122 protein-coding genes, 1 tRNA gene, 2 riboswitches and 1 other annotated feature (2 of these 126 only partly in view) are annotated in these 115,343 nt (G+C 38.7%); of the genes, 102 read left to right on the top strand and 21 right to left on the bottom strand.

Features of this window, described 5'->3' with window-relative positions; translation table 11 throughout:
• The 7 genes from RI196_RS13125 to RI196_RS13095 all read left to right on the top strand — a co-directional run.
• Positions 1-903: the 3' portion of a peptidase U32 family protein gene (locus RI196_RS13125; RefSeq protein WP_063387999.1), read on the top strand. The gene continues 27 nt to the left of window position 1, outside the view; only the last 903 of its 930 coding nucleotides appear in the window; its start codon lies off the left edge, out of view; its stop codon occupies positions 901-903.
• Positions 904-927: 24 nt separating this feature from the next.
• Entirely contained in the window at positions 928-2,199 is a 1,272-nt protein-coding gene (locus RI196_RS13120; protein ID WP_063388000.1) for a peptidase U32 family protein, read from the top strand.
• Between the two features lie 195 nt (positions 2,200-2,394).
• Entirely contained in the window at positions 2,395-2,871 is a 477-nt protein-coding gene (greA, locus tag RI196_RS13115) for a transcription elongation factor GreA (RefSeq protein WP_063388001.1), read from the top strand.
• A 70-nt stretch (positions 2,872-2,941) separates the two neighbouring features.
• Positions 2,942-4,699 carry a peptidoglycan D,D-transpeptidase FtsI family protein gene (locus RI196_RS13110; protein WP_063388002.1) on the top strand — a complete coding sequence of 586 codons (1,758 nt, stop codon included), beginning with the start codon at positions 2,942-2,944 and terminating at the stop codon, positions 4,697-4,699.
• Between the two features lie 53 nt (positions 4,700-4,752).
• Entirely contained in the window at positions 4,753-5,421 is a 669-nt protein-coding gene (locus RI196_RS13105; RefSeq protein WP_063388003.1) for a YrrS family protein, read from the top strand.
• A gap of 109 nt (positions 5,422-5,530) precedes the next feature.
• Positions 5,531-6,226: a 5'-methylthioadenosine/S-adenosylhomocysteine nucleosidase gene (mtnN, locus tag RI196_RS13100; RefSeq protein WP_063388168.1), complete on the top strand. Its 696-nt coding sequence runs from the start codon at positions 5,531-5,533 to the stop codon at positions 6,224-6,226.
• 90 nt (positions 6,227-6,316) lie between these two features.
• Entirely contained in the window at positions 6,317-6,550 is a 234-nt protein-coding gene (locus RI196_RS13095; RefSeq protein ID WP_063388004.1) for a YrhC family protein, read from the top strand.
• Between the two features lie 461 nt (positions 6,551-7,011).
• Here the strand turns inward: RI196_RS13095 and sigK are convergent, their stop codons facing one another.
• Positions 7,012-7,731 (bottom strand): RNA polymerase sporulation sigma factor SigK, encoded by a 720-nt coding sequence (gene sigK / locus RI196_RS13090; protein ID WP_063388005.1) that lies wholly within the window; start codon positions 7,729-7,731, stop codon positions 7,012-7,014.
• 278 nt (positions 7,732-8,009) lie between these two features.
• Positions 8,010-8,150 (bottom strand): sporulation histidine kinase inhibitor Sda, encoded by a 141-nt coding sequence (locus RI196_RS13085; RefSeq protein ID WP_063388169.1) that lies wholly within the window; start codon positions 8,148-8,150, stop codon positions 8,010-8,012.
• Between the two features lie 316 nt (positions 8,151-8,466).
• Between RI196_RS13085 and RI196_RS13080 the strand changes: the two genes are divergently transcribed.
• The 8 genes from RI196_RS13080 to RI196_RS13045 are packed head-to-tail and all read left to right on the top strand — an operon-like array spanning position 8,467 to position 13,499.
• The gene (locus RI196_RS13080) at positions 8,467-8,982 is read left to right on the top strand and encodes a YqeG family HAD IIIA-type phosphatase (protein ID WP_063388006.1); all 516 of its coding nucleotides are present in this window, start codon (positions 8,467-8,469) and stop codon (positions 8,980-8,982) included.
• Positions 8,982-10,088, top strand: coding sequence for a ribosome biogenesis GTPase YqeH (gene yqeH / locus RI196_RS13075; RefSeq protein ID WP_066250545.1), 1,107 nt, complete (start codon positions 8,982-8,984; stop codon positions 10,086-10,088). Before RI196_RS13080 ends, yqeH begins: the two co-directional genes overlap by 1 nt.
• 26 nt (positions 10,089-10,114) lie before the next feature.
• Complete coding sequence (gene aroE, locus RI196_RS13070) at positions 10,115-10,960, top strand: shikimate dehydrogenase (RefSeq protein ID WP_066250548.1); 846 nt, start codon at positions 10,115-10,117, stop codon at positions 10,958-10,960.
• Positions 10,957-11,253 carry a ribosome assembly RNA-binding protein YhbY gene (yhbY, locus tag RI196_RS13065; protein ID WP_063388009.1) on the top strand — a complete coding sequence of 99 codons (297 nt, stop codon included), beginning with the start codon at positions 10,957-10,959 and terminating at the stop codon, positions 11,251-11,253. The genes aroE and yhbY overlap by 4 nt, the downstream gene beginning before the upstream one ends.
• Positions 11,254-11,275: 22 nt before the next feature.
• A complete protein-coding gene (locus RI196_RS13060; RefSeq protein WP_066250550.1) occupies positions 11,276-11,845 on the top strand; it encodes a nicotinate-nucleotide adenylyltransferase in 570 nt (189 codons plus the stop codon).
• On the top strand, positions 11,835-12,395 hold the full coding sequence (gene yqeK, locus RI196_RS13055) for a bis(5'-nucleosyl)-tetraphosphatase (symmetrical) YqeK (RefSeq protein WP_063388011.1): 561 nt from the start codon (positions 11,835-11,837) through the stop codon (positions 12,393-12,395). Before RI196_RS13060 ends, yqeK begins: the two co-directional genes overlap by 11 nt.
• Before the next feature lie 13 nt (positions 12,396-12,408).
• On the top strand, positions 12,409-12,762 hold the full coding sequence (rsfS, locus tag RI196_RS13050) for a ribosome silencing factor (RefSeq protein ID WP_063388012.1): 354 nt from the start codon (positions 12,409-12,411) through the stop codon (positions 12,760-12,762).
• Complete coding sequence (locus RI196_RS13045; RefSeq protein WP_235600443.1) at positions 12,750-13,499, top strand: class I SAM-dependent DNA methyltransferase; 750 nt, start codon at positions 12,750-12,752, stop codon at positions 13,497-13,499. The genes rsfS and RI196_RS13045 overlap by 13 nt, the downstream gene beginning before the upstream one ends.
• Before the next feature lie 72 nt (positions 13,500-13,571).
• On the opposite strand, the gene comER is transcribed toward RI196_RS13045, so the two are convergent.
• Complete coding sequence (gene comER, locus RI196_RS13040; RefSeq protein ID WP_063388014.1) at positions 13,572-14,396, bottom strand: late competence protein ComER; 825 nt, start codon at positions 14,394-14,396, stop codon at positions 13,572-13,574.
• 95 nt (positions 14,397-14,491) lie between these two features.
• Here comER and RI196_RS13035 point away from each other — a divergent pair, with 95 nt between their 5' ends.
• The 3 genes from RI196_RS13035 to RI196_RS13025 are packed head-to-tail and all read left to right on the top strand — an operon-like array spanning position 14,492 to position 18,110.
• Positions 14,492-15,181 carry a helix-hairpin-helix domain-containing protein gene (locus RI196_RS13035; protein ID WP_311066346.1) on the top strand — a complete coding sequence of 230 codons (690 nt, stop codon included), beginning with the start codon at positions 14,492-14,494 and terminating at the stop codon, positions 15,179-15,181.
• 33 nt (positions 15,182-15,214) lie between these two features.
• On the top strand, positions 15,215-15,775 hold the full coding sequence (locus tag RI196_RS13030) for a ComE operon protein 2 (RefSeq protein ID WP_063388016.1): 561 nt from the start codon (positions 15,215-15,217) through the stop codon (positions 15,773-15,775).
• Between the two features lie 25 nt (positions 15,776-15,800).
• On the top strand, positions 15,801-18,110 hold the full coding sequence (locus RI196_RS13025; RefSeq protein ID WP_311066345.1) for a DNA internalization-related competence protein ComEC/Rec2: 2,310 nt from the start codon (positions 15,801-15,803) through the stop codon (positions 18,108-18,110).
• 100 nt (positions 18,111-18,210) lie between these two features.
• On the opposite strand, the gene RI196_RS13020 is transcribed toward RI196_RS13025, so the two are convergent.
• Positions 18,211-18,342, bottom strand: a complete 132-nt coding sequence (locus tag RI196_RS13020) for a YqzM family protein (protein WP_065095531.1) — start codon at positions 18,340-18,342, stop codon at positions 18,211-18,213.
• 288 nt (positions 18,343-18,630) lie between these two features.
• Here RI196_RS13020 and holA point away from each other — a divergent pair, with 288 nt between their 5' ends.
• Complete coding sequence (gene holA / locus RI196_RS13015; protein ID WP_311066344.1) at positions 18,631-19,683, top strand: DNA polymerase III subunit delta; 1,053 nt, start codon at positions 18,631-18,633, stop codon at positions 19,681-19,683.
• A gap of 15 nt (positions 19,684-19,698) precedes the next feature.
• Here the strand turns inward: holA and rpsT are convergent, their stop codons facing one another.
• Positions 19,699-19,965, bottom strand: a complete 267-nt coding sequence (gene rpsT / locus RI196_RS13010; RefSeq protein WP_063388018.1) for a 30S ribosomal protein S20 — start codon at positions 19,963-19,965, stop codon at positions 19,699-19,701.
• A gap of 195 nt (positions 19,966-20,160) precedes the next feature.
• On the opposite strand from rpsT, the gene gpr reads away from it, so the two are divergent.
• The 13 genes from gpr to deoC all read left to right on the top strand — a co-directional run bounded on the left by gpr (position 20,161) and on the right by deoC (position 34,826).
• Positions 20,161-21,255: a GPR endopeptidase gene (gene gpr / locus RI196_RS13005; RefSeq protein WP_063388171.1), complete on the top strand. Its 1,095-nt coding sequence runs from the start codon at positions 20,161-20,163 to the stop codon at positions 21,253-21,255.
• Between the two features lie 74 nt (positions 21,256-21,329).
• Positions 21,330-22,499 carry a stage II sporulation protein P gene (spoIIP, locus tag RI196_RS13000; protein WP_311066343.1) on the top strand — a complete coding sequence of 390 codons (1,170 nt, stop codon included), beginning with the start codon at positions 21,330-21,332 and terminating at the stop codon, positions 22,497-22,499.
• 23 nt (positions 22,500-22,522) lie between these two features.
• Positions 22,523-22,870: a DUF3679 domain-containing protein gene (locus tag RI196_RS12995; RefSeq protein ID WP_063388020.1), complete on the top strand. Its 348-nt coding sequence runs from the start codon at positions 22,523-22,525 to the stop codon at positions 22,868-22,870.
• Between the two features lie 184 nt (positions 22,871-23,054).
• Positions 23,055-24,884, top strand: a complete 1,830-nt coding sequence (gene lepA, locus RI196_RS12990; RefSeq protein ID WP_311066342.1) for a translation elongation factor 4 — start codon at positions 23,055-23,057, stop codon at positions 24,882-24,884.
• Between the two features lie 63 nt (positions 24,885-24,947).
• On the top strand, positions 24,948-26,093 hold the full coding sequence (gene hemW / locus RI196_RS12985) for a radical SAM family heme chaperone HemW (protein WP_130157923.1): 1,146 nt from the start codon (positions 24,948-24,950) through the stop codon (positions 26,091-26,093).
• Positions 26,094-26,174: 81 nt separating this feature from the next.
• A complete protein-coding gene (gene hrcA, locus RI196_RS12980; protein WP_063388023.1) occupies positions 26,175-27,200 on the top strand; it encodes a heat-inducible transcriptional repressor HrcA in 1,026 nt (341 codons plus the stop codon).
• A gap of 139 nt (positions 27,201-27,339) precedes the next feature.
• On the top strand, positions 27,340-27,885 hold the full coding sequence (gene grpE, locus RI196_RS12975; RefSeq protein ID WP_235600448.1) for a nucleotide exchange factor GrpE: 546 nt from the start codon (positions 27,340-27,342) through the stop codon (positions 27,883-27,885).
• 33 nt (positions 27,886-27,918) lie between these two features.
• Entirely contained in the window at positions 27,919-29,751 is a 1,833-nt protein-coding gene (gene dnaK, locus RI196_RS12970) for a molecular chaperone DnaK (RefSeq protein WP_063388025.1), read from the top strand.
• 142 nt (positions 29,752-29,893) lie between these two features.
• Complete coding sequence (dnaJ, locus tag RI196_RS12965; RefSeq protein ID WP_063388026.1) at positions 29,894-31,024, top strand: molecular chaperone DnaJ; 1,131 nt, start codon at positions 29,894-29,896, stop codon at positions 31,022-31,024.
• 18 nt (positions 31,025-31,042) lie between these two features.
• Positions 31,043-31,978 carry a 50S ribosomal protein L11 methyltransferase gene (prmA, locus tag RI196_RS12960; RefSeq protein ID WP_063388027.1) on the top strand — a complete coding sequence of 312 codons (936 nt, stop codon included), beginning with the start codon at positions 31,043-31,045 and terminating at the stop codon, positions 31,976-31,978.
• Between the two features lie 11 nt (positions 31,979-31,989).
• Entirely contained in the window at positions 31,990-32,745 is a 756-nt protein-coding gene (locus tag RI196_RS12955) for a 16S rRNA (uracil(1498)-N(3))-methyltransferase (protein WP_066250567.1), read from the top strand.
• 5 nt (positions 32,746-32,750) lie between these two features.
• Positions 32,751-34,097, top strand: coding sequence for a tRNA (N(6)-L-threonylcarbamoyladenosine(37)-C(2))-methylthiotransferase MtaB (gene mtaB / locus RI196_RS12950; RefSeq protein WP_066250569.1), 1,347 nt, complete (start codon positions 32,751-32,753; stop codon positions 34,095-34,097).
• A 69-nt stretch (positions 34,098-34,166) separates the two neighbouring features.
• A complete protein-coding gene (deoC, locus tag RI196_RS12945) occupies positions 34,167-34,826 on the top strand; it encodes a deoxyribose-phosphate aldolase (protein ID WP_311066341.1) in 660 nt (219 codons plus the stop codon).
• A 72-nt stretch (positions 34,827-34,898) separates the two neighbouring features.
• Here the strand turns inward: deoC and RI196_RS12940 are convergent, their stop codons facing one another.
• Positions 34,899-35,846 carry a Na/Pi symporter gene (locus tag RI196_RS12940; RefSeq protein ID WP_311066340.1) on the bottom strand — a complete coding sequence of 316 codons (948 nt, stop codon included), beginning with the start codon at positions 35,844-35,846 and terminating at the stop codon, positions 34,899-34,901.
• A gap of 400 nt (positions 35,847-36,246) precedes the next feature.
• On the opposite strand from RI196_RS12940, the gene RI196_RS12935 reads away from it, so the two are divergent.
• The 3 genes from RI196_RS12935 to RI196_RS12925 all read left to right on the top strand — a co-directional run bounded on the left by RI196_RS12935 (position 36,247) and on the right by RI196_RS12925 (position 38,200).
• Positions 36,247-37,428 carry an IS701 family transposase gene (locus RI196_RS12935; protein ID WP_311066339.1) on the top strand — a complete coding sequence of 394 codons (1,182 nt, stop codon included), beginning with the start codon at positions 36,247-36,249 and terminating at the stop codon, positions 37,426-37,428.
• Between the two features lie 132 nt (positions 37,429-37,560).
• A complete protein-coding gene (gene rpsU, locus RI196_RS12930; RefSeq protein ID WP_063388032.1) occupies positions 37,561-37,734 on the top strand; it encodes a 30S ribosomal protein S21 in 174 nt (57 codons plus the stop codon).
• A gap of 19 nt (positions 37,735-37,753) precedes the next feature.
• Positions 37,754-38,200: a GatB/YqeY domain-containing protein gene (locus RI196_RS12925; RefSeq protein ID WP_063388172.1), complete on the top strand. Its 447-nt coding sequence runs from the start codon at positions 37,754-37,756 to the stop codon at positions 38,198-38,200.
• Between the two features lie 480 nt (positions 38,201-38,680).
• Here RI196_RS12925 and RI196_RS12920 read toward each other — a convergent pair whose 3' ends face one another.
• Positions 38,681-39,235 (bottom strand): YkoP family protein, encoded by a 555-nt coding sequence (locus RI196_RS12920; protein ID WP_066250572.1) that lies wholly within the window; start codon positions 39,233-39,235, stop codon positions 38,681-38,683.
• 142 nt (positions 39,236-39,377) lie between these two features.
• On the opposite strand from RI196_RS12920, the gene RI196_RS12915 reads away from it, so the two are divergent.
• Complete coding sequence (locus RI196_RS12915) at positions 39,378-40,487, top strand: MGDG synthase family glycosyltransferase (protein WP_094246241.1); 1,110 nt, start codon at positions 39,378-39,380, stop codon at positions 40,485-40,487.
• Positions 40,488-40,534: 47 nt separating this feature from the next.
• Here RI196_RS12915 and thiC read toward each other — a convergent pair whose 3' ends face one another.
• Positions 40,535-42,277 carry a phosphomethylpyrimidine synthase ThiC gene (thiC, locus tag RI196_RS12910; RefSeq protein ID WP_311066338.1) on the bottom strand — a complete coding sequence of 581 codons (1,743 nt, stop codon included), beginning with the start codon at positions 42,275-42,277 and terminating at the stop codon, positions 40,535-40,537.
• A gap of 135 nt (positions 42,278-42,412) precedes the next feature.
• Positions 42,413-42,528, bottom strand: a riboswitch (TPP riboswitch).
• A gap of 193 nt (positions 42,529-42,721) precedes the next feature.
• Here thiC and RI196_RS12905 point away from each other — a divergent pair.
• The 23 genes from RI196_RS12905 (at position 42,722) to RI196_RS12795 (ending at position 64,627) form a co-directional block, all read left to right on the top strand.
• Entirely contained in the window at positions 42,722-44,005 is a 1,284-nt protein-coding gene (locus RI196_RS12905) for an NfeD family protein (RefSeq protein ID WP_311066337.1), read from the top strand.
• 16 nt (positions 44,006-44,021) lie between these two features.
• Positions 44,022-45,014 (top strand): flotillin-like protein FloA, encoded by a 993-nt coding sequence (floA, locus tag RI196_RS12900; protein WP_066247540.1) that lies wholly within the window; start codon positions 44,022-44,024, stop codon positions 45,012-45,014.
• Between the two features lie 28 nt (positions 45,015-45,042).
• On the top strand, positions 45,043-45,414 hold the full coding sequence (locus tag RI196_RS12895; RefSeq protein WP_311066336.1) for a YqfB family membrane protein: 372 nt from the start codon (positions 45,043-45,045) through the stop codon (positions 45,412-45,414).
• Positions 45,415-45,477: 63 nt separating this feature from the next.
• Positions 45,478-45,762 carry a sporulation protein YqfC gene (yqfC, locus tag RI196_RS12890; protein ID WP_063388039.1) on the top strand — a complete coding sequence of 95 codons (285 nt, stop codon included), beginning with the start codon at positions 45,478-45,480 and terminating at the stop codon, positions 45,760-45,762.
• A 10-nt stretch (positions 45,763-45,772) separates the two neighbouring features.
• Positions 45,773-46,966: a sporulation protein YqfD gene (yqfD, locus tag RI196_RS12885; protein ID WP_311066335.1), complete on the top strand. Its 1,194-nt coding sequence runs from the start codon at positions 45,773-45,775 to the stop codon at positions 46,964-46,966.
• A gap of 3 nt (positions 46,967-46,969) precedes the next feature.
• The gene (locus tag RI196_RS12880) at positions 46,970-47,932 is read left to right on the top strand and encodes a PhoH family protein (protein ID WP_063388041.1); all 963 of its coding nucleotides are present in this window, start codon (positions 46,970-46,972) and stop codon (positions 47,930-47,932) included.
• A 60-nt stretch (positions 47,933-47,992) separates the two neighbouring features.
• The gene (locus RI196_RS12875; protein WP_311066334.1) at positions 47,993-50,125 is read left to right on the top strand and encodes an HD family phosphohydrolase; all 2,133 of its coding nucleotides are present in this window, start codon (positions 47,993-47,995) and stop codon (positions 50,123-50,125) included.
• Positions 50,122-50,598, top strand: a complete 477-nt coding sequence (gene ybeY / locus RI196_RS12870; protein WP_311066333.1) for an rRNA maturation RNase YbeY — start codon at positions 50,122-50,124, stop codon at positions 50,596-50,598. Before RI196_RS12875 ends, ybeY begins: the two co-directional genes overlap by 4 nt.
• A 2-nt stretch (positions 50,599-50,600) precedes the next feature.
• Entirely contained in the window at positions 50,601-50,960 is a 360-nt protein-coding gene (locus RI196_RS12865) for a diacylglycerol kinase family protein (RefSeq protein WP_311066332.1), read from the top strand.
• Positions 50,961-51,058: 98 nt separating this feature from the next.
• Complete coding sequence (locus tag RI196_RS12860; RefSeq protein WP_063388045.1) at positions 51,059-51,457, top strand: cytidine deaminase; 399 nt, start codon at positions 51,059-51,061, stop codon at positions 51,455-51,457.
• Entirely contained in the window at positions 51,450-52,355 is a 906-nt protein-coding gene (gene era / locus RI196_RS12855; protein WP_063388046.1) for a GTPase Era, read from the top strand. Before RI196_RS12860 ends, era begins: the two co-directional genes overlap by 8 nt.
• A 112-nt stretch (positions 52,356-52,467) precedes the next feature.
• Entirely contained in the window at positions 52,468-52,608 is a 141-nt protein-coding gene (locus RI196_RS12850; protein WP_065095532.1) for a YqzL family protein, read from the top strand.
• A 30-nt stretch (positions 52,609-52,638) separates the two neighbouring features.
• Positions 52,639-53,391, top strand: coding sequence for a DNA repair protein RecO (gene recO / locus RI196_RS12845; protein ID WP_066247548.1), 753 nt, complete (start codon positions 52,639-52,641; stop codon positions 53,389-53,391).
• A 117-nt stretch (positions 53,392-53,508) separates the two neighbouring features.
• Positions 53,509-53,682: a binding site (T-box leader), on the top strand.
• Positions 53,683-53,751: 69 nt separating this feature from the next.
• The gene (gene glyQ / locus RI196_RS12840) at positions 53,752-54,642 is read left to right on the top strand and encodes a glycine--tRNA ligase subunit alpha (RefSeq protein ID WP_063388048.1); all 891 of its coding nucleotides are present in this window, start codon (positions 53,752-53,754) and stop codon (positions 54,640-54,642) included.
• Entirely contained in the window at positions 54,635-56,698 is a 2,064-nt protein-coding gene (gene glyS, locus RI196_RS12835) for a glycine--tRNA ligase subunit beta (RefSeq protein ID WP_311066331.1), read from the top strand. The genes glyQ and glyS overlap by 8 nt, the downstream gene beginning before the upstream one ends.
• A gap of 125 nt (positions 56,699-56,823) precedes the next feature.
• Entirely contained in the window at positions 56,824-57,462 is a 639-nt protein-coding gene (ccpN, locus tag RI196_RS12830; RefSeq protein ID WP_094246231.1) for a transcriptional regulator CcpN, read from the top strand.
• A gap of 15 nt (positions 57,463-57,477) precedes the next feature.
• Entirely contained in the window at positions 57,478-58,287 is an 810-nt protein-coding gene (locus RI196_RS12825; RefSeq protein WP_063388051.1) for a pyruvate, water dikinase regulatory protein, read from the top strand.
• Positions 58,288-58,547: 260 nt separating this feature from the next.
• Positions 58,548-59,036, top strand: coding sequence for a YaiI/YqxD family protein (locus tag RI196_RS12820; protein ID WP_066247551.1), 489 nt, complete (start codon positions 58,548-58,550; stop codon positions 59,034-59,036).
• Between the two features lie 24 nt (positions 59,037-59,060).
• Positions 59,061-60,857, top strand: coding sequence for a DNA primase (dnaG, locus tag RI196_RS12815; protein ID WP_063388053.1), 1,797 nt, complete (start codon positions 59,061-59,063; stop codon positions 60,855-60,857).
• Positions 60,858-60,889: 32 nt separating this feature from the next.
• Positions 60,890-62,017: an RNA polymerase sigma factor RpoD gene (rpoD, locus tag RI196_RS12810; RefSeq protein WP_063388054.1), complete on the top strand. Its 1,128-nt coding sequence runs from the start codon at positions 60,890-60,892 to the stop codon at positions 62,015-62,017.
• A gap of 322 nt (positions 62,018-62,339) precedes the next feature.
• Entirely contained in the window at positions 62,340-62,705 is a 366-nt protein-coding gene (gene cccA, locus RI196_RS12805) for a cytochrome c550 (protein ID WP_063388055.1), read from the top strand.
• A gap of 89 nt (positions 62,706-62,794) precedes the next feature.
• A complete protein-coding gene (locus tag RI196_RS12800) occupies positions 62,795-63,505 on the top strand; it encodes a tRNA (adenine(22)-N(1))-methyltransferase (protein ID WP_094246228.1) in 711 nt (236 codons plus the stop codon).
• Positions 63,506-64,627: a Nif3-like dinuclear metal center hexameric protein gene (locus tag RI196_RS12795; RefSeq protein WP_311066330.1), complete on the top strand. Its 1,122-nt coding sequence runs from the start codon at positions 63,506-63,508 to the stop codon at positions 64,625-64,627. It abuts the gene before it with no gap.
• A 62-nt stretch (positions 64,628-64,689) separates the two neighbouring features.
• Here the strand turns inward: RI196_RS12795 and RI196_RS12790 are convergent, their stop codons facing one another.
• Entirely contained in the window at positions 64,690-65,637 is a 948-nt protein-coding gene (locus tag RI196_RS12790; RefSeq protein WP_130156326.1) for a 4-hydroxy-3-methylbut-2-enyl diphosphate reductase, read from the bottom strand.
• 104 nt (positions 65,638-65,741) lie between these two features.
• Entirely contained in the window at positions 65,742-66,068 is a 327-nt protein-coding gene (vrrA, locus tag RI196_RS12785) for a VrrA/YqfQ family protein (RefSeq protein WP_375338815.1), read from the bottom strand.
• A 312-nt stretch (positions 66,069-66,380) separates the two neighbouring features.
• Here vrrA and RI196_RS12780 point away from each other — a divergent pair, with 312 nt between their 5' ends.
• Together RI196_RS12780 and RI196_RS12775 are read left to right on the top strand one after the other, a co-directional pair.
• Positions 66,381-67,682 (top strand): DEAD/DEAH box helicase, encoded by a 1,302-nt coding sequence (locus RI196_RS12780; protein WP_144596775.1) that lies wholly within the window; start codon positions 66,381-66,383, stop codon positions 67,680-67,682.
• Between the two features lie 23 nt (positions 67,683-67,705).
• Positions 67,706-68,599 (top strand): deoxyribonuclease IV, encoded by an 894-nt coding sequence (locus RI196_RS12775; protein ID WP_066247561.1) that lies wholly within the window; start codon positions 67,706-67,708, stop codon positions 68,597-68,599.
• Between the two features lie 38 nt (positions 68,600-68,637).
• Here the strand turns inward: RI196_RS12775 and RI196_RS12770 are convergent, their stop codons facing one another.
• Positions 68,638-68,904: a DUF2624 domain-containing protein gene (locus RI196_RS12770; RefSeq protein ID WP_063388062.1), complete on the bottom strand. Its 267-nt coding sequence runs from the start codon at positions 68,902-68,904 to the stop codon at positions 68,638-68,640.
• A 145-nt stretch (positions 68,905-69,049) separates the two neighbouring features.
• On the opposite strand from RI196_RS12770, the gene RI196_RS12765 reads away from it, so the two are divergent.
• The 5 genes from RI196_RS12765 (at position 69,050) to RI196_RS12745 (ending at position 72,705) form a co-directional block, all read left to right on the top strand.
• Positions 69,050-69,931, top strand: a complete 882-nt coding sequence (locus tag RI196_RS12765) for a YitT family protein (protein ID WP_311066329.1) — start codon at positions 69,050-69,052, stop codon at positions 69,929-69,931.
• Between the two features lie 114 nt (positions 69,932-70,045).
• Positions 70,046-70,804, top strand: coding sequence for a metal ABC transporter ATP-binding protein (locus RI196_RS12760; RefSeq protein WP_311066328.1), 759 nt, complete (start codon positions 70,046-70,048; stop codon positions 70,802-70,804).
• 15 nt (positions 70,805-70,819) lie between these two features.
• Positions 70,820-71,659: a metal ABC transporter permease gene (locus tag RI196_RS12755; RefSeq protein ID WP_063388065.1), complete on the top strand. Its 840-nt coding sequence runs from the start codon at positions 70,820-70,822 to the stop codon at positions 71,657-71,659.
• Entirely contained in the window at positions 71,656-72,078 is a 423-nt protein-coding gene (gene zur, locus RI196_RS12750) for a zinc uptake transcriptional repressor Zur (protein ID WP_063388066.1), read from the top strand. Before RI196_RS12755 ends, zur begins: the two co-directional genes overlap by 4 nt.
• Before the next feature lie 240 nt (positions 72,079-72,318).
• Positions 72,319-72,705: a DUF4190 domain-containing protein gene (locus tag RI196_RS12745; RefSeq protein WP_311066327.1), complete on the top strand. Its 387-nt coding sequence runs from the start codon at positions 72,319-72,321 to the stop codon at positions 72,703-72,705.
• A gap of 35 nt (positions 72,706-72,740) precedes the next feature.
• On the opposite strand, the gene ispG is transcribed toward RI196_RS12745, so the two are convergent.
• Both ispG and yqfZ read right to left on the bottom strand, forming a co-directional pair.
• On the bottom strand, positions 72,741-73,847 hold the full coding sequence (gene ispG, locus RI196_RS12740) for a flavodoxin-dependent (E)-4-hydroxy-3-methylbut-2-enyl-diphosphate synthase (RefSeq protein ID WP_094246222.1): 1,107 nt from the start codon (positions 73,845-73,847) through the stop codon (positions 72,741-72,743).
• Positions 73,848-73,942: 95 nt separating this feature from the next.
• A complete protein-coding gene (gene yqfZ / locus RI196_RS12735) occupies positions 73,943-74,245 on the bottom strand; it encodes a protein YqfZ (RefSeq protein WP_063388069.1) in 303 nt (100 codons plus the stop codon).
• Between the two features lie 491 nt (positions 74,246-74,736).
• On the opposite strand from yqfZ, the gene RI196_RS12730 reads away from it, so the two are divergent.
• Together RI196_RS12730 and RI196_RS12725 are read left to right on the top strand one after the other, a co-directional pair.
• Positions 74,737-75,951, top strand: coding sequence for an MFS transporter (locus RI196_RS12730; protein WP_311066326.1), 1,215 nt, complete (start codon positions 74,737-74,739; stop codon positions 75,949-75,951).
• Positions 75,952-76,028: 77 nt separating this feature from the next.
• Positions 76,029-77,726: a methyl-accepting chemotaxis protein gene (locus RI196_RS12725; RefSeq protein ID WP_311066325.1), complete on the top strand. Its 1,698-nt coding sequence runs from the start codon at positions 76,029-76,031 to the stop codon at positions 77,724-77,726.
• 52 nt (positions 77,727-77,778) lie between these two features.
• On the opposite strand, the gene RI196_RS12720 is transcribed toward RI196_RS12725, so the two are convergent.
• Complete coding sequence (locus RI196_RS12720; RefSeq protein WP_311066324.1) at positions 77,779-78,561, bottom strand: DUF1189 domain-containing protein; 783 nt, start codon at positions 78,559-78,561, stop codon at positions 77,779-77,781.
• A gap of 362 nt (positions 78,562-78,923) precedes the next feature.
• On the opposite strand from RI196_RS12720, the gene RI196_RS12715 reads away from it, so the two are divergent.
• The 10 genes from RI196_RS12715 to phoU all read left to right on the top strand — a co-directional run bounded on the left by RI196_RS12715 (position 78,924) and on the right by phoU (position 88,270).
• Positions 78,924-80,555 carry a Na/Pi cotransporter family protein gene (locus RI196_RS12715; protein ID WP_311066323.1) on the top strand — a complete coding sequence of 544 codons (1,632 nt, stop codon included), beginning with the start codon at positions 78,924-78,926 and terminating at the stop codon, positions 80,553-80,555.
• Positions 80,556-80,611: 56 nt separating this feature from the next.
• Positions 80,612-81,094, top strand: coding sequence for a DUF456 domain-containing protein (locus RI196_RS12710; protein ID WP_063388073.1), 483 nt, complete (start codon positions 80,612-80,614; stop codon positions 81,092-81,094).
• A 56-nt stretch (positions 81,095-81,150) separates the two neighbouring features.
• A tRNA-Ile gene (locus tag RI196_RS12705) sits at positions 81,151-81,224 on the top strand.
• A 138-nt stretch (positions 81,225-81,362) separates the two neighbouring features.
• Positions 81,363-81,971, top strand: coding sequence for a superoxide dismutase SodA (gene sodA, locus RI196_RS12700; protein ID WP_063388074.1), 609 nt, complete (start codon positions 81,363-81,365; stop codon positions 81,969-81,971).
• Positions 81,972-82,375: 404 nt separating this feature from the next.
• On the top strand, positions 82,376-83,656 hold the full coding sequence (locus tag RI196_RS12695; protein ID WP_311066322.1) for an MFS transporter: 1,281 nt from the start codon (positions 82,376-82,378) through the stop codon (positions 83,654-83,656).
• 161 nt (positions 83,657-83,817) lie between these two features.
• The gene (locus RI196_RS12690; protein WP_117016748.1) at positions 83,818-84,804 is read left to right on the top strand and encodes a PstS family phosphate ABC transporter substrate-binding protein; all 987 of its coding nucleotides are present in this window, start codon (positions 83,818-83,820) and stop codon (positions 84,802-84,804) included.
• Between the two features lie 73 nt (positions 84,805-84,877).
• Positions 84,878-85,819 carry a phosphate ABC transporter permease subunit PstC gene (gene pstC, locus RI196_RS12685; RefSeq protein WP_063388077.1) on the top strand — a complete coding sequence of 314 codons (942 nt, stop codon included), beginning with the start codon at positions 84,878-84,880 and terminating at the stop codon, positions 85,817-85,819.
• A 1-nt stretch (position 85,820) separates the two neighbouring features.
• Positions 85,821-86,699, top strand: a complete 879-nt coding sequence (pstA, locus tag RI196_RS12680) for a phosphate ABC transporter permease PstA (RefSeq protein WP_311066321.1) — start codon at positions 85,821-85,823, stop codon at positions 86,697-86,699.
• An 84-nt stretch (positions 86,700-86,783) separates the two neighbouring features.
• Positions 86,784-87,575: a phosphate ABC transporter ATP-binding protein PstB gene (gene pstB, locus RI196_RS12675; RefSeq protein ID WP_269467022.1), complete on the top strand. Its 792-nt coding sequence runs from the start codon at positions 86,784-86,786 to the stop codon at positions 87,573-87,575.
• A 41-nt stretch (positions 87,576-87,616) separates the two neighbouring features.
• A complete protein-coding gene (gene phoU / locus RI196_RS12670; RefSeq protein ID WP_063388079.1) occupies positions 87,617-88,270 on the top strand; it encodes a phosphate signaling complex protein PhoU in 654 nt (217 codons plus the stop codon).
• 543 nt (positions 88,271-88,813) lie between these two features.
• Here phoU and RI196_RS12665 read toward each other — a convergent pair.
• Both RI196_RS12665 and RI196_RS12660 read right to left on the bottom strand, forming a co-directional pair.
• Entirely contained in the window at positions 88,814-89,359 is a 546-nt protein-coding gene (locus tag RI196_RS12665; RefSeq protein ID WP_066247568.1) for an endolytic transglycosylase MltG, read from the bottom strand.
• On the bottom strand, positions 89,356-89,721 hold the full coding sequence (locus RI196_RS12660; RefSeq protein WP_063388081.1) for a DUF6115 domain-containing protein: 366 nt from the start codon (positions 89,719-89,721) through the stop codon (positions 89,356-89,358). The genes RI196_RS12665 and RI196_RS12660 overlap by 4 nt, the downstream gene beginning before the upstream one ends.
• A gap of 219 nt (positions 89,722-89,940) precedes the next feature.
• Between RI196_RS12660 and rpmG the strand changes: the two genes are divergently transcribed.
• The 10 genes from rpmG (at position 89,941) to RI196_RS12615 (ending at position 99,453) form a co-directional block, all read left to right on the top strand.
• Complete coding sequence (gene rpmG, locus RI196_RS12655; RefSeq protein WP_063388082.1) at positions 89,941-90,090, top strand: 50S ribosomal protein L33; 150 nt, start codon at positions 89,941-89,943, stop codon at positions 90,088-90,090.
• A 67-nt stretch (positions 90,091-90,157) separates the two neighbouring features.
• The gene (locus tag RI196_RS12650; RefSeq protein WP_063388083.1) at positions 90,158-90,727 is read left to right on the top strand and encodes a 5-formyltetrahydrofolate cyclo-ligase; all 570 of its coding nucleotides are present in this window, start codon (positions 90,158-90,160) and stop codon (positions 90,725-90,727) included.
• A complete protein-coding gene (locus tag RI196_RS12645) occupies positions 90,724-91,515 on the top strand; it encodes a DUF92 domain-containing protein (RefSeq protein ID WP_066247569.1) in 792 nt (263 codons plus the stop codon). Before RI196_RS12650 ends, RI196_RS12645 begins: the two co-directional genes overlap by 4 nt.
• A 37-nt stretch (positions 91,516-91,552) precedes the next feature.
• Positions 91,553-91,726: a protein YqgO gene (gene yqgO / locus RI196_RS18795; RefSeq protein WP_488168110.1), complete on the top strand. Its 174-nt coding sequence runs from the start codon at positions 91,553-91,555 to the stop codon at positions 91,724-91,726.
• Between the two features lie 99 nt (positions 91,727-91,825).
• Complete coding sequence (locus tag RI196_RS12640; RefSeq protein ID WP_063388085.1) at positions 91,826-93,355, top strand: rhomboid family protein; 1,530 nt, start codon at positions 91,826-91,828, stop codon at positions 93,353-93,355.
• An 86-nt stretch (positions 93,356-93,441) separates the two neighbouring features.
• A complete protein-coding gene (locus RI196_RS12635; RefSeq protein WP_066247571.1) occupies positions 93,442-93,672 on the top strand; it encodes a YqgQ family protein in 231 nt (76 codons plus the stop codon).
• Positions 93,662-94,630 (top strand): ROK family glucokinase, encoded by a 969-nt coding sequence (locus RI196_RS12630; protein WP_311066320.1) that lies wholly within the window; start codon positions 93,662-93,664, stop codon positions 94,628-94,630. The genes RI196_RS12635 and RI196_RS12630 overlap by 11 nt, the downstream gene beginning before the upstream one ends.
• A gap of 494 nt (positions 94,631-95,124) precedes the next feature.
• A complete protein-coding gene (locus RI196_RS12625) occupies positions 95,125-97,035 on the top strand; it encodes an LTA synthase family protein (RefSeq protein WP_311066319.1) in 1,911 nt (636 codons plus the stop codon).
• A 108-nt stretch (positions 97,036-97,143) separates the two neighbouring features.
• Positions 97,144-98,265 carry a M14 family metallopeptidase gene (locus RI196_RS12620; protein WP_311066318.1) on the top strand — a complete coding sequence of 374 codons (1,122 nt, stop codon included), beginning with the start codon at positions 97,144-97,146 and terminating at the stop codon, positions 98,263-98,265.
• Between the two features lie 69 nt (positions 98,266-98,334).
• Entirely contained in the window at positions 98,335-99,453 is a 1,119-nt protein-coding gene (locus tag RI196_RS12615; RefSeq protein WP_311066317.1) for a YqgU-like beta propeller domain-containing protein, read from the top strand.
• Between the two features lie 116 nt (positions 99,454-99,569).
• On the opposite strand, the gene RI196_RS12610 is transcribed toward RI196_RS12615, so the two are convergent.
• Positions 99,570-99,743 (bottom strand): DUF2759 domain-containing protein, encoded by a 174-nt coding sequence (locus RI196_RS12610; protein WP_065095533.1) that lies wholly within the window; start codon positions 99,741-99,743, stop codon positions 99,570-99,572.
• Positions 99,744-99,988: 245 nt separating this feature from the next.
• Here RI196_RS12610 and RI196_RS12605 point away from each other — a divergent pair, with 245 nt between their 5' ends.
• Entirely contained in the window at positions 99,989-100,633 is a 645-nt protein-coding gene (locus RI196_RS12605) for an MBL fold metallo-hydrolase (RefSeq protein ID WP_066247578.1), read from the top strand.
• A gap of 54 nt (positions 100,634-100,687) precedes the next feature.
• Here the strand turns inward: RI196_RS12605 and RI196_RS12600 are convergent, their stop codons facing one another.
• Positions 100,688-100,933: a DUF2626 domain-containing protein gene (locus tag RI196_RS12600; RefSeq protein ID WP_063388092.1), complete on the bottom strand. Its 246-nt coding sequence runs from the start codon at positions 100,931-100,933 to the stop codon at positions 100,688-100,690.
• A gap of 316 nt (positions 100,934-101,249) precedes the next feature.
• On the opposite strand from RI196_RS12600, the gene comGA reads away from it, so the two are divergent.
• From comGA to RI196_RS12560, 8 genes are all read left to right on the top strand, one after another.
• Positions 101,250-102,317, top strand: coding sequence for a competence type IV pilus ATPase ComGA (gene comGA, locus RI196_RS12595; RefSeq protein ID WP_066247583.1), 1,068 nt, complete (start codon positions 101,250-101,252; stop codon positions 102,315-102,317).
• Complete coding sequence (gene comGB / locus RI196_RS12590) at positions 102,310-103,341, top strand: competence type IV pilus assembly protein ComGB (RefSeq protein WP_066247584.1); 1,032 nt, start codon at positions 102,310-102,312, stop codon at positions 103,339-103,341. The genes comGA and comGB overlap by 8 nt, the downstream gene beginning before the upstream one ends.
• Positions 103,342-103,345: 4 nt before the next feature.
• Complete coding sequence (comGC, locus tag RI196_RS12585) at positions 103,346-103,657, top strand: competence type IV pilus major pilin ComGC (protein WP_063388095.1); 312 nt, start codon at positions 103,346-103,348, stop codon at positions 103,655-103,657.
• Positions 103,626-104,087: a competence type IV pilus minor pilin ComGD gene (gene comGD / locus RI196_RS12580; RefSeq protein WP_158640149.1), complete on the top strand. Its 462-nt coding sequence runs from the start codon at positions 103,626-103,628 to the stop codon at positions 104,085-104,087. The genes comGC and comGD overlap by 32 nt, the downstream gene beginning before the upstream one ends.
• The gene (locus RI196_RS12575) at positions 104,071-104,397 is read left to right on the top strand and encodes a hypothetical protein (RefSeq protein ID WP_063388097.1); all 327 of its coding nucleotides are present in this window, start codon (positions 104,071-104,073) and stop codon (positions 104,395-104,397) included. The genes comGD and RI196_RS12575 overlap by 17 nt, the downstream gene beginning before the upstream one ends.
• Positions 104,327-104,818, top strand: coding sequence for a competence type IV pilus minor pilin ComGF (gene comGF / locus RI196_RS12570; protein ID WP_133309105.1), 492 nt, complete (start codon positions 104,327-104,329; stop codon positions 104,816-104,818). The genes RI196_RS12575 and comGF overlap by 71 nt, the downstream gene beginning before the upstream one ends.
• Entirely contained in the window at positions 104,815-105,186 is a 372-nt protein-coding gene (gene comGG, locus RI196_RS12565) for a competence type IV pilus minor pilin ComGG (RefSeq protein ID WP_066247591.1), read from the top strand. Before comGF ends, comGG begins: the two co-directional genes overlap by 4 nt.
• Positions 105,187-105,305: 119 nt before the next feature.
• Entirely contained in the window at positions 105,306-105,485 is a 180-nt protein-coding gene (locus tag RI196_RS12560) for a YqzE family protein (RefSeq protein ID WP_063388100.1), read from the top strand.
• Positions 105,486-105,575: 90 nt separating this feature from the next.
• Here RI196_RS12560 and RI196_RS12555 read toward each other — a convergent pair whose 3' ends face one another.
• Together RI196_RS12555 and RI196_RS12550 are read right to left on the bottom strand one after the other, a co-directional pair.
• Complete coding sequence (locus RI196_RS12555; RefSeq protein ID WP_063388101.1) at positions 105,576-106,373, bottom strand: YqhG family protein; 798 nt, start codon at positions 106,371-106,373, stop codon at positions 105,576-105,578.
• 51 nt (positions 106,374-106,424) lie between these two features.
• A complete protein-coding gene (locus RI196_RS12550) occupies positions 106,425-108,092 on the bottom strand; it encodes a DEAD/DEAH box helicase (RefSeq protein ID WP_311066316.1) in 1,668 nt (555 codons plus the stop codon).
• A 283-nt stretch (positions 108,093-108,375) separates the two neighbouring features.
• Positions 108,376-108,463, top strand: a riboswitch (glycine riboswitch).
• Between the two features lie 213 nt (positions 108,464-108,676).
• On the opposite strand from RI196_RS12550, the gene gcvT reads away from it, so the two are divergent.
• Genes gcvT through gcvPB form a run of 3 tightly spaced genes read left to right on the top strand, consistent with a single transcriptional unit; the run spans position 108,677 to position 112,605 of the window.
• On the top strand, positions 108,677-109,792 hold the full coding sequence (gcvT, locus tag RI196_RS12545; RefSeq protein WP_311066315.1) for a glycine cleavage system aminomethyltransferase GcvT: 1,116 nt from the start codon (positions 108,677-108,679) through the stop codon (positions 109,790-109,792).
• An 18-nt stretch (positions 109,793-109,810) separates the two neighbouring features.
• Positions 109,811-111,154: an aminomethyl-transferring glycine dehydrogenase subunit GcvPA gene (gene gcvPA, locus RI196_RS12540; protein ID WP_144596796.1), complete on the top strand. Its 1,344-nt coding sequence runs from the start codon at positions 109,811-109,813 to the stop codon at positions 111,152-111,154.
• Positions 111,145-112,605: an aminomethyl-transferring glycine dehydrogenase subunit GcvPB gene (gene gcvPB / locus RI196_RS12535; RefSeq protein ID WP_144596798.1), complete on the top strand. Its 1,461-nt coding sequence runs from the start codon at positions 111,145-111,147 to the stop codon at positions 112,603-112,605. Before gcvPA ends, gcvPB begins: the two co-directional genes overlap by 10 nt.
• 40 nt (positions 112,606-112,645) lie before the next feature.
• Here gcvPB and RI196_RS12530 read toward each other — a convergent pair whose 3' ends face one another.
• Positions 112,646-113,020 (bottom strand): rhodanese-like domain-containing protein, encoded by a 375-nt coding sequence (locus RI196_RS12530; RefSeq protein WP_063388106.1) that lies wholly within the window; start codon positions 113,018-113,020, stop codon positions 112,646-112,648.
• Between the two features lie 193 nt (positions 113,021-113,213).
• Here RI196_RS12530 and lipM point away from each other — a divergent pair, with 193 nt between their 5' ends.
• A complete protein-coding gene (gene lipM, locus RI196_RS12525; protein ID WP_063388107.1) occupies positions 113,214-114,050 on the top strand; it encodes an octanoyltransferase LipM in 837 nt (278 codons plus the stop codon).
• Between the two features lie 323 nt (positions 114,051-114,373).
• A protein-coding gene (locus tag RI196_RS12520; RefSeq protein WP_063388108.1) for a vitamin B12-dependent ribonucleotide reductase crosses the window boundary here: on the top strand, positions 114,374-115,343 show its start. Its footprint extends 1,592 nt past the window's final position; the window shows 970 of its 2,562 coding nt (coding positions 1-970); it begins with the start codon at positions 114,374-114,376; its stop codon lies off the right edge, out of view.

Genomic DNA, 115,343 nt, shown 5'->3' with positions numbered 1-115,343 from the left:
CCTGTAAATGTCAAAAATATTGAGAGCCTTTGCAAAGCTGGCGCAGATGCTTTTATCATCGGCGAACAGCGTTATGGCTTAAGGCTTGCAGGGGAATTTCATCGAAAAGATGTATTAGATGCGATTGACCTTGCCCATCAATATGGAAAAAAAGTATACGTTGCAATGAATGCAATTTTTCATAATGATAAAGTAGACGAGCTTGCAGATTATGTAAAATTTGTTCATAATGCGAAGGCAGATGCGATTGTATTCGGTGATCCAGCTGTGTTAATGACTGTTAGGGAAGTTGCTCCGGAGATGAAGCTCCATTGGAATACGGAAACAACCGCGACCAACTGGTATGCATGCAACTATTGGGGAAGGAAAGGCGCCAAGCGTGCAGTACTAGCTCGGGAGTTAAGCATGGAAGCTGTCATTGAAACGAAAGAGCATGCAGAAGTGGAAATAGAAGTCCAAGTCCACGGAATGACGTGCATGTTTCAGTCCAAAAGATCTCTTATCGGCAATTATTTTGAATATCGTGGGAAAGCGATGGAAATTCACAATTATAAATACGGCAAAAATATGTTTTTGCATGATAAAGAGAGAAATAACAAATATCCAATTTTTGAGGATGAAAATGGAACCCATATTATGAGTCCGAATGATATTTGCATCATTGACGAGTTGGAGGAACTGGTTGATGCAGGAATTGATTCTTTTAAAATAGATGGCGTGCTGAAAACTCCGGAATATATTGTAGAAGTGACGAAAAAGTATCGAAAGGCGATCGATTTATGCGCTGAGGATCGAGAGCAATATGAAAATGTTAAAGACAAGCTGTACGCTGAAATTGAGGAAATACAGCCGCCAAACCGCCCGTTGGATACAGGATTTTTCTTTAAAGAGACCGTTTATTAAAAAAACGTTAAAGGAGGAGTTCGCATGCCGGTTGTGAAAGATAAAATTTCAACAATTATCAACGGCAAAAGGGTCATAACGAAAAAACCTGAACTTCTTGCACCTGCCGGAAATTTGGAGAAATTAAAAATCGCCGTCATGTACGGTGCTGACGCCGTCTTCATTGGCGGACAAGAGTACGGCTTGCGTTCCAATGCCGATAATTTCTCTATTGAGGAAATTAAAGAAGGAGTTCAATTTGCTAATCAGTACGGGGCAAAAATATATGTGACGACAAACATTTATGCACATAATGAAAACATTCCTGGACTCGATCAATATTTAAAAGCGCTCGAAGATGCAGGAGTGTCAGGGGTCATTGTCGCAGATCCCCTCATTATTGAAACGTGCAGAAAGGTAGCTCCAAAATTGGAAGTCCACTTAAGCACTCAGCAATCCCTTTCGAATTGGAAAGCTGTCCAATTTTGGAAGGAGGAAGGTTTGGAGCGGGTCGTTCTAGCACGGGAAACGAGCGCTGAAGAAATTAGAGAAATAAAAGAAAAAGTAGATATTGAAATCGAAACGTTTATTCACGGCGCGATGTGTATTGCCTATTCAGGCCGCTGCACATTAAGCAATCATATGACAGCGCGAGATTCAAACAGAGGAGGATGCTGTCAGTCCTGCCGGTGGGATTATGATTTATATGAATATTATAAAGGCAAAGAAGTGCCTATGTTTGATGAGCAAGACTCGCCATTTGCAATGAGCGCTAAAGACTTAAAATTGGTTGAGTCGATTCCGAAAATGATTGAAATGGGGATCGACAGCTTGAAAATTGAAGGCCGCATGAAATCCATTCACTATGTTGCAACTGTTGTCAGTGTATATCGCAAAGTCATTGATGCATACTGCGCCGATCCCGATCATTTTGTCATGAAACAGGAATGGCTGGAAGAATTGGATAAATGCGCGAACAGAGAAACGGCTCCTGCCTTTTTTGAAGGAGTGCCTGGTTATCAAGAGCAATTATTTGGCACTCACAGCAAAAAAACAGCATACGACTTTGTCGGGCTTGTGCTTGACTGGAATCCAGAAACGAAAATGGTGACATTGCAGCAAAGAAACCATTTCAGACCCGGTGACGAAGTAGAATTTTTCGGTCCGCAAATTGACAATTTTCGCATTGTCATCGATAAAATTTGGGATGAAGATGGAAATGAATTGGATGCAGCAAGACATCCTTTGCAAATAATCCGCTTCAAGTGCGAGCATCCGCTATATCCGTATAATATGATGAGAAAAGAGACAAGATAGGGGAAGAATCTGGATTTTTTTATAAAAAAGCAAAACGTTTCTTGAACTGCCGATTATTTTGTAATAACATATCATAGATAAATATTTCCTTCTATAACTATGTTATAAAAGATTCTTTTCTGTCGAAAGAACGGCAGAAAAGTTCTTTCATTTTTTAGGAACCATTAGGGGGATATAAAGAAAAGGAGGACTATTATGGCGGAAGAAAAGGTATTTCCTATGACGAAAGCTGGGAAAGAAAAACTTGAACAAGAACTTGAGTATTTAAAAACGGTAAAGCGAAAAGAAGTTGTAGAACGAATAAAAGTGGCAAGATCATTTGGCGACCTATCAGAAAACTCTGAATATGATTCAGCAAAAGAAGAGCAAGCTTTTGTAGAAGGACGCATTACAACGCTCGAAAATATGATTCGCAATGCGAAAATTATTGAAGAAGACACAGAAAATAAAACAACTGTTTCACTTGGAAAATCTGTTACGTTTATTGAATTGCCTGATGGAGAAGAAGAAACTTATACAATTGTCGGAAGTGCAGAAGCAGATCCTTTCGAAGGGAAAATTTCCAATGATTCTCCGATGGCTAAAAGCCTGCTCGGCCGTCAAGTAGGGGAAGAAGTTGTAGTTCAGACGCCTGGCGGCGATATGACAGTCAAAATTGTACGTGTTGATTAATGTTGATAGCCTTTTAATATAGTTTAAGATGTGCGCACCTCGTCGAAAATATAAGACGAGGTGTTTTTTTATGAATAAGCGAATAAAATATATAGGCGTCTTCATCATTTTGTTAATGGGTGTTCTCATATATAGACTTGCGCAAATTCAACTGCTTGAAACCGAGTCATTTTCAGAACAAGATGTCAATTTGATGAAAGAAAGCGTCAAACAGAGGACACAAGAAGTAATTATAGATGATGGGCGGGGGCGATTTATTGATCGTGAAAATAAACCTTTGAACGAAACATATTTGCCTACGCTCGTTTTATTTCCATTTCTGAAAAATTATCAATGGCCGATCGATCAATTGGCGGCAGCCATTTCTGTTCGCAAGGATGAAATCGAACAATTATTGAAAGGAACGAAAAATGAACCTATTTTGTTGAATAAAGAAAAAGGATTTCAACTTGATGAACAGGATATAAAAGCCATCAATAAGTTAAAAATTCCGGGAGTATTCGGCATCTTTATGAAAACAGAGCAATCAGACAATATTGCTTCCCATCTTATTGGGATGACAAGCGAAAATGAAACAGAATGGAAAAAAAGATACCCTGACAAAGAGATCACGTCATTAAGTCCTGAAGTAGGCGTGACTGGACTGGAGGAGGCGTTTGATGAATTTTTGCAGCCGGAAGATGCGTCAAGACTTTTATATCATGTTGATGGTCTCGGCAGGCCTCTTTTCGGCGTCAATGTAAAATATATTGCCGATTCCAATCCATTTTACCCAATTGCCGTTCAAACAACGATTGACAAACATTTGCAAGAAAAAGCTGAACAAATTTTAACAAAACATCAAATAAATGAAGGCGGCCTCGTTCTGTTAGACATTGAAAACAGCGAAGTAGTTGCAATGGCCTCCAAACCGGATCTGGACCGGAATGATCCAAAAACATATGAAAATAAAATGCTTTCGGCAATGTTTCCTGGTTCTGTTTTTAAAACCGTTATCGCTGCAGCAGCGATCGACACAAACATGATCAAACCGGAAAGAACATTTAATTGTGACCGGAATGTCTACGGCCAAACAGAAAAAGAGGAAGAAAAGCGGGCTGGAACGCTTACGTTTGAAGAAAGCTTTGCGAAAAGCTGCAATTATGCGTTTGCTACGATCGGTCAGGAATTAATACAAAAAAAGAGCAATATAATTGAGGAATACGCAGAAAAGCTTGGCCTTCTCAGCTTCTCAGGCTGGTCGGGAAAAGTATACCATTACGATCAATTTAAACAATTTCCAAGGGAGCAAAGAGGAACGATTTGGGGAGATGACAGCGACAAAAGGTCAGCAAAGGCCATCGCACAAACCTCCATCGGACAAAAAAATGTAAAGGTTACTCCTCTAGCTGTCGCGAATATGATGGCTACAATTGCTCGCGGAGGAGAAAAAAGAGAAGTGAAAGTCGTGGATAAAATTTTATATAAAAACGGAGAAACGATGTATACATTCAAGAACCATTTGATGAAAGGAGAAAAAATTTCCCCTGCAACATCATCAAAATTAACGGATCTCCTGCTTCAAGTAGTCGCTCATCCTGATGGAACCGGCAGAGCGTTTCAAAGCTTGCCTGTTAAAGTAGCCGGCAAATCAGGCACTGCCGAAACGGGAACATTGAACGACAATGGAAAAAAATTATATCATAAATGGTTTGCCGGTTTTTTTCCTGCGGAACATCCGAAATATGCCTTAGTTGTTGTTGATATGAACAAAACGAGCGGTAGAGCAAAGACAAATGATGTTTTTTACGAAATGGTTGAACAGATTTATAATGTTAATGAAGAATAAAGTATGTTAAAATAATAACTCAAAGATTGGAGAAACAAAGGAGTTGACGGGGAATGGCGGGTTCTCGTTATGAAATTCGGGATAAAAAACGAAAAACGAATTTGATTTTAAATATTTTAATTGGAATTGTCGCCTTACTCATCCTCGTTATTGCTTCTCAGCTTTTTTTGGGAGGCGGTACTGAACAAGCGAATTCCAACAGTGAACAACAAAAAGAGCAATCAAGCTCATCTAAAAATATCGAAGAAGAGACAGCTGAACAATCTAACGATCAGCGGGAAGAAGAAAAAGCAGCTGAACAGAATGAAAGTAATGAAATTAAGGAGGAAGAGGACGAAAATACACAATCAGCAAATGAAGAAAAGGAATCGAGCGATGATCCTTTTGAAGGTGCAACAGTAACTGAAGGAGAAGCGGGTTCCGATGTTGAACAAATCATTGAAAATCCAAATTGGAAACCGATCGGAACAGTCCAGACAGGTGAGCACGTTACGACTTATAAAAAGTCATCTGTAGATTGGAAGGAAATGGAGAAAGCATTAAGCTATGCAACAGGTGTTTCTCTTGAAAATATGCAGACCCTTTGGATCGGCAATAACGGAAGCCCGAATGATGCGAAAGGAACGATTCAAAACAAAGCAGACGGAAAAAAATATAGAGTATCCATTACATGGATAGACGGAGAGGGCTGGAAACCGACTAGAGTTGAAGTATTAAAATAGACTGAAAAACAAAAAAGACCCTCATGTGTAAAAAGCTGACTGTCAAACACTTGAGGGATCTTTTTTTATGATTTTTATAGCTATTCATGATAGAAAGGAATGTTGGAATATGAAAATTGCAATCATTGGTGCAATGGAAGAAGAAGTTCGCATCCTGCGCGAGAAATTGGATTGTACAAAAGAAGAGGAGATTGCAGGCTGCAGTTTTATGATTGGAAAATACAATCAAACTGATACGATTTTATTAAAATCAGGAATTGGAAAAGTGAATGCAGCCGTAAGCACAACTTTGCTGCTGGAGCGATATCAGCCGGATTATGTGATCAATACCGGCTCCGCCGGAGGATTTCATGAGTCTTTAAACGTAGGGGATGTTGTCATATCCACAGAGGTTCGCCATCATGATGTAGATGTGACGGCTTTTGGATATGAATATGGTCAAGTTCCCGGGCTTCCTCCATCCTTTAAGGCCGATGAAAAACTGATTGAAATCGCTGAAAGAAAAGCAAAAGACATTTCAGGAATTCAGACGGTAAAAGGGGCGATCGCAACGGGGGATTCTTTTATGAACGACCCCGATAAAGTAGCTTTTGTCCGGTCTAAATTCAGCCATTTGTACGCTGTTGAGATGGAAGCTGCTGCTGTCGCGCAAGTGTGCTACAAATTTCAAACGCCTTTTGTCATCATCCGGGCGCTCTCAGATATCGCCGGAAAAGAGTCGAACATTTCCTTTGAACAATTTTTAGACAAAGCGGCTTTCAATTCATCGGAATTGGTTCTGAAAATGATTGAAGAACTAAGTTGAATGTAAATGGAAACTATTACAAGCCTATCAGCCCGAATCGATATGTTATTCTTTTATAATATAGAATAACTAATTCGATTAGGTGATATCATGGAGGAGAAAAAATTAAAAGAATTAATAGAAGACTATAAGCATTTTGCTCTCGTTCTGCTAGCTGTCGGAACCTTTTTATACATCGGAATATGGATTCCTAATCATTCACCTCGGACAAATATACAAGAAATAATGCTAATCGGAACTTCAACGATGATGTTAGCCAGTTCTATTCTATTTTTTAAATTGTCATCGAAATATCAAAAAAAGCTTGATAAATTGCAATCTTAATCATTTCTTGAAAAAGGGCTCAAAAAAGTCAGTATAGCTGACTCTTTTGAGCCCCTCTTTTTTGATAAAACATTAGGTGAATGAAGGCGGCATTGTTCTGTTTCATATGAAAACAGCAACTAGCGCTGCAATAAAGGCTGCCTTTTTACAGATTGAAAGCAGTTGTAATGGGCTCTCAACCGTAACGTTCGCATCCTGTCAAATAATGTTACCACCATTTTACGTCAAACAGCGGATTCGCTTTCTGCGATTTTTATTAATCGGTCAATTTTGAGATTCGTTTTTATATCTCGATTTGCGCCAATGCGCTGGAAAACCTGTAGCAAGGTTAATTTTGAGTTTTTATGGGATGTCACATATCGGAAAGCCACTTTAAAATGAATTTTGCAGATATACGCGAGTAAATCATTCAGGAACTCTCGCAAATTTCGCACAAAATCTCGTTGAAAATGCTTTTCCTTTTATTCTTTTGACATCTTTTTTTCTTTTTCATTTCGGTAAAACTCATGAAACATTTTCATAAGTGCCCTTTTTTCGATTCTGGAAACATAACTCCTCGAAATGCCGAGCTCTTTCGCAATTTCACGCTGCGTTTTTTCCTGCTGCGTATTCAATCCAAACCGACCGATAATGACTTCTTTTTCTCTTTCGTCTAGAATCGATAAATATTTCTTAATTTTTTCCAGCTCCATATTCAATTGAATCGTGTCGATAATATCTTCATTTTCTGATTTTAGCACATCTATTAAACTGATTTCGTTTCCTTCTTTATCTTGGCCAATAGGATCGTGTAGGGAAACATCTTTTTTTGTTTTTTTTAAGGAACGGAGATGCATTAAAATTTCATTTTCAATGCATCTTGCGGCATATGTAGCAAGCTTTGTCCCTTTGTTTTCGGAATAGCTTTCAATCGCTTTAATTAAACCAATTGTGCCGATGGATATGAGATCTTCCGAGTCTTCACCTGTATTTTCAAATTTTTTGACAATATGAGCGACAAGGCGCAAATTATGTTCAATTAATATATTTCTTGCTTCGTCATTTCCTTCGGCCATCAGGCGGAGATATTTTTTTTCTTCATTTGGGGAAAGCGGTTGAGGGAAAGCATTGTTTTTTACATATGAAACGAGAAAAACCAATTCTTTTATAAAATAGCTTAGTGCAGTCAAAATTCCAGACATGTTTTTCACCCCCGCATTACGTATTATTAAATTGTATGTGATTGCGGCTTTGTCCTTGTATGTCCTTCATGAAAAAGGGGAAAGAGTATGGAAAACAGCTGAGTTTTAGTTATAATGAGACAGTGAAGAAAAATGGATTGGTATCGGAGATCATCAGTTGAAAGGTATTAAGTCATTGTGGATTGACATCAACGATTATCTGTTAAAGGAGTTTAGCGGCTGTGGAACATGCAGCCATGCGCCGGGGGTAGGTTTTTAAGCAAAAAAAAAAGACACCGCTAAGATGATGCTTTTAATAAGTGAGAGAGCGAGCGGCGCTTTATTTCCAATTCTATTAATTCGATGAATTCTTTGCTAAGCCTCATTTCGGTTGCTTTATAGTAAGATTCAATTAAAAATTCGTCCGATAAATTTTTCATAGAAGCGATCATGTTATGGAGAAAGCACCTCCTTTATTTATTACCATAAATTTACCATGTTTTTTAATAGAGAACAACCGTTCTGTTATCCACAGCCTTCGGTGGAAAAGCTGTGGGTAGTTTGTTTATATACTTTACTAAAGATTGATATGAATAGGTGGATATTGTGTATAAAATTATCCACAGCTGTTGAATATGTTAAAAAATTGTCGAATTTTTTTGTGAAAACAATATTGTTTTGAAAGTAAACTCGAAATTCGGTATGATGAAAAATAGTTTAACAGTAGTCTATTTATTGAATTAAGAGGTGTTCAATTTGCTGAAAAGGTTTTTGCCCGGAGAATATGCGAAAAGCGTTTTTCATATTTATCCTCATTTTTTAAAGGAAAAAGGTATAAAAGGTATTATTACCGATTTAGATAATACTTTAGTAGAATGGGACAGGCCGAACGCAACTCCGAAATTGAAAAATTGGTTTGAAATGATGGAACAGAACGGGATTAAAGTGACAATTGTTTCAAATAATAACGAAAAACGCGTCCGTTCGTTTTCTGAACCGCTGAATATTCCGTTCATTTCGAAAGCGGGAAAACCCCGTGCAAAAGCGTTTAAAAAAGCGGCTGAGCAGATGGGGCTGAAAAAAGAAGAAGTTGTTGTGATCGGCGACCAGCTGCTGACAGATGTTCTCGGAGGGAATCTCTGCGGTTTTCATACGATTTTAGTTGTGCCTGTATCGTCTACTGACGGCTTTTGGACCCGGATCAACAGGAAAATTGAAAGGAAAATTTTAAAATTGTTAAAACAGAAAGGCATGCTGCATTGGGAGGAGTGATGAGTTTGGATGAGAAGGTTTGCGTCGGGTGCGGAGTAAAAATTCAAACGGAAGATCCATCTGAAATTGGATATGCTCCAAAAGCTGCTCTTGAGAAAGAACAGCCGATCTGCCAAAGGTGTTTTCGGCTGAAACATTATAACGAAATTCAAGATGTCTCGTTAACAAATGAGGACTTTTTAAAAATTTTGCACGGCATTGGCAATACGAAAGCTCTTGTTGTGAAGGTTGTCGACATTTTTGACTTTAACGGAAGCTGGATCAACGGCATACAGCGTTTTATCGGCTACAATCCAGTCATTTTAATCGGCAATAAAGCTGATCTCCTTCCAAAATCGGTGAAAAAAGAAAAGGTTATTCGTTGGATGAAGAGAGAAGCAAAAGAGTATGGATTAACGCCATTGGATGTGCTTTTAATCAGCTCAGAAAAGGGACATGGCATTAAAGAAGCGGCAGAGCAAATAGATCATTATCGCAACGGAGAAAACGTGTATGTTGTTGGATGTACAAATGTTGGGAAATCAACTTTTATTAATCGAATCTTGAAGGAGGTTACGGGAGAAGGGGATATCATTACAACTTCCCATTATCCCGGCACAACGCTCAATCTAATTGAAATTCCGTTAGATGACGGCGCAGTTTTATACGATACACCAGGCATTATCAATGATCATCAGATGGCGCACTTTATTGATAAGCGCGACCTAAAGCTTCTATCGCCGAAAAAAGAAATTAAGCCTAGAGTGTTCCAGTTAAATGAAAGGCAAACTTTATACTTCGGCGGATTGGCAAGACTGGATTATATAAAGGGAGGACGTTCCTCCATTGTGTGCTATATTCCGAACAGCATTGACATTCATCGAACAAAACTGGAGAAGGCGGATCATTTATATGCAACACATTTAGGGGAGCTTTTAACCCCTCCTAGAAAAGAAGCAGTCGAATCCTTTCCAGAACTTGTCCCGCACGAATTCACTATAAATGGAAAAAAGAAAGATATCGTGTTTTCAGGTCTTGGATGGGTAACGATCCACGATGGACCGAAAAGAGTTGTTGCTTATGCACCTAAAGATGTACATGTGGGCGTCCGTCATTCATTAATATAAAAACAAAAAGGTGGAGAGGATTTCAAATGGAGCAAGTTTACGGAGTAATAGGCGACCCGATCGGTCATTCGCTTTCCCCTCTCATTCATAACGATGCTTTCGATTACTTAAATATGAATGCCCGCTATCACGCATTTCAAGTAAAAGGGGAAGAGCTTGAACAAGCGGTAAAAGGGATGAAGGCTCTTGGCATAAAGGGGTTTAATGTAACGGTTCCGCATAAAGTGTCAATCATTCCTTTTCTTGATGAGTTGGATGAATCGGCTCAATTGCTTCACGCGGTAAATACAGTAAAAAACGAAGACGGGAGATTAATCGGTTTTAACACAGACGGATACGGATTTTACCTGTCATTGAAAGAGCATATTGACAATACCAATCCCCGAGATTTAAAAGTGCTGCTGATCGGGGCGGGCGGAGCCGCTCGGGCGATCTATACAACGCTGGCGAAAGAAGGCTTTGCGTTCATTGATATTGTAAACAGAACAGCAGAGCGGGCTCATCTGTTAAAGGAAAACTGCAGCTATGAGACAAAAGGAAACGTTTATTCATTCCAACAACTCGATCAAACGTCCAATGAATATGATGTCATCATTCAAACGACATCCATCGGGATGAAGCCGAATATCGAAGAAAAGCCGATTGAATTAACCGGACGCGTTCATGGCGGAACTGTCGTTGCTGATATCATTTATAATCCGCTGAAAACGATGTTATTAAAAGAGGCTGAAAAGCTGGGCCTTAAAACTGTTGACGGAGTAGGAATGTTTGTTTATCAAGGGGCATGTGCGTTTCAAATATGGACGAATGTGGAACCTGATGTCAGTCGAATGAAAAAGCTCGTATATGAAAAATTAGGAGGAAAATCATGACTTTAACTGGAAAACAAAAACGTTTTTTACGCTCTCTTGCACATCATCTGAACCCGATTTTCCAAATTGGAAAGGGCGGAGTAAATTCAAATTTGCTTCAGCAGGTGAACGATTGTTTAGAAGCAAGAGAGCTCATAAAAGTGAACGTGCTGAAAAATTGTGATGAAGACAAAGCAGCAGTTGCTCAAGCACTTGTTGATGGGACAAATGCCCATCTCGTCCAAATCATCGGAAATGTCATTGTTTTATATAAAGAATCAAAAGAAAAAAAACAAATCATTTTGCCTGAATAAACGAACGGATGGTGCGGAAAAATTGGGTAAAATCGGAATTTTTGGGGGGACATTTGACCCGCCCCATAACGGACATTTATTAATGGCCAATGAGGTTCTTCATTCTCTTAATCTGGACAAAATATGGTTTATGCCGAACAATATTCCACCCCATAAACAAAAGGAGCCAGTGACAGAAACACACCACCGGGTAAATATGCTGAAAAGAGCAATTGAAGGAAATCCATTTTTTCAAGTCCAATTAATTGAACTTGAAAGAGAGGGTCCGTCTTTTACGTATGACACAGTGAAAATATTGAAAGAAAGATATCCAAACGAAGAATTTTATTTTATTATTGGATCAGATATGATTGAAAATTTGCCTCATTGGCATCGAATAGAGGAATTGATGGATATGGTGCAATTTGTCGGCGTGAAACGTAACGGATACTCGAATGAGAGCACATTTTTCGTAAAAGAGGTGGAAGTTCCTCAGTTTGATGTTTCCTCTACAATGATCAGAGAGCGATTGAAAAACGGACAAGCGGTGGACTATCTTCTGCCCAAAAAAGTTATTCAATATATAGGGGAGAATCGATTATATGGAACGTGAAAAAGCGTTAGCAGTTGTGGAAAAGGCGATAACGAAACAGCGTTATCAACATACTTTAGGCGTAATGGAGACAGCCATCAGTTTGGCAAAGCGGTACGGCGCCGATGTGAAAAAGGCAGAATTAGCAGCTATTTTTCATGATTATGCCAAATTTCGGCCAAAAGATGAAATGAGAAAAATTATTATTGAACAAAATATGCCGAAGGACTTGCTGGAATATAATACAGAACTTTGGCATGCACCTGTTGGCGCCTATTTAGTCGAGAAGGAAGTCGGCATTTCTGATAAAGAAATTTTAGATGCGATCCGCTACCATACATCCGGAAGAGAAAACATGACTCTTCTTGAAAAAGTGATTTATTTAGCTGATTATATTGAACCGGGTAGAAGCTTCCCCGGAGTCGATGAAGTCAGGGAATTGGCACAAAAAGATTTAAATGAAGCGCTCGTTCAGTCGATATCCAATACGATTGCATTTTTAATGAAGAAAAAGCAGCCGATTTACCCTGAAACGTTTAAAACTTATAATGCGCTCGTAATGAAAAATTGAAGGAGTGAAGTGGATGAATTCGCGTGATATTCTAGCTTTAACTGTTAAAGCAGGCAGCGATAAAAAAGCAGAAGATATCGTAGTATTAAACATGCAAGGAATCTCTCTAATAGCTGATTATTTTATGATATGCCATGCGAATAACGAAAAAAATGTGCAAGCAATTGCCAGAGAAATGAAAGAGAAAGCAGAGGAAAACGGAATTCCCGTCAAGCGTCTCGAAGGGTTTGACGAGGCAAAATGGGTTCTCATTGATTTAGGAGATGTCGTTGCTCATGTTTTCCATAGGGATGAAAGAAGCTATTATAATTTAGAAAAATTATGGGGAGATGCTCCGCGCGAAGAAGTGAGCGAGTGGTTAGCTTGATTTATAAGCATTTTGCATCTGTGTACGACCGATTAATGAAAGATGTTCCTTATGATGAATGGGCGCAATTTTTGCATCAAGCGATTCAACGATATGGAAACGGCGGGAACCGGGTGCTAGATTTAGCTTGTGGAACAGGAGAAATATCGTATAGGATGGCTGAGCTTGGGTATGAGCTAACAGGTGTCGATCTCTCCGGAGAAATGCTCGCCGTTGCCCAGGAAAAGATGATGAAAAAAGGGTTTGATGCGCTCTTTATTGAACAAGATATGAGGGAGCTTAAAGGCTACAAGCCTTTTGATGCGGTGTTATTAAATTGCGATTCCATCAACTACTTGCTGAAGGAAGAGGATGTGGTCAAAACGTTTCAAGCCGTATACGACCACTTGAACCGAAACGGCTTATTTCTGTTTGATGCCCATTCTGTTCATAAAATGGAGAAAATATTTAAACATGCTGTATTCGCTGATAATGATGAGGATGTCAGCTATATTTGGAAATGCTTTGACGGTGAATATCCAAACAGTGTCATTCATGAATTAACCTTCTTTGTGAACAATGGAACGGATTATGTACGGTTGGATGAAGACCATTATCAAAGAACTTTTTCAATTTCTGAGTACCGACATATGTTGGAAAAGTGCGGCTTTACGATCGTTGACATAACGGATGGAATTTTTCAAAGCCCGGACATCGAGCAGGCGGAACGAATATTTTATATTGCGAAAAAAAGTTGAAACCATCGAATGTAATTTTTTTTCGATGGTTTTTTTCATTTTAGCAGGAATTTTCATGAGCCCTGCAGAATATTATTCATTGTCAAATTGATGCCTCACTTTTTGTAAATCTTCATCAAATTTTGCATGGGTGCTTTGAAATAAATGATGAAACATGTCGCCTAGTTCATTTTCAAGCACTTTAATCCCCTCTCCGGTAACTCCCCCTTTTACGTGCACTTTTTCCTGCAATGTCGGAAGCGTGTAATACCCGCTTTCAAGCAGCTTGCCTATGCCGATCATCATCTCGTTTGCTAATTGAACCGCATCCTCTTTCGAAATGTCTGTTTCCGCCTCAGCAGCTTCAATAAATTTTTGCAGCAAAAAGCTGAAAAAAGCCGGTCCGCAGCTGACGATATCAGATGCAACACGGGTAATGTTATTTTCTATTAAGATTGGCTTTGATATTTTTTCAAACATGGAAAGAATGATATTTCTTGTATGTTCGCTGCATCTATTTCCAAATGTCAGCAAAGCAGCTCCCGCTTTAGCCCTGTTTGTTATGCTTGGTATGACTCGGGCTACTTGGCATGGAACAGCCGATTCGATTTGCTCGACTGAAATCGGGCTCGTAATGGAAATTAAACATTGATGTCCTTGTAAACCAGTTTTCAGTTCCTTTAAAAGGGGGTGTATATCTAAAGGCTTAACGCATAGAAATATGAAATCGCTTTGATGAACGACCTCTATACTTGATGTACAAACATGTATTTCAGGATATTTCCGTTTGATGGCATATGCCTTTTGAATCGTTCTATTCGTTATAAACAACGATGAGGGTGTTGATACTTTTGCCTCGCAAAAAGCTTCAATGAGAATACGCCCCATATTGCCGGTTCCTATAAACCCTATTTTCACTTTTCACCCCTCCTTTTTTTAACATTGTTCTCCTACACGATATGTTCTGCTGCCTTATTTTATGAATGAATATTTAGAAAGGGGAATTCATGTGCATGAACCATTTCCTTTTTATAAAAAAGTATGGGGTTTTTTTGTTAATCATTTTCGCTGCCATTTTGTTTTTTATCATCAACAACTGGCGTGATTCAAACGAGATCGAAGTTTCCGATGAACCATTGCTGGAAACGGATGAACGAACGCCGATGCAAAAAAGCAGAGAAGGTGATGACGAAGAAGAGAATGAGCGCCGTAACGAACAGACGACGATGATTTTTATTGATGTAAAGGGGGCTGTTCGTAAGCCTGGCGTTTATGAATTGCCGTCATCCAGCAGGGTGTTTGAAGCAATCGAAAAAGCTGGAGGAATGAATGACCAGGCAGACGGAAATCGTGTGAATCTTGCCAGAAAGCTAACAGACGGTATGGTTGTTTATGTGCCAAAGCTAGGCGAAAAAATTGACGAAAATGCTCTTATGGATGAAAGCGGCGCAAATGCTGATGCTTTACAAAGACCGCAAGAGAAAGAAAAAATCAATATTAATACGGCGACAAAGGAAGAGCTGCAAAAATTAACGGGAATCGGCCCTGCAAAAGCGGAAGCAATTATCGCACACCGTGAAGAAAACGGGCCGTTTCAAAAAGAAGAGGATTTATTGGAGGTTACCGGTATAGGAGAAAAAACGTTTGAAAAGATCAAAAATGAGATTAGCGTTGACGAACATAAAGACTTGTCGATAAACTGAAAAAGAATGTTTACAAAATTCGGAGGGGTAAAAGTGGATCGAATTTCTTGGAATCATTATTTCATGGCGCAAAGCCATTTGCTTGCGCTGAGAAGCACATGTACAAGACTTGCTGTCGGTGCTACGATTGTCCGCGATAAACGGATTATTGCGGGGGGATATAACGGCTCGATCGCAGGAGGAGTTCACTGTATTGATGAAGGCTGCTATGTGATTGATAACCATTGTGTTCGAACGATCCATGCGGAGATGAATGCGATATTGCAATGCGCCAAATTTGGAGTGGCAACAGCAGGAGCGGAAATTTACGTCACGCATTTTCCATGCTTAGCTTGCACAAAAGCGATTATTCAAGCGGGTATTCAAAGTGTATACTATGCAAAAGATTACAAAAATCATCCATATGCAATGGAATTATTTGAACAAGCAGGTGTTCATATAGAAAAAGTCGCATTCGATGAAACGACTTTGGATTTAAAAAATGAAGAAAAGCGCGAATATGTTGAGCAGCTTTTAAATGCTTTAAAACATCTCGGCGTATCAGAAACGGACTTGAAAAAATGGAATGAACAAGCCCGTCAACTTTTCGGCTGATCTAATCGAAAAGGAGGTTATTTTTTTGAGAGGCCAGTGGGCATATGTCGCGATTTCCGCATTGTTGGCGATTGTTTCCGCTACCTCTTTTCCTTCCCTTCTTCCTTTTTTCATTTTTGCTGCACTTCTTTTTTTCTTATGGCTTCAACATAAAAGGAAATTAGCTTTCATCGTTGCTTGCTCGTTTTTGTTCATGCTTCCATATTTTCATTGGTATGATCAACAAAATAAAACAAATTATCACGAAGGCATGTTATCAGCAAAAGGAAAGGTAATCTCCTCTCCTGAAATCGACGGGGATCTGATGACATTTGCGGTCGAGACGAATCAGGGAGAAAAGCTGACGGCCCGTTATACATTGAAAACAAAACAAGAGATGAAAAGTACAAATAATATACGGCCAGGTGATATATGCAATTTTTCAGGAAAGCTTGAAAAACCGAAAAATAACACAAATGAAAATGCGTTTAATTATAAGCGCTATTTGTATTTTCAGCAAATCCACTGGCTGTATAAGCTCGACAAAATCGGGCATTGTACATATAAGCCGTCATGGAAAGATCATTTGGAAAATTACCGGCAAAAAATGATTGAATGGATTCATCATAAATTTCCAGAAAAAACAGCCGGCTTCGTCCTTGCTTTGACGGTAGGCTATCAGAACAATATTCCAGAAGAAGATCTTGCCGCTTATCGAAAGCTAGGGATTGTTCATATTCTTTCGATTTCAGGTCTTCACGTAAGCATATTAATCGCCTCACTTTACATCTTCCTTTTGCGGCTGGGCATTTCAAAAGAACAAACCATTATGATTTTGATTTGCTTCCTCCCCTTTTATGCATTGTTAACAGGAGGTGCTCCGCCTGTCGTCCGCGCCTCTCTTATGGCAGCGCTGATCATGGGAGGAACACTTTTTAAACAAAATATGCCCCTTTCTGATTCAATCTCATTCAGCTTTCTTCTCATGACATTTCTTGACCCGTATGAAGTTTTTCATCTTGGATTTCAGCTTTCTTACGCAGTCACATTTTCGCTAATTTTATCAAGACAAATCTTTCAAAAATGCAGGAATTCATTGCAATTGTTGGCAGCAGTTTCATTTGTTGCCCAAACTGCTTCACTGCCGATTATATGCTACTATTTTTATCAATTTTCTCTATTGAGCTTTATCATGAATATTATGTTTGTGCCGCTATACACGTTCTTTTTGCTGCCGCTTACCATGATCACTCTCATTTTAACCGTAATTTCTTCTTCCATCGGTTCAATATTTGTTTCCCTTCTTCACACTTCTTTTACTTTGTCGTCCAAAACAGCATTATTTTTCAGTAATTTGCCTTTTTTCATGATAACAACTGGAAAACCGACTGTTTATTTATTTTTGCTGCAATGCGTCATTTTTATTGCTGTTTTCTTTCAAATGGAGCATAAGCCGATGAAAAAATGGGGAAAACCGATATTGTGCAGCAGCTTGCTCACTGCATTGCTTTTGATAGCAGGAAAAATGACCATGCCGGGAGAAGTAACAGTTCTTGATGTCGGACAAGGAGACAGCATTTTTATTAGAGAGCCCGGCTTAGGTAACAGTTATTTAATTGATACAGGAGGAATGGCTGTATTTGAAAAAGAAAGCTGGCAGATGCGAAAAAAACCGTTTTCCATCGCATTGGACGTCCTGATCCCTTATTTTCAGTCGAAAGGGGTAGAGGAAATTGAAATTTTGTTTTTAACTCATGGAGACTATGACCATATCGGCGAGTCATTAACCTTAATCAAACAATTTCGAGTAAACAAATTGGTTATTCCAAAATATTTTTCCAGAGAAGAGCTTGAAAAGCAAATAGTAAAAGAAGCGAAAAATCGAGGAATTGAAATATTTGAATTAGAAGCAGGAGATCGGATCACAGGCAGAACAGCTTTCCACGTTCTCTCTCCTTTCACAAAATCGGATTCTAAAAATAATGATTCTCTCGTCCTAATGGCAAAAATAGGCGGGTTGCGCTGGCTGTTTACCGGTGATCTTGAAGAAAGTGGAGAGCGGCACATGATTAAACAATATCCAAAAATGACTGCGGATGTGGTCAAAATCGGGCATCATGGAAGCAGAACTTCGACTAGCGATATATTTTTACAAACAATTGATCCGAAGATCGGGGTCATTTCAGCAGGAAGAAACAATCGTTTCGGACATCCTCATCAAGAAGTATTGAATCGATTAAAAAAACAAAACGTATCCATTTTTCGTACAGATCAAATGGGTGCTGTCCAATACAAATATCGAAAGTCTCAAGGAACCTTTTTATTCTACCCGCCATACGATACATTAACAAAATAGGGCAGTTTTGACAGCTTGAAAATGGAGAGATGATTGGACGGCTGGGTCCGGATTGTACAAGGAGCAAAAAGAAAGAGACTGCCGTTTGCAGCCTCTCTCTTTACGAGCCGATCAATTTAATCGCTGTTGCAATGATAAACAATGTGGCAAAAAAGCCAAAAGAAACAATAAAACCGACGGCAGAATCAACAGCATCATTACGTTTGCTTACATTTTGTTCAAATTCGTTCATCTATACCCCTCCTCATCGTCATAAGTAGTATAAGCGATTTCAGCAAAAAAATCTACATTCTTAAAAATGATTCATGTTAACGATTAACAACTATATTCTTTTTCGAAAGGGAGAATATATGAATGGGTAATCGTTTTTTTGTAAGTGTCCCGGGGCTTACAAAAAACGTTCATATAAATCGGAGGATTGGCTTCGCTGCCAATTCTCCATTATGTTGAAGTGTTGCGAAAAAATTTTTTTCCATATATGATGAATGAAGCACACTTCATTTTTTAGGGGAATCTTAAGATGATTGTCGATTTATGGAATTCATTTAAAAAGAAACAATTTCAGTCTCTTTATTTATTTTATGGAAAAGAATCATTTTTATTAAATGAAACAATTCGCAAATTGTTAACCGAGGCAATTAGTGAAGACGAACGGGAATTTAATTATTCCGTCTATGATATGGAAGAAACAAATATAGAAACGGCTGTTGAAGATGGGGAAACGATGCCGTTTTTAGGTGAACGCAGGATGGTTGTTGTGAAAAATCCTTATTTTTTGACGAGCGAAAAGAAAAAAGAAAAAGTGGAGCATAATCTTAAAAAACTTGAACAATATGTAGAAAATCCTGCCCCGTTTACTGTTTTTGTCTTTTTGCTTCCACATGAAAAAATTGATGAAAGAAAAAAGCTGACAAAACAAATAAAGAAAGCGGCAACAGTAGTTGAAATGAATTCCTTTTCAGAAGAGGAAACAGTCAAATGGATAAAGGAAAAAGCGGAAGCAGAAAATGTGGCGATGGAAAAAGAAGCGATCGATGAGCTTATGGAAAAAACATCTGGCAACTTAATGATCATAGATAAAGAGATGGAAAAATTATGTGCATATGTTGGAAGCGGAAATAAGTTGACTGTAGAAATAGTCAAGCAGCTCGTTGCACGCTCGCTTGAACAAAATGTTTTTGATTTAATTGATGCCGTCGTCAAAAAGAAAACAGAAGAAGCCTTTAAAATTTTTTATGATTTGTTAAAAATAAACGAAGAACCGATTAAAATTTTAAGCCTCCTTACACAACAATTCCGTCTATTATATCAAGTGAAGCAGCTTTCGAAATCCGGTTACGGACAGGATCGGATGGCGTCATCCTTAAAGGTTCATCCGTTTCGCATTAAGCTGGCTTTAAAACAGGAGAAGCAGTTTTCTGCCAGTGAATTGCAGAGCATCATAAAAGCTCTTGCGGAGACAGATTTTGAAATAAAAACAGGAAAAAAAGATAGACAATTAGCGTTAGAGTTTTTGCTGCTGAAGCTGTTTCAGCAAGAAAAAAAGCAATCAACAAGCGGGATAAAAGCTTGATGATTGCTTTTATTTTTATGCTGATAAGCTGTTTAATTTTTTAGCTAAGCGTGATTTGAAACGAGCGGCTGCATTTTTATGAATGATTCCTTTGGAAGCAGCTTTATCAATTTTTTTCGCAGCTACTTTAAACGCTTCTTTTGCTTGTTCAACATCTTTATTTACAACGTACGCTTCAAACTTTTTAATTGCTGTACGCATAGCCGATTTCATTGATGTATTGCGGGCACGGCGTGTTTCATTTGTTTTCATTCGTTTAATAGCGGATTTAATGTTAGCCATTGTTTCACCTCCTACTGACTATATAAAATCAAAGCTGCCGCATTCTTTTTTGGATATAGAACAAAAGTTATTCTATCAAACGGTTTTTTCTTTTGCAATACTAATGTAAATGAAATCCCCCTTTGAAGCTAAGAAATGGGATGAAATGAAATGACTTTGGAAAAAATAGATAAAAATGAACTTGGGGTGACAATGATGAACAATGCGCTTGATTTAAGCAAATATTCAATCAGAACGGATTTGGCGCTTGAAGCGAGAGATTTGGCCCTTGAAAAAAAGAAAGAAATGGAAGGGGTCATCGTTCAAGAAGAAGAGGAAGACGGTATGAAAATTGTCCATATGGACATTACGGATAAAGGTGCTGAGACAATCGGCAAAAAGAAAGGCAAATATTTAACGCTAGAGGTGCAGGGAATCCGCAATAAAGATACCGAACTGCAGGAAAAAGTAATCAAAATGTTTGCAAAGCATTTCAGTTCTTTTTTGGAACAGCTGCAAATTTCTAAAGATGCAAGCTGCTTAGTGGTCGGTCTTGGCAATTGGAATGTCACTCCAGATGCTTTAGGCCCTTTAACATGTGAAAATTTATTGGTCACAAGACATTTGTTTCAGCTTGAACCAGAAAACGTCAAAGAAGGCTATCGACCTGTCAGCGCCCTTGCACCAGGAGTGATGGGGCTAACGGGAATTGAAACATCTGATATTATAACGGGAGTTGTAAAACAATCAAAACCTGACTTCATTATTGCCGTTGATGCATTAGCTGCAAGATCAATAGAGCGTGTAAACAGCACAATACAAATTGCCGATTCCGGCATCCATCCTGGATCCGGCGTAGGAAACAAAAGAAAAGAATTGAGTGTGGACACGATAGGCGTTCCGGTTATATCAATCGGAATTCCGACAGTAGTTGATGCTGTAACGATAACTAGTGATACGATTGATTTTATATTAAAGCATCTCGGCAGAGAAATGCGGGAAGGAAATCGCCCAAAAAATGCGTTGGCTCCGTCTTGGTTTAGCTTTGCTGAAAAAAAGAAGCTGACGGATGAAGATTTGCCTGAGGAAAAAGAGAGAAAGCAGTTTTTAGGGATAATCGGTACACTGGAAGAAAATGAAAAGAGAATGCTGATTCATGAAGTGCTGAGTCCACTTGGACATAATTTAATGGTAACACCGAAAGAAGTAGATATGTTTATTGAAGATATGGCGAATGTGCTTGCGAGCGGTTTAAACATGGCGCTCCATTCCGCGGTGAATGAAGAAAATACCGGGGCTTACACACATTAAAAACAAAGTAAAAGTTCTATTCCTCCCAGTGCTGTCATACATATTTTGTAGACAAGCCTTGGAGGAGGATTTTCATGAAGCATCGCAGAATGGTCGTAACAGTTGATAGGACAAGCTTAAAAAAAATCATCTTAGCGGGATTTTTTTTAATCATTTTTATGTTTTTCATTACAGGGCTTTTGACGTCGATTAAGATTGAATATCGTCCCGCCTCTAGTTCTATTCATGAAATCACGGGAAATATAAACGGCAGAATGTTTCTTCATTTATTAAACTTTGAAAACCATTATTTTTCTCAAGGATTAGAAGAAAGTAAACCGGATTTTTCAGTTTCTTCCGTCCTTTTTCAATTAACGACAAGCATAAATCCTGATGATCCGCGCAGCTTGCTCGGACGGGAGCTTCCAGGGTTTACTTTGTTCGATGGCGACATCATTGTGGCTGGAGAAGGGACGAATTATACGAACATGCCGATTGAATCCGCTCCCCCGACAGAAGTGCTTTTAGAGGAAAGGGAAGCTTCGATTGACAAGCTTGAAGATGTGGAAGGCGAGGAAAAGCCAAAACAGTCTCCTAACTTAACAACAAATGGAAAAAAAGTCGTATTCATTTATCATACTCACACGACCGAATCTTATTATCCTTTATTAAATGGGGCAAAATCTCCTTTTCATTCAAAGGCGAATGTCACATTAGTCGGAGAAAAGTTTGGACAGGAGCTTGAAGAAAGAGGAATAGGAGCGGTTGTGGACAAAACGAATTTTCAAACTGTATTAAATGAGAAAAAATGGAAATATTACAAATCATATGATGCATCAAGACCTGTTGTTCAAGAAGCATTGGCAACGAATCGAGATCTTCAATACATTTTCGACATCCACCGTGATTCACAAAAAAGGGATAAAACAACCATTACGATTAATGGAAAGAGTTATGCCAAAATTGCATTTGTGATTGGCGGGAATAATCCAAATGCTGATAAAAATAAAAAAATTGCACAAAATTTGCACAAATTGTTTGAAAAGAAATATCCGGGCTTAAGCCGTGGTGTGTTTTCCAAAAAAGGCGAAGGAGTTAACGGCGTTTACAATCAAGACTTATCAGAGAATTCGCTGCTGATTGAATTCGGGGGAGTTGATAATAACATGGAAGAACTCAGCAGAACTGTCGAAGCGGTTGCAAACATATTTAGCGAATATTATTGGCAGGCAGAAAAGGTGAGCGGGAGCGTTCAAAACGAGTGACGGCTTGAAAGGAGGAATGTTTGATGGCGAAGTTTATGGCCAAAAGTCTGCTTCTAACCTTCATTATGTTTTTAGGAGTAATAATTGGCATACAGCAAGCGAGCCATGGCATTCAACAAATGAGAGGCTATGAGACGGAAGAGACAGTCGAAGCCGTTCAACTAAAGCAAAAGGACGACGGAAAACTGGAAGCCACGATTTTGGGAAATCAAGTGACAAGCCACGATTTACAAAAAAAGCAGGAGCAGCTTGAAAAAATAGAGGCATTCAATTTCTTCTCTCAAATTGGAAAATCGCTTGCGAATCTAGTGCAAAAAGGAACGTCAGCGATCATTGAAGGAATATTGGAGCTGATTGAAGCATACACCTAAACAAATTTAAAAGAAAGACTTGAAGCAATCCGCAGGTCTAGTCTATTTCAAAACAGGGTTCAGACAGTCATTCTGATCCCTGTTTTGCGTATTCAATCACAGAATAAATTTTCATTGAATCTCCAATTTTCTACTGATATAATCAAAGCTAGTGTAGTTGGCTAGTAGGAGTGGTGACAAAAATATGAAAAGGGAAGAAAAATTAGAACGCCAGAAGAGAATTCGCAATTTTTCCATCATTGCTCATATAGATCACGGGAAATCAACACTAGCTGACCGGATTCTGGAAAAAACAGCTGCTGTTACCCAAAGGGAAATGAAAGAGCAGCTGCTCGATTCGATGGATCTTGAACGCGAAAGAGGTATAACAATTAAACTGAATGCGGTTCAGTTATCATATAAAGCGAAAGACGGGAATGAATATATTTTTCATTTAATTGATACCCCTGGACATGTTGATTTTACGTATGAGGTTTCGAGAAGCTTGGCTGCCTGTGAAGGCGCCATTTTAGTTGTGGATGCGGCGCAAGGGATCGAAGCGCAAACGCTGGCGAACGTCTATTTAGCGATTGACAACGACTTAGAAATTTTGCCTGTTATTAATAAGATTGACTTGCCGAGCGCTGAGCCTGAACGAGTGCGACAAGAAATTGAAGACGTGATTGGGCTTGATTCTTCTGAGGCTGTGTTGGCATCAGCAAAAGCAGGAATCGGCATCGAAGAAATTTTAGAACAAATTGTTCAAAAAGTCCCAGCTCCGCAAGGTGACCCAGACGCACCGCTCAAAGCGCTTATATTTGATTCTCTGTATGATGCATACCGTGGAGTTGTTGCTTATATACGCATTTTTGATGGTACGGTAAAAGTCGGAGACCGTATAAAAATGATGGCGACGGGGAAAGAATTTGAAGTAACGGAAGTCGGTGTTTTCAAGCCAAAAGCGCATCCTGTACAGGAGCTCACGGTTGGCGACGTCGGTTATTTAACGGCTTCCATTAAAAATGTCAGTGACACACGAGTTGGTGATACGATCACTAGCGCTGTCAATCCGGCTGCCGAGCCTCTGCCGGGGTACCGAAAATTAAATCCGATGGTCTTTTGCGGGATGTATCCAATAGATACGGCAAAATACAACGATTTACGTGATGCTCTTGAAAAATTGCAGCTGAATGACTCCGCATTGCAATTTGAACCTGAAACATCGCAAGCGCTGGGCTTTGGATTTCGCTGCGGCTTTTTAGGTCTGCTGCATATGGAAATCATCCAAGAGAGAATTGAAAGGGAATTTCATATTGATTTAATTACGACGGCGCCTAGCGTTATTTATCATGTTTATTTAACAGACGGCAGCATGGTTCAAGTTGATAACCCTTCGAACATGCCGGATCCGCAAAAAATTGACCGAATAGAAGAGCCTTATGTGAAAGCCGGGATTATGGCTCCAAACGACTATGTTGGTGCGGTGATGGAGCTTTGCCAAGGAAAACGCGGCCAATTCATAGATATGCAATATTTGGATGAAACGAGAGTCAATATTGTTTATGAAATCCCCCTTTCGGAAATCGTTTATGATTTTTTTGATCAGTTGAAATCAAGCACAAAAGGGTATGCTTCGTTTGACTACGAACTCATTGGCTACAAACCTTCAAAACTTGTGAAAATGGATATTCTTTTAAACGGGGAGAAAATCGATGCTTTATCCTTCATTGTTCATCGTGACAGCGCCTATGAACGCGGCAAAGCTATCGTTGAAAAATTAAAAGAGCTTATTCCAAGGCAGCAATTTGAAGTTCCTGTTCAGGCTGCAATTGGAAACAAGGTCATCGCACGTTCAACGATTAAAGCTTTACGTAAAAATGTGTTGTCAAAATGTTACGGTGGAGATGTGTCGCGTAAACGGAAGCTTCTTGAAAAACAAAAAGAAGGAAAAAAACGAATGAAACAAGTCGGCTCTGTCGAAGTGCCGCAAGAAGCCTTCATGGCTGTGCTGAAAATGGATGAAAACCAAAAATGATGTTGACGAGTGCCGCAGCCATTGCTGCGGCATTAGCGCTTTGGAAAGGCAGGAGAATGAAAAATGGCTGAAGCCGCGTATATTCATATCCCGTTTTGCGAACAAATATGCCACTACTGTGATTTCAATAAATTTTTTTTACAAAACCAGCCTGTTGATGACTATTTGCAAGCACTGCGTTTGGAAATGATAAAGGCAATGGAGGATCAAGTATTAAATGAAGAATTAAAAACGATATTTATCGGCGGCGGTACGCCTACTTCCCTGTCAGCCAAACAGCTCGATCATTTAATGGAGAGCATACATCAAACTTTGCCGATGCAATCCGTAGTTGAATTTACAGTTGAATGCAATCCAGATCAATTAACGATGGAAAAGCTGTCTGTATTGAAAAACGCCGGAGTCAATCGCCTATCCATCGGAGTGCAAGCCTTTCAAGATTCATTGCTGAAAAAAATTGGAAGGACTCATAATAAAGAAACAGTATTTCAAGCAGTTGAACGGGCAAGATCGCTAGGCTTTGAAAATATTAGCATAGATCTTATGTACGGTCTTCCCGGCCAAATGATAGAAGAATGGAAAGAAACTCTTTCCGTTGCATTTTCATTAGAGGTCCAGCATATGTCTGCTTATTCGCTAATCGTAGAACCGAAAACGGTGTTTTATAATTTAATGCGAAAAGGAAAGCTTTTGCTTCCTTCTCAAGAGGAAGAGGCGTTTATGTATGAGACCGTTATGAATGAAATGGAACGGCACGGATACCATCAGTATGAATTAAGCAATTTCGCACGCAAAGGCTTTGAAAGCAAACATAATTTAACGTATTGGCATAATAACCATTACTATGGATTCGGAGCTGGAGCACACAGCTATTTGGACGGGATCCGGCGGGAAAACGCTCGACCGCTGAAAAAATATATTGAAATGATTTATAAAAATAATGGAACGGCTTTTGTTTCGGAGAATATGCTGACAAAAGAAGAAATGATGGAGGAAGAAATGTTTCTCGGATTGCGGACGATTAGAGGGGTTTCCAAAAAACGGTTCCGAGATAAATACGGATTAGATGTTGGGGAAGTATTTGGCCCGCAAATTGAAGAACAATTAAGAAAAGGTCTTTTATCTGAAAGTGCATCACATCTTTTTTTAACAAGAAAAGGAATGCTTTTAGGCAATGAAGTATTTCAAGCATTTCTCGCAGTTAGTTAATTGACAATTCTTCTTTCATTTGATAACTTTATCATAGAATTAGCACTCGAGTAATATGAGTGCTAACAGAGGTGATGTTCCTTGCTGACAGATCGTCAATTATTAATTTTGCAAATTATAATTGATGATTTTATTCAATATGCTCAGCCGGTTGGCTCCCGTTCTTTATCGAAAAAGGAATCGATTACGTTCAGCTCGGCTACAATCCGAAATGAAATGGCGGACTTGGAAGAATTAGGATTGATTGAAAAGACCCATACGTCATCAGGCAGAGTGCCGTCCGAAAAAGGGTATAGATACTATGTCGACCATTTATTGTCACCAAAAAAATTAACGAAAAAAGAAATTATGGCGATAAGATCCATTTTCGCCGAGAAAATATATGAATTAGAAACGCTTGTTCAAAAATCAGCTCAAATTTTATCTGAGCTTACAAGCTATACAGCGATTGTTTTAGGTCCGAAAGTTTCGGAGAACCGACTCAAACGTTTGCAAATCGTTCCAATTAACGAAGATAAGGCGGTTGCCATATTTGTAACTAACACAGGCCATGTTGAGAATAAAATGATTACTTTTCCAGAAAAAATAGACATGAGTGAACTGGAAAAAATCGTAAATATTTTAAATGAAAAGCTTGCCGGCGTGCCTCTAAGCGAATTAAAGGATAAAATATACAAGGAAATTGCAAACATTTTACGGAAGCATATTAGAAATTATGATATTTTATTAAAATTGATTACTGGCACGCTGAATGTAGGTCACGAAAAAATATATTTCGGAGGAAAAACGAATATTTTGAGCCAGCCGGAGTTCCGCGATGTCTCTCAAATTCAAACATTTTTAGATTTCATAGAACAAGAAGATGAACTGTATGATTTGCTAAAGACAAACCCGTCAGGCATTACGGTGAAAATTGGCACGGAAAATAAAATATCTGCTATGGAAAACTGCAGCTTAATTACTGCCACCTATTCAATTGGCGAGAAGCAAATCGGCACAGTCGCGGTGCTCGGCCCGAAACGAATGGATTATTCAAGGGTCATCAGCCTTTTAAAATTTTTCTCGAAAGATTTATCACAAGTTTTAACAAAGCTATATCAAGGATAGGATGGGGGAATTCTCCATCCCTTTTCCTTTGCACTTTAAGGGAGGTGAAATGATGGCAAACGATCAGACTGAAAAAGAACAAACAATCCAAGAAGAAGTTGAATACAATAACGAGAAAGCCGAAAACGAGAAAGAAGAAATGCCTGATCAAGAAGAATTGCGCCAAGAGGGCAGCCAAGAGGAAAAAGGTGAAGAACAATCTTCTTCAAATGCTGAAGAGGAATTGGTGAAAGCGAATGAAAAGATCGCTGAGCTTGAGGCAAAGCTGGAGGAAATGGAAAATCGCATGCTCAGAGCTCAAGCCGATTTTGAAAATTTTCGCCGGCGCAGCAGGCTTGATATGGAAGCACAGCAAAAATATCGTGCGCAAAGTTTAATATCAGATCTTTTGCCTGCAATTGATAATTTTGAACGGGCGTTGAGAATTGAGGCAGAGGATGAAAAAACAAAATCCGTTTTGCAGGGCATGGAAATGGTTTACCGTCAGATCCTTCAAGCACTTGAAAATGAAGGAGTTGAAGTGATCGAAGCGGTTGGGAAACCGTTTGATCCGCACCTTCATCAAGCGGTAATGCAAGTGAAAGACGAAAATTTCGAATCCAATGTTGTTGTGGAAGAGCTGCAAAAAGGCTACAAACTGAAAGACCGGGTTATTCGACCATCTATGGTAAAGGTTAATGAGTAATTACATATGATAATTAGCAGGAGGTTGTGATATATGGGTAAAATCATCGGTATTGACTTAGGAACAACGAACTCTTGTGTAGCGGTTCTGGAGGGCGGCGAACCGAAAGTGATTCCAAACCCAGAAGGAAACCGGACGACACCGTCGGTTGTTGCATTTAAAAACGGCGAGCGTCAAGTAGGTGAAATTGCAAAACGCCAAGCGATCACGAATCCAAATACAATTATTTCTATTAAACGCCACATGGGAACTGACTACAAAGTGGAGATTGACGGAAAAAAATATACGCCGCAGGAAATTTCTGCTATTATTTTGCAGCATTTAAAATCGTATGCAGAAGATTATTTAGGGGAAAAAGTAGAAAAAGCTGTCATTACTGTTCCTGCCTATTTTAACGATGCTCAGCGCCAAGCAACAAAAGATGCAGGAAGAATAGCCGGTCTTGAAGTTGAACGGATTATCAATGAGCCGACTGCAGCTGCTTTAGCTTACGGTCTTGACAAAATGGATGAAGATCAAACCATTTTAGTTTATGACTTGGGCGGCGGTACATTTGATGTGTCCATTCTTGAACTTGGGGACGGTGTTTTTGAAGTAAGAGCAACAGCGGGCGACAACCATCTCGGCGGTGATGACTTTGACCAAGTCATTATTGACTATTTAGTAGATCAATTTAAAAAAGAAAATGGCATTGATCTTTCCAAAGACAAAATGGCTCTGCAAAGATTGAAGGATGCTGCGGAAAAGGCGAAAAAAGACTTATCAGGCGTAACATCAACACAAATTTCTTTGCCGTTTATTACTGCAGGTGAACAAGGACCGCTTCATCTGGAAGTGACATTAACGCGGGCAAAATTTGAAGAATTGTCTGCGCATCTTGTAGAAAAAACTATGGGTCCTGTTCGCCAAGCATTGAGCGACGCTGGTTTAACGAAAAACGATATCGATAAAGTAATTTTAGTCGGAGGCTCCACTCGGATTCCTGCTGTTCAAGAAGCGATTAAAAAGGAAATTGGCAAAGAGCCTCATAAAGGCGTTAACCCGGACGAAGTCGTTGCGTTAGGTGCTGCAATTCAAGGCGGTGTCATCACAGGTGATGTGAAGGACGTTGTGCTCCTAGACGTTACTCCATTATCGCTTGGAATTGAAACGATGGGCGGAGTGTTTACAAAACTGATTGAACGGAACACTACGATCCCAACGAGCAAGTCGCAAATCTTTTCAACTGCTGCTGACAACCAAACTGCGGTCGATATTCACGTTCTGCAAGGGGAACGTCCGATGGCTGCTGACAATAAAACATTAGGACGCTTCCAATTAACAGATATCCCGCCTGCGCCGCGAGGAGTGCCGCAAATCGAGGTAACGTTTGATATCGACAAAAACGGAATTGTGAACGTAAGTGCTAAGGATTTAGGAACTGGAAAAGAACAAAAAATTACAATTAAATCATCCACGGGATTATCCGAAGAAGAAATTGAGCGCATGATTAAGGAAGCGGAAGAAAACGCTGAAGCTGACAAAAAACGAAAAGAACAGGCAGAATTGAGAAATGAAGCTGACCAGCTTGTCTTTACGACAGAAAAAACATTAAAAGAGCTGCAAGGAAAAGTTGACGAAGCAGAAGTGAAAAAAGCAAACGAAATAAAAGACGCATTAAAAGAAGCGATTGATAAAAATGATTTCGATCAAATAAAAGCGAAAAAAGAAGAACTTCAAGAAATCGTTCAGAACCTTTCTGTAAAACTTTATGAGGAAGCGGCTAAACAAGCACAGACAAATAATCAACAAAATAATTCTGAAAACAAAAATAAAAATGACGATGATGTGATTGACGCTGAATATAAAGAAGTAGATGACAAATAAAATGTTTTAATCTGAAAATGGATAAGTCAAAGTCAGGCATGTCTTGACTTTGACTTTTTTCAGTAAAGGCGGTTAACAGTTGCTTTCTTCCGTTTGTCAATGTTAAAATTTACTCTATGTGAGAAATCGGGAGTGTGAATATATGGCGAAGCGTGATTACTATGAGGTGCTTGGAGTTAGTAAGAACGCAACAAAAGAGGAGATTAAAAAAGCCTATCGCAAGCTGTCCAAAAAATATCATCCGGATATTAACAAAGACCCAGACGCGCCCGAAAAATTCAAAGAAGTAAAAGAAGCGTATGAAGTGTTAAGCGACGACACAAAAAGAGCCCAATATGACCGCTACGGTCATGCAGGTGCTACTCAAGGCTTCGGCGGCTTTAACGGTGAAGAATTTGAAGCGGATTTCGGGGGATTTGGATTTGATGACTTATTCAGTTCGATCTTTGGCGGAGGAAGAAGAAGAGATCCGAATGCTCCTCGAGCAGGTGCAGATATTCAATATACGATGACGATTTCATTTGAAGAAGCTGCGTTCGGAAAGGAAACGACAATTGAAATTCCTAGCGAAGAAACATGTGATACTTGCCACGGTTCAGGAGCGAAACCTGGTACTACTCCGGAAACTTGTCCGCATTGCGGAGGTTCGGGTCAAATCAGCTCAGAGCAGCGAACAGCTTTTGGTGTTTTTGTGAATCGGCGCGTTTGTTATCAATGTAACGGAACAGGTAAATTTATCAGACATCGCTGTACAACTTGTGGCGGCAGCGGAAAAGTGAAGAAACGCAGAAAAATCCAAGTAAAAATTCCAGCTGGTGTAGATGACGGTCAGCAGCTCCGCATACAAGGGAAAGGAGAGCCGGGAATTAACGGCGGTCCATCAGGTGATTTATATATTGTTTTCCACGTACAGGAACACGAATTTTTCGTCCGCGATGGTGATGACATCTATTGTGAAATGCCACTGACATTCGCACAAGCTGCGCTTGGAGATGAGATTGAAGTTCCTACTTTATACGGTAAAGTGAAATTAAAAATACCTGCAGGCACGCAGACAGGCCGAAAATTCAGACTGTCTGGAAAAGGGATCAAAAATGTTCACGGCCATGGCATAGGAGATCAATATGTAACTGTTCGCGTCGTTACACCAACTAACCTTACGGAAAAACAAAAAGAATTGCTGCGGGAATTTGCGGCTATCAGCGGGAATCAACCTGATGTACAGGAAGAAAGTTTTTTTGATAAAGTGAAGCGGGCGTTTAAAGGAGATTAAAGGATTGGGGTTACTAAAATGAAGTGGTCAGAGATTAGCATCCATACAACGGAAGAAGCGGTTGAACCTATCTCTAATATTTTACATGAAGCGGGTGCTGGTGGAGTAGTTATTGAAGATCCGTATGATCTTATAAAAGAAAGAGAAGATCAATATGGAGAAATATATCAGCTTGATCCTGAAGACTATCCTGATGAAGGTGTCATCATTAAAGCGTACCTTCCTGTGAATAGCTTTTTAGGCGAGACGGTGGAAGGGATAAAAGAACGGATAAATAACCTGCTGTTGTATGATATTGATTTGGGGCGGAACCATATTACAATTAGTGAAGTTAATGAGGAAGAATGGGCTACCGCTTGGAAGAAATATTACCGTCCTGTGAAGGTTTCAAAAAAATTTACGATTGTCCCCACATGGGAGCTGTATGAACCTGCTCACACCGATGAACTGATCATTGAATTGGATCCTGGTATGGCGTTTGGAACTGGAACCCATCCAACAACAGTTCTCTGCATACAAGCACTTGAAAAAAAGGTGCAAAAGGGAAATATTGTAATTGATGTCGGTACAGGGTCAGGCGTATTGAGCATCGCGAGTGCTTTGCTGGGGGCCGATAAAGTCATCGCACTTGATTTGGATCCAGTTGCAGTGGACAGCGCGCGATTAAATGTTAAATTGAATAAAGTGCAGCATCTTGTTCAAGTCAAGCAAAACAATTTGTTGGACGATATCGATGTTAAAGCAAACGTAATTGTTGCAAACATATTAGCTGAAGTCATATTGCGATTTGTTCGTGATGCGCATGAGCGTTTAGAAAACGGCGGTTATTTTATTACTTCCGGAATTATTCAAAACAAAAAACACGAAGTGGAGCAAGCTTTAATCGAAGCTGGTTTTACGATTGAAGAGACGATGACGATGGAAGATTGGGTCGCCTTTATCGCAAAAAAATAGAGGGATTGAAGATGCAGCGTTATTTTATTCATTATGCAAAAAAAGAATTAACTGATATTATTGACATCACCGGGGAAGATGTCCACCACATTTCCCGGGTGATGCGGATGAAACAGAATGATCAAATTATATGTGTAACAAAGGATGGATATTCAGCCCTTTGCCAAATTGTTCAAATATCTGCCGATAAAGTATGCTGTTCCATTTTAGAGTGGATCGAGAACAATTCAGAGCTTCCGGTAAAAGTGATATTAGCGAATGGGCTGCCTAAAGGGGATAAATTGGAGCTCGTCATTCAAAAAGGGACGGAGCTTGGTGCTTCCAAGTTTATCCCTTTTAATGCTGCTCGTTCAATTGTAAAATTAAATGAAGGTAAAATAAATAAAAAATTAGAGCGGTGGAATAAAATTGCGAAAGAAGCTGCGGAACAGTCACATCGGACCATAATTCCTGAGGTGACGAAGCCAGCTTCATTAAAGGATGTCATTTCTTATGCTGCATCAGCCGATGTAAAAATTGTCGCTTATGAAGAGCATGCAAAAAAAGGTGAAACGAGCAATTTATTTCGTGCTTTAAATTCTTTGCAGCGGGGAGGATCATTATTCGCTGTTTTTGGACCAGAAGGAGGTTTTACAGCCGAGGAGATTAAGCAGTTATCCGATAACGGCTTTCTTTTATGCGGGCTAGGTCCGAGAATATTGCGGGCGGAAACGGCTCCTCTTTATTTATTATCTGCAGTATCCTATCATTTTGAACTGTCGAGGTGAAAAACATGCCGACTGTTGCTTTTCATACATTAGGATGTAAGGTAAATCATTATGAAACAGAAGCTATTTGGCAGCTATTTAAAGAAGCGGGATATGAGCGCCGGGATTTTGAAGCGATTGCGGATGTATATGTCATTAACACTTGTACGGTGACGAATACAGGTGATAAAAAAAGCCGCCAAGTAATACGGAGAGCGATCCGCAAAAACCCTGACAGTGTTATTTGCGTTACAGGTTGTTATGCGCAAACGGCACCCGCAGAAGTCATGGCCATTCCTGGGGTTGATATCGTTGTCGGTACACAAGATCGAAAAAAAATGCTCGATTATATTGAGCAGTTTAAGAAGGAGCGCCAGCCGATCAACGGTGTGACAAACATTATGAAAGCTCGGGTATTCGAGGAGATGGACGTACCTTCCTTTACAGACCGGACGCGGGCGTCTTTAAAAATACAAGAAGGCTGCAATAATTTTTGCACGTTTTGTATTATTCCGTGGGCACGCGGTCTCATGCGGAGCCGGGATCCAAAAGAAGTGATTAAACAGGCTCAAAAGCTGGTGGATGCTGGATACAAAGAAATTGTTTTAACCGGCATCCATACAGGAGGATATGGGGAAGATTTAAAAGATTATAATTTTGCGCAGCTTCTTCGCGATATTGATTCTGAAGTGAAAGGATTAAAGCGGCTTAGAATTTCTTCAATTGAAGCGAGCCAAATAACTGATGAAGTAATTGAAGTGCTGAAAACGTCCGATAAAATTGTCCGCCATTTGCATATACCGCTTCAATCAGGATCAAACAGCGTCTTAAAGCGGATGCGCCGTAAATATACGACGGAATTTTATGCTGAGCGTCTGAAACGGCTGCGGGAAGCTTTGCCTGGGCTTGCGGTAACTTCTGATGTGATTGTAGGTTTCCCGGGTGAAACGGAAGAAGAATTTATGGAAACATACAACTTTGTTAAAGAACACCGTTATTCTGAGCTTCATGTTTTCCCTTATTCGAAGCGGACAGGAACACCAGCTGCCCGAATGGAAAATCAAGTTGACGAAGACATAAAAAACGAACGCGTACACCGGCTGATCGCATTAAGCGATCAACTAGCAAAAGAATATGCCTCAAAATTTGAGGGACAAGTACTGGAGGTTATTCCAGAAGAACCTTATAAAGAAGCTCCAGACAGCGGCAAATATGAAGGATATACGGACAATTATTTAAAAGTTGTTTTTCCGGCGACGAAAGAGATGGTTGGGAAAATTGTGAAGGTGAAATTAACTAAGGCTGGCTATCCATATAATGAAGGACAAGTAGTCCGTATAGTCGATGAAGACTATTTACAGAAGTCTTCTTAATCTAGCTTTTTCTTGCGTAAAACAGACTTTGATGTAAGCTGTACCACTTTTTATGAAGGGAGCCTTCTCATGAAAAGGGATATTGCGAAGTATATTGACCATACTGTTTTAAAGCCGGATGTCACGCAGGCAGATATTGAAAAGCTTTGTTTTGAGGCGAAGGAGTACGGATTTGCATCTGTCTGTGTTAACCCCGTATGGGTGGAAACAGCAGCTAATTTGCTGCAAAAATCAGATGTGAAAGTTTGCTCAGTGATTGGTTTTCCACTTGGAGCAACAACTACTGAAGTAAAGGCATATGAAACGACAGAGTTGGTTCAAAAAGGTGCAGCGGAATTAGATATGGTGATAAACATCAGCGCATTAAAGGATCAGCGTTATCATGCCGTTGAAGAAGATATTCGTGCTGTCGTTGAAGCGGCAAACGGAAAAGCTTTGATAAAGGTGATTATTGAAACATGTCTATTAAATGTTGATGAGAAAAGAAATGCGTGTGAGCTAGCTGTAAAAGCCGGAGCAGATTTTGTCAAAACATCGACAGGATTTTCTACCGGTGGTGCAACAGTTGACGATGTGAAGCTTATGCGTGCAGTAGTAGGTCCGAAATTCGGCGTGAAAGCATCTGGCGGAATCCGCGATTATAAAACTGCGATCATGATGATAGAAGCCGGTGCGACAAGAATTGGTACTAGTTCTGGAGTGGCGATTATAAAAGGAAGTGAACGTTAATCTATTATAATCACAGAATTGATGGATTTTTACATTTAGTTTAAAAAAGTTTTCCCGCAGTTTGTTGCGGGATTATTTTTTTATCCATGCTGAAATAGTTTTTGTCCACCATAATACAAAATTTGCATATTGATTCGCAAACGGGAGAATGATTAAAGAAGTTATCAAGTTAAAAATCAGGCTAAAGTGAGCGATTTGGAAATCTGGTTCATTTGTTAACAATTTTAAATTATTTGCGAAAAAAGGAATAAGCGGAACGAACAGGATCACTCCAAACACATTCAGCCAAAGATGGGCAAAAGCAGTATATTTCGCTTCTTGTTTAGAGCCGATCGAGGCCAATAAAGCTGTAATGCAGGTGCCGATATTTGCGCCGAGAACAAAAGCTAATCCTGTTTCTAATGGCAGCAGCTGTTCGTTCATAAAGCTCATGACAATTCCGATTAATGCAGTTGATGATTGAATAATTCCGGTGAAGACCGCGCTTATTCCGACAGAAAAAAGCAAATGGTCACTCGATTTGGAAAGCAGATCAGACATAACCTGCAGGTCAGACAAAAGAAAAGCAGCTTTTTCAAACCCGTTCAAAGCTAAAAAAATACACGATATGCCGAAGCATGAACAGCCTAATGAAAATAAAATTCTGTTTTTAAAAAGCATGAGAAGAAGAGAAATTGCAAACATCATCCCTAAATAGTCATCTATTTCAACGGCTAGAAATTCGGTCGTAAAGGTCGTCCCGACATTGGAACCTAAAATAATTCCAATTGCATCTTTAAACTTTAACAAACCAGCGGAAACAAAACTAACTGTAATCACCATCACTAGAGAACTGCTATGAACAAGAGCTGTTGCAATCATGCCGGTTAGAAAGGATTTGATTGGGGCATTCGTGTAGTTGTACAGCCATTTCTCCAGCTGCCTATGGGACATTTGCTGAAATCCGTATTTCATCATTGCCATTCCGCAAAAAAATAAAAGGAAACAAGAAAAAAATAATAACAGCAATTGCATTCCCATGAAAACCACCTCATCAACAGTCTATGGACAAGGTGTCACAATAAGACCTTATGAACGAGTAATTTTTTTCAATCGAACTAGTTATATTTTTTCAGACAGCTGTTTAGCGGCTTTCAAACGATCTTGAATCATTTCCTTATATACATGATGAATTTGGAAATTCTTCCATACAAAAGCTGATATAAAACAGTCTTGTAAACCTGTCCGGTAAAAAAAAGTCATAAGGAATAGGAAAGATGTTTTGAACATTGACCAAATAAATCGATTATATTATACTAACTGTAGATGAGCAAAATCACTAACATAAATTTACATCGAAACAAAAAAGGAGACATGAACCCGATTCCTTGGTTAGAATAGATGTGCCAACAAACCATTCACACAAGGAGGTTCATGTCTCATGAATAGATTAGCACATCATCAAGGAATCCACAAGTTTTTCACGATGTTGGGGTTGGCACTTTATTTTTCAAAACCTGTCATGAAGCATCTCGTTCATATCGTGGATGCGATGATCACGAAAGGCTTTTCTGGAACGTTGACCGATCTTCATCATTGGAGCTTTCACCCCAATCATCGAACGACACTCAGCCATTTTTTCACGAAAAGCCCTTGGGATGAAGAGACGCTGCTTCGCAAACTCCAGCAATGGATGCTTCATCGTGTCGAACGGATCGCCAAACAGAAAAATCAACCCCTTTTTGTTTCGATCGATGATACGATTTGCCAAAAAATCAAGCCTTCGTCACGGGCAACGCACGCCATTCAAGGGTGTGATTGGCACTATTCTCACACAGAGAAAAAGTCGATCTGGGGACATTCTCTTGTTTGGCTCATGGTTCATACGATGACCCAAGCTTTTCCCTTTGCGTTCCGCCTCTACGACAAGGCGGCTGGGAAAAGCAAGGGGGAACTCGCGATCGAGATGCTTTCTTCTTTGGATGTACGCCGTCCCGTTTATGTGCTGATGGATTCGTGGTATCCATCGCAAGCGCTCGTGGAAGCCTGTCTGAAAAAAGGATTTCACGTCATCGCGATGCTCAAAACGAACCGGATTCTCTATCCGAAAGGCATCGCCATCCAAGCCAAACAGTTTGCCCGCTATATCGAACCGAACGACACCCATCTCGTCACGGTGGGAGAAGAGCGTTATCGCGTGTATCGCTACGAGGGATCGCTGAAAGGTCTCGATGATGCCGTTGTGTTGTTGGCTTGGAAAGCCGATCAGCCGATGACACCCGAACATCTTCACTGCGTCTTGAGCACCGACCGGGAGCTAAGCGATGAAGAGATCTTGCGCTACTATGCCCAGCGTTGGTCGATCGAATGCTTTTTTCGACAAGCGAAAGACCAGCTGAAGCTCGATGGGTACCGCGTTCGTCAACGTCGTGCGGTGAAACGGTATTGGATCTTGGTGCAACTCGCTTATGTGTACAGTATGGTCGAGTCCAACCGGGATTTCTCTACTGGGCTTGATCTTCTCCGAACGAAGAAAGGGCATAGTCTCGTCGAGTTCATTTACCATGCAGCGAAGCAAGATATTCCCATTGATGTTGTCAAAAAACAGCTCCATGTGGCATAAGGGGTACCCTGTTTGTCTCTTTTGGTATGGTAATTATTGTTATGAAAATTGCTCATCTACAGATACTAACTTAGTAAATGTTCTTTTTGATAAGGAACATGAACTGGCTTTGTTCGGAGGGAGGGAAAAAGGATGTCTAAAACGATCGTACGTAAAAACGAATCGCTTGAGGATGCTCTTCGCCGCTTCAGACGCCAAGTATCAAAAACTGGTACTTTGCAGGAATATAGAAAGCGCGAATTTTATGAGAAGCCTAGCGTAAGACGCAAGAAAAAATCTGAAGCTGCAAGAAAGCGTAAATATTAAAAGAGGGTGTATATTAATTATGGGTCTTCTTGAGCGTTTAAATCAAGATATGAAGCAAGCGATGAAAAATAAAGAGAAAGATCGCCTTTCAGTCATTCGCATGGTAAAAGCATCCTTGCAAAATGAAGCGATTAAACTCGGAAAAAGTGAGTTGACTGAAGAAGAGGAATTAACGGTACTTTCTCGAGAATTAAAGCAACGTAAAGACTCCCTCCAAGAATTTGAAAATGCAGGTCGTTCAGATTTAGTTGAAAAAGTGAAAGCTGAAATTGCAGTAATAACTGAATATATGCCTGAGCAATTATCTGAAGAGGAATTAATACAAATTATTAAAACAACAATTTCGGAAGTGAACGCAACGTCCAAATCCGATATGGGGAAAGTAATGGGAGCCGTTATGCCAAAAGTAAAAGGAAAAGCAGATGGCTCGCTTGTCAATAAATTGGTTCAGGATTTGCTTTCATAATTCGAGTAAAAAGCTTGCCGCTTTCTATGTGCGGCAAGCTTTTAAGTTTTTGCAGCGGATTCATCCTATGGACTGCGGCAGTCGATTAATGAATGTAGCTGCCTTGCAATTCATCAATAGTGGTTCAGTTGTTGATAGCAAGCTTGTCGGCGAAAGAATATAGCTGCTATGCAAATGTCCGCAAAAAATTGAGCAGAGGGCAACAATGAAGGAAAACATTCGGAAAGATCGCTGATCTCAATGAAGATTATCGGGAAAATACGGCGGCAATAAAGGAAAACGTATCGAAAAGAAAGCACACGTCTATCTGGCTGTGAGAACAGGGAAAAACGACAGCACTATTTGCTCTGAAAGGGAAAGGATTTATTTCGGAGTTAACCCAAATATTTTCATTGAAACCTCAACGGGATCAACATGACGGAGCGTATAAGCGGCGCCTGAGCTGTTCATACGCTCTTTTTTGATGAAGGGAAAACCGTTCTATCCATATAGTTTGAGCAGTTTTTCTTTTGACATCATTAAATATTTCGGCGGCCGCTTCAAGCTATCGAAACGATATTGAATGATTAAATACATAGGGGTAAATGTCAAAAGCTTATACCATTTATAAAATGGATTTTGAATGGAAAACGTTTCAAAGCCCAGCCGTTCAGAGCCTTTATTTAAAATAGTTATTCCAATAATCCCTTTCACATTATGAAATTGTGAATGATTCCGCAAGTATTGAACGATATTTGGCAGCCCTTTTTCTGTTTTAGAGTAAATGTATCTTCCTTTTTGAATTTCGCTCTTAAAACGATTCAGTTCCTTCATTAAATAGACGTTATGAAGATGTATTTTTAACAGAAGATCATTTTTTTTAATTTTTGTTCCGTCTGAAAGAATTATTTCCCTTCCTTTATATTTTGTCAATCGAACCCGGAAAATGTCACGATTATTCTCCTTGTCCCTCACATACTCAAGCCGCGAACAAAGGAAATAAATGGGATCCAATAGGCACCAAAACTTAAAAAAACAATATCTCAACCTTCCCATTTGCAACACCTTTCACTTTTTTTCTTACAGTTTATTTTTTAGCATACGAATTGTTTTTATTTATAAAAAATTTTTTTCGAATAGGCATGCGAAATTAAGAAAAAACTTTTAAAGAACTCCATCAATAACAATGGTGAGCGATATGAAAAAAATTTTATATCTTCCTTTTTTGACCATACCTTCAGGCCATCATCAAACAGCTGATGCCCTAATGGAAGGGTTGTTACGGCTTGATCCTGACATTCATTGCGAAAAAATGGACCTTTTGTCATCGAAATTTGGAAAAATAGAAAGGCTGATATCTTCCTTTTATTTGCAATGGATTGGCCGTTTTCCTAAATCATACAGCCATATGTACCACAGGTCAGTGCTTGCGGAACAAAAGAGCGGCAAAAGGTTTTTCCATTATGAGGCACTTTTTCTCCGCCATTTAAAAAAGATCATTGATGAATTGAATCCGAAAATGATTGTTTGTACCCATGCTCTTCCTTCCTACTTGCTTGCCAGGCTGAAAGCCTCTTCTCAAATCAACATCCCTGTTATCAATGTATACACAGATTTTTTTATTCATCACCTTTGGGGAAAAAGAGAAATTGACTATCATTTTGTCGGTCACTCATATATGAAAGATTATTTGCTCGAAAAAGGTATAAAAAAAGAACAGATTTTTGTTACAGGGATTCCTATTCACCCAAATTTTACAAAAAGGAAAGATGAACATGTACATAGCATGCGCTTTTATCGAGGATTAATTTCGGGAGGAAGTTCAGGCGTCGGTTCAATAGAGAAGATAACGGAAAAAATCAGCCGCGATGATGATATCCATTATATGGTGTTATGCGGAAAAAACAGAAAGCTTTATGATCGATTAATAAAACAAAATCATCCACGAATTACTCCTTTACCTTACATCTCTTCAAGAGAACAAATGAACGATCTGTACAATCGCGTCGATTTTATCATGACAAAGCCCGGGGGTGTGACAATCAGCGAATGTTTATACAAAAAAATTCCTATATTTGTATACCACACTCTTCCAGGACAGGAAGAAATAAATTTGGAGAAATTAACAAAATTCGGGATGGTGTTTGATTTTCGAAATTGGCAAGAGGAAACAAATATTTCGGCCTCCATTATTCGAGCGCTGCAATCTAAGCAGCTATCAAAATTTTTATCGAAAGTGGATGAATATCATAAAAGTTTAGCTCCGATTGAACCAGCGGGATTGATCAAACGTTTAATGAATGAATAGCTCCTGGAAGCCATTAAAGCTTCTAGGAGCATTAGTTTGAAAATTATTTATCGATAAAGGGATGACCCGCCCTCTATAAATTCTTTTGCTTTTTGCCTCAAACCTTCCTGAACGAAATCAGAATCACTTGAACCGGCCATTTTTCTTAAATTGTGGGAAATTTTCATCGAGCAAAATTTTGGACCGCACATAGAACAAAAATGGGCAATTTTCGCTCCTTCTGCCGGCAAAGTTTCGTCATGATATTCGCGTGCCCGTTCAGGATCGAGAGAAAGATTAAATTGGTCGTTCCAGCGAAATTCAAAACGGGCTTTTGATAAAGCATCATCCCTTATTTGGGCGCCTGGATGCCCTTTTGCCAAATCTGCGGCATGGGCTGCAATTTTATAAGCAACAACACCTTGGCGCACATCCTCTTTATTGGGAAGGCCTAAATGCTCTTTCGGAGTTACATAACATAGCATGGCCGTTCCGTACCAGCCGATCATGGCTGCTCCAATGGCTGACGTAATATGATCATAGCCGGGAGCAATATCGGTCGTTAATGGACCGAGGGTATAAAAAGGAGCCCCCTTGCAAATTTCATTTTCTAAATCAACATTTTCTTTAATTTTATGCATCGGAATGTGCCCAGGGCCTTCGATCATGACTTGGACATCATGTTTCCAGGCGATTTCCGTCAATTCACCGAGCGTTTTCAATTCGGCAAATTGCGCTTCATCATTGGCATCTCGAATAGATCCGGGACGCAAGCCGTCACCTAATGAAACGGCAATATCATATGTTTTTAAAATTTCGCAAATCTCTTCAAAATGAGTGTATAAAAAGTTTTCTTGATGATGCGCCATACACCACTGCGCCATGATCGAACCGCCGCGGGATACGATTCCGGTCGTCCGGTTGACGGTCAAAGGGATATAGCGAAGCAGCACGCCGGCATGTATAGTAAAATAATCGACCCCTTGTTCTGCTTGCTCAATTAATGTATCACGGTAAATTTCCCATGTTAACTCTTCAGCAACGCCATTTACTTTTTCGAGCGCTTGGTAAATCGGGACGGTTCCAACCGGCACGGGCGAGTTGCGGATGATAAATTCTCTTGTTGCATGAATTTTTTTTCCTGTTGACAGGTCCATAATTGTGTCAGCGCCCCAGCGGATGGCCCAAAGCATCTTCTCAACTTCTTCTTCGATTGACGATGTTACAGCTGAATTGCCAATGTTGGCATTAATTTTTACATGAAAGTTCCGGCCGATGATCATCGGTTCACTTTCCGGGTGATTAATGTTGGACGGAATAATGGCCCTGCCGGCAGCGACTTCTTGACGAACGAATTCAGGATCCATGTTTTCACGAATCGCCACAAACTCCATCTCTGGGGTGATGATCCCCTTTTTTGCATAGTGCATTTGTGTAACGACAGCACCTTTTTTTGCTTTGAAAGGCTTTCGATGAAAAGGTGTGGCAATATTGTGATCTTCCCAATTGCGAAATCCATTATCCTCAGGCTTTACCTGGCGCCCGTCATATTCTACAACATCATGACGGTCTAAAATCCACTGTTTGCGTACAGCCGGCAAACCTTTATGAATATCTGCCTGAAAATCAGGATCTGTATAGGGACCGCTCGTGTCATAAACCTTTACAGGTTCATTTTCAAACGTTCCCGCTTCCGTTTTCGTGGGAGTTAATTGAATTTCCCTCATCGGAACCCGAATATCGGGTCTTGACCCAGTCACATAAATTTTTTTGCTTGCTGGAAACTGCATGTTTTCGAAATAATGTTTCATTTTTCTCCTCCTCCATTTTTTTATCTGAAGATGTGCATAGAAAAATAGGAGGGGAGATGGGATGTGAAAAATAAAAACGGGTTCGCTTTAGCACGAACCCGATCAATTCAATATAGAAAAAGAAGGCAATACAAATACTCCCGCTACCTACTTCCCTACGCTGGCATCATCCAGATCAGGTTCAAAGGGTTGAAGAACTTCAGGCGCGTTCTTCTCTCAGTCCAGCTAATTGGACACCCCTAGTAGATGGTTATATATTTTTTTTAATAGTAACATAATATGAAAAATAATGAAAATATTTTTTCGTTTCATGTATGTTTGCAGAATTGTTGATTTTTGAAACTTTCTGCGCAATTGTCCGTAATAATATTAGGCAAAAAATAAGGGGGGAGAGGCCTGAAATCAAACAATAAGTTTTTCGCTATTTGCGCTCTGCTGCTCATCTTGTCGATTATTTGTGCGTCTTTTGATGCCAAATCAGCTGAAGGGAAAACCGTTTATTTTATTCCGATTGAAAATACAATTGAAAAAGGGTTGGTGCATTTTATTAAACGATCCATTCAGGAGGCGGAAAAAGAAAAAGCGGATGTCATTGTTTTTGAATTGAACACTCCTGGCGGTGCTTTAGAGGCAGCGATAGAAATAGGTAAAATGATTATGGATACAGATATCAAAACAATCGCTTATGTAAATAAACATGCGATTTCCGCAGGGGCTTATATAGCATTAAGGGCTGATCAAATATATTACCATCCTGGCGGTACCATTGGGTCAGCAGCTGTCATTGACTCCAATGGCAATGCTGCAGAAGTAAAAGTGCAATCGTTTTGGAAAGCAGAGATGAGAAATGCTGCTGAGGTTCATGGCAGAGACCCTATGTTCGCTGAGGCGATGGTAGACAGCAGCTTGGATATGCCCGAATATGGTGCAGAAAAAGTAGAATTACTAACATTAACAGCAAAACAAGCGATGGAAGTCGGGTATGGTGAAGGCATCGCCAAAAGCCGGGCAGAGCTTTTGAAATCGATCGGAATGGAAGGTGCAAAAGTCCAGGAGACTGAGGAGACGTTTGCTGAAAAAATAGCCCGTTTTGTAACAAACATGTATACCATTCCGATATTATTAACGATTAGCGGTTTAGGGTTTGTGTTAGAATTGTACACTCCTGGGTTTGGCATTCCTGGTTTTATTGGACTATTGGCGCTGTTTTTGTTTTTCTTCGGTCATTTTATTGCAGGGCTTGCGGGATTGGAAACGGTTGTTTTGTTCGTGCTTGGGGTTCTGCTTATAATTGCAGAATTGTTTGTTCCAGGAGGAATTATTGGAGCAATCGGTTTTCTTTCAGTCCTTTTAAGTTTATTTTTAGCAGCTGATCATATAGGACATATGGCGGTTTCTCTTTTTATTGCCGGTTCCATTTCGATATTCACAATATTCATTATGTCAAAGGTGATTGGTAAGCGTATGAAATGGTTTAAAAAAATTATTTTAAATGATTCAATCAGCACGGAGAAAGGTTATGTATCCAATCAAAATCGTACAGATTTAATTGGGAAAACGGGTGTAACTGTGACTGCTTTACGGCCGGCAGGAACAGTAATGACCGATGGAGAGGAAAGATTGGATGTTGTGACAGAAGGGACGTATATTGAGAAAGGAAAAAAAGTGAAAATTGTTAAAGTAGAAGGCTCACGAATTGTTGTGAGAGCTATTAATGAAAATGAATAGGAGGTAGGTATGTCACATGGATGTATCATTTTTTCTTTTACTAGGTCTTATCGTATTAGGTCTTATTTTGCTTGGCATTTTGTTCTCTTTTGTGCCGATTATGCTTTGGATTTCCGCTCTGGCAGCTGGCGTTCGCATCAGTATTTTGACTCTTATTGGAATGAGGCTGCGCAGAGTCATTCCAAGTCGAGTGATCAATCCGTTAATTAAAGCGCATAAAGCCGGCCTTGATGTCACAACAAATCAATTGGAAAGCCATTATTTAGCAGGAGGAAATGTCGATCGAGTTGTCAACGCATTAATTGCAGCTGAAAGAGCTAATATTGAATTGAGCTTTGAACGTTGTGCTGCGATTGATTTAGCGGGAAGAGACGTGCTTGAAGCCGTTCAAATGAGCGTAAATCCGAAAGTAATCGAAACCCCGTTTATTGCAGGGGTTGCCATGGACGGAATTGAAGTGAAAGCAAAAGCCCGCATCACGGTGCGAGCCAATATCGACCGGCTTGTTGGCGGTGCCGGGGAAGAAACGATTATCGCACGTGTAGGTGAAGGAATTGTCAGCACCATTGGTTCTTCTGATGATCATAAAAAAGTGCTGGAAAACCCTGATATGATTTCGCAAACAGTTTTAAACAAAGGACTCGATTCAGGAACAGCCTTTGAAATTTTATCCATCGACATCGCGGACGTTGACATCGGCAAAAACATCGGTGCGATCCTGCAGACAGATCAAGCGGAAGCAGACAAAAACATCGCGCAAGCTAAAGCGGAGGAACGCAGGGCGATGGCGGTGGCAAGAGAGCAGGAAATGCGCGCTAAAGTTGAAGAAATGCGGGCAAAAGTTGTTGAGGCGGAAGCGCAAGTTCCGCTGGCAATGGCGGAAGCTTTAAAATCAGGAAATATTGGAGTTATGGATTATATGAACATCAAAAACATTACTGCTGATACAAATATGCGTGATTCTATCGGAAAAATGACAAAAAACTCTGCTGGTGATGAAGAAGAATGATCTTTCTGTCCATCAAAGGAGGTGTCATATGGAAATATTTGAAAATCCGCTGTTCATTGTTATTTTAATCGGGATTATTTCTTCTTTGTTTGGCAGAAATAAAAAAGATCAAGAGCAGCAGAAAAAAAGGAAACAAGCAGCAAAACAAACAAAACAAAGGGTTAAAAATGTTTCGACAAGCCCTCCAAATGAATGGAATCAAATTCAAAATGTACACACAGGCCTATCCAGCCAAATAAAAAAAGCTGAAAAAGACAAATCGAATATGAAATCTTTTCATAATAAAAAACAGAAACCATCAGCTTTACACATGCATTCAGCTGCAAAAGGAGTCATTTGGAGCGTCATTTTAGATGAACCCCGATCCAAAAAGCCCCATCGGTCGAATTTCATAAAATAAATGAATTAATGGTGTTAATCCCCTTTTGTCTCTCATAAATATGAGGATGAAGGGGGTTCTTTTATGGGCAAAAAATGGCATCAGCGAATAAAAAGCATATTGACAGAAGGATTGCAAATACCAGCTGACGTCATGATGGATCTTCCCCGTGTTACGATGATCGGTACATTGCATATATATATAGAAAATCATAAAGGACTGCTTTCCTTTACAGATAAAGAGATTCGAGTATTGCTGCAGCAAGGCCAGATGCTCATTAAAGGAAGCGATTTTGTGATGAAAGCGATATTGCCAGAAGAGCTCCTTGTAGAAGGGAAAATTGAACAAGTATTATATATTGATCAGTAGGGGGATCGGGATGCGGAACAATTGGTTGTTATATTTTACAGGCTTCGTTCAGGTAATAGCGGAAGGAACCGGCTCAGAAAGAATGTTGAACGATTGCACGCGGCTTGGCATTGTCACAATAAATGTAAAGCGGCTGGAAAACGGTGCAATTTCTTTTTTTATACGCCTTAAAGATGTACAGGCTTTACGAAAAGTAGTTCGTAAACATGAATGTAAGTGCACCTTTCACCAAAGGATAGGATTTCCATTTTTATTAAAAAAATCATGGAGAAATTTTGGTTTTGTTATTGGAATTGTTCTGTTCATTGCCATTACATTTCTTTTATCCAACATGATTTGGCATATTGAAATAAAAGGGGCTAGTCCGAAAACAGAGCATTTAATACAAAAAGAATTGGACAAAATAGGAATTAAAAGAGGGACGTTTCAGTTTTTGACATCGAGCAATCAAACAGTTCAAAATCGTTTGATGAGCCAAATAGATGATATAACATGGATCGGTGTCAAATTAAAAGGAACGACATATTCTCTGGAAGTAGCCGAAAAGAAAAAAGAGCAAAAAAGCAAAGTGGAGGGGCCGAGGCATTTAGTGGCCGCGAAGGAAGCTGTTATAGCAAAAATGTATGTTGAAAAAGGACAACCTTTAGTAGACGTTCATGATTTTGTTAGAAAAGGACAAATATTAGTTTCCGGTGTAGTTGGAGAAGGTGATAAAATACGAAAAGTGGCAGCAGACGGAGAAGTATTAGGCGAAACTTGGTATATTTCAACAGTGGAGGTGCCGCTTCAAACAACTTTCCAGTTATTTTCAGGAAAGTCAGTCACGAAGCATTTTCTCTCCTTTCGTTCTTTTTCCCTTCCTATTTGGGGGATGTTTCGCAATGATGAATCGGAATATCCGCAATATACGGTGGAGAGAGACGAGCGTCCATTAAAATTTTTAAAATGGGATCTTCCAGTTAACTATAAGAAAGAAACGATTCGTGAGACGGAAACCTTTCACAGAAAATATTCTGTGGATGAAGCGAAACGGCAAGCGATTGCTGCCGGGAAAAATGACTTATTTCGAAAACTTGGAAAAGATGTCAAAATTGTTGGCGAAAAAGTTTTGCACGAAGACGTCGAGAATGGTAAAGTAAGATTGAAAATACACTTCCAAGTTATTGAAAACATTGTAAAAATAAAACGGGTTCAGGGAGATTAGAGAATGACAGAAGATTTAGTCACAATCAGCCAGAGTTTAGAAAATCCGAATGAAGCCATTAATTTATTTGGGATTCATGATGTTCATTTAAAAAGAATTGAAGAAGAGTTAAACGTATCGATCATTTCGCGCGGTGAAGCGGTATATGTTTCAGGAGATAAAGAAAAAGCTGAACTGGTTGAAGACATCTTGAAATCCCTTCTTTCGGTTATTCGAAAAGGAATTTCGATTAACGAACAAGACGTACTTTATGCAACAAAAATGGCGAAAAGTGGGAAGATCGATGAATTTGAATCCCTATACGATGAAGAAGTTGCGAAAAATGCAAAAGGAAAAACCATTCGTGTAAAAACGCTAGGTCAACGAAAGTATTTTCAAGCAATTAAAACGCATGATTTAGTATTTGGAATCGGTCCAGCAGGAACAGGAAAAACGTTTCTCGCTGTTGTCATGGCCGTCCATTGCTTGAAAAATGGGCTTGTAAATAAAATCATATTAACGCGGCCGGCCGTTGAAGCTGGTGAAAATTTAGGTTTTTTGCCCGGCGATTTAAAAGAAAAGGTAGATCCTTATTTAAGACCTTTATATGATGCTCTACACGATATTTTAGGCGTGGACCATACGGAGCGCTTGTTAGAAAGAGGAGTTATTGAAATTGCTCCATTGGCGTATATGCGCGGAAGAACACTTGAGGATGCGTTCGTTATTTTAGATGAAGCGCAAAATACAACAACTCAGCAAATGAAAATGTTTCTAACCCGTTTAGGCTTTGGATCCAAAATGGTCATTACAGGCGACCTGACACAAGTGGATTTGCCCAAAGGAGTAAAATCAGGACTGCTTGAAGCGAATGAAAAATTATCGGGCATTCGGGGCATTTCATTCGTATATTTAAAGGAAACTGATGTCGTGCGGCACCCGCTCGTTTCAAAAATTATTGAGGCTTATGAAAAAGATGATCAGTAAGACCCGCTCATCATGACCGGGTCATTTTTTGCATAGAATTGATCGGAGGTGCTGTGACAAATGAAAAGAAAAATGGATCGCAAAGACAGGAAACAGCCGATATTCCATTTTTTGAAAAAAATGCAATCCCTTCATCTTTTCTTATATCCCGTTATTGGAGTAATTTTGTTTATCGTTTTATACAGCAATGTAGAACCGGACACGTTTGATGCCAAATTATTTTCAGTATCCGACCAAACGATTTACGCACCTGTTACCGTTGTCGATAAGGAAATGACGGAAAAGAGAAGAGAAGAAGCTGCTGAAAGCGTGGAAGATCAATATGTGCTAAAAAAAGAATATGCGGACAACAGTGTGGATTTGGTCGAATCTTTATTTGATGCCATCATGGAGGCTTCTTCTAATGCCGAAATGAGCAGCAAAGAGAAGCTTGACAGGCTTAAAAGCAGTTTAGGAGATATGTATGATAAATATCCTGAAAGCGTATATACATCGTTGTTAAGTGCGAATGAAGGACAGCTTACGCTGGCGAAAGATGCGGTTGTTACGGCTGTCAATGAAACGATGAGCGAGCCGATTCCGGCTGAAAAATTAGAAGAAGCGAGAAACAAAGTGAAAGAACGGCTTCAAAACGTGAATTTGCCGGATAAGATACGCTCAGCAGCTGAAGAGATTGGACGCAGCGCAATTATTTCCAATTATGTATTTGACCCTAAATCAACAGATGAAAAGCGGGAAGAAGCAAAAGAAAAAGTGCAGGAGGTTCAAATTAAGCAAGGTCAAATTATAGTCGAAGAGGGCCAATTAATTGACAGGGAAGTATATAGAAAGCTGGAATTGTTGGGCCTTTTAGATAATAAGTACACATTTCAGCCGATCATTGGTCTTTTCATTTTAGTCTTATTAGTGATGATCTATCTTGCATATTTTTTTGAAAAAGAAAAGAACTCGTTCTTTACGAGTAAAAACCAGTCATTGCTTCTCTTTACCATCATCCTGGCGATAACGTTAACGGTCATGAAGATTATCAGCTTATTTCAAAAAATGGACTATTCTCATATCGGCTTTATTGTCCCGGTGCTGATGGGAGTCATGTTGACAAAGCTTTTGATTAATGACCGCCTTGCGTTCGTGACAAGCATTATATATGCTTTTTGCGGAAGCTTGATTTTTAATGATGGAGTCACTGGCACATTTAATTTTACAATTGGTCTTTACTACTTATGCGGGTGCATCGCAGCCATTCTGTTTCTAGGGGAACATAACGTCCGTTCGAAAATTTTACAAGCTGGTCTTTTCGTTTCGGCTGTTAATATTGTTGTGATCACCGCTATTTTATTCATTCAAAATGGAATTTATTCGAATCTAGAGATCGGTTCTTATTTTCTTATGGCGATTGTATCAGGTGTTATCTCTTCCGTCTTGACAATCGGTTTAATGCCTTTTTTTGAATCAGGTTTTGGCATTTTATCGACGATGAAGCTGATTGAACTGTCGAATCCGAATCATCCTTTATTAAGGAAAATATTAACGGAGGCGCCTGGTACTTATCATCACAGTGTAATGGTGGCCAATCTAGCCGAGGCTGCTTGCGAAGCGATCGGTGCGAATGGATTGTTGGCAAGAGTTGGAAGCTACTATCACGATATCGGCAAGACGAAACGGCCGCGCTATTTTATTGAAAACCAAATGAACATGGAAAATCCGCATGATAAATTGTCCCCTCAGCTAAGCAAAAACATTATTATTGCTCATGCTGAAGAGGGAGCAGAAATGTTAAGGAAGCATAAAATGCCGAAAGAATTTATCGATATTGCTCTGCAGCATCATGGAACATCGCTTTTAAAATTTTTCTACCATAAAGCCCAAGAAAATAGTGATCAGCCTATTTTGGAAAGTGAGTTTAGATATCCGGGTCCGAAGCCGCAAACGCGGGAGATTGCCGTTATTTGTATCGCTGACAGTGTAGAAGCAGCTGTTCGTTCAATGAAAAATCCGATGCCCGAAAAAATTGAAAAGCTTGTTCGTTCCATCATAAAAGATAAACTTCAAGACGGGCAATTCGACGAATGTGATATAACGTTTAAAGAGCTTGAAACGGTGGCAAAAATATTGTGTGAAACATTGAAGGGGATTTTTCATTCAAGAATTGAATATCCGGAATTTCATGAAAAGAAGGTGAAGAAAACATGACATTATCCATTGACATTTTCGACCAGACGGAAACACTCTCTTCTGAGGAAATAGAAACGATCGAAAGTTTGCTGCAATTTGCTGCTATAGAAGAACGTGTTCCCAAAGATTCGGAAGTATCTGTAACCTTTGTTACTAATAAAGACATTCAAGAGATCAATCGGGATTACCGGGGAAAAGATCAGCCGACAGATGTGATTTCATTTGCGCTTGAAGAAACAGGAGAAGATGAAGTGGAGATCCAAGGTGCTGAGCTCCCCCCTCATTTAGGGGATATCATTATCTCAATAGAAAAAGCGAAAGAGCAAGCAGAAGAATACGGCCACTCATTTATGAGAGAGCTCGGATTTTTATCTGTTCACGGCTTTTTGCATTTATTAGGTTATGATCATATGACAAAAGAAGAAGAAGAAAAAATGTTTTCAAGGCAAAAGGAAATTTTAGAGAAATTTGGATTGAAAAGAACAGGATAAACATGAAGACTTTGTTGAAAAGCTTTTATTTTGCCGTACAAGGAATAGCTGCAGCCTTCCAAACCGAGCGGAACTTTAGAATTCATGTGACAGCTGCGATCATCGTGATCGCAGCCGGATTATTTTTCAACATTAGCTTAATTGAATGGATTGTCATTCTCCTATTAATTGGCGGAATGTTAGCTTTAGAGCTGGTCAATACTGCCATTGAACGAATCGCTGATGCTGTGTCGAAAGAATTTCATCCTCTGCTTAAAACTGCAAAAGATGCAGCTGCAGGAGCAGTATTGGTTTATGCAGCCGTTTCGGTTGTCATCGGATTCATCATTTTTGCCCCCAAAATAATTGAAGTTTTTTCGTGAAAAATGTAGAATTTTCTGAAAAAATAAACGTGAAATTAAATGAAAAATGATGTAAAATAATGAGTATAAGCTGCAACGTAAACGAAAGGAAGGAAGCTATGGACTCCCATCAACTAATTGAAGAAGCAAAAAGAGCAAGAGAATTTGCTTATGCACCTTACTCTCGATTTAAAGTAGGTGCAGCACTTCTGACAAAGGATGGAAAAGTATACAAAGGATGCAATATTGAAAACGCAGCTTATTCCATGTGCAATTGTGCCGAGCGCACTGCTATATATAAAGCGGTTTCAGAAGGTGAAAATGAATTCGCAGCTATTGCCATAGTTGCGGATACAAAGCGCCCTGTATCGCCGTGCGGCGCTTGCAGGCAAGTCATAGCAGAGCTCTGTCCTAAAAATATGAAGGTGATTTTGGCGAATCTTAACGGAGACTATAACGAGCTAACAGTTGAACAACTATTACCAGAAGCATTTACATCGGAGGATTTACATGAATAAGACAAAATTTAAATCAGGATTTGTATCAATCATCGGCCGTCCGAATGTCGGCAAATCGACTTTTATTAACCGTGTAATCGGTCAAAAAATTGCGATTATGAGCGATAAACCTCAAACAACGAGAAACAAAATACAAGGGGTTTATACGACGGAAAACTCACAAATTATTTTTATCGACACTCCCGGTATTCATAAACCAAAGCATAAATTGGGCGATTTTATGATGAAAGTCGCTCAAAATACGCTCAAAGAAGTGGATCTAATTCTGTTTATGATTAATGCTGAAGAAGGATTAGGCCGCGGTGATGAATATATCATGGAACGATTGAAGGAAACCGATACTCCTGTATTTTTAGTTGTCAATAAAATCGATCGGGTTCATCCTGATGATTTATTGCCGCTTATTGACCAATACAGGGAAAAGTTCGAGTTTCAGGAAATTGTTCCAATTTCTGCCCTGCAAGGAAACAACATTGAAACGTTGCTAGGGCAAATTGAAGCGTATTTGCCGGAAGGTCCGCAATATTATCCTAGTGATCAGGTGACAGATCACCCGGAACGTTTTATCATTTCTGAACTAGTTCGCGAAAAAGTATTGCATTTGACAAGAGAAGAGATCCCGCATTCTGTCGCAGTTGTTGTTGATTCTATTGAAAAAAGAGAAAACCATGCAGTATATATAGCTGCAACAATTGTTGTGGAACGCAACTCTCAAAAAGGTATTATCATTGGGAAGCAAGGAAGAATGTTGAAAGAAATTGGGAAAAGGGCAAGGGTTGACATTGAAAACTTGCTCGGATCAAAAGTCTTTTTAGAGCTGTGGGTCAAAGTGCAAAAAGATTGGAGAAATCGCCTGTCGCAATTGCGAGATTTTGGATTTAGGGAAGACGAATATTAATTGACTTGAAGGAAGTTAGAAATATTTTCAAAACATGAAAATGAGTCAAAAAGGCTATGATAACAATGAATTGGATATAGCTTAGGAACAACGACAGAAAGGTGGGGACAATATGTTAGATTTTACCTGGAAAGTATTCACGTTTACAGGTAATATTGACACATATCTCCTTTTTAAAGAGCTTGAAAAGGAGCGAACGAAAGATTGTCAAATGAAGGAAGAAGAGCGGACTGAGGTTGATCTCCCTGTTTAGTAGTGCTGTATCCAATAGGATGGTGGAGAAATGCTTGTAAAGACGGAAGGAATTGTCATTCGTACAACGGAATATGGTGAGACCAATAAAGTTGTTACAATATATACAAGGGAGTTTGGGAAAGTTGGTGTAATGGCACGGGGCGCAAATAAACCGAACAGCCGCCTCGCAGCTGTTACCCAACTTTTTACGTATGGAAATTTTTTGTATCATCAATCTTCTGGATTGGGCAATTTAAGCCAAGGAGAAATCATTTCCGCTTTTAGAGAGATTAAGGAAAATATTTTTTTGACTGCATATGCTTCATATATTGTAGAGCTCCTTGATAAAGGAACAGATGAAAAAGACAGAAACCCTTTTTTGTTTGAGCTCTTATTTCAAACACTTCATCTGCTGAATGAAGAAAAGGATGCGGAAATTTTGACCAATATATTTGAAATAAAGATGCTCAACGTTCTCGGTTTATATCCCGAATTAAACAAATGTGCAGTAAGCGGCGAAACAAACGGACCGTTTCATTTTTCATTAAAAGAAAACGGATTGATTTGCAGCCGCTGTTTTGAAAAAGATCCTTACAGGCTCAATATTTCTCAGAAGACAGTGAAGCTGTTGCGGCTGTTTTATTCTATTGACTTAAACCGCATTGGTCAAATATCCGTCTCCGCTGAGACAAAAAAAGAACTGAGATTTGTTCTTGATCAATATTATCAGGAATATGCAGGTTTATCGCTGAAATCGAAAAAATTTTTAAATCAGCTTGACAGTTTAAAAGAAATGTTGTAAACCATATACATGGATGTGAAACCTTTCAAATGAAGGATTTATCCCCCCCTCATGCTGTTAGAAAAAGCGATTTAATGTCATGTAATGAGCGGAAATGATACGTGTCAAATTGAATAATAAAATGCGATGAAGGAAAAGAGTACCTGCAATCTTCATAGAAAGCGACCTTAGGATGGTGCGAGCTAAGGTATGAGGATGCAGGGAACGGCGTTCCAGAGCAATAACGGTTTACGAGAGGCTGAAACGTTTTTCAGCAAATAGGGTGGAACCGCGGGTCATCCCGTCCCTATGCAACTTTGTTGCATTAGGGACGGTTTTTATTTTGTTCGAACATAACTTAATTGTGGAGGTGCATGATGAATGAACATTCAAGAAATGATTTTGACGCTGCAAAAGCATTGGGCCGATCATGGATGTATTTTGATGCAGGCATATGATGTAGAAAAAGGTGCCGGAACCATGAGCCCATACACATTTCTTCGCTCCATCGGGCCAGAACCGTGGAATGTTGCTTACGTGGAGCCGTCAAGAAGACCTGCTGACGGAAGGTATGGGGAAAATCCGAACCGCCTTTATCAACACCATCAATTCCAAGTCATTATGAAGCCGTCTCCGAAAAACATACAAGAAATTTATTTAGATTCATTAAAGGCTCTTGGAATTGATCCGCTTGAACATGACATCCGCTTTGTGGAAGATAACTGGGAAAATCCTTCTCTCGGCTGCGCAGGGCTTGGCTGGGAAGTTTGGCTTGACGGAATGGAAATTACTCAATTCACGTATTTTCAGCAGGTCGGAGGACTGGAATGCAAACCGATTTCTGTTGAAATAACTTATGGAATAGAGCGTTTGGCGTCTTATATTCAAGAAAAAGAAAATGTATTTGACCTTGAATGGACAAACGGATTTACATACCGGGACATTTTTTATCAGCCTGAATATGAGCATTCCAAGTATACGTTCGAAACATCCGATACAAACATGCTATTTGAACTGTTTAATACGTATGAAAAAGAAGCGCACAGACAGATGGAATTAGGTCTCGTTCATCCAGCGTACGACTACGTTTTAAAATGCTCGCACACATTTAATTTGCTTGACGCAAAAGGAGCTATTTCTGTTACAGAACGAACCGGATATATTGGCAGAGTGAGAAAGCTGGCAAGAAAAGTTGCCAAAACGTTTTATGAAGAACGGGAAAAACTCGGTTTTCCAATGCTGAAAAACAAGGGGGCCGAAAATCATGAATAAACGGGATTTACTTATCGAAATCGGGCTTGAAGAAATGCCTGCCGGCGTCATCCTGTCTTCGATTGATCAGCTGGCTGACAAAGTAGGAGCTTGGCTGGATGAACATCGCATTTCTTACGCCAAAATAAAAAAATATTCAACTCCTAGACGTCTTGCCGTCCTTGTAGAGGATGTAAATGAAAAACAGGAAGATTTGCTTGGCGAAGCAAAAGGACCGGCAAAAAAGATTGCGGTTGATGAGAATGGAAATTGGACAAAAGCAGCGTTAGGCTTTGCACGGAGCCAAGGAGCTTCCACAAACGACATATCCTTTAAAGAAGTAAACGGTGTTGAGTACGCTTTTGTTCAAACATTTCAAAAAGGGAAAGAAACGAAAGAACTGCTCCCAGGGTTAGAAGAGATTATTCAAACCATCCATTTTCCGAAAAATATGCGTTGGGGAAATTGGAATCTTCGCTATATCCGTCCGATCCAATGGTTAGTTGTCTTATTTGGACAAGACATCATTCCGTTTTCCATTACCGATGTTCCGACAGGAAATGTTACGTATGGCCATCGCTTTTTAGGAACGAAAGCGGAAATTTCCACTCCACGCGATTATGAAAATACTTTGTTGAACCAGTTTGTTGTCGCCGATTATGAAAAACGAAAACAAATGATCATTCAACAGCTGGAGGAACTGGAAAGAAAGGAAAACTGGATCATCCCTGTTGATGAAGATTTGCTCGAGGAAGTTACAAACTTGGTGGAATATCCGACCGCCCTGTACGGTTCATTCGAAGACCAGTTTTTAACATTGCCTGAAGAAGTGTTAGTGACGACGATGAAGGAGCATCAGCGATATTTTCCTGTCAAAAATAAAGATGGAAAGCTGCTTCCGTTTTTTGTTACCGTAAAAAACGGGAATGATCAAAACATTGAAACGATTGCCAAGGGGAATGAAAAGGTCCTTCGGGCAAGACTTTCCGATGCAAATTTCTTTTACGAAGAAGACAAAAAGCTTGCCATCGATACCGCACTGGAGAAGCTTGAAAAAATTGTTTTTCATGAAGAACTGGGTTCCATCGGTGACAAGGTTCGCCGAATTGTAAAATTATCAGAAAAGCTTAGCGAAAAGCTTGAATGCTCCAATGAGGAGAAAGCTTATATTAAACGGACTGCTTCCATTTGCAAATTTGACATTGTTACGCAAATGGTTTATGAATTTCCAGAGCTTCAAGGAATTATGGGAGAAAAATACGCTCTTTTAAAGGGTGAACAGGAAGAGGTTGCAAAAGGAATAAATGAGCATTATATGCCGCGGCATGCTTCCGACAAGACGCCTGAAACGTCGAGCGGAGCCATTGTAGGGCTTGCGGACAAGCTGGATACAATTGCAGGATTTTTTTCGATCGGTTTGATTCCAACTGGCTCACAAGATCCGTATGCATTAAGAAGACAAGCAAGCGGCATTGTTCAAATTCTTCGAGCCAAACAATGGCGGCTTGAATTGGAGGAATTGTTCGACCTTGCTATAAATGTATATGGTTTAGAAAATAAAGACAATTTGAGAAAAGAATTGCTGTCGTTCTTCCAAATGAGAGTCAAATTTGCGCTTCATGAAGAAAATGTCCGCCATGATATAATTGAATCGGTATTACAATCCAATTACCATGAAGTTAATGCATATTTCGAGCGGGCTGCCGTTCTGTCAGAAGAAAGCCAAAAGGGTGACTTTAAAGAAGTAATTGAATCGCTGTCTCGTGTTGTCAACATCTCGTCTAAGGGCCAAGAGGGCAATATTAAAGAAGAGCTGTTCGAGAAGGAAGAAGAAAAAACATTGTATCAAGCGTATTTACGGCTTGAAGAAAATTTTGTAAAATTGCAAAAAGAGGGTAATTTTAAAGAAGCATTTTTGGAAATGAAAGCTTTAAAGCCGGTGATTGATCGTTATTTTGATAATATTATGGTAATGGCAGAGGATGAGTCGGTTAAACAAAACAGGCTGTCCCAAATGGTACAATTAACAAAAATAATCACATCTTTTGCCAAAGTGAATGAAATTATCGTAAAATAAATGCAAATGGACGATTATCCCGAGGATAATCGTCTTTCCTTTCGCCGTAATGAGCAATAGAAAACCTTTTCAAAATATTGAAATCATATATAATATTTTTATAATGCAGCCTCTTTTTCAAGGTGGTGAGGACAATAGAGCTTAATAAACGGCAAGAACAAATATTGCAAATCGTTAAGGAGCATGGGCCAATTACAGGTGAGCATATTGCAGATCGTTTAAACTTGACAAGAGCTACGCTAAGACCTGATTTAGCAATTTTAACAATGGCTGGATACCTTGACGCAAGGCCGCGAGTCGGCTATTTTTATACAGGGAAATCAGGCGCCAATTTGCTTGCAGAGAAATTAAAAAAGCTCCAAGTAAAAGATTTTCAGTCGATCCCAGTCGTTGTCAACGATAATGTTTCTGTTTATGATGCAATTTGTACAATGTTTTTGGAAGATGTCGGGACATTATTTGTGGTAGATAATCAATCGTTGCTAGTGGGAGTGCTGTCGAGAAAAGATCTCCTCCGGGCAAGCATCGGCAAACAGGAATTAACCCAAATCCCCGTCAATATTATTATGACTAGAATGCCAAATATAACCGTATGCAAAAAGGAAGATCTTATTATTGATGTAGCAAGGATTTTAATTGAAAAGCAAATCGATGCACTGCCCGTTGTAAAAGAAGTGGACGGCGGATTTGAAGTGATAGGAAGAATTACGAAAACAAACATTACAAAAATATTGGTAAGATTAGTTGATGACGATATTATGTAAGAATGGGGGATCCGAATGAATAATCGTACGATCTATATTGTTTCAGACTCAGTCGGGGAAACGGCAGATCTCGTTGTAAAAGCAGCTATCAGTCAATTTAACGGCTCTCAATATGAAACGAATGTGAAAAGGGTGCCTTATGTGGAGGATGCAAATACAATCAAAGAAGTTGTCGCATTGGCGAAAATGGATAATGCGATCATTTGCTTCACAATCGTTGTCCCCGAACTTAGGAATCTTCTTATTCAAGAAGCGGAAAAAGAAGGTGTGATCTACCACGATATCATTGGTCCTTTAATTGATAAAATGGAAACGTCATATGGAATAAAAGCGAAGTATGAGCCCGGAAGAGTTCGGAAGCTTGATGAAGACTATTTCAAAAAAGTAGAAGCAATTGAGTTTGCTGTTAAATATGATGACGGCCGCGATCCGAGAGGAATTTTGAAAGCCGATATTGTTTTGATCGGTGTATCGCGGACTTCCAAAACGCCTTTGTCGCAATATTTGGCGCTAAAACGATTAAAAGTAGCTAATGTTCCTATTGTTCCCGAAGTAGAACCCCCTGAAGAACTTTTTAAAGTTTCCAAAGAGAAATGCGTCGGTCTAAAAATCAGTCCGGAAAAGCTGAATTATATCCGAAAGGAAAGATTAAAGCAGCTCGGGCTTAATGATCAGGCTATATATGCCAATATAGACAGAATTAAAGAAGAATTAGCTTATTTTGAAAAAATTGTTCAAAAAATCGGCTGTCCAGTTATAGATGTATCGAACAAAGCAGTTGAAGAAACAGCCAATCATATCCAAAATTTATTCTTAAAAAAATAACATGTGATAAAACCTGCTTATTCCGATCTTAAGAATATAGTAGGTTTTTTTCATGGTGAAAGATAAAATGATGGAATAATGCAGTGTATTGTATTATAATAAAAAATTGTGATAAAATTATGCTTTTTAGGTTTAGACTAAAAAAAATACGAATAAACTATTTACAGGAAGATGTCAAGGGGGTTGGAGAAAGAAAATTCGACAAATCACTTTTTGTAAAAAGTTTAAATTGCAGGCAGGATTCTTTGAGGTGATGAAGAATAGAGAAATATGATGGGAAAAATATCACTATTTTTGTCGATGCTGATGCATGCCCCGTCAAAGAAGAAATTGCATCAGTCGCAAAAAAATATAAAGTCCCGGTTTGTTTCATTGCATCATATGCTCATGTAGGTAAAAAGGATGACGGGAATAGCTGGGTATTTGTCGATCAAGAAAAGGAATCTGTCGACTTATACATTTTTAACAACTCAAAAAAACATGACATCATCATTACACAAGATATCGGACTAGCCGGTATGCTGCTTAAGAAATGCACACATGTTCTCTCTCCAAGAGGAATGCTGTTTACAGAAGATACAATCGACTCTGTTCTCCATCTCCGGTATATTTCGGCAAGGGAAAGAAGAAACGGCAATTATATCAAAGGGCCAAAAAAATTCCAAGATAAAGATCGTCATCATTTTATCACAGCATTTGAAAAAATATTGTCGAATTATGCAGGAAATTTTAAAATTCATATTGAATAAATTTTAAGGCACGGAGTTGTTCATATGGGGAAAATGCTTCCCGAGGAATTTATAGAAAAAGTACAACATGCTGTAGATATAGTAGATGTTGTGAGTGAATATGTTCAATTAAAGAAGCAGGGTCGAAACTTTTTTGGACTATGTCCTTTTCACGGCGAAAATACACCTTCATTTTCTGTTTCACCTGAAAAACAAATTTTCCACTGCTTTGGCTGCGGTTCTGGCGGAAATGTTTTTACCTTTCTCATGCAAATTGAAGGATGCAGCTTTACAGAAGCTGTACAAATGACAGCAAAAAAAGCTGGTTTGGACATTCCAGGGGGCTCGGCGCTTTCTCAAGAATCGACATACCCAAACAACAGCGAAGCAGAGAAAATGATAAAAGTGCATGAACTGCTGAAAAAAATGTACCATCATTTATTACTAAATACAAAAGAAGGGCAAAACGCGTTAAATTATTTGCTTCATCGGGGTTTTACGAAAGAATTAATCGATCAATTTGAGATTGGCTACGCTTTAGATTCTTGGGACTTTTCTTTAAAATATTTGCTGAAAAAAGGTTTTGAACTTCCGTTATTAGAAAAAACAGGATTAATTATCCGAAGCGAATCTAACGGTTCTTTTTTTGATCGGTTTCGCAATCGGATCATGTTTCCGGTTAAAGATGCACAAGGCCGTACAGTCGCTTTTTCCGGAAGGTCGCTAGGAAACAAACAGCCAAAATATTTAAACAGCCCTGAGACAAAAATATTTAACAAAGGACGGATTCTTTATAATTTCCACCAAGCAAGACCTTTCATTAGACGAAAACAGGAAGCGGTGTTGTTTGAAGGGTTTGCGGATGTTATATCGTCCGTTCATGCAGGAATCGAGCATAGTGTAGCAACAATGGGAACAGCGCTGACGGAAGAACAGGTCAAGCTCTTAGCCAGAAGCGGAGGAACAGTTGTCATTTGCTACGATTCCGATTCCGCTGGAATTGAAGCTGCCTTCAGAGCTTCTAAATTGCTTGTTGAAGCAGGATGTAATGTAAGGATTGCTAAAATGCCTGAAGGGTTAGACCCTGATGACTACATTCGGACATACGGAAAGGAAAAATTCAAAAACGATGTAATAGGGGCAAGTCTCTCATTAATGGCATTTAAGATGGAATATTTTCGAAAGGGGAAAAATCTCCAGGATGAAGGGGACCGAGCGAGATACATTCAAGAAGTGCTTAACGAATTAAGCAGCCTTCCGAGCGGGATCGAACAAGAGCTGTATATCACGCAGCTTTCTGAAGAATTTTCCGTATTAAAAGAAACGTTAATGGCAGAGCTTCGGAATATAAATAAGCGGAAAAGAAGAAGACCAGAAAAAACGAGCCTCAAGACTGATGCATTACAACGGAATGCACTGATGCCTGCTTATCAAAAGGCAGAACGCCTTCTAATTGCTCATATGTTGAAAAGCAGGGAAGTGGCAGAAAAGGTTCTTCATGCGATTGGTGGAAATTTTAACGTGGAGGAGCATCGGGCTATTTCATCCTATTTATACGCTTATTATGAGGAAGGGAACGATCCGGACATAAGCCACTTTTTGACGAAGCTCAAAGATCCTTCATTAAGCCGAATTGTATCGGAAATTGCCATGATGACAATTGGCGAACAATTGACTGAGCAAGAGCTTCAAGACTATGTAAAACATATCTTGAACCATCAAAAAATGCTCATCCTAAAGGAAAAGGAAGCTGAGAAGAAAGAGGCTGAAAAACGAAAAGATTATGTAAAAGCTGCCGAAATTGCAATGGAAGTAATTCAGCTGAAAAAAGGATTAATGTGAAAGCTTGTATAACTCTGGAAGGAGGGGATCCAATGGCTGAAAAACAAGCCCATTCAAAAGATTTAGAAGCTGATGGAACTGTTGAGGAAGTGAAAAATCAGCTTATTCAATTAGGAAAGAAACGCGGAGTTTTAACATATGAAGAAATTGCTGAGAAAATGGCAAATTTCGATATTGATTCAGATCAAATGGATGAGTTTTATGAATACGTTAATGAGCAAGGAATCGAATTAATTAGCGAAAACGAAGATGTTGATTCCAATTTGCCGGATTTAGACAAAGAAGATGAAGAAGAATTTGATCTAAATGATCTTAGTGTACCGCCGGGTGTGAAAATAAATGATCCGGTTCGAATGTATTTAAAAGAAATCGGCCGGGTTGATCTCTTATCGGCTGATGAAGAAATCGAACTTGCCAAGCGTATTGAACAAGGGGACGAAGAAGCGAAAAGAAGGCTTGCAGAAGCCAACCTGCGCCTAGTCGTCAGCATTGCAAAACGCTACGTCGGCCGCGGAATGCTCTTCCTCGATCTCATACAGGAAGGCAACATGGGGCTGATGAAAGCTGTTGAAAAATTTGATTATCGAAAAGGATACAAATTCAGCACATATGCAACATGGTGGATTCGCCAGGCAATTACACGGGCAATTGCAGATCAGGCGAGAACGATCCGCATCCCTGTCCATATGGTTGAGACAATCAATAAGTTAATTCGAGTCCAACGCCAATTGCTTCAAGATTTGGGTCGTGAACCGACACCAGAAGAGATCGCTGAAGATATGGATTTGACTCCAGAAAAAGTTAGAGAAATCTTAAAAATTGCCCAAGAACCTGTATCATTAGAAACACCGATTGGCGAAGAAGACGATTCGCACTTAGGTGATTTTATTGAAGACCAAGAGGCTACTTCTCCATCAGAGCATGCTGCATATGAATTATTAAAGGAGCAGCTTGAAGATGTTCTCGATACCCTTACAGACAGGGAAGAAAACGTTCTGCGCCTTCGTTTTGGACTGGACGATGGAAGAACTCGGACTCTGGAAGAAGTAGGAAAAGTTTTCGGTGTCACTCGAGAACGCATTCGGCAAATTGAAGCGAAGGCTCTGCGAAAATTGCGCCATCCAAGCCGAAGCAAGCGGCTGAAAGACTTTTTGGAATAAAAATAAAAATGTTTTTTTCTTTCCTTGGGCAGACTTATTCGTCTGCCTTCCCTTCAATATATGTAAACGCTAACAACAATAACTATTTGTACTATATTTTACTGAATCTTCTTTCATTTTGCAAATGACATTTGTTGAAAAAACATAAGATCTTTTTAAATTGTTTTTTTGTCTAATTCGTGAACATCACAAGGAACTTATATAGAAAGACTTTTCCTTCAAAGAAAATTCAAGTACAATAGAGATTGTTTAGGTTAGTTTCAGCTCGTCCATGTTGAGCGAAAAAAGCAAATGTACGGTTATACATAAGGGAGGTTACAAAATGAATCGTAATCCGCTTATTCCATTTGCATTAATCATTGTGTTTGGAATTGGACTAATGGTTGCATTTTCTTTCATCGGACTGGATAATATGAAAGAGATGGCTGAAGAAAAAGAGGGGGGCGGACAAAAAACGGAAGACGTCGCTAATGCAAAGCCGGAGGATATATTCAAGCAAAGCTGTGCAAGCTGCCACGGTCAAAACTTTGAAGGCGGAGCAGGTCCTTCATTAAAAGGTGTTGGCGACAAATTGTCTGTTGATGAAATTAAAGAAACAATTAAAAACGGCCGCGGTGCGATGCCTGGCGGGCTAGTACCTGAAGAAAAGCTTGATGAAATGGCCGAATGGGTTTCTAAAATTAAATAATAAAAAACATATTGGTTGAAAAGTCTTCCTTTTGGGGGACTTTTTTCGTATTTTCATGTTTACCAAATTGGAATAAAGGGTGAAATAAATTGAACAGTGTCCAACTTTCAAAAAGACTGTCGGCTGTGGCAGAATTTGTTCCGAATAATCAGGTGACAGCAGATATTGGATCAGATCATGCATATTTGCCATGTTATTTAGTGCTTGCCAAAAAAACAGTGAAAGCGATTGCCGGTGAAATCAATGAAGGCCCTTTTCAAGCGGCAAAAAAGCAAGTGGAAAAAAACGGGCTCCAGCATGTAATTTCCGTTCGGAAAGGGGACGGATTGTCCGTATTACAAAAGGATGAGGCAACATGCATCACGATCGCTGGCATGGGCGGCTCGCTTATTAAAACGATTTTGGAGGAAGGAAAAGAGAAGCTCGGGAAGGTTGAACGGCTTGTACTTCAGCCGAATATTCATGCAATTGAAGTTCGAAAATGGCTGATTGACAATGGTTGGGAGCTCGAAGGAGAAACAATTCTAGAAGAGAGCGGAAAAATATATGAGGTGCTGTCCGCTAAGCGTGGAAATGCAATGAAACCGTACGAAGCTTTGCCATTTGAAGCAGCTTTGTTAATGGGTCCATTTTTGTTAAAAGAAAAGAACAACGTTTTTTTAAAAAAATGGAAACACGAGCTTTCTCATCGGAAGGACATTCTACGGCAGCTAGAGCAATCCAACGGAAATGAACAGCTTATGCAAAAAAAAGAAGAAATAAAAAAGGTGATCGAGATCATTGAGGAGGTCATAAAATAAATGAAGAAAATCGCTAACGGCCAACATATTATTCAATTATTTGAACGGTTTTCTCCAAAGCATTATGCATTGGAAGGAGACAAGATCGGGCTGCAAATCGGCACATTAAACAAGCCTGTCCGAAAAATTATGGTCGCTCTGGATGTTTTGGAGGAAGTCGTTGATGAAGCAATCAATCAAAAGGTTGATTTAATTATCGCTCATCATCCTCCCATTTTTCATCCTTTAAAGCATATTAGAACAGATGATCCGGCAGGGCGTATTATAGAAAAATGCATCAAGCATGAAATTGCCGTTTATGCGGCCCATACAAATTTGGATGTGGCTCCAGGCGGAGTGAATGATCTTTTGGCCGACCGCTTACAATTGGTGAATCAAAAAATACTTGTCCCAACTTATCAAGACCCATTAAAAAAGCTTGCTGTATTTGTACCAAAAGACTATGAGGGGGACGTTCGGGAGGCGCTTGGCAAAGCGGGTGCTGGATTTATCGGCAACTACAGTTATTGCACTTTTTCCTCGGCAGGAACAGGAACATTTTTACCTTTGGAAAATGCAAATCCCTTTATCGGAGATACTGGAAAGCTTGAAATGGTGGAAGAAGTCAAAATTGAAACGATCTTCCCGCAGTCAATCCAAAAGAAAGTCATTCAAGCGATGTTGAAGGCGCATCCTTATGAAGAAGTTGCTTATGACATCTATCCATTAGAAAACGAAGGGAAACAGCTTGGATTAGGGAAAATTGGAGAGCTTGAAAAAGAAATGACATTGAAGGAATTTGCAGAGCATGTTAAGAAAGCTTTAGAAGTGGAAAAAGTAAGAGTAGTAGGGGATTTACAGGCAACTATAAAAAAAGTAGCCGTTTTAGGCGGAGACGGAAATAAATACATTTATCAGGCAAAAATGAGAGGCGCAGATGTTTATGTAACTGGTGATGTATATTACCACACAGCTCACGATGCTATGATGCTCGGCTTACATGTAGTTGATCCAGGTCACAACATTGAAAAGGTGATGAAAGAGGGAGTGGCGGAAAAACTAACAAAGCTGTGTGCTGAAGAAAATCTGGAAGTAGAAATTATTCCTTCCCTTGTTCCTACAGATCCGTTCAAGTTTCTATAATTAAATGGGGGATCAGTCCTTTTTAGCGGACCGATCCCCTTTAAGCATTAAAAAGGTTTTGTCTATGATTTTTTGACTTTTACCTTTGGCAATATTTTTTCAAGAGGGACATTTGAAGTTAAATCCCATGTTTCTGGATTTTCTGGATCATAATTCTCCAAAAATCGAATGACCTCTTTGACAATCGGCGTTGGGGTTGATGCACCGGCTGTAACGGCAACTTTTTTAACGTCTTTAAGCCATTCCAGTTTGATTTCACTTACATTCGCCACACGATAAGCTTTCGTGCCCGCAATCTCTTCAGATACTTGCGCAAGCCGGTTTGAATTGTTGCTGCGCGGATCGCCGACGACAATGGTTAAATCAGCTTCTTTTGCCTGTTCGGCCACAGCTTCCTGGCGAACTTGTGTTGCGAGGCAAATTTCTTTATGAAACTCGACATGCGGATATTTTTCCTTCACTTTTTCCATTATATCAGCTACGTCCCATTGGCTCATTGTTGTTTGGTTCGTAACAATGATTTTGTCGTTGGAAATATCGAGCTCTTCAACATCGTTGACAGTCTCGACTAAATGAACGATATCCGGCGCTACACCTACTGCTCCTTCCGGTTCCGGATGCCCTTTTTTTCCAATATAAATGACGTCATACCCTTCTTCTTTTTTTTGTTTAATAAGTTCATGAGTTTTTGTGACGTCAGGGCATGTAGCATCGATCGTGACAAGCCCTTTTTCCTTCGCTATTTTGCGCACTTCTGGCGAAACGCCGTGAGCAGTGAAAATAACGGTTCCTTTATCGACTTTTTTCAAAATCTCAAGTCGATTTTTTCCGTCTAACGTAATAATCCCTTCTTTTTCAAAGGCATCTGTTACATGTTTATTATGAACGATCATTCCTAAAATATAGATCGGTCTAGGCAGTGATTTATCCATTGCTGCATTTTTGGCTATCACCATTGCATCAACAACACCATAGCAGTATCCTCGAGGGGAAATTTTAATAACCTCCATGTTTTTTCCTCCTGATATTTAGTAAAGGAAAATAAAAAAGCCGTCAAGCGGCTTGACTATCTAACATCATTATACCTAACATGGAGGAAGAAAACAAAACACAATTAAATATAAAGCTTAGGTTTTGATTCGCCCGACGTATTTTCATCTGAAGGGCTGTCATCGGCTGTCTGTTCCTTCAATCTTTTAGAAGACGAATTTTCTTTTATATCATCTTCTTCGCTACTGTCTGTATCAGCATTTTTTAATTCTCTATAAATTTTGAACATTGCCGGGAGATTACGGATCAGAGGACCGTATTGCTGAACCATCGGTGTGACTTGCTGAGCGACACCGAGAACTTTTTGGACATTCGTCAACATGTTTGAAAGATTGGCAGGGTTTGTTAAACTTTGAACAGCACCGCTTGACGGTATACTTCCTGCATGCATTGTGCTCGATGGAAGAAAACGCGAAAAAAGCGATTGTAATCCTCCCCTAGGCGGAACCGGCCATTGCTGAACAGGTGGCTGCCCCCAAAAAGGATGGTAGCCTCCGCCAAAAAAAGGGCGGATCAATGGCTGCTGCCGGAAGGGAGGAAAAGCACGATAAGGATGCATAAACTTTTCCCCTTTCTTTTCCTGTTTTACCTACATTAAACTATGCGGCGTTTTAGGAAAATGTTTTATTAAAATTGGAGTTTTTCCATTATATTGTTTATAATCAAAAAATGGGTTGATTGATTATGAAGGAGTTGTTTTGCAATGGCAGCTGATTTTAAAGATTTTCCATTTCAAGATTTTATTATAGATGCCGTTCAGTCGTTAGGTTTTAAAGAACCGACTGAAATTCAAGCACAAATGATCCCAATCATATTAAGAGGAGCAAGTGCCATCGGCCAATCACAAACAGGTACAGGCAAAACACATGCTTATTTGCTACCGTTAATCAACAGTATTTGTGGAGAGGAAAAGCGTGTCCAAGTTGTTGTTTTAGCACCGACGAGAGAGCTCGCGACCCAAATTTACGAGGAAGCGTTAAAAATCATAAAATTTGCCCCGCCGGAAAAAGAATTACATGCAAAACTTTTTATTGGCGGTACAGATAAAATGCGGGCGATCGAAAAGCTAAAAACTCAGCCCCATCTTGTGATCGGAACACCTGGCAGAATTCTTGATCTTGTCAAGGAAGGGGCGCTAGATTTATATTCGACCAAAAGCATAGTTGTGGATGAAGCCGATTTAATGCTAGATTTAGGCTTTATTTATGAGGTCGACCAAATAGCTAGTCGAATGAAAAAAGAACTGCAAATGCTTGTGTTTTCTGCCACCATTCCTGAAAAATTAAAGCCTTTTTTAAAAAAATATATGGAAAATCCTGAGTATGTTCATGTATCTCCAAAACAAGTACATGCCAAAAACATCACGCATGTCCTTGTTCCGCTGAGGCATCGAAACAAAATAGATCTTTTATACAATATGGTAGTTTCCTTAAACCCTTATTTAGCGTTAATTTTTGTGAATACAAAAGCGAATGCCCAAGATGTGGCATACGGTCTTGCCGAAAAGGGATTAAAGGTTGGGCAAATCCACGGCGGTCTTACCCCGCGTGAACGGAAAAAAGAAATGCGTCAAATAAAGGATCTTGCCTATCAAGTTGTAGTAGCAACTGATTTAGCTGCAAGAGGAATTGATATTGAAGGTGTTTCCCATGTAATCAATGCCGAGCTGCCGACTGATTTAGATTTTTATATTCACCGAACCGGAAGAACGGCTCGGGCTGGCTTTTCAGGATTTGCCTATACAATCTATGAAGACGATAACGAACAAATGCTGCAAAAGCTTGAAAAAATGGGGATAATCTTTGAAAATCGAGATATTGAAAACGGAATATGGAAAGCGCTCGATGACCGAAATCGCAGACAAAAAAGAAAAAAACAACCAATGGAAACAAACGCGATTATCGGAATCATCAAAAAGCCAAAATCGGTAAAACCAGGATACAAAAAAAAGATGAAAGAACAAATTGAAAAGCTAAAGAAAAAGCAAGCAAGAAAAAATAAATAAAAGGTTGTAAGGAGAGGAAAAACATGTTAAAAATTGGCTCGCATGTATCGATGAGCGGCAAGAAAATGTTGCTTGCGGCAAGTGAAGAGGCAGTTTCATACGGCGCTAATACGTTTATGATTTATACAGGAGCCCCGCAAAACACGAGAAGAAAAAAAATTGAAGATTTAAATATCGAAGCAGGTTTGGCGCATATGAAAGAGCATGGCATCGAAGAAATTGTCGTTCACGCACCATATATTATTAACATTGGCAATACAACAAATTTAGCGACCTTCCAGCTTGGCGTTGATTTTTTAAAATCGGAAATTGAACGCACGGAAGCAATCGGTGCAAAACAAATCGTGCTCCATCCGGGAGCTCACGTTGGAGCCGGTGCAGAAGCCGGAATCAAAAAAATTATTGAAGGTTTAAATGAAGTGCTGGAGAGGGGGCAAAAAGTGCAAATCGCCCTTGAAACGATGGCCGGCAAAGGTTCAGAATGCGGAAGAACGTTTGAGGAGCTTGCGATGATCATTGATGGTGTTACCTACAATGAACATTTGTCCGTTTGTTTCGACACTTGCCATACTCATGATGCCGGTTATGATATTGTCAATGATTTTGATGGGGTTTTAAATCAATTTGATAAAATCATCGGCATCGACCGTTTAAAAGTTGTTCATATAAACGACAGCAAAAATCCGCGCGGGGCCCAAAAAGACCGTCATGAAAATATCGGATTCGGCCACATAGGATTTAAAGCAATCAATTATATCGTCCACCATCCGCAATTAAAAGACTTGCCAAAAATTTTAGAAACTCCGTATGTCGGTGACGACAAAAAAAATAAAAAGCCGCCTTATAAATTTGAAATTGACATGCTGAAGAATAAGACGTTTGATGAAAATGTTTTGGAAAAAATAGCGAATCAATAAAAAAGAACAAGCTCCCTTTTTTAGGGAACTTGCCTTTTTTATTTCCAATTGCCATTGAAGAATTGCAAAAATAATTGATTTGCTTTTTTGGCTGTTTCCGGCGAAGTGATTTTGGCAATTTGTTTTAACAAAGCAATTCTTTCTTCTTCATGAAACACGTTGATTTTTTTTCCCTGTACGAGTTGAAGCAGCTGTTTTGCTTCGTTAATCGAAATGGATATATCATATTGCTTTGCATATGACACAAGTTCTTCAGGTTTTAAACTGTTAATTTTTTGTTGAATAATTTTTTCAAATAAAATCAAAGATCTCGCCTCCCCTCTTATTCGTATGAACAGAGGGGAAGATAGTTGCCTTTTTTTAAAAAAAATGGGTGGAGAAAATGACATAAATATCGTCTCAGCAAAATTTTTATAATACAATATGATTAAAAAAAACTAGGAGGAGAAGATGAGTAAAAAGTATCATAAAAAAGAAAGCTTAAGACACATCATTTATCGATTGTTAATGATTGTGATCGGAGCTGTTCTGGCAGCCGTAAGCATCGAGCTGTTTTTAGTCCCAAATCATATGATTGATGGCGGTATCATCGGTATTTCGCTTATTTTAGACCACATATTTTCGAATCATATTAAAATCATTAATTTCGCAACATTAGTTATTGTGTTAAACCTTCCTTTTATGTATTCCGGTTATAAGCAGATTGGGAAGACATTTATGTTTTCGTCCATATTTGGCATCATTTGTTTGGCCATTGCGGAAAGGCTGGCCCATGATTTTGAGGTCTTTACTACAGAGCCTTTGCTAGCCACTGTATTTGGTGGTTTTTTGCTCGGTGCAGGAGTGGGACTTGTCATCAGACACGGAGGATCTCTGGACGGGACAGAAATTTTAGGAATTCTTTTAACGAAAAAAATTCCCTTTTCCGTTGGTGAAATCGTGATGTTTTTGAATATTTTCATTTTTGGAAGCGCAGCGTTTGTCTTCGGGATTGAGCAAGCCATGTATTCCATCTTTACATATTATATTGCCTTTAAAACAATTGATGCGGTTGTTCAAGGTCTTGATGAAACAAAGGCCGCCATCATTATATCTGATCATTACGATGAAGTGTCTGATGCCATATTGTCACGCTTAGGACGCGGAACGACAAAATTAAAGGGAAAAGGCGGATACACGGATACGGAAAAAGACGTCATTTATGCAGTTGTTACAAGGCTTGAAGTGGCAAAATTAAAATCGATTGTACATGAGATTGACCCGAACGCGTTTATTACCATTATGAATACACAAGAAACGAAGGGCGGAAAATTTAAATCTGCCATCCATTAATTAACACATTGAAATAGAGGGAGAACACATTTTTCTTTACAAATGTGCTCTTCTCCTGTATACTTTAATGATAAAAATAAATCGTAATGATTCCTAATAAAATAGGTGAGAAGCATGGGGGAAAAAATAGTAGAAGTAAAAAACCTTTTTTTTCAATATGAGAGAAAATATGTGCTCGAAAATATCAATATTTCCATTGAAAAAGGAGCATTTTTAGGTTTAGTTGGGCCGAACGGCTCCGGAAAATCGACATTATTGAAATGTCTGCTAGGGCTTTTAAAGCCTCAGAAAGGGACGATTCATTTATTTGGTGAAAATATTCATCAATTTAACGATTGGCATAAAATTGGCTACGTTTCTCAAAAGGCAAACAGCTTTAACTCTTCGTTCCCAGCTACTGTTTTTGAAGTAGTAGCGAGCGGCTTGACTCCCAAACTCGGATTGTTTAAAAAAATGAAAAAAGCTGATCGGGAAAAGGTAATGGAAGCGATCCGGGCAGTTGGAATGGAAAAGGCAGTTCACCAAAATATTGGTGAGCTTTCAGGAGGACAGCAGCAACGGGTATTTATTGCTCGCGCACTTGTCAGTGAACCTAAATTATTGATTTTAGATGAACCAACTGTAGGTGTAGATAGTCAGACAGTCAATCATTTTTATCAGCTTTTGCATCATTTGAATAAAGAATTGGAAATCACATTAATACTTGTTACCCATGATATTGGAGCTATTACAGATAAAGTTACGCATGTTGCTTGCTTGAACAAACAACTTTATTTCCATGGAAATAAAGACGAATTTGAACGCCTGAAAGAAACGGAATTGACCTCATTGTACGGGCATCCAGTTCAGTTAATAACGCATGATCATGAGTAGATGGAGGAAATGAAGATGTTTAGCAGTATTTTACAATTTGAGTTTTTGCAAAATGCATTTCTTTCAGGTATTTTAATCGGTTTTATCGCACCTCTTTTAGGTGTTTTTGTGGTGGTCAGACGATTATCACTAATTGCAGATGCACTGAGTCATGTGACCTTGGCTGGAATTGCGGGCGGTCTTTTTTTATCTTCAAAAATATCCTTCTTTTCTTCATTGAATCCAATTTATGTAGGAATGGGTTTTTCTGTTTTAGGCTCACTTGTGATTGAAAAGCTGCGAGCTTTTTATAAATTTTATGCGGAATTGGCCATTCCGATAATTATGTCGGCTGGGATCGGTTTTAGCGTTGTATTTATCTCTTTGGCAGACGGGTTTAATACAGATCTTTTTAATTACTTATTTGGAAGTGTTAGTGCGGTTTCTAGGACGGATTTATATATTATTACTGGTGTTGCAGCATTGGTTATTTTATTGATCGTATTGTTTTATAAGGAATTGTTTTTACTGTCGTTTGATGAAGAATATGCATCTGCATTAGGGCTGCCGGCAAAAGGCTTGCATCTTTTGTTTATTTTAACAGTTGCCCTAGTGATAAGCGTTTCCATGAGAGTTGTTGGAATTTTGTTAGTTTCCTCGCTTATGACCCTTCCTGTTGCTGCAAGTATTAGAATAGCAACCGGTTTTAAAAAGACAATTTTTCTTTCCGTTATAATAGGAGAAGCTTCCGTTTTAATCGGTTTAGTATTATCTTATTATTTAGATATTGCTCCGGGAGGAACAATTGTCATTTTAGAGGTATTGGCTTTGATTTTTTCCATTATTTTGTCAAAAGCTAGGAGGGGCAAAATATGAATGTCGAACAAGCTTTACAATATTTAAAAGAAAAGGGATATAAATATACATCCAAAAGGAAAGAAATGCTTCAACTAATTGCCGATTCTGATAAATATTTGACAGCTAAAGATGTTTTGGAAAAAATGAATAAGCGCTATCCCGGTTTAAGTTTTGATACGATTTACCGGAATTTATCATTGTTTGCAGAGTTGGGTATATTGGAAACGACAGAGCTTTCAGGTGAAAAGCACTTTCGCTTTCATTGTGACTTAGGACATCATCACCACCATTTTATTTGCATGGAATGCGGAAAAACGAAAGAGATCGAATCATGCCCAATGAATACGATAGAGGAGTATTTGGACGGATATAAAATTAATGGACATAAATTTGAAATTTATGGGTTATGCCCGAATTGCCATGAACAAACCTTGTGAAATTTGATCACAAGGTTTGTTTTTTATGGGAATTCATGATAAGAAGGGATGAACTCGAGTTTTGTCATTTCTTAAAAAAAGAATAAAATTTCACAAATAGTAAAAAAATAAAGGATCAACATATTGCTTCCCGTCCTCTGATCCAACATTAGATCCTATTTGAAAACATTTCCATAATAATGGGAATTGATTTGCTTATACTATAAATGCTCCTATCTTTTGAAAGCGAGGGATATGGCAATGGCAAACAAAAATTTCCCACATGCCGGCAAATCAACTGAAATAAATGCCATTCAGGAAAACCGAAATTTTGAAAACCGGAATAATGAAAACCGAGATTATCTAGAAGAAACTGCGGCAGAAGCTGGAGCAGTTGAATCTAGAAATACAAATGAAACATATAATTATAATAATGACGCCGATGAAGCTGGCGGCCGCAATTTAGGATGGCTGGCGCTGGCACTATCGATTATTTCTTTATTTGTTTTGCCCGTTTTATTAGGAGCAACGGGTATCATTATTGGGTTTATCGCCCGTCGGCGCGGTGCGGAAAATCTGGGAGCATGGGCGATCGGAATAGGTATCGTTTCCTTGCTGCTTGGAATTTTCGTATTGCCGTTTTTTTAACAAAAACAAAAAGCTTGGGGCATCCGCTCCAAGCTTTAAACTTTTTCCTTTTCTTGTTTTTTGAAATATTCTTCAGCGATTAAATCCACTTCTTTTTTTAATTCTTCGACCATTGTTTCTTCCGGAACTTTCCGAACAATTTTTCCTTTTCTAAAAAGCAATCCTTCGCCTCGTGCACCAGCAATTCCAATATCGGCTTCTCTCGCTTCGCCTGGACCGTTTACTGCGCATCCTAAAACAGCTACTTTGATTGGCGCACGAATTTTTGAAATATATTCTTCGACTTCATTCGCGATTTTAATGAGATCTATTTCAATTCTTCCGCATGTAGGGCATGAAATAAGTGTTGCTGCATTGGCAGCCAGGCCGAATGATTTCAGCAATTCTCGGGCAACCTTCACCTCTTCGACGGGATCAGCGCTTAATGATATACGCAAAGTATTGCCGATGCCTTTGCTTAAAATGGCTCCAAGGCCGGCAGCGCTTTTGATTGTCCCCGCAAACAAAGTGCCAGATTCGGTAATCCCTAAATGGAGCGGATAATCAAACGCTTTTGCAGCTTTTTCATATGCTTCGATTGAAAGCCGTACATCAGACGCTTTTAAAGAAACGATAATATCGTGAAAATCAAGATCCTCTAAAATTTTTATGTGATGCAATGCACTTTCAACCATTCCGTCAGCAGTAGGATAGCCGTACTTTTCTAAAATCCTTTTTTCAAGTGAACCGGCGTTTACTCCAATTCTGATTGGAATGTTTCTTTCTTTCGCAGCCTTCACAACGGCTTCTACTTTTTCCCTTCGCCCGATGTTCCCCGGGTTAATCCGTATTTTATCTGCTCCGCCTTCAATCGCTTTTAAAGCGAGCCGGTAATCAAAATGTATATCGACAACTAGAGGAATGTTAATGCGTTTTTTGATTTCTGGAATTGCATTTGCAGCCCGTTCATCAGGACAAGCAACACGAACGATTTGACAACCTGCTTCTTCCAGTCTGTGAATTTCTTTTACTGTGGCTTCAACATCATGCGTTTTCGTTGTGGTCATGCTTTGAATGACTACTTCATTATTTCCGCCAATTTGAATGTTGCCTACTTTGACTGGACGTGTTTTCGTACGATGTGTGATTTCGCCCACGTTTATCGCTCCTTAAATATAAATACGTTTGATGGAACATTTGCCATCCTATGATATTGTACCAATCATAGCCAAGCAATGACAAGAATTAAAAACTTTAACTAATTGTTATATAAGGGGAATTTGTATGTTTTTCCTGCTTGTATACTGTACACATCTTCATTTGAATTTAATTCCCCAAAATCTTTAATAATCTCTTCAATGCTTGCTGGAACAGGCTTATTGTGTATTTTTTCAACAATGGAAAGAACCGTATCTCCTTCCTTCACTTTTACCTCCATAAATTGTTCTTCAGCATGCTGTTCATTTTGTATGGAAGATACAGGTAATGTACCGTTTTTTAAATCATAATAAATAACAAAACTGAAAAAGATAACTAGTAAAGCGGAAAATAAACGTTTCATCTCTATGTTCCCCCGTTTTGTTCTTTATTAACATATATGTTTTTTTATGTACAAACATACCAATTATGTCTTTGCTGGCATACACAAGTGAAAAGTTAGCAAGTTCGGAGGACCTGGGGAGAAATCAACATCTCTTTTCTCGCTTGAGACAAGCTGCTGAAGCTGTTGCAAAGCGAGTTCGATGCTTTTTTCGATCTTTCTTCCTTCTCAAATGGAAAATTTATACAGATTAAAGCTTTCAGGCAATGCGGGCTCAAATTTATGAATTCAAATCCTTTCCAGCTATTCTTTCCGAAAATATGTTCAAGCTGAAGCCAGTGCCTGAATTAATGCGAGAGGGAAGCTCAGTTAAACCTAAAGGGTAGAAGCTGCTTTACGATCGAAGAGCATTTTGAAAACGTCCAAGATATTCTTCGGTTTAACGCATTCCCTGCTGTCAACAATGAATTCATGCATCAATTCGAAATTCGAGTAAACGAAGGGAGATAAATATGAGAGAGCATATCATCATTATGTTATTAGGGATGCTTCCGTTTATGATGGTGCTAGGAAATTCGATGCTGATCCCGATATTGCCGGAATTTGGACAAGCGCTTGAAATTACAGCTGCACAGACGAGCTTTATTTTAAGCATATTTAATATACCTGCAGCGATCATCATCCCAATCGTAGGTTTCCTTTCCGACCGTTACGGCCGAAAAACATTTATTTTATGGTCGCTTTTATTGCTGATCATAGGGGGGGCTATCTGTTTTTTCAGCGGTTTTGTCAACAAATCTATTGCTTTTTGGACATTGTTAGCTGGACGTTTGGTGCAAGGGCTTGGCACAGGAGGAATATCGTCTCTAGCCATGTCATTAGCAGGAGACATGTTTACGGGCGAAAAACGGGATCGAGCTCTTGCCGTTTTAGAAGTGTTCAACGGAACTGCAAAAGTAGCCGCTCCCATTTTAGGGGCTTTGTTAGCCCTTGTAGCATGGTATTTTCCATTCATTCTTTTCCCTATTATTGGAACTCTCTTGCTTTTTTTCATTCTTTTTTTTATAAAGACTTCTCCATCAGGCGAGGAAAAAATATCGCTTCACGAATATGTGCAAAGAATAGCTGATGTGTTAAAGGTGCAAAAAGCGCGATTGTTATCTCTTTACCTGTATGGCGGTACAAGTATGTTTTTGCTTTTTGGGCTGCTGTATTACTTAGCCTATTTAATTGAAGAGTTATATCATATCGATGGATTCTTTAAAGGATTTGTATACTCTTTTCCGTTAGGCGCATTATCTATATCGTCTTATTGGACAGGAAAGCGATTGGACTATGAAAAAAACCGTTTTCTTTTTTTATTGGTAGGGATGTTCATGACGTTTTTATCATTTTTCAGTTTTTTGATTTTTCAACAGTTTTCGCTATTTTTGTTTTTTATCACTATTTCATTTGGTGGCTTAGGTTTTGTGCTGCCGGTTATTAATTCGTTGATTATATCAAGTGTTGATGATGCAGAAAGAGGGATTGTAGTTAGCTTATACGGGATGGCGCGTTTTTTAGGGGTTGCGCTCGGACCGGTTGTTTTTAGCTTGTGGATTGGCAATGAACAGTTGTTGTTTAAGCTTTTATTTTTTATGTTGTCGCTCGTTCAATGTTTACTCCTATACGTATTTAAAAATAATTGGAAAATAGTATGTAGTAAAATATGGAGGAATTTACAATAAAAATAAAAAAACTTTAAATTCCCTTAATAATCTTTTGTCATAATGCTGTTAAGCTTATAAAGGGGGAAATCATAATAGTGAAAAAGAAGAGAAAGAACATGTCGATAGGAGAGCGAATACCTCTATTTGTAAGATTGATTTTGTTTGCGCTCATACTTCTTATTAGTTCGATAACTGTTGTCGGTTATACTGCTTACCAAAAAGCAAGTGAAACAACTTTTAATTTGATAGAGGATCGATTAAAAAGGGAAGTATATATGACAGATATTGCTGCCAGCAATCTTCTGTATGCTTATGTAAATAGCTCTGATGATTTTTTCGAAAGATTTGATAAAGAAGTCGTTCAAAGGCAATCCTCCCAGCTGATTCAGGACGGTTTAAATGCTGACTTTTTTTTCGTTCGAAATGAAAAGGCCACACCATTTTCGGTTAGCGTTAAAACAAAAACTCAAATCCCAGCTGAAATTGTAAAGGAAATAACGAAAAAAAATAGCGGAATTATTCATAAATCTTTCAATGGACAAGATTATACGTTGGCTTTTAAAGAAATGCAGGAATTGAAAGGAATTTTTTTGCTTGCCGTTCCGACAGAAAGTTTTATAAAGCCTGTGCATGAACTAGCTTACAATACAATCTGGATTGGAATAATCAGCGTCCTTTTTATGATGGGAATATTGTTTTTAGCTGTCAGAAGTATGACAAAACCGTTGACGATTTTGAGGGAAAAAATGAGAAAAATGCGTGAAGGAGATATTCAGCTTGATTTAAACATAAATACAAATCTTCCAGAAATCCTTTCGCTCATCAAAAGCTTTAAGCAATTGGCAGGCTATTTGGGGATGATGATTCAAAGGATTAATACCACAACAGAAAATTTGTTTTCGACAGGCCGGAAGCTTAAACACTCTTCTGATGACGTATTAACATTACATACGAATCTTGTTGAAGCGATTGAAATGGTGAAAAACGGTGCGCAGCAAACAGCTTCAAGCTCTGAAGAAAGCGCAAAAGTATTTCATTCCATGAAAAATACAGTTCAAACTGTGCTGGAGAGAATAGAGCGCCTTTTCTCAAGCGCACAAGGCATGAACCGATCAGCCAACACGGGAGAACAAAATATGAGACAGATGATCGAATCGTTAAATCGCTTTGAAAAAGAATGCAAAACTATGTCTAAAACGATCCAAAGTGTTCGAGATCATTCGACGGCGATTGAAAAGGTTGTGGAAATGATATATGCAATATCTGAGAAAACAAAGCTATTGTCATTAAATGCAACAATTGAAGCAGCAAGAGCTGGAGAAGAAGGCAAAGGATTTGCTATCGTTGCTGAGGAAGTCCGAAAATTAGCTGAACAGTCATCCAAAGCGACGGAAGACATAGCACAGTCTGTAAAAATGATGGATGATATTTCTCAGAGCGCTTATCAGCAGTTTAAGCTAATTTTGGAGCTTGTACAAAACCATTTAGAAGTTGCAGGTAAATCGCGGCTTTCATTTGATCAACTGGTAGATGAGATTGGAAAAGTGAATGAAATATTGTCTGAAACAAGACACAGCTTACATACTTTAGATGATTGGCTGCCTAAAATGGAGCAATCTGCTGAAAATTTTTTATCAGTCTCTCAAGAAACGTTTGCCAGTGCAGAGCAAATGCAGTCTGTCGCAAAAGTACAGATGGAACAAATTCGCGAAACCCATGCCATTGGACTAACTTTAATGGAACTGTCCGAATCTCTAAAGTCCACTACAAACAAATTTCAGTTGAAATCATAGTGTTAATAACCCCCTTAAGGCTGAGTTGGAAATTCTGCCTTAAGGGGTTTTTCTATGCAGCTTTTACTGGCTGTTTCGGGCTCGGGATTTCTTTTAATACAAGATATAAAACAGTTATATGTACAAACCAGTTTATATAAAGAGCAAAGGATATATCGATGAGAAAAAAGTTCATAATGGCAAAAAACACGGTTGCAAGCGTGACGCTGTAGGCTGAAATAGTCCAAAGCTGTTTAAAATTTAATCTTTTTCCCATCCTCTGTTTAAACAACAGCCCGACAATAGCTAAAAACGTAATTTCCACAAATTTAGAAGTGGCTGACATCGCAAATAGTGTGATAGATATCACGGGAATGATAATTGGAGCAACTTCAGACAGCTGTTTGATGGCAGATGTCAAATCCTCTTTTGTTATCTCTGTTTCCTGAAAAAAGTTATACTCGAGCTGCTGCATTGCGCCATTGGAAACGAAAACAAATTCATTCGATAAGATGCCGATGACGTTTTCCTGCCATTTCAAGTCATCCCTTGTGAAAGTTCCTTTTGGGTCAAAAATAATTGTATATTGATCATGCTTTGCTTTCACAACCGCATTTTCCTCGGATTTTAAAGTTCCGTTATGAATGGTGAATTCAGGGATTTTTTCATTTATCGTTTGGTCAAGCCCGTTTATAGCATTTACAATAGCTAAGTTTAAATATATGCAATTGGGCAGGGCGGCAAGAAAGGCCAATAAAAATCCATAAAGAATGGGTTTGCCGATTTTTTGAAATCTTGTAAGAGCGATCGTTTTTGGAGAGTATATGCTTTTAAAAAGGAGGACAAATAAATTCATTGATCGAAACACTTCCTTTTATAACATTTCTATTTGATTGTACCAATGAAACAAAAATAATGAAAATAAGTTATATAGGCGATTCGGCAATAAGAATAACAATTGTGAACAAAATGTAAAATTTTTTTGTTAAATTTAAAATATAAAAGTAACATGTGTGGGAGGAACATGTTAAAAATTAATTTTGTTTGCGGGGCATATCGGTTTCGTCCATTATTATAGACAGAAGCTGCAGGAGCCTGCACCGATTGCAAAATAAAAAAATTGGATTTTAAGGAATTTGGTAATGGGAAATGTAAACGTTTCTTTTTCAAAAATGATTTAACCGTTAATATATTTGGAAAAATAAGGAGGTGAAACGAGTGGATGTAGATGTTCAAAAAATATTATTTGAATTTCTTGGCGGGATTGGAATTTTTTTATTTGCGATTAAAAGTATGGGAGAAGGTATGCAAAAATTCTCCGGAGATAAATTACGAGATATTTTGGATAAGTTTACGACAAACCCTATTATGGGTATTTTTGCTGGGATGTTTGTGACAATGTTAATTCAATCAAGCAGCGGTACAACTGTTTTAACGGTTGGTCTCGTTTCTGCCGGCTTCATGAGCTTAAAGCAAGCAATAGGCGTGATCATGGGAGCAAATATCGGAACGACTGTTACGGCATTTATTATCGGATTCGATATCGAAGCTTATGCCTTGCCAATTTTATTTATAGGTTCTGTTCTTTTATTTTTTTCTAAAAACAAAAAAATAAACAGCATCGGGCAGGTGATCTTTGGATTTGGCGCTTTGTTTTTTGGGCTTGAATTGATGGGAGACGGCATGAAGCCGTTAAGATCATTAGAAATTTTTCATGACTTGACTGTCAGCATAAGTGCAAATCCGCTGCTTGGCGTTGTAATTGGAACCGTTTTTACAATCATCGTTCAAAGTTCAAGTGCGACGATTGGGATTTTGCAAATGATGTTTTCACAAGGGTTAATTGATCTCAACGCTGTGCTGCCTTTATTATTCGGTGATAATATCGGAACAACCATCACAGCAGTTTTGGCATCAATTGGAGCATCGATTGCTGCTAAACGGGCTGCTTTGACGCATGTAATGTTTAATTTAATCGGAACGGCAATTTTTCTAATTATTTTACCAATTTTCAAATATTTTATCGAATCATTGCAAGCCCATTTGTATTTAAATCCTGAAATGACCATTGCCTTTGCTCATGGAATATTTAATGTTGTCAATACGATCGTTCAAGCGCCGTTCATCGGTGCACTTGCACTGCTTGTCACAAAAGTTATACCTGGTGAAGATTTAGCGATAGAGTATAAAGCGAAGCATTTGGATCCAATTTTTATTGAACAGTCACCAACCATTGCTTTAGGGCAAGCGAAGGAAGAAGTGCTTCGGATGGGTCAATATGCATCATTAGGGTTAGAGGAAACGAGACAATTTTTGATGACAAATCAGCAGAAGCACGCACAAATGGCGATGCAGCTTGAAGAGGCGATCAATAATTTAGATAGGAAAATAACAGATTATCTCGTATTGATTTCTGGAAAAGATATGTCGCAAAATGATTCACGCCGACATTCCATTTTAATGGATACTGTTCGAGATATTGAACGAATCGGCGACCATTTTGAAAATATAGTGGAGCTTATTGATTATAAAAATAATAATAAAGTCACCATTACTGAGCAGGCATTGGAAGATTTATTGGAAATGTTTGAAATTACCTTGCAAAATGTGAAGGATGCGATCAACGCTTTAGATGATAACGATGTTGTATTAGCAAAAAAAGTATTGAAATCTGAAGAAAAAATCGATAGAATGGAACGCACTTTACGCAAAAAACATATTATCCGCATTAATGAAGGGATTTGTACCGGACAAGGCGGAATAGTATATGTAGATATTATCAGCAACTTAGAACGAATTGGCGACCACTCGGTGAATATTGCGGAAGCTGTTTTAGGATACCGTCAATAATCGTTTCAAGTGGATTAAATTGTTCATTGATTTCTAATTTCTAGGAGGATAAGCAAATGGATGTAATCATTTGGATTTTGATCATTGCTCTTTTTATCTTATCTTTTGTCGGGCTGCTTTTCCCCATTTTACCGTCAGCGTTATTGATTGTAGCAGCCTTTTTTATCTATGGGATTTGTTTTAGCTTCAGCCAGTTAACCATTTCATTTTGGGTTGTTGAAAGTATGTTCATCATTCTTTTATTCCTATCGGATTATTTGGCAAATATGGTAGGAGTTAAACGGTTTGGTGGAAGTAAAGCAGCCGGATGGGGAAGTACGATTGGTTTAATTGCCGGGCCATTTATCATCCCGTTTGTTGGCATTATTTTAGGACCTTTTTTAGGGGCTGTTGCGGCAGAGCTTCTCGTACACCGCAAAACATTTAGCGAGGCTGTAAAGGTTGGAGTCGGTTCTTTATTGGGGTTGTTGGCGAGCACAGTAGCAAAAGGGCTGATTCAGCTGTTGATGATCATTCATTTTCTTTATACAATATTCTAAATTAGCCATTGACTTCAACCGCTATTTAGTGATAATTTACTTATGTGTTTGGAAAAGGACCCTTAGCTCAGCTGGTTAGAGCAGACGGCTCATAACCGTCCGGTCGCAGGTTCGAATCCTGCAGGGTCCATAAAATTAGTCGAATAATGTAACCGCTTTTTTAATTGCACATTAATTGCATCATTTTAATAAGTTTGGTAATCTGAATATGAAAGCTTCAAGGAAGAAAGCATTTAGTACATATTAATCATTAAGGAGGAGATTCATTATGGCTTATGAATTACCTAAATTGCCATACGACTATGATGCATTGGAACCTCATATTGACAAAGAAACAATGACGATTCACCACACAAAACATCATAACACATATGTGACGAACTTGAACGCTGCTTTGGAAGGTCAAACTGAACTTTTATCTAAAAGTGTAGAAGACTTAATCTCTAATTTAGACGCTGTTCCTGAATCTGTTCGTACAGCTGTTCGAAATAATGGTGGAGGACATGCAAATCACAGCTTGTTCTGGACCATCCTCTCACCGAATGGAGGCGGCGAGCCAACTGGAGAATTAGCAGAAGCAATTAACAAAAAATTTGGAAGTTTTGAAGCTTTTAAAGAAGAATTTGCTAAAGCTGCTGCTGGTCGTTTTGGCTCCGGCTGGGCATGGTTGGTTGTAAACAACGGCGAGCTTGAAATTACAAGCACTCCAAACCAAGACAATCCTCTTATGGAAGGGAAAACTCCAATTTTAGGTCTTGATGTTTGGGAGCATGCTTATTACTTAAAATACCAAAACCGTCGTCCTGAATATATTGCAGCGTTTTGGAATGTTGTGAATTGGGACGAAGTGGCAAAACGCTACAGCGCTGCAAAATAAACTGTTACAAGAGGCTGAGATATTCGAATCTCAGCCTTTTTTTATTTGGCGCGCCCAGCTAAGCTGTTATCTGCTAGTTGGTGCAAGTCCAACTCGAGTAAATGCCAGGACGCTCGGTAGCTGACAGGCAACTGGTGGAGAAACTAGACCTTGAAATCAACACAGAAAAATCCAAACTGGTCAGCCTATGGGACGACACAAACGGATTTGACTTTCTGGACAGCCCCTTGAAATCAGTTTTCTACTCTACTATTTTTTGGAAATGACTGACATAATTTGCGTTTCAGCGGTTTCTGTGCATTTTTTTGAGGTTGATCACTGAAAGGTAACGAAAACACCTTTCTTTATACATAACTCCCCTTTAGCTAGGAAAAATAGTAGTAGCAAGTAAAGGGGAGTTTTATATGATAAACGTCAAAAAATGGATTGGATCAAGAAAAACAGACCATGATTTAATGCTGCTGTTGATGATCGGCGGTTTTTATTCATTAAGCATTGCACTTTCGAATACGTTCGTAAATGTTTATTTATGGAAACAGTCAGGGGAATTGATTGATTTAGGATTATACAATTTATTTATTGTCATTTTTCAGCCGCTTGCTTTCATTATTGCTGGGAAAGTATCCAAAAAAATTGATCGAGTCGTTGTACTTCGCCTAGGAGTGTCCTTTTTAGCCGCATTTTTTCTAACCGTTTTAGTTTTAAAAGATCAAGCTGTCAACTACATGTATTTGTTAGGTGCAATCATTGGCATCGGCTACGGTTTTTATTGGCTGGCCTTTAATGTGTTGACATTTGAAATTACTGAACCGGAAACACGGGACTTTTTTAATGGCTTTCTTGGGATATTAACTTCCCTTTCAGGGATGGTTGGACCGATGTTAGCCGGTCTGATTATTTCAAGACTTACAAATACTATTGGGTATAAAGTGATTTTTGCAGTTTCGTTAATGTTATTTACTGTTGCTGTCATGTTGAGCTTCTTTTTTACGTCTAGAAAAGCTCACGGAGATTACATTTTATTGAAAATCATTCAAGAAAGAAAAAGAAACAAAAATTGGAGATTAATTACAAACGCTCATGTGTTTCAAGGATTGCGTGAAGGAACATTTACATTTTTCATTAATGTGTTTGTATACATCGTGACCAAAAGTGAGATGGCTTTAGGTACATTTAGTTTTCTAAATTCTTTCGTAGCCTTTTTCACTTATATTGTGGCTTCTCGGTGGATTACGAAAAAAATGAGGAAAAAAGCTATTCTAGCCGGCGGGCTTATGCTATACTTTTCCTTGTTTCTCATTTTATTTCAAATTTCCTATGAAAGATTGTTAATATATGCTATTGCAATCGGAATTGCCTATCCAATTTTGCTTGTTCCGTACTCTTCGATCACGTATGATGTGATTGGAAAAGGGTGGAATATTGCGCAAGCAAGGATCGAATATATTGTTGTTCGAGAAATTTTTTTAAATGCAGGAAGAATCCTATCGATCCTCTTTTTTATTTTTACAGTTGCTTTGACAAATGAAACAAAAACCATTCCTTTTTTATTGCTCTTAATAGGTTCAGGCCATGCGTTCATATATCTGTTTGTTAAACAAATTAGGCTGAAAGAAAGCAACCGCCCGTTAAAACAAGAAAAGCGCATACACAGGCCAAATCTAGCGGATGGAGAGAAGGGATAAAATAAATGCGGAATGCCGTTTACGCAGCATCAGCTGTTCTTTATACACACAAAAAACAAGCTTTACAAAAGCTTTACATTCTATTAAAACTTGTTTAATACTTGAAAGTTAATCTTATATACGTAAGATGAGATCACGAAATAATAGGGGGAAGTAACCGAATGAAAAATTTTAAATTTTTGGCGTCATCCATTATGATCAGTTCTGTATTAGCTTTTACAGCAGCCTGCGGTAATTCGGATGATGCAAACACAAATGGTTCAAACTCCGGACAGCAATCATCTTCAGAAAGCGGATCAAGCGAGCAAAAATTAGAAGGTGAAATCGCTATTGATGGATCATCAACTGTTGGTCCGATAATGGAAGCTGTTTCTGAAGAATTTGCTGCAGAACATCCTGATGTAAAAGCTCCAATTGGAATTTCAGGAACAGGCGGAGGCTTTGAAAAATTTACAGCTGGTGAAACTGATATTTCTAACGCATCTCGCCCAATTAAAGACGAAGAGAAAAAAGTTGCTGAAGAAAATGGTATTGAATATACAGAATTCAAAATTGCTTTTGACGGTTTATCCGTTGTTGTAAACAAAGAAAATGACTGGGTCGATAAACTTACGATCGAAGATTTAGCAAAAATTTGGAAAGGCGAGCCGAAAAAATGGTCTGACATCAACCCTGAGTGGCCGGATGAAAAAATTAAATACTTCTCGCCTGGTACAGATTCCGGTACGTATGATTATTTTGATGAAGTTGTTTTAGGCGGTGAGCCGATTGTAAAAGATGCGACATTGTCCGAAGACGATAACGTACTTGTAAAAGGAGTCGCTAACGATAAAAATGCAATAGGTTATTTCGGCTATGCATACTATTTAGAAAATAAAGACCAGTTGAAAGTTGTACCGATTGTAAACTCTAAAGGGGAAGCAGTCGAGCCGACAAATGAAACGATTGAAAAAGGAACTTATGAACCGCTTTCCCGTCCGCTATTCTTTTATGTGAACAACAAATCATTAAAAGAAAAGCCGCAAGTGTATGAATACGTGAAGTTTGCCTTGGAAAACGCTGGGCAATTGGCAGAGGAAGTTGGCTATGTAAAACTTCCGCAAGAGCAATATGATGAACAGTTAAAAACGCTTGAAGGTTTAAAATAAAAATAAATAGACTGGTTGGATGAGAAGCATCCTTGCTTCTCATCTTCCTATGGGCATGAAAGGGGTTTTCATGATGGCTTTATCTGCAGGAAAATCGGTTCGGGAAATGATCAAAGAGAAAAAAACAAAAAAATCCACGCGCGATTTTATGGAAAAAATGGTCCCAGCCGTTTTATTTGTTGCAGCAGCTATTTCCATCTTAACAACTATCGGAATCATTGCTACTCTTGCTACAGAAACAATCATGTTTTTTTCACGAGTTTCTTTTTTTGAATTTATCACTGAAAAAGAATGGTATCCGTTTTTAAAAGATGATGCCTCATATGGAATCATGGCTCTTGTTTCTGGCACGCTTTTAGTAACGGTTATTGCCATGATTGTTGCGCTTCCAGTCGGTCTTGCATCTGCTATTTTTTTGAGTGAGTATGCGTCAGATCGGACAAGAAGGATTATCAAACCGATTTTAGAGGTTTTGGCAGGAATTCCAACTATTGTATATGGTTTTTTTGCTCTGACGTTTGTTACTCCTCTCTTGCAAAAATTGATCCCTGATATTGGCTTTTTCAATGCATTAAGCCCGGGCATTGTTGTTGGAATTATGATTATTCCGATGATTGCTTCCCTTTCAGAAGATGCGATGAGCTCTGTTCCGAATTCCATTCGAGAAGGCGCACTTGCTTTAGGTGCGACAAAATTTGAGGTGGCTTTAAAAGTAGTACTTCCTGCTGCCACATCGGGAGTCGTTGCCTCGTTCGTACTAGGAATTTCCCGTGCGATTGGCGAAACAATGATTGTCACATTGGCTGGAGGAGCCACTCCAAAATTAACGTTTGATCCAACTGAATCTATTCAAACGATGACGGCTTATATCGTTCAAGTCAGCACGGGCGATGCGGGATACGGAACAACAATCTATTACAGCATTTATGCTGTCGGGGCCACGCTTTTTGTCTTTACAATGCTGATGAATTTATTAGCTCAATTTATCTCGCGCCGATTCAGGGAGGAATATTAACATGAAGTACATTGATCAAACGGTTGTTCGAAAAATGATGGGCAAAAGGACTATGAAAAATCGTTTTTTTCAAACACTGTTTTTTGTATCTACCATCTTCGCTTTAGTAGTCCTTGCTATTCTGTTATACCGGATATTCACTCAAGGAATTAGTTATGTAACACCGGAATTTTTCCAAAATTTTGCCTCTAGGAGAGCTTCTGCATCAGGAATAAAAGCAGCCCTGGTCGGCTCAATTTGGGTTATGGGAGTGGTCATTCCAATTTCCCTCCTGCTTGGTGTAGGAACAGCTATCTATTTAGAGGAATATGCGAAAAAAAATAAACTTACAAATTTTATTCAGGCGAATATTTCGAATTTGGCGGGTGTCCCATCTATTGTTTTTGGTTTGTTGGGGCTTACAGTATTTGTTCGGGGAATGGATTTAGGCAGAAGCATTTTGGCAGGCGGTTTAACGATGAGTTTATTAATATTGCCAGTTATTGTCGTGGCGGCACAAGAAGCGATCCGTTCGGTTCCGAAAGAGTTACGTGAAGCTTCTTATGGAATGGGAGCAACAAAATGGCAAACAATTTATCGAATTGTTCTTCCAGCTGCAATTCCTGGAATTCTTACCGGAAGCATTTTAGCTTTTTCACGAGCTATTGGAGAAACTGCCCCTCTTCTTGTGGCGGGTGCATTTGTATTTGTTAACTATTTACCAGAGAATTTATTAAGCTCCTATACGGTTATGCCGATTCAAATTTACAATTGGGCTTCGCGACCTCAAGCAGAATTTCAAAATGTAGCAGCTGCCGGAATCATTGTGTTGTTTATTTTCTTAATAGTAATGAATTCGGTTGCGGTGTTGATTCGAAACAAATTTCAAAAGCGTTATTAAATGGGTTTTCCTAAAAGGATGAAGGAGGTTTTTATTTTGGCAATTACTGAATTGAAAAAAACTGAACTGAAAAAAGAACAAGAAATCGTTTATGAACAAAATAGCGAAGACAAGAATGAAAAGAAAATTGTCTATAAAACGAACGGCTTAAATTTATGGTACGGTGATGATCAAGCTCTAAAAAACATTGATTTAGACATTTATGAAAATGAAGTAACTGCAATCATCGGTCCTTCTGGATGCGGAAAGTCGACTTATATCAAAACATTGAATCGAATGGTCGAGCTGATTCCATCCGTTCGAATCAACGGTGAAATATTATATCGCGGAAAAAATATATTTGATAAATCTTATCGTGTTGAAGAACTGCGCACTCAAGTCGGCATGGTTTTCCAAAAGCCGAACCCGTTTCCGAAATCTATTTATGACAATATTGCGTATGGACCGAGAATACACGGCATCCGTGATAAAAAAATATTGGATGAAATCGTCGAAAAAAGTTTAAGAGGCGCGGCTATATGGGATGAAGTAAAAGATCGGTTGAAGGAAAACGCGTATGGCCTGTCAGGAGGACAACAGCAGCGTTTATGTATTGCGCGTTGTTTAGCAATTGAACCTGATGTGATTTTGATGGACGAACCAACGTCAGCGCTTGATCCGATTTCTACGTTGAAAATTGAGGAATTGGTTCAAGAATTAAAGAAAGATTACAGCATTATTATTGTAACGCATAACATGCAGCAAGCTGCACGTATATCTGATAAAACTGCCTTTTTCTTAAACGGAGAAGTTATCGAATTTGGCGAAACCGACCAAATCTTTTCTAATCCGTCAGATAAGCGGACGGAAGATTATATTACAGGACGCTTCGGATAATAATTGTTTTGAATAACACGGTTCATGTTGGAGGAAAAAAAATGAGAGAAAAATTCGAACTTGACTTGAACACGTTACACACCAAGTTAATTGAAATCGGCAGTTTGACGGAAGTTGCATTAGGCAAATCAATCCGCGCATTAGAAAAGCAGGATATCGATTTGGCTATTGAAGTATTAGAGCAAGATGTGAATGTCGATCAGCTCGAAGAGGAAATTAATGACTTTGCAATTCTTTTAATTGCAAAGCAGCAGCCCGTTGCGATTGATCTAAGAAGAATCATTGTTTCCATTAAAATAGCTGCTGATATCGAACGAATGGCAGATAACGCAGTCAACATCGCAAAATCAGCAATTCGAATTGGAAATGAACCGCTTATAAAACCGCTTGAACAAATCACAAAAATGCACAAGCTGGCATCAGAAATGCTGTCTTTATCGCTGAAAGCTTACCATGAGGAAGATGTTGCATTAGCAAGAAAAATAGCCGAAATAGACGATGAAGTAGATGATTTATATGGTGAAGCAATTAAGGAGCTTTTGCAAATTATTCCTGAGAACTTAGAGTATATGAATCAAATTACCCAGCTCTCTCTTGTAGCAAGATTTATTGAACGTACTGCTGACCATGCGACGAATATCGCGGAAAATGTTTTATATTTAGTTAAAGGCCGCCATTATGCTTTAAATGATTAGAGGTTTGCCGTTTTCAGGCAAACCTTTTTTATATAAATAAAATCGCTATGTTATTCGTAAATGGTTCCGCGATACTAAAAAGCCCCTCCTAGTGCTAAAATAAATTTTGGTCCGCCGCCCAAATTTATCTAAATAGGAAGGGAACTTTTTATGTCTTTCGATTTAAATAGTTTATCGCATATAAAATGGAATTGTAAGTATTATATCGTGTCTATGTCTGAAATATAAGAGACAAGTGTTATGGAAAAATTTCGGGCAGACCATAAGGCAATTTTGTGAAAGAAAAGGCATGGAATTTTGGTGGGCTTTTATAAGTACTATTGATTAAAAAAGACAATTTAAAAGCCGAGAAAAGCACAAAATTGAGGCTGGGACAATGATCTTGGAATGACAATAATCAACACGGTCGGGAATGGGAGAAAAATGATAAGGGCAATCTTTTTGTGGTTCTGAACTTCACCATTTTGAGTTTTGAAAAACTTCCTTTTTTTGCAAACGGCTGGTTTCAAATCTTATTTATAAAAAAACGGATCGCAGCCCCTTTTATCTTGTAAGGGCTTCTGCGATCTCGTAGTAGCTCATCCCTTTTTTTACTTCAAAAGTTCCAATTTGTACACGCTTATGATAATCGTGTTTAATTAAGTATTGATTAAATTTGGAGGCGGAATCAATAATGCCCGATTGTTCAAGTATTTTTGATACGTCGCTTGTCGTCATGCCTTCTTTAATATTTACTTTTACAGGTTTTACCTCAGTTTGTTGGTTATTGTTCTTTTGTTCTTGGTTTTGATTTTGTGCATTTTGGTTTTGTGCATTTTGATTTTGCTGCTTCTGCTGCTGTTCATTTTGTTGAGGTGTTTTATTCAGATTTTTCACTTTTGTATCTTTGTAAGAAAGAAATTCTTCATATTCTTTATTGGATACAGCAATTTTATTATTTTGAGCTAAATACTCGTTAACTGATTTGTCCGTCAACTCTTTTTCAGCCACAACCTTTTGATCATAGTTCCCTAAATAAAAAGTGAGGGTCAAAATTGAGGTGGAAACGATCATCCCTGCTGAGAATGCTTGTAAAATTCGTTTATTCATGATAGTTCCCTCTTATTTTGTTCGATTATTAGCTTTACTTCATCGGTTGTGGCATTTTCCGATTTTGCAATTTCAGCAATTGACATGCCTTGCTGATATTTTGATAAAATTTTGTTTTTCGTGTAATAATCAAAGTGTATAACGGACTGTGTGTCTTGCGAAACAGGCTTTGTGTTTGTTCCTTGCAGCAATTCTTCTTCCAATACCCTCATTTTCTTTTTCATTTTGTATATTTCTTGCATCGCAGAAACGGATAAATGCTCAACTTCTTGTTCCAACTCTTTTATATCGTCACGCTGAGTATAAGCAATTCCTAATAAAGCAATGCTGACAAGGAAAAGAATAATAATCACAATTTCCATGCATCTCACCTTCCATTAGTTGTCCCTTTATTGTTATATCATATATTTTAATAGAACAAAACGGCTTTTAACGAAATTTCATGTTAACTTAAAAAAAATGTAATTTGAAACGACTTGAAACTTTGTGTTCAAAAATAAACATAATGTAGATTTTACAATGCAAAAATGATATTATATAAAAGTCTGAATTTGAACATGAAATAGTTTGGAGGGAAAGATATGCGCGTAAATATTACTCTTGCTTGCACAGAATGCGGCGATAGAAATTATATCTCTACAAAAAATAAACGTACAAACACAGAACGCATCGAATTGAAAAAATATTGTCCAAGATGCAAAAGTCATGCTTTGCATCGTGAAACGAAGTAAAAGCAGTGGGAAGATATTTCCTGCTGTTTTTTTATTATAAAAAAGGTAAATGGGAGGAATTTTTAAGTTGGAAAAAAAATTTGAAATCAGAAATGAAGTGAAACGGATGTTAAAAAACATGGGGCATGAATTGCATGCGGACTGGTCAAACAAAATTGCTGAAACTCTTTTTGAAACAGACTATTGGCAGGAGGCGAATACCATTGGCCTTACAGTATCCAAAGGCTTCGAGGTCGATACAAAAAGTTTATTTTTTCGCTGCTGGCAGGAAAAGAAAAAAACAGCTGTGCCTAAATGCGACCCAAATATAAAAGAAATGGAGTTCAGGGAAATAAAATCGTTTGATCAATTAGAGAATGTTTATTTAGATTTACAGGAGCCGATCTTTGAGCAAACAACACTCATAACGCCAAAAGAAATTGACTTGCTCATCGTCCCTGGCATCTGCTTCGACCGGCGTGGGCACAGGATCGGATATGGCGGGGGTTATTTTGATCGTTATTTACATAAATACGCAAATGTAACTATTGCGCTTGCTTTTTCCTTTCAAATAGTTGAGGAAGTGCCGATTGAATCCCATGATATTCCGGTTGATATCATCATTACTGAAAAAGAATTGGTGGAGTGCAGGAAATGATCATTCCTTTATTGTTCATTATTTTTATTGCGACTATCGCTTATATTTCCTATAAGTCAAAAGCTTTGTCGATTTCTGGAGCAATAAGCTCCGTATTTGTCGGCGCTAGCATCTATTTTAGTTTTGGTTTTCCAGGGCTGGTCCCCCTTGGATTATTTTTTGCGTCATCAAGCATGATCAGTAAATGGAAGAAGGAACGAAAAGCGCAAATGGCATCAATTCTTGAAAAAGGGGAAAGACGCGACTATGTTCAAGTGCTGGCAAATGGCGGGATTCCAGTATTGATCAGCATTTTCAATATAGTGGATCATGATGACCGCAATTTTTGGTTCATTCTTTTAACCATTTCATTCGCTTGCGCCAACGCGGACACATGGGCTTCCGAAATTGGCAGCTTAAGCCGAATAAAACCGATTCTTTTATTTCCTCCAAAATTTGTCGAAAAAGGAACATCAGGTGCTGTTACCGTTCTCGGAACTTTTGCTTCCATCCTCGGTTCTTCGTTTGTTGCGCTGGGGAGTTCTTTTTTTATAAAAAATGATGCTCAAATTTTACCTTTCATTATATTATTTGGATTTATTGGAGCTTTGATTGACACGCTGTTCGGATGCTTTTTTCAACGAAAAAATAAATGTCTCGTCTGCCATGCTGAAACGGAAAAAAGAATACATTGCGGGGAATATACGGTAAAGACGAAAGGTTTTGTCTGGATGAATAATGACGCAGTTAATTTTTTATCAATTTTCATTTCAACAGTAATTGCGTATTTTATTTTGGATAAAAATTGAGCAAAAAGTTTATTTTAATTAATGGAGGGATTAAATTATGAAGCGATTAAAAAGAATTCTTCTAGTATTCGGCATTTTCTTCATATATTCAAATCGATACAAAATTATGAACGTATGCCTAAAAAGCAAATGGATGCGTGAGAAATTTATTCAACTGACAATGCAGATACCGCTAATTGGCAGGAAATTTCTCCAAGGTGCTTTTAAATAGGTGGAAATGGAAAGCTGAATCGTTTTTGATTCAGCTTTTTTCTTCAAACTGCCCTTCCACATTGGTATAATAAAGGAAAAACATGCGGAGAGATTTTAAATGGGGACTCAGCTAGATTTTATTTTTTGGAAAATTTTGCGAAGTCTTGTGGTGGAGCATAATTACAGGCTAATCAATATATCCGGCGATCATTCGGAGGTTTGGCTTGAGCCGTTTCGCAACAAATATTTTCAGCTTGTGCGATTTGTCAGAAAAGATATTGACTGGGGAAATTGGATCTCTCAAGACATTGAACATACGGCGCATATTTTTGAAACGATCCGAAAACAATCTATGAGAAGGGACTTAAATATTCTTAACATTTATGTGACCACATTTCCTCCTGTTGATGATTGGGAATTTCGGATTAAAGAACCTTTTGCGCATGGGAAAACAGTCGTCAAAACAATGCTGCTGGATCAAGAGCATATAATGGAAAAAACAGGTGATTTGGAAGATGCTCTTTCGGCTTCGTTGAAAAAACTTGATTATGCAGCAGAAGAATCAAATTTTGAATCAGTTGAACGAATAAAAGAAGAAATATTTTCTTATATAAAAAGGCAGGAAAGGCTGGAACGCTCCTTTTTTGAAAATGGCAGGCCTTTCTTTACATATGTTTTTTTAACAGCACAAATTGTGATGTTTTTTCTTCTTGAATGGTACGGGGGAAGCACAAATTCTGATACTCTTATAAAATTTGGAGCGAAATACAATCCTGCCATTTACGATGGCGAATGGTGGAGATTTTTTTCACCAATTTTATTGCATATCGGTTTTTTGCATTTGATTATGAACTCTTTAGCCCTTTATTATATTGGAATGACTGTTGAAAAAATGTATGGTTCGATTCGATTTTTGCTTATATACTTGTTTGCCGGATTTACTGGTTCGCTTGCAAGCTTTGCTTTCAGCCCCTTTTTGTCCGCAGGTGCATCAGGTGCGATATTCGGCTTGTTCGGTGCGCTCTTGTTTTTAGGTGTGTTAAACCCTAAATTGTTTTTCCGTACAATAGGACCCAACATCTTGATTGTAGTTTTAATTAACTTAATGCTTGGCTGGGCGATTCCGAATGTGGACAACGCTGGTCATATAGGCGGTTTAATTGGCGGATTTCTGGCAGCTTTTGTTCTGCAGATTCCAAGGATGTCCAAATTTTTCACGAGAGCAGTGGGGCTTATTTTATCGATCATCTTCGTTTTCGGTCTTGGGTATTATGGATATGAAATAGCCCCTAAGCGCAATTCGGAAATGGCTTTAGCAAGGGCGCAGGCACTAATTGAGAACAAGGAGTTCCAAAAGGCTTCCGAAGTGCTTTCGGAAGCGAAGGAGCTTGATGATGCAAAAGTTGAAATCATCTATTTACTTGCTTATACGGAATATCGTTTGAACAATGTGGCAAGCTCAATTGAATATTTAAACAATGTATTGGAAAAAGATCCGACATTTCATCAAGCTTATTATGTACTTAGCCTAATATATGCAGAACAGAATGATGTTGTGAAAGCACAAGAAGCGATTGATAAGGCATTGAAGCTTGATCCGGGAAAAGCGGAATATCAGCAGCTAAAACAACAGCTTGACAATCTATAGCTCGATGACTTGTTCGGAAGTTTTCAAAAAAAGAACTTTAGCAATATGTGCAGCTTATCCGCATTTTTATTTAGAAGGTGATGTTTTTGAAAACGATTTACGACATACAACAGCTTTTAAAACGTTTCGGTACTATCATATACATCGGGGATCGTGTGGCTGATCTTGAATTAATGGAGGAGGAGGTGAAGCAGCTGTTTGAGTCGCAGCTGATTGACGCAAAAGAATTTGAAATGGCCATGCTATTGTTAAGACGAGAAATAATGATAGAAAAAGATAAGAGAAAAAGAGTAAAGGATGAAAAATATGATCGATAATTGGCTAGTTGGTGTGGACTTAGGGGGAACTACGATAAAAATTGCATTTATCAATATAAATGGAGAGATTATTGAAAAATGGGAAATCCCTACCGATAAATCAGGAAAAAATATTGTTAGTGATATTTCTCAATCTATATACGAAAAGTTGAAAGAACTTGGTGAATCGAAGCAAAAGCTGATTGGAATCGGCATGGGGGCGCCTGGCCCTGTCGATTTAACAGAGGGAATCATTTCTAGAACTGTCAATATTGGATGGGAAAATAATTATCCGCTTAAGAAAAATCTTGAAAAAGAAACTGGTTTGCAAGTAATCGTTGATAATGATGCCAACCTTGCAGCTCTTGGTGAAATGTGGAAAGGAGCGGGGAATGGAGAAAGGGATTTAATATGCGTCACACTCGGAACGGGAGTCGGCGGAGGAATCATTGCAAATGGAGAAATAATCCATGGGAAAAATAGCGCAGGCGGAGAAATCGGCCATATAACTTCCGTTTTGCATGGAGGTTTTCCGTGCAACTGCGGAAAAACGGGCTGCCTGGAAACGGTCGCCTCTGCAACTGGAATAGTTCGAATGGCTATAGCCAAAATGGAAGAGTTTAATGGGAGATCAACGCTGAATCGGGAATTGGAAAGAAAAGGATCGATCACTGCAAAAGATGTGTTTGATGCTGCGAAAAACGGCGATGAGATGGCATTGCAGGTTGTCGACGACATGACGATGCATCTTGGTCTTGCTCTTGCCAACTTGGCTACTGCTTTAAATCCTGCCAAAATTATCATTGGCGGTGGAGTATCAAAGGCTGGGGAATTTTTAATAAAAAGAGTTAAAAATGTTTTTCAACAGTTCGTTTTTCATGAAGCTTCCGCAGCAGATATTGCTCTTGCAACGCTTGGCAATGATGCAGGTGTAATTGGCGGCGCATGGCTGGTTAAAACGTACATACTTGAAAATTGAGGAAGACTAAAAAGGAATTGTCCGATAAGCCCCTAAAATGAAGCAAGTGGAGAAAAACAATGTGTTTCTCTCCACTTGCTTTTATATTTGTTCGATTTTCATCTGAAAGTAGCTGGCGGATGCCGGCTCCTTTCAGTATGTGTGCGCTAAAGCCACAATCCCAAACTCGACATGTACCTTGTCGAGGTCCAGCAAAGAAAATCTGATAGCGCTTTTAAAAAAGGCGCTATTTTTTTGGCAGCTAAATTTGGATTATAACAAATTCTGTTTATATGAAACTTTTTTAATTTTTGTCCGTCTAAACATAATAGGTACTGAGATAAAATAATATATAAAAAGCTAGCATCTTATTGTAAATATATTGTAAAAAAACATTGATTTTTTTTGGAAGAAGTATTAAGATAATCTTTAGTTATTCACTAAGATGCCTAAAAAATGGAAAAAAACACTTAAGTGTAGAAATGCGCAGGTCCACCGTTTGAGGAGGTAAAAAAATGCGTAAAAGCACATTTTCAAAAATTTCTTTTTTGTTATTAGCGACATTTTTTATGTGGATTAAAACGTACATTGTCTACAAAACTAGCTTTGATATAAAAATAGAAAATTTCAAGCAAGAGATTATTTTATTCATCAATCCGCTGAGCTTTTTGCTGTTTGTTTTTGGTATTGGATTATTTATGAAAGACAAAAACCGGAATCGCTGGGTGATCGGTGCCAGCATTGTGATGACCTTTCTCTTATTAGCTAATGTTGTTTTTTATCGGTTTTATAACGACTTTTTGACTATTCCCGTGCTCTTCCAAGCTAGCAATATGGGAGATTTGGGAAGCAGCATAACCGAGCTGATTCAACCTGTCGATATATTAATGTTTGTTGATATAGCCATTTTAATTTGGCTTTCACGGAGACCTGTTTTCCGCAAACAGGAAAAATTAATGCGCAAAGAAAAAACAGCATATTATTTAATGGTTGCAGCTGTGTTTTTCTTTAATCTTGGATTGGCTGAAACAGAGCGTCCGCAGCTTTTAACAAGAACATTTGACAGGGAGATGCTCGTCAAAAATATCGGTGTATACAATTTTCATATTTACGATTCTTTGCTGCAGTCCAAAACGTCTGCACAACGTGCGTTAGCTGACAGCAATAACTTGGTCGAAATTCAAAATTATTTAAATGCGAACAAAAAAGAACCTAGTGAAGAAATGAATGGAATTGCAAAAGGTAGAAATGTCATTATCGTCTCTATGGAGTCGTTCCAAAACTTTGTTATCAATCAGAAATTGAACGGACAAGAAATTACCCCGTTTTTAAATGATTTTATTAAACAAAGCTACTATTTTGATAATTTTTACCATCAAACAGGACAAGGCAAAACGTCAGATTCAGAATTTTTATTGGAAAATTCTTTGTATCCGTTGGGAAGAGGCTCAGTCTTCTTTACAAATGCGAACAATGAGTACAATGCAACTCCGGAAATTTTAAAGGATTACGGTTATTACACAGCTGTATTTCATGCAAATAACCGCACATTCTGGAATCGCGATGTGATGTATAATTCTCTTGGATACGACCGTTTCTTTGATGTCAGAGATTATAATGTGACGGAAGAAAATTCGGTAGGATGGGGATTGAAGGATATTGACTTCTTTAAGCAGTCGGTACAATTATTGAAAAATGTTCCTCAGCCTTTTTATACGAAATATATTACATTAACGAACCATTTTCCGTTTGAGTTGGGTGAAGAAGATAAATTGATTGATGAATTTGATTCCGAAGATGGAGTCGTGAATCGCTATTTTACGACGGTTCGTTATACAGATGAAGCCTTGAAAGTGTTCATCGAAGATCTAAAAAAAGCTGGACTATATGAAAATTCAATTATTATATTGTACGGCGACCATTACGGTATTTCCGAAAACCATAACAAAGCGATGGCACAATTTTTAGGAAAAGAGGAAATTACGCCGTTTGATACGATTCAGCTGCAAAGAGTTCCGTTAATTATCCATATTCCGGGGGTTACCGATAAAAATCCGAAAGTGTTCCATCAAGTCGCCGGGCAAATTGACTTGAAGCCAACTATTTTAAACCTGCTAGGCATTGATACGAAAAACGATATCGAATTTGGTACAGATATTTTTTCAAAAGACCGTATTCCGTTTGCTGTGTTAAGGGACGGCAGCTTTATTACGGATCAATATGTGTATACAAGAGGAATATGCTATGACAAATCAACAGGCGAAGCTGTTGAGGATAAAAATGCATGTGAACCATATATGGAAAAAGCGAAAAATGAGCTTGATTATTCGGATGAAATTATTTATGGTGACCTGCTGCGGTTTTTTGACAAAGAGGATGAATCATCTCCGAATTCAACCGAGCAGCAAGATGCAAAAAAACAGTAAAAGGCTCTGGCCATTAGGTCAGAGCTTTTTTATACGTTTTATTAATGAAACATGATGTCGTTCATATAATATGTTATGTACTGAATAAAAAGGGGAGAGGGGTTTTTTATGGAAATCTGTATGAATGAAACAGCGGATTTGGAGCACTTGGAAAAAAAATATCAACTTTCGAAACGATTGTTGTTGGATTCAAATCCCTTCTTCGAAAACGAAAAAATCTTTAAGGGGGAAAAAATCGTCATTCCCGGATGGGGTTTCGTACAAAATAATCCGTTTCATCCTTCACCAAGCTTGACTAAAAATACATACAATGCTGTCCCAATTTCATGGCCTGTAATTGATCCAAAACGGCCCTATCATTTTTTTGCTTTGACAAGCGATATTGCGGTGTTAAAAAAAAATTACCCATTTATTAAAGAGAGGATTATCGGCCGCAGTGTTCTAGGGAATCCTTTAGTTGAACTTCTTATCGGTTCCGGAACGAAAAAAGTTCATATGAACGGTTCGTTTCATGCAAATGAGTGGATTACGACAGCCATTATGATGAAATGGCTCAATGAGTATGTTCGGAAGCTTATTTTAAACGAATCGATTAATGGAATTTCTGTAAGACAGCTTTATGAGCAGATTACTTTATCGTTTGTCCCGATGGTGAATCCGGATGGAGTGAATCTTGTTTTAGCAGCTGAATCGTTCGATCCTCAAGTGAAAGAACAGGCCGTCAAGTTAAATAATAACTGTGAAGATTTTTCCGATTGGAAAGCAAATATTCGCGGCGTTGATCTGAACAATCAATTTCCTGCCTTTTGGGAAATTGAAAAAGAAAGAAAAAGCCCAAAATCCCCGGCTCCTCGTGATTATCCAGGTGATTATCCTCTCTCAGAGCCGGAAGCAATTGCTGTGAGTGAACTAGTCAAGCAGTCTCAATTTGATCTCATCGTAGCCTTCCACACACAAGGAGAAGAAATATATTGGGGGTATTTAAACTATGAACCAGAGGAGTCGGAAGAAATCGTAAAAGAGTATGAGTTGTTAAGCGGATATAAAGGAATCCGAATGATTGATAGTCATGCCGGCTTTCGCGATTGGTTTATTAAAGAATACAGAAAGCCGGGATTTACCGTTGAATTAGGCAGAGGAAGGAACCCTTTGCCGCTTGACCAATTTGATGAAATTTATCGGAAAGCAAAGGGAATATTTTGGGCGTCGCTATATTTGCTGTGCAAATAAATTTTTTGAAACATTTTTTTGAAAAATTCGTAAATTATAAGTGAAAATTGGATGAGAAGGATGAGGGTGATGAGGGCAGCCTTTTTTTTCGTCATGTGCTTTCCGATTCTCCTTTTGTCGTCTTGTGAATTTCATCAGCTTACGGATGAAAAGAAACAAGTGACAAAAGAGAAAAAAATGGAAAATGAGTTTGAAAACTTTAAAGCAGAACAGAATCTTTTAGAGAACATTCAACCGATTGAAGCAGAGGAAAATACCTTTCAAAATATTACTGGATGGTTTCATGAAACGGCTGTGCTTTACATTAAAAATCTTGAAGACCGTTCGGAAGTTATTTGTCACGATCTTCAAAGCGGAAAAGATGAACTATTTTTTCAGACAAAGCATCCGATTATTCAAACAGTGCCCAATGATCGCCGAACAATTTTTCTCATTCATTCAAGCCCTGGAACCAATCAAGCCATCCTGACATTTGTAAACACCGAAGGAGAGGAATTATTTCATTGGGAAATCAATGCGTTTGAACTTCAATACACATGGAATCCCTATAATGAAAACGAGCTGATGGTTACAGCATTTGCTGAAGATTGGTCATATAAGACTTATTTGCTTGATTTGAAAGAGAAAAAAGTTGTGGATAGTCCCTATCAAATACCTTTTTTTCAATGGACAGATGAAGATCGCATTACATATGTAAAATGGAATAACGATGAGCCTGAGTTAAGCGCTCCGCTTTATGAAGCGAACTTAATGAAACATCACGAAAAAAAAATCGCTGATCATGTCATCGGAAATGGAAATTTTTCATCGATTGTCATGTATTTGCAGGAAAATCAACAGGAAAAAGGATTCGGTCAATATGTTTTTATAAATTCTTCATCAAAAAAAGTGTTGTCTACATTTCGTGTCCCTTTGGCTTCCGATTACTCTCAATGGATTTTTCCCTACTATGGCTTCAATGCTCAAAATCAGCAGTTTTATACATTTGTGCCCGTTGCCAAATCCCAGGACGGTTCCTTTGAACTGCAAAGATTTAACCTTATCACTAAGAAAAAAGAAACCATCTTCAAAAACGTGACAAACGATCCTATCCTCATTTCGCCATCCGGTCATTATGCTTTGTATGGGCCGAGATTGGAAAAAATCATGGATTTAAGTAAGGAAAAGATTCAGGAGATTGTAAAATAAACAGGAGTGAAAGCATCTTTTTTGGCAATATGAAGCGGAGGTTAAAAGACGGGTGTGTGACAACTGAATGTTTATTTATTCATAAAAAAAAGAATGGCCCCGCCATTCTTTCTTTTTTAGTGTGGCACTGGTATACCGTGGTGAACAATCGTTTTATAGGTAAACCATCCAAAAACAGCGACTGTTCCAAGCGCAAACAAAATTCCCAATATGTTTTTTTGTTTTAAAGAACGGAAAATAGCATAGATACCAAGCAAAGTTACTAAAGTAAAGATAATGACAGTACCCATTGTATAGCCCCCAATCTTTTATACGTTGAAGTGCGGCAAATATCTTCCCCTTCATATTTTAATCTCTTTTACTAGATTTGTCGAGGTAGGAACGGTACGTTTGCATAAAATGACTATGTCAATTTTATGAACGGTATGTCCTGCACATTTTAGGTTTGGCCAAAAATTTTCTAACTATTCCTTTTGCGCCAAAAAAGAATGTTTTGTATGATGGAAATGAAAAGAAAATGACCTGAGGTGAGAGCATGAAATGGATGAGAATCCCGCTCGGATTGCTGCAAACAAATGCGTATATTTTAACAAATGACAAAAATGAGTGTATTTTATTTGATCCAGGCGATGAAGGAGAAAAGCTAATTGAAGTATTGCGCAAACATCAGTTGACTCCCCTTGCCATTTTGTTGACACATGCACATTTTGATCACATCGGAGCGATTGATGATGTTCGAAAAGTTTGGAATATTCCAGTATATGTCCACGAAAAAGAACAAAAATGGCTTGGCGATCCTTCTTTAAATGGATCTGGTCATTTTATGAATGGAAAAAATGTAATGGTAGAGGAAGCGGACGAAATCATTCGGGAAGAAGGAAGCTTGACAATTGGTTCTTTCCAGTTCTCTTTATTTGAAACACCGGGGCATTCTCCTGGAAGCATCTCCTACTATTTAGAAGAAGCAAATGCTGTTTTTTCAGGCGACGTATTATTTAAAGGAAGCATTGGCCGTACGGATTTGCTTGGAGGGAATCATGAAGAACTGCTGAAAAGCATTCATGAAAAACTGCTAGTGCTGCCGGAAGAAACCATTGTGTTGCCTGGCCACGGTTCAGAAACAACCATTATAGAAGAAATGGAAACAAATCCTTTTTTAAATGGATTTTCGCTTTCGTAAAAATTGAAGAAGGTCAAAAAACAGGCAATTCCATTGCGGAATTGCCTGTTTTTATTAATGGCCGCCTTGTCCAGGGACCATCATAAACGTCGTCCAATATGTAAACCCGACGAAGAAAATGGTCAAATATGCTCCGAAAATATAAATATACATACGTTCAGTTAATTTTAAATAAGATAGTAAAACAAAAAATCCAGTTTGACCAAAGAAAAGTAAAGACGTCGTCTTCATATCGCCTAAATAAAACATAATAGCAAAAATACCTGTCCAAAAACCGAGTACACGGAACATGCGATCCATTGTGTTTCCCTCCTTTTCCCTCAATCGGTCGCTTTTTATATTATAATGTACAGCTTGATACATTGTAAATATACCGTTTCCAATTGTTATTGTATCCACTTTGTTTTCAAACATGTTGTAAAAAAATGTTCAAAAATTATGAGTTTATAGCAAAAAATTGTTTTCTAAACAGTCTTTGCAAACAATTGTTATTTTTCGGTTATGCTCAATTAAATTTTGCAAAAGGAAAGGGAAAAGAAAAATCCATTATCTACGTTCGCATTTTTCTCTTCAATTCGTTAAGATGAATCCTAAGAAAAGAAAGGGGGGATATGGAATGATTGAAATTGAAAAGCTTAGCGAAAAACTGATTGAACTGGCGTGTTCATTTAGTGCCTCAGACATCCATATTGTTCCGAAAAAGAAAAAAGCAGTTATTCAATTTCGAATTGACGATGACATCAAAGAAATATTTCATCTGCCTAAAGCTATTTGTGAACGCTTAATTTCTCATTTTAAATTTATGGCCCAAATGGATATTGGCGAAAAAAGGCGTCCGCAAAACGGTGCTTACTCCTTCCATACGATTTACGGAGAGGTGCATCTTCGTTTATCGACATTGCCTACAGTATTCGATGAAAGTCTAGTCATCCGAATATTGCTAGAGCAATCGATTCAATCGCCTGAAAAACTTTCATTGTTCCCGTCAGAATCCAAAAAAATGCTTTCATTTTTAAAGCATTCTCACGGTCTCCTGATCCTTACCGGTCCGACCGGTTCGGGAAAAACGACCACTCTTTATTCGCTTCTCCATTATGCAAAAAAACATTTTAAAAGAAACATCATCACACTTGAAGATCCTGTGGAAACGAAAAGCGATGAAATGCTTCAAGTGCAGATCAATGAAAAAGCTGGAATTACGTATGCAAATGGGTTAAAAGCAATATTAAGACACGATCCCGATGTCATTATGGTCGGTGAAATTCGGGATCATGAGACAGCAAGGATTGCGGTCCGGGCTGGGCTTAGCGGACATTTAGTACTGACCACCATGCATACGCGGGATGCAAAGGGAGCTATTTATCGATTATTAGAATTTGGTGTAACCTTTTCCGAAATTGAGCAAACTTTGATCGCTGTTGCTGCGCAGCGTCTCGTTCATTTAATATGCCCGTTTTGCAAAGGGAATTGCCCGCCTTATTGCAAAAAATTAAAGGAAATTAGGAGAATTGGGGTCTATGAACTTCTTTACGGCAAAAATTTAACCGCCGCTATTCGGGAAGCAAAAGGAGAGGAGCAGAGTGAGTTAGATTATATGAAGTTAAAAGATGTAATTAAAAAAGGAATCGCTCTTGGGTATTTATATCCGGACATATATGATCGTTGGGTGTTTGAATATGAATAGGCATCGATGGAACAAAAAGATGCAGGCACAATTTTTGAAGAAAGTGAGTGAGCTGCTTTCAGAAGGGTATGCATTAAATGAAGCTATTCGCTTTATGAGTTTTCATGTAAAAGAAAAATACCGACAAGATATTGAGACTTGTATACAGATGTTGACGAAAGGAAATTCGCTATACACGGCTTTTGAGAAGCTTGGATTTCATCGAGATGTACTAAGCTATCTTTTCTTTGCTGAAAAGCATGGTGATATACATTTTGCTTTAAAAGAAAGCTCAGTAATGCTGGAAAAACAACTCCTCCATTTGGAAAAATTTATTCAAGTTCTCCGCTATCCGCTCTTTTTAATTGCTCTTCTTTTAATTATTTTATTTGTCATCCAAGCAGTTGTTACCCCGCAATTTTCGTATATGTATGAAGCAGTTGATTTGAACGCCTCCTTCTTTCTGACATTTGTCATGTTTACCATTAAAGGCATCAAAACGTTTTTTTTCATTTTGTTTAGTTTCTTATTGCTCCTTTTTTTCTACTATTGGGTCTCTTTCCGAAAAAAGCCTCCGCTTGAAAAACAGAAGCTGCTTATGAAAATTCCGATCGTTTCAAAAGGTTTGCGGTTATTTCACAGCTACTATTTTTCTTTGCAAATGAGCAATTTGTTGAAGGGAGGATTGTCCGTTTTTGAATGCTTTACTCTGTTTCAAGAACAACATTTTCTCCATTTTTATAGGGAAGAGGCCAATCTGTTTATCGAGAAATTAAAGAAAGGAGAATCGCTAGAGATAATATTTGCTGAAAGTCCATTTTTTGAACAGGAACTTTCCTCTGTTGTTCAACATGGACAAGCCGTCGGTCAATTGTCTAAAGAGTTGTATATGTACAGCCGGTTCGTATTGGAGCGGATGGAACAAAAAATAATGAGAATCATTAGTTATATTCAGCCGGTCGTTTTTCTGATGATCGGGGTCTTCGTATTGATCATTTATTTATCGATTTTGCTTCCAATGTACCAAATGATGGGTCAAGTATAGGAGGATGAAAATAGTGAAAAATGAACATGGATTTACATTGGTGGAAATGCTGGTTGTACTGTTAGTGATCTCGATTTTGCTTATTATAACGATTCCGAATGTTATGGCTCATAATAAAAATATTCAAAATAAAGGGTGCGAAGGTTTAATTGATATGGTGCAGGGGCAAGTCGTCGCATATGAAATGGAGTTTCATCAAACACCAACAATTAATGATTTAATCACTAAAGGGTACTTGCCGAATAATTCTGGAAAATGTCCAAATGGTGATGAGATTGAAATTGATGCAAATGGAAACGTCATTAAGAGCAACTAGGCAAAGTGGTTTTACTGTTCTGGAGATGCTTCTTGTTCTTTCGATCTTTTTATTGATCAGCTCTTTTATATGGATTGGAGCAGTAAATATTTACAGAGAAAAAGTCATCGATCAATTTTTCGTTCAACTGGAAAAAGATTTGCTATATGTACAACAGCACGCATTCGTTAATAAAGAAAAAATTTATTTGTTTTGGTATCCTGACAAACATTACTACGAAGCTGAACGATCCGGCTTTAAAGGGGAACTGTTTGAAAGAGCATACGATCAAAACATAAAAGTCGAATCAGGAAACATAAAATTTCCAATCGAGTACTCTCCTTCCGGCTATTTTTATCAAGCTGGAACAATCTTCATTTCGTATGATAAAAAAACGTACAAAATCATTTTTAATTTAGGGAGAGGAAGGTTCCGTGTGGAAAAATTATAGCGGATATACGATCACAGAAATATTAATAGCATTTTCCATATGGTGTTTGCTTTCGCTGACGCTGGTCCCTGTGTCAACAGCCTTATTGAAACAGCAAAAAGAAGCAGCAGCATCTGTGCTGGCTTATCAACTGCTCAAAGAAGAACTTGAACGTTTTGTATTTGAAAAGAAAAAAACAAATGGCCAAGTTGAGCGGCAAGGGATGATGTTCGAACTGGTGTGGGGAAAGGAGGGGCAATTTGCTGAATTATGTGTTCTTTCGGATGAAAATGCAGAACAAAAGGTTTGCGGCTACATTTATGAACAATAAAGGATATACGGCAGCAAACATGCTGATAGCCTTTCTAGCGACAACCATCATCATCTCTTCCTTTGCACCCATGCTCTCATTTTTTCTCAAATTGAATACGAGGCAGCAAGATTTACATCCAAGCGAGTGGAATTTATTTCTAATTGAGCTTCATCGTGAAATCAAAACATCTCAACAAATAATGGTGAAGCAAAATGTTTTACAATATAAAAATCAAAAAGGAGAAGTAGTCACACTCAGTCAATATAATGATTTGCTGCGCTATCAGGTTGACGGAAAAGGACATGTTATTGTGCTGCGCGGTGTTCAAGCCGCTCATTTTATTCCAATAACACATGGTGTGAAAATTGAAATCACAAGCTTAGAAGGTAAGCGGTTTGAAGGAACCATTCGCGATGTGAAAGGAGTGATTCCTGATTGAAAAATGAAGATGGTCATATTTTTCCAATGACGATCGGCATATTTCTGCTTTGCATAATGATTCTTACCGCATATGCTTCCTCATATATTCAAGAGCAAAGATTTCGGCATGATGCGAAAGAGTTTTATTTGCAGGAAACGTTAATGCTTGCCGGTGTTCAATATTCGCTGAAAAAAGCTGACTATTCTGATACCCAGGAAATACTTGAACTCCCAAATGGAACCATTTCGTATAAACGAACGAAAAAAGAAAAAGGAATCGTCAATATTTCCATTACATGCAAGACGTTAAAAGGAACGGAGTATACGGCAAACTTTCATTATGATTTGAACAATCAACAGATTATGAGCTGGAATGAATATTCATAGCTTTCATCGTTCAGCGCCTTATCAAAGCTTCAACCAATCGTTTATTTGCCAGAATGTCTGTTTAAATGAACAGAGTTTAGGAAATAATATAAAAAAATTTTATTTCGAGGTGCCCACTTATGTCTGGTAATGATTATGTGAAATATGTAACCGAACAGTTTGTAAAGTTTATCGACACCCCAAAAGAAGCAAGGAAACAAAGGCGTGAGGAACGGAAAAAAGATCGTCTTCCATTATCAATGAGATGGTTTGGATTTTTGCCGATGGCGTTTTTAATTTTGATCAAGAAAAAGAAATAAAGGAAAAGGAGCCGTTTACCAGCTCCTTTTTTATTGAAAAGTGATGAGATCATTCAATTTCGAGCGTATTTTCTGCGTCTTGATTTTATTTTAATGAATTATAGAATCCGATGATAAATAAAAAATTCCTCCATTGTGGACTTCTATTTCAATGCGCGGTTCATACAGCTCTTGAATCGCCTTCTTTTCTGTCCAATAAACAGAAGGTTTTTCATCTAGATCTTCATAAAAATGCTCCAACAATGCTAAATCGGCATTCATTCGTTCTCTCGCTTCTTCCGCCCACCGATGGTCATCTTCTTCAATTTTTTTTATCACGTAATGCTTCAATCGAGTTAATCCGCTTTTTGGTGTAATTAATGGCGTAATGGTAAAACAAAAATCAGGAATTTTCGGTGTCAAATGAATTTTTTCTAGCTGCTCCTGAAAATTTTCAACAATCCTTCCGTTGATTAAATGCAGTCCTAATGAATAAGTTTGATCCTTCTTTTTGTCACAAATATACGAAATCGTTACATTCATCCCAATCCAAGGGTGCAGCGGCACGTTTGCTTTGGAAGCTGCTGTCTGTTCATATAACCGAATATAAGAAGACATTTTCTTCGTTGCCGCAAAAATTTGGTGCAGTCTCGGCGATCCGAAATGAATCCATTCACCTTTTACATCTTCCGGAGCCTCCTTTGAATCCGTGATGAAAGTAAGTTTCATCGGATTTGGAGTTCCGCCGGTTTTTTCTAAATAATGCCAGTAAAAAGGCCGGTTCATTAATTCTTTATCCATTTCAACAGTTAATTGAACGGTAAAATATCCGTTTTTTTCTTCAATAATTGGACAATTGGTCGCCTGAAAAAAGCGTTTTAAAAATGTGGAAATTTGAGCCTGCTGCATCATTCCGCCTCCTATTTAAAAATTTTGCAAGCAGCTATGAAAATAAAGAAATCAGTTATTCTCGGCCTGTTGTAATTGTTCACCAAAGTTAAGAATAGCCGCTAAATTTTCCATTTTAATTTTCATTTCTCCTTCCGAACTCGACTGAATCATAATATCTTCTATATGTTCATGAATATTGCGGAGGTCAAGTTTTGCTAAAATACTGTCCAATTCCCCAATAACACGTTCAAACAGATTTATTTTTTCATATAATAGCTTTAAGATATGCTCCTCTACTGTATTTTTTGTCGCCATGTTATAAATGAACACATCCCGTTCTTGTCCGAGACGGTGGATGCGCCCGATTCGCTGCTCCAAACGCATCGGGTTCCAAGGCAGATCATAATTAATAATATGATTGCAAAACTGCAAATTTATCCCTTCCCCTCCTGCCTCTGTCGCGATCAGTACTTGCGCTCTATTTTTAAATAAATCCTTCATCCAATCCTTTTTGCCGCGTTTAAATCCGCCGCGGAACGGAACAGATGTTATGCCGTGCTGTTTTAAAAACCATTGTAAATATAATTGTGTTGCCCGGTATTCGGTAAAAATAATCACTTTATCGTTAATGTTTTGAATGAGTTCGACCGTTTTTTCTGCTTTCGAATTTTTTGTTACTTGATCGATATAGCCCATTAGATTGCGAATGATCTTTTCAGGCAATTGTGGAGCTTCATCCTTTTTATCAAGCATTTTTTTTAATGTTATGTACACTGCTTCTCTGCTCGAACATGCTTCACGCTGAAGCGTTAAAATGGAGAAACTGCTTGTCGGAATAGAGAATGACGACCGAATTTGGCTGATGGCATCATATAAAGCCTGTTCAGCTTTCGAAAATTGAATCCAAATCGTTTCCACATGTCTTTTTGACCATTCAATTCCTGTATCAATGCGGCGGTTTCGTATCATAACTTTATTGACAAGTTCTCGTAAATGCTCATCGTCACGAATATTCCGTCCTTTTTTCTTAAACATATCGTGAAAGAGCTGTTCATTGCCGAGATGTCCAGGTTTTAAAAGAGAAACAAGGTTGAAAATTTCTTCAATGCGATTTTGAATAGGCGTTGCCGTCAATAATAAACAAAATTTTTTCTTTAAATTTTGAACAAACTCATAGTTTTTTGTTTTGTTATTTTTTAATTTATGCGCTTCATCAATGATGACCATGTCATAATCCAATCCGTGAATAATTTCTTTATGGGGGCTTCTTTTTGCTGTATCAAGGGAAGATACGACAACATCGCATTGCTCCCAAACATAGCTTTTCTTTTGCTCAACGGCAGGAATGTAAAATTTTTCATTTAATTCCCTCACCCATTGGGAGACGAGTGAAGCTGGAACTAAGATGAGCACTTTTTTGACAAGTCCGCGAATCATATATTCTTTTAATATTAATCCGGCTTCAATTGTTTTGCCGAGACCGACTTCATCAGCTAATATTGCTTTTCCGTTTAATTTTTCTACTACTGTTTGTGCGACCTCCAATTGGTGGGGAAGAGGGGTTACATGATCAAGATGCAAAGGAGCTACTAAACCTTCAAATGATGGAATGGTCAAATAATTCGTAACTTCATAAGCTAATTTGTATAATTCCCAGTTTGCCCACGGACCGTCTTCCTTTAATCTTTGCAAAAATTCTTCTTCCCATGTTGTTTTATAGCGGATGTTTATATTCATTGCCCACACCCTATCCTTTATTTTTATATTCAAAGTGAAATGTTCATTTTTTTTATCGCTAATTCAAAAACCGTCCCGTTTTTTGATTATAAATTTTTATAAACACGAACAATTAACAATGATTTTTTAAAATTATTTGGGAAAGGTATTGCTGAAACCGTTTAAAGATGATACCATTAAAATACGTTTGAAGTCTTTTTCTTTTGTTTTCTACTCATCTTTTTCCTTTTTGTCGAATATGTCATTTGTTATTTTTTCACAATTTACAAGAAAATATGTGCGGATGAGAGCAAGGGGAGAGACCTCCTTTGTGAGGCGCCGAAGGAGCAAGCATATGTGAATCTCTCAGGCAAAAAGACTCTTGTTTGACGCAGCTCTGGAGAGTGTTTGCATATTGTGCAAACCACCAAAGGGGAAAGCCTTTATAAGGTAAACTTTCAGGTGAAAGGACAGAGACGGTGTAGCAAAATCTTGTCGATTGGAATAGACAAGACGATACTAGGCCGTTTTCTGTCCTTTTTTCTGCTTTTTAAGCTGAAAAATTTTGAGAGAAATTAGATGCAAAAAATAGATCAGGAGGGGAAATGATGAATGAATTAAAACGCACTCCTCTTTTTGAAGTGTATAAACAATATCGAGCAAAGACGATCAATTTTGGAGGATGGGAATTACCTGTGCAATTTACTTCCATTAAAGAGGAGCATTACGCTGTCCGCACCAATGCAGGTCTATTTGATGTTTCTCATATGGGAGAAATCATTGTAAAAGGGAAAGACAGTCTTCAGTTTTTGCAAAAGATATTAACTAATGATGTTTCAAAGCTTCGGGATGGAAAGGCTCAATACACAATTATGTGTTATGAAGATGGAGGCTGTGTAGACGATTTAATCGTTTATCGGCTAAACGAGGAAAAATATCTTTTAGTAGTCAATGCAGCGAATATTCAAAAAGATTTTCAATGGCTCATGTCTCAAAAACACGGAGATGTTGAATTGCAAAATATTTCTGAAAGCTGTGCTCTCCTTGCATTGCAAGGCCAGAAAGCGGAAAAGGTGCTGCAAACTTTAACAGACGTACACTTATCTGAGTTGAAATTTTTTGAATTTATTGAAAGTGCTGAGATCGCAGGTAAAAAAGCGCTCATTGCCCGAACTGGTTATACCGGGGAAGACGGCTTTGAAATCTATTGCCAAAGTGAGGACGCCGTTTATTTATGGGAGAAGATTTTGCAAGCAGGAGATAAAGAAAAAGTTGTTCCATGCGGATTGGGCGCTCGTGATACGTTGCGGCTGGAAGCAGCTTTGCCGTTGTACGGTCAAGATCTTTCGGAAGACATTACTCCGATAGAAGCAGGAGTCGGATTTGCAGTGAAGCTTACGAAAAAAGAGAATTTTATCGGAAAAGATGTATTGCAAATACAAAAAGAACAAGGGGTATCGAGGCTGGCGGTCGGCTTGGAAATGATCGAAAAAGGCATTCCCCGTTCAGGCTATAAATTGTTTTCTGGAAATCAACAAATTGGAGTTGTTACATCAGGGACGCACTCTCCTACTTTGAATAAAAGCATTGGAATCGCTCTCGTCAAGAAAGAATTTTCGGAGATCGGGAATGAAATTGAGGTGGAAGTTCGGACAAAACGATTAAAAGCAAGAGTAGTACCAACTCCATTTTATAAACGACCAACAAAAAATGGAAAATAAAGAAAGGAGAAGCTTTCGATGAAGCATCGCTATTTACCGATGACAGAAACTGATCGAAAAGAGATGTTGGAGGCGATCGGAGTCGAATCGATCGATGACCTGTTTGCCGACATTCCAGAAAGTGTACGGTTTAAAGGAAAATACAACATAAAGGCTGCGAAACCGGAAACCGAGCTGTTTCGCGAGCTATCTCAACTTGCTGCCAAAAATAAAGATGTAAAAACAAACGTTTCCTTTTTAGGAGCTGGAGTGTATGACCATTATATTCCGGCAATTGTCGATCATGTCATTTCCCGATCAGAGTTTTATACGGCTTATACGCCATACCAGCCAGAAATTTCTCAAGGCGAGCTCCAAGCAATATTCGAATTTCAAACAATGATTTGTGAATTGACAGGAATGGATGTCGCCAACTCGTCGATGTACGACGGAGGGACAGCTTTAGCAGAAGCTGCATTATTAGCTGCAGGTCAAACAAAAAAGAAAAAGGTGCTCGTTTCGCAAACGGTGCATCCTGAAACGAGAGATGTGCTAAAAACTTATGCAAAAGGACAAAACGTTGAGGTAGTGGAAATCCCTTACCGAAACGGAGTGACCGATGTAGAGGCATTAAAAGAAATGATGAACGCCGAAGTAGCATCAGTCATTGTACAGCATCCAAATTTTTTCGGCCAACTTGAACCGCTTCACCAAATCGAAGACATCTCCCATTCCGAGAAAAGCTTATTGATCGTTTCAAGCAATCCTCTTGCTTTAGGTGTGCTTTCACCGCCTGGTTCATTTGGTGCGGATATCGTAGTAGGCGATGTTCAACCGTTTGGAATTCCAATGTCTTTTGGCGGTCCAACTTGTGGATATTTCGCCGTAAAAAAAGAGCTGATGAGAAAAATTCCTGGGCGACTCGTCGGTCAAACAGTAGATGAAGAGGGGAAAAGAGGCTTTGTTCTCACTCTGCAGGCAAGGGAGCAGCATATCAGAAGGGATAAAGCTACATCAAACATTTGCTCCAACCAAGCGTTAAATGCTCTTGCCTCTTCTGTTGCCATGACTGCTCTTGGAAAAACAGGTGTAAAAGAAATGGCTTATCAAAATATCCAAAAAGCAAACTATGCGAAAAAGATGTTTGAGAAGAAAGGTTTTTCCATTCCGTTTCAAGGTCCAATGTTTAATGAGTTTGTCGTGAAGCTGTCCAAACCAGTTTCTTTGGCCAATAAAAAGCTGCTCGAAAAGGGAATCATCGGCGGCTACGACCTTGGCAGAACGTATCCGGAACTTGAAAAACATATGCTTGTAGCGGTAACAGAGCTTCGTTCGAAAGAAGAAATCGATTTATTTGTGAACGAGTTGGAGGGATGGCAATGAAGGATCAACCGTTAATTTTTGAAATATCAAAACCGGGACGGATCGGATACAGCTTGCCTGATTTAGACGTACCGGAGGAAAATATTGATCAGCTGATTCCTAGTGACTATTTGCGGACAGAAGATGCCGAGCTGCCGGAAGTATCAGAACTTGACATTATGCGCCATTATACTGCTTTGTCGAAGCGGAACCACGGTGTGGATTCCGGTTTTTATCCGCTTGGTTCCTGTACAATGAAATATAATCCGAAAATAAATGAAAATGTGGCAAGATTAACTGGCTTTTCTTATATTCATCCATTACAGGATGAAGCGACGGTTCAAGGAGCAATGGAATTAATGTATGATTTATCAGAACATTTAAAAGAAATTACAGGTATGGATGCTGTTACATTGCAGCCGTCTGCAGGGGCGCACGGAGAGTGGACGGGGCTCATGATGATTCGCGCCTACCATGAGGCAAATGGAGAAAAACATCGAACACAAGTGATTGTACCTGATTCAGCCCATGGAACAAATCCTGCTTCAGCGACCGTTGCCGGTTTTGAAACTGTCACGGTGCGATCTGATCAAAACGGACTTGTCGACTTAGACGACTTAAAGAGAGTGGTAGGAGAAAATACAGCTGCTCTTATGTTAACAAACCCAAATACGCTCGGTTTGTTTGAAGAGCATATTGTAGAGATGGCGGAGATTGTTCATTCAGTTGGAGGAAAATTGTATTATGACGGAGCGAATTTAAATGCAATTTTAGGCAAAGCGAGACCAGGGGATATGGGCTTTGATGTCGTTCATTTAAATCTTCATAAAACGTTTACAGGCCCCCACGGGGGAGGGGGTCCCGGTTCAGGACCTGTCGGTGTGAAAAAAGAGTTAATTCCTTTTTTGCCGAAGCCTGTGCTTGTCAAGGATGAAAATGGACTTCGTTTCGACGAAGACAGGCCGCAATCGATCGGACGAGTAAAATCGTTTTATGGAAATTTTGGAATCAATGTGCGGGCATACACATACATCCGCTCCATGGGTCCGGACGGTTTAAAGGCGGTCTCTGAAAATGCGGTATTAAATGCGAATTATATGCTGAAAAAATTAGCGCCTTATTACGAAATGCCGTATGACCGCATTTGTAAACACGAATTTGTCTTATCTGCGAAACGGCAAAAGAAGCTCGGTGTCCGTGCGCTTGATATTGCAAAAAGGCTTCTCGATTTCGGGTATCATCCGCCGACAATTTATTTTCCGCTCAATGTTGAAGAATGCATGATGATTGAACCGACTGAAACGGAATCAAAGGAAACATTGGATGCCTTTATCGAAGCGATGATTCAAATTGCTAAAGAAGCGGAGGAAGAACCGGAAATCGTTCAAGAAGCTCCTCATACAACAGTCGTCAAAAGGCTCGATGAAACACTCGCAGCAAGAAATCCGATATTAAAATATGAAAAAAAGTAAGGATTCGCGTTTTGCGAATCCTTATCTTTTATACTTCATTTTATTTCCCTTTTTTAATTTTTCCAGTCCACTTTTTAAAGCCGCCCTTTAAATAATAGAGCTCCTGATAGCCTTTTTTCTTCAGCATTTGTGCGGCTCGCCCGCTTCTTGCACTTGACTGGCAATATAAATAAACCGGTTTGTCTGGGCGGATTTCTTTATAGCGCTGTCTCAATTGGGAAAGGGGAATATTTCTTGCTCCTAAAATGTGGCCACCTTCAAATTCATTCGGCTCCCGCACATCGATGAGCTGCGCTTTCCGATAGCCGGCTTTAAATTCTTCCTCCGTTAATCCTTTCATAATCTTTTTTTGATATAAAAATGTGGCCAAAAAATAAATGATAATAGCTGCAAGAATGAGCAATGACCATTCCACGCTTGTTCGACTCCTTTTTATTTGTTTGAATTTATTTGTTTGAAGTTCATGTGAACATACATACGAATGTTGGACAACATTTATTATATAAAACAAGAATGGAAATGTCATTTCTTTTCGGGCGTTTTATTTAACAATATCCTCTTCATTTGATAGACTAAAAAAGCAAATATAAAATAAAGAGGGTTGCGATATGGGAAAAGAAATATGGAATTATATTGATTCTGGCTTTTCATCCCCTTTTTACAATATGGCTCTTGATGAAGCTTTATTGGACTGGCACAGTGAAGGAAAAATCGCTCCGACGATTCGTTTTTACGGATGGAATCCGCCGACATTATCCATCGGCTATTTTCAAAAGGTTGAAAAAGAAATTGATATGGATGCTGTAAGACGGCACGGCCTTGGCTTTGTACGAAGACCAACAGGCGGAAGGGGCGTGCTGCATGACAAGGAGCTTACATATAGTGTCATCGTATCCGAAGATCATCCGCGAATGCCCAAAACCGTGACAGAGGCTTATCGTGTAATTTCGGAAGGAATTTTACATGGATTTCGCTTGTTAGGCTTAGACGCTCATTTTGCAATTCCAAGAACGGATGAAGAAAAACAGCATTTAAAAAATCCGCGGTCATCTGTATGCTTTGATGCACCGTCTTGGTATGAGCTGGTAGTTGAAGGAAGAAAAGTTGCCGGGAGTGCCCAAACTCGCCAGAAAGGCGTTATCCTGCAGCACGGCTCGATATTGCTAGATTTAGATGAAAAGCTGCTGTTCGACTTGTTTAAATATCCTAATGAGCGAGTCAGGGAAAGATTAGAGAAAAACTTTAAAAATAAAGCGGTGGCGATCAACGACCTTAGAGAAACTCCAGTCACAATGGAAGAGGCATGGAGCGCCTTTAAAAAAGGGTTTGAATACGGGCTTGATATTGAGTTGAGACCGTACCAATTGTCTAGCGAACAAGAAGAGTATGTGAAAAAACTGGCTAAAGAGAAATATGAAACAGAAGAATGGAATTTTAGAAGATGAAGCGGCGAACATGCCGTTTTTTGTATGATCAAAATGAAATGGATCGTTGCTTGTAAATCAAGGTGCCGATGTGTTTTCAAAAACTGCAACTGACAAATTTCTTCAAATACCGCCGGAATGATTCTAAGATCATTAAATTTCTTTTCCTTGCTTCTTTTTTTGGTTAGTTTTACATTTGACATTTTCATAATGTAGCGTATATCATACAATATATAGAGCAAACAAATGTTCTTTAGCACAATATATTGTTATTTTTTCGTTGATAATATCATCTAAATGTGGTAACGTATATCAAGTACGATATTTTTAAGGGAGTTGTGAATATGACAGTGGCGCTGAATGAGAAAATGAAAATTGATGTGGAGAAGCTGAATAAAGATATCAGCCTTTTCCCGCAGGTGCATCCGATTACGGAAGATATGAAAATCACGCACAAAGGTGTTTCGCGCCTTGTAATGCTGGACAGGTATTCATTTAAAGACACTGAAAAAATTACGCTATCTGAAGGCGATTTTGTAGTGCTGACGATCAAGGAAGATCCAAAATTTCCTGCAAGAGGGCTAGGCTACATTAAAGAAATTGATTGGGAAAATAAAAAGGCAAAGGTTCAGGTCGAAGAAGAGTTTCGTCATACTCTTGAAAAGCCTGAAGAACGGGAGACGGGAATCATCGTTCGCTCTTTAGATGTCATCGAAAAACCGCTTGAAATTTTTTATGAACAAATTGCCAAAAGAAATGCAACAGGTCTTGCTGCTGTTGAAAAAACAGAAGAAAAAAGAAAAGAATGGTTTGAAAAATTTTATCAAGAGCTCGTCAATCTGCATTTTATTCCGGCTGGCCGGGTTCTTTACGGCGCAGGAGCAGGAACCGAAGTGACGTATTTTAACTGCTATGTCATGCCCTTTGTAAAAGATTCCCGTGAAGGGATCTCTGAACACCGCAAACAAGTAATGGAAATTATGAGCCGCGGAGGCGGTGTCGGCACGAACGGTTCAACATTGAGACCAAGAAACACATTAGCCCGAGGTGTAAACGGCAAATCATCAGGATCTGTGTCGTGGCTGGATGACATTGCAAAATTAACCCATCTTGTTGAACAAGGTGGCTCACGGCGAGGAGCCCAAATGATTATGCTGGCCGACTGGCATCCTGACATCATTGAATTTATCGTTTCCAAAATGCAAAACCCGCGCATTTTGCGCTACTTAATTGAAAATACAAATGATGAAGGAATTAAGAAGGCGGCTGAAGACAAGCTCAAATTTGTTCCTCTTACACAGCAAGAGCGCGACA

Source organism: Aeribacillus composti, from assembly GCF_031760945.1.
Classification (GTDB): domain Bacteria; phylum Bacillota; class Bacilli; order Bacillales; family Aeribacillaceae; genus Aeribacillus; species Aeribacillus composti.
Note: the sequence above shows the minus strand (reverse complement) of the source record. Positions and strands in the feature narration are given on the sequence as shown.

Coding starts and splice junctions, on each gene's coding strand:
- RI196_RS12865 (WP_311066332.1), top strand. CDS start 50,601: ATGAAGACTTTGTTGAAAAGCTTTTATTTTGCCGTACAAGGAATAGCT.
- RI196_RS12745 (WP_311066327.1), top strand. CDS start 72,319: ATGGCAAACAAAAATTTCCCACATGCCGGCAAATCAACTGAAATAAAT.
- era (WP_063388046.1), top strand. CDS start 51,450: ATGAATAAGACAAAATTTAAATCAGGATTTGTATCAATCATCGGCCGT.
- lipM (WP_063388107.1), top strand. CDS start 113,214: ATGGGAAAAGAAATATGGAATTATATTGATTCTGGCTTTTCATCCCCT.
- RI196_RS12995 (WP_063388020.1), top strand. CDS start 22,523: ATGGCGAAGTTTATGGCCAAAAGTCTGCTTCTAACCTTCATTATGTTT.
- RI196_RS12615 (WP_311066317.1), top strand. CDS start 98,335: ATGAGGGCAGCCTTTTTTTTCGTCATGTGCTTTCCGATTCTCCTTTTG.
- comGA (WP_066247583.1), top strand. CDS start 101,250: ATGATTGAAATTGAAAAGCTTAGCGAAAAACTGATTGAACTGGCGTGT.
- pstC (WP_063388077.1), top strand. CDS start 84,878: ATGGCTTTATCTGCAGGAAAATCGGTTCGGGAAATGATCAAAGAGAAA.
- RI196_RS12955 (WP_066250567.1), top strand. CDS start 31,990: ATGCAGCGTTATTTTATTCATTATGCAAAAAAAGAATTAACTGATATT.
- RI196_RS12550 (WP_311066316.1), bottom strand. CDS start 108,092: ATGAATATAAACATCCGCTATAAAACAACATGGGAAGAAGAATTTTTG.
- RI196_RS12695 (WP_311066322.1), top strand. CDS start 82,376: ATGATAAACGTCAAAAAATGGATTGGATCAAGAAAAACAGACCATGAT.
- sodA (WP_063388074.1), top strand. CDS start 81,363: ATGGCTTATGAATTACCTAAATTGCCATACGACTATGATGCATTGGAA.
- recO (WP_066247548.1), top strand. CDS start 52,639: ATGCTTGTAAAGACGGAAGGAATTGTCATTCGTACAACGGAATATGGT.
- aroE (WP_066250548.1), top strand. CDS start 10,115: ATGGAGCAAGTTTACGGAGTAATAGGCGACCCGATCGGTCATTCGCTT.
- RI196_RS12915 (WP_094246241.1), top strand. CDS start 39,378: ATGAAAAAAATTTTATATCTTCCTTTTTTGACCATACCTTCAGGCCAT.
- rsfS (WP_063388012.1), top strand. CDS start 12,409: ATGAATTCGCGTGATATTCTAGCTTTAACTGTTAAAGCAGGCAGCGAT.
- RI196_RS13110 (WP_063388002.1), top strand. CDS start 2,942: ATGAATAAGCGAATAAAATATATAGGCGTCTTCATCATTTTGTTAATG.
- RI196_RS12790 (WP_130156326.1), bottom strand. CDS start 65,637: ATGGAGGTTATTAAAATTTCCCCTCGAGGATACTGCTATGGTGTTGTT.
- dnaK (WP_063388025.1), top strand. CDS start 27,919: ATGGGTAAAATCATCGGTATTGACTTAGGAACAACGAACTCTTGTGTA.
- pstA (WP_311066321.1), top strand. CDS start 85,821: ATGAAGTACATTGATCAAACGGTTGTTCGAAAAATGATGGGCAAAAGG.
- comGB (WP_066247584.1), top strand. CDS start 102,310: ATGAATAGGCATCGATGGAACAAAAAGATGCAGGCACAATTTTTGAAG.
- RI196_RS12690 (WP_117016748.1), top strand. CDS start 83,818: ATGAAAAATTTTAAATTTTTGGCGTCATCCATTATGATCAGTTCTGTA.
- dnaJ (WP_063388026.1), top strand. CDS start 29,894: ATGGCGAAGCGTGATTACTATGAGGTGCTTGGAGTTAGTAAGAACGCA.
- floA (WP_066247540.1), top strand. CDS start 44,022: ATGGATGTATCATTTTTTCTTTTACTAGGTCTTATCGTATTAGGTCTT.
- RI196_RS13095 (WP_063388004.1), top strand. CDS start 6,317: ATGGAGGAGAAAAAATTAAAAGAATTAATAGAAGACTATAAGCATTTT.
- grpE (WP_235600448.1), top strand. CDS start 27,340: ATGCCTGATCAAGAAGAATTGCGCCAAGAGGGCAGCCAAGAGGAAAAA.
- ybeY (WP_311066333.1), top strand. CDS start 50,122: ATGACATTATCCATTGACATTTTCGACCAGACGGAAACACTCTCTTCT.
- glyQ (WP_063388048.1), top strand. CDS start 53,752: ATGAACATTCAAGAAATGATTTTGACGCTGCAAAAGCATTGGGCCGAT.
- RI196_RS12880 (WP_063388041.1), top strand. CDS start 46,970: ATGACAGAAGATTTAGTCACAATCAGCCAGAGTTTAGAAAATCCGAAT.
- RI196_RS12760 (WP_311066328.1), top strand. CDS start 70,046: ATGGGGGAAAAAATAGTAGAAGTAAAAAACCTTTTTTTTCAATATGAG.
- yhbY (WP_063388009.1), top strand. CDS start 10,957: ATGACTTTAACTGGAAAACAAAAACGTTTTTTACGCTCTCTTGCACAT.
- greA (WP_063388001.1), top strand. CDS start 2,395: ATGGCGGAAGAAAAGGTATTTCCTATGACGAAAGCTGGGAAAGAAAAA.
- RI196_RS12935 (WP_311066339.1), top strand. CDS start 36,247: ATGAATAGATTAGCACATCATCAAGGAATCCACAAGTTTTTCACGATG.
- RI196_RS12660 (WP_063388081.1), bottom strand. CDS start 89,721: ATGGAAATTGTGATTATTATTCTTTTCCTTGTCAGCATTGCTTTATTA.
- zur (WP_063388066.1), top strand. CDS start 71,656: ATGAATGTCGAACAAGCTTTACAATATTTAAAAGAAAAGGGATATAAA.
- RI196_RS12895 (WP_311066336.1), top strand. CDS start 45,043: ATGGAAATATTTGAAAATCCGCTGTTCATTGTTATTTTAATCGGGATT.
- RI196_RS12555 (WP_063388101.1), bottom strand. CDS start 106,373: ATGCAGCAGGCTCAAATTTCCACATTTTTAAAACGCTTTTTTCAGGCG.
- lepA (WP_311066342.1), top strand. CDS start 23,055: ATGAAAAGGGAAGAAAAATTAGAACGCCAGAAGAGAATTCGCAATTTT.
- RI196_RS12825 (WP_063388051.1), top strand. CDS start 57,478: ATGAATAATCGTACGATCTATATTGTTTCAGACTCAGTCGGGGAAACG.
- RI196_RS12665 (WP_066247568.1), bottom strand. CDS start 89,359: ATGAATAAACGAATTTTACAAGCATTCTCAGCAGGGATGATCGTTTCC.
- yqeK (WP_063388011.1), top strand. CDS start 11,835: ATGGAACGTGAAAAAGCGTTAGCAGTTGTGGAAAAGGCGATAACGAAA.
- RI196_RS12860 (WP_063388045.1), top strand. CDS start 51,059: ATGGACTCCCATCAACTAATTGAAGAAGCAAAAAGAGCAAGAGAATTT.
- RI196_RS12795 (WP_311066330.1), top strand. CDS start 63,506: ATGAAGAAAATCGCTAACGGCCAACATATTATTCAATTATTTGAACGG.
- RI196_RS12645 (WP_066247569.1), top strand. CDS start 90,724: ATGATCATTCCTTTATTGTTCATTATTTTTATTGCGACTATCGCTTAT.
- RI196_RS13035 (WP_311066346.1), top strand. CDS start 14,492: ATGAACCATTTCCTTTTTATAAAAAAGTATGGGGTTTTTTTGTTAATC.
- RI196_RS13020 (WP_065095531.1), bottom strand. CDS start 18,342: ATGAACGAATTTGAACAAAATGTAAGCAAACGTAATGATGCTGTTGAT.
- mtnN (WP_063388168.1), top strand. CDS start 5,531: ATGAAAATTGCAATCATTGGTGCAATGGAAGAAGAAGTTCGCATCCTG.
- RI196_RS13105 (WP_063388003.1), top strand. CDS start 4,753: ATGGCGGGTTCTCGTTATGAAATTCGGGATAAAAAACGAAAAACGAAT.
- gpr (WP_063388171.1), top strand. CDS start 20,161: ATGAACAATGCGCTTGATTTAAGCAAATATTCAATCAGAACGGATTTG.
- RI196_RS12630 (WP_311066320.1), top strand. CDS start 93,662: ATGATCGATAATTGGCTAGTTGGTGTGGACTTAGGGGGAACTACGATA.
- hemW (WP_130157923.1), top strand. CDS start 24,948: ATGGCTGAAGCCGCGTATATTCATATCCCGTTTTGCGAACAAATATGC.
- RI196_RS12850 (WP_065095532.1), top strand. CDS start 52,468: ATGTTAGATTTTACCTGGAAAGTATTCACGTTTACAGGTAATATTGAC.
- rpsT (WP_063388018.1), bottom strand. CDS start 19,965: ATGGCTAACATTAAATCCGCTATTAAACGAATGAAAACAAATGAAACA.
- RI196_RS12560 (WP_063388100.1), top strand. CDS start 105,306: ATGTCTGGTAATGATTATGTGAAATATGTAACCGAACAGTTTGTAAAG.
- comGC (WP_063388095.1), top strand. CDS start 103,346: ATGAAAATAGTGAAAAATGAACATGGATTTACATTGGTGGAAATGCTG.
- comGD (WP_158640149.1), top strand. CDS start 103,626: ATGCAAATGGAAACGTCATTAAGAGCAACTAGGCAAAGTGGTTTTACT.
- RI196_RS12720 (WP_311066324.1), bottom strand. CDS start 78,561: ATGAATTTATTTGTCCTCCTTTTTAAAAGCATATACTCTCCAAAAACG.
- RI196_RS12780 (WP_144596775.1), top strand. CDS start 66,381: ATGGCAGCTGATTTTAAAGATTTTCCATTTCAAGATTTTATTATAGAT.
- RI196_RS12640 (WP_063388085.1), top strand. CDS start 91,826: ATGGGGACTCAGCTAGATTTTATTTTTTGGAAAATTTTGCGAAGTCTT.
- RI196_RS12610 (WP_065095533.1), bottom strand. CDS start 99,743: ATGGGTACTGTCATTATCTTTACTTTAGTAACTTTGCTTGGTATCTAT.
- phoU (WP_063388079.1), top strand. CDS start 87,617: ATGAGAGAAAAATTCGAACTTGACTTGAACACGTTACACACCAAGTTA.
- cccA (WP_063388055.1), top strand. CDS start 62,340: ATGAATCGTAATCCGCTTATTCCATTTGCATTAATCATTGTGTTTGGA.
- RI196_RS12625 (WP_311066319.1), top strand. CDS start 95,125: ATGCGTAAAAGCACATTTTCAAAAATTTCTTTTTTGTTATTAGCGACA.
- RI196_RS12620 (WP_311066318.1), top strand. CDS start 97,144: ATGGAAATCTGTATGAATGAAACAGCGGATTTGGAGCACTTGGAAAAA.
- yqeH (WP_066250545.1), top strand. CDS start 8,982: ATGAGTTTGGATGAGAAGGTTTGCGTCGGGTGCGGAGTAAAAATTCAA.
- yqgO (WP_488168110.1), top strand. CDS start 91,553: ATGAAGCGATTAAAAAGAATTCTTCTAGTATTCGGCATTTTCTTCATA.
- RI196_RS12920 (WP_066250572.1), bottom strand. CDS start 39,235: ATGGGAAGGTTGAGATATTGTTTTTTTAAGTTTTGGTGCCTATTGGAT.
- RI196_RS13085 (WP_063388169.1), bottom strand. CDS start 8,150: ATGAAAAATTTATCGGACGAATTTTTAATTGAATCTTACTATAAAGCA.
- gcvPA (WP_144596796.1), top strand. CDS start 109,811: ATGAAGCATCGCTATTTACCGATGACAGAAACTGATCGAAAAGAGATG.
- gcvT (WP_311066315.1), top strand. CDS start 108,677: ATGATGAATGAATTAAAACGCACTCCTCTTTTTGAAGTGTATAAACAA.
- spoIIP (WP_311066343.1), top strand. CDS start 21,330: ATGAAGCATCGCAGAATGGTCGTAACAGTTGATAGGACAAGCTTAAAA.
- holA (WP_311066344.1), top strand. CDS start 18,631: ATGATTGTCGATTTATGGAATTCATTTAAAAAGAAACAATTTCAGTCT.
- deoC (WP_311066341.1), top strand. CDS start 34,167: ATGAAAAGGGATATTGCGAAGTATATTGACCATACTGTTTTAAAGCCG.
- gcvPB (WP_144596798.1), top strand. CDS start 111,145: ATGGCAATGAAGGATCAACCGTTAATTTTTGAAATATCAAAACCGGGA.
- sigK (WP_063388005.1), bottom strand. CDS start 7,731: ATGTCTGGAATTTTGACTGCACTAAGCTATTTTATAAAAGAATTGGTT.
- RI196_RS12605 (WP_066247578.1), top strand. CDS start 99,989: ATGAAATGGATGAGAATCCCGCTCGGATTGCTGCAAACAAATGCGTAT.
- RI196_RS13120 (WP_063388000.1), top strand. CDS start 928: ATGCCGGTTGTGAAAGATAAAATTTCAACAATTATCAACGGCAAAAGG.
- mtaB (WP_066250569.1), top strand. CDS start 32,751: ATGCCGACTGTTGCTTTTCATACATTAGGATGTAAGGTAAATCATTAT.
- thiC (WP_311066338.1), bottom strand. CDS start 42,277: ATGAAACATTATTTCGAAAACATGCAGTTTCCAGCAAGCAAAAAAATT.
- RI196_RS12755 (WP_063388065.1), top strand. CDS start 70,820: ATGTTTAGCAGTATTTTACAATTTGAGTTTTTGCAAAATGCATTTCTT.
- RI196_RS12925 (WP_063388172.1), top strand. CDS start 37,754: ATGGGTCTTCTTGAGCGTTTAAATCAAGATATGAAGCAAGCGATGAAA.
- RI196_RS12730 (WP_311066326.1), top strand. CDS start 74,737: ATGAGAGAGCATATCATCATTATGTTATTAGGGATGCTTCCGTTTATG.
- yqfD (WP_311066335.1), top strand. CDS start 45,773: ATGCGGAACAATTGGTTGTTATATTTTACAGGCTTCGTTCAGGTAATA.
- RI196_RS12765 (WP_311066329.1), top strand. CDS start 69,050: ATGAGTAAAAAGTATCATAAAAAAGAAAGCTTAAGACACATCATTTAT.
- RI196_RS12940 (WP_311066340.1), bottom strand. CDS start 35,846: ATGGGAATGCAATTGCTGTTATTATTTTTTTCTTGTTTCCTTTTATTT.
- dnaG (WP_063388053.1), top strand. CDS start 59,061: ATGGGGAAAATGCTTCCCGAGGAATTTATAGAAAAAGTACAACATGCT.
- yqfZ (WP_063388069.1), bottom strand. CDS start 74,245: ATGAAACGTTTATTTTCCGCTTTACTAGTTATCTTTTTCAGTTTTGTT.
- RI196_RS12875 (WP_311066334.1), top strand. CDS start 47,993: ATGAAAAGAAAAATGGATCGCAAAGACAGGAAACAGCCGATATTCCAT.
- vrrA (WP_375338815.1), bottom strand. CDS start 66,068: ATGCATGCAGGAAGTATACCGTCAAGCGGTGCTGTTCAAAGTTTAACA.
- glyS (WP_311066331.1), top strand. CDS start 54,635: ATGAATAAACGGGATTTACTTATCGAAATCGGGCTTGAAGAAATGCCT.
- RI196_RS12600 (WP_063388092.1), bottom strand. CDS start 100,933: ATGGATCGCATGTTCCGTGTACTCGGTTTTTGGACAGGTATTTTTGCT.
- rpmG (WP_063388082.1), top strand. CDS start 89,941: ATGCGCGTAAATATTACTCTTGCTTGCACAGAATGCGGCGATAGAAAT.
- yqfC (WP_063388039.1), top strand. CDS start 45,478: ATGGGCAAAAAATGGCATCAGCGAATAAAAAGCATATTGACAGAAGGA.
- RI196_RS12775 (WP_066247561.1), top strand. CDS start 67,706: ATGTTAAAAATTGGCTCGCATGTATCGATGAGCGGCAAGAAAATGTTG.
- prmA (WP_063388027.1), top strand. CDS start 31,043: ATGAAGTGGTCAGAGATTAGCATCCATACAACGGAAGAAGCGGTTGAA.
- rpsU (WP_063388032.1), top strand. CDS start 37,561: ATGTCTAAAACGATCGTACGTAAAAACGAATCGCTTGAGGATGCTCTT.
- RI196_RS12710 (WP_063388073.1), top strand. CDS start 80,612: ATGGATGTAATCATTTGGATTTTGATCATTGCTCTTTTTATCTTATCT.
- rpoD (WP_063388054.1), top strand. CDS start 60,890: ATGGCTGAAAAACAAGCCCATTCAAAAGATTTAGAAGCTGATGGAACT.